The organism is Nocardia acidivorans NBRC 108247 (assembly GCF_001625085.1).
GTDB classification, from domain to species: domain Bacteria; phylum Actinomycetota; class Actinomycetes; order Mycobacteriales; family Mycobacteriaceae; genus Nocardia; species Nocardia acidivorans.
The window spans coordinates 168,416-280,951 of the sequence record NZ_BDAW01000009.1 but is presented as its reverse complement, the minus strand read 5'-3'; the positions used below and the strand labels follow the sequence as shown (position 1 = coordinate 280,951).

The 112,536-nt window shown below is 66.2% G+C and carries 119 protein-coding genes and 3 pseudogenes (1 of these 122 running past the window's edge); 51 read left to right on the top strand and 71 right to left on the bottom strand.

Features of this window, described 5'->3' with window-relative positions:
• From NA10_RS04810 to NA10_RS04800, 3 genes are all read right to left on the bottom strand, one after another.
• A protein-coding gene (locus tag NA10_RS04810; RefSeq protein ID WP_067563816.1) for a class I SAM-dependent methyltransferase crosses the window boundary here: on the bottom strand, positions 1-108 show its 5' end (the start). It extends 519 nt beyond the left edge of the window; only the first 108 of its 627 coding nucleotides appear in the window; the start codon lies at positions 106-108; the stop codon falls past the left edge of the window.
• A 31-nt stretch (positions 109-139) separates the two neighbouring features.
• Complete coding sequence (locus tag NA10_RS04805) at positions 140-574, bottom strand: hypothetical protein (RefSeq protein WP_067563814.1); 435 nt, start codon at positions 572-574, stop codon at positions 140-142.
• Positions 575-661: 87 nt separating this feature from the next.
• Positions 662-1,021 carry a hypothetical protein gene (locus NA10_RS04800; protein WP_157556050.1) on the bottom strand — a complete coding sequence of 120 codons (360 nt, stop codon included), beginning with the start codon at positions 1,019-1,021 and terminating at the stop codon, positions 662-664.
• Between the two features lie 183 nt (positions 1,022-1,204).
• Between NA10_RS04800 and NA10_RS04790 the strand changes: the two genes are divergently transcribed.
• From NA10_RS04790 to infA, 4 genes are all read left to right on the top strand, one after another.
• On the top strand, positions 1,205-1,426 hold the full coding sequence (locus NA10_RS04790) for a hypothetical protein (RefSeq protein WP_067563806.1): 222 nt from the start codon (positions 1,205-1,207) through the stop codon (positions 1,424-1,426).
• A 139-nt stretch (positions 1,427-1,565) separates the two neighbouring features.
• Positions 1,566-3,740 carry an RNA polymerase recycling motor ATPase HelR gene (gene helR / locus NA10_RS04785; protein WP_067563803.1) on the top strand — a complete coding sequence of 725 codons (2,175 nt, stop codon included), beginning with the start codon at positions 1,566-1,568 and terminating at the stop codon, positions 3,738-3,740.
• Between the two features lie 193 nt (positions 3,741-3,933).
• Complete coding sequence (locus tag NA10_RS04780; RefSeq protein ID WP_067563801.1) at positions 3,934-4,728, top strand: GNAT family N-acetyltransferase; 795 nt, start codon at positions 3,934-3,936, stop codon at positions 4,726-4,728.
• Entirely contained in the window at positions 4,725-4,949 is a 225-nt protein-coding gene (gene infA, locus NA10_RS04775; protein WP_067563798.1) for a translation initiation factor IF-1, read from the top strand. The genes NA10_RS04780 and infA overlap by 4 nt, the downstream gene beginning before the upstream one ends.
• A 171-nt stretch (positions 4,950-5,120) precedes the next feature.
• Here infA and NA10_RS04770 read toward each other — a convergent pair whose 3' ends face one another.
• From NA10_RS04770 to NA10_RS04765, 3 genes are all read right to left on the bottom strand, one after another.
• Complete coding sequence (locus NA10_RS04770; RefSeq protein ID WP_067563795.1) at positions 5,121-5,882, bottom strand: dienelactone hydrolase family protein; 762 nt, start codon at positions 5,880-5,882, stop codon at positions 5,121-5,123.
• A 262-nt stretch (positions 5,883-6,144) separates the two neighbouring features.
• Entirely contained in the window at positions 6,145-6,309 is a 165-nt protein-coding gene (locus NA10_RS36415; RefSeq protein ID WP_157556048.1) for a hypothetical protein, read from the bottom strand.
• Between the two features lie 50 nt (positions 6,310-6,359).
• The gene (locus tag NA10_RS04765) at positions 6,360-7,577 is read right to left on the bottom strand and encodes a site-specific integrase (RefSeq protein ID WP_067563792.1); all 1,218 of its coding nucleotides are present in this window, start codon (positions 7,575-7,577) and stop codon (positions 6,360-6,362) included.
• 93 nt (positions 7,578-7,670) lie between these two features.
• Between NA10_RS04765 and NA10_RS04760 the strand changes: the two genes are divergently transcribed.
• The gene (locus NA10_RS04760; RefSeq protein ID WP_067564000.1) at positions 7,671-8,906 is read left to right on the top strand and encodes an epoxide hydrolase family protein; all 1,236 of its coding nucleotides are present in this window, start codon (positions 7,671-7,673) and stop codon (positions 8,904-8,906) included.
• A 7-nt stretch (positions 8,907-8,913) separates the two neighbouring features.
• Here NA10_RS04760 and NA10_RS04755 read toward each other — a convergent pair whose 3' ends face one another.
• Positions 8,914-9,519 (bottom strand): TetR-like C-terminal domain-containing protein, encoded by a 606-nt coding sequence (locus NA10_RS04755; RefSeq protein ID WP_067563790.1) that lies wholly within the window; start codon positions 9,517-9,519, stop codon positions 8,914-8,916.
• A gap of 135 nt (positions 9,520-9,654) precedes the next feature.
• On the opposite strand from NA10_RS04755, the gene NA10_RS04750 reads away from it, so the two are divergent.
• Complete coding sequence (locus NA10_RS04750; protein ID WP_067563787.1) at positions 9,655-10,644, top strand: AurF N-oxygenase family protein; 990 nt, start codon at positions 9,655-9,657, stop codon at positions 10,642-10,644.
• A 39-nt stretch (positions 10,645-10,683) separates the two neighbouring features.
• Here NA10_RS04750 and NA10_RS04745 read toward each other — a convergent pair whose 3' ends face one another.
• Both NA10_RS04745 and NA10_RS04740 read right to left on the bottom strand, forming a co-directional pair.
• Positions 10,684-11,418, bottom strand: a complete 735-nt coding sequence (locus tag NA10_RS04745; RefSeq protein ID WP_067563785.1) for a TetR/AcrR family transcriptional regulator — start codon at positions 11,416-11,418, stop codon at positions 10,684-10,686.
• Positions 11,397-11,726, bottom strand: coding sequence for a MerR family DNA-binding protein (locus NA10_RS04740; RefSeq protein ID WP_067563782.1), 330 nt, complete (start codon positions 11,724-11,726; stop codon positions 11,397-11,399). Before NA10_RS04740 ends, NA10_RS04745 begins: the two co-directional genes overlap by 22 nt.
• Before the next feature lie 224 nt (positions 11,727-11,950).
• Between NA10_RS04740 and NA10_RS04735 the strand changes: the two genes are divergently transcribed.
• Both NA10_RS04735 and rox read left to right on the top strand, forming a co-directional pair.
• Positions 11,951-12,784, top strand: a complete 834-nt coding sequence (locus tag NA10_RS04735) for an alpha/beta fold hydrolase (RefSeq protein WP_067563779.1) — start codon at positions 11,951-11,953, stop codon at positions 12,782-12,784.
• Between the two features lie 148 nt (positions 12,785-12,932).
• The gene (gene rox, locus NA10_RS04730; protein ID WP_067563776.1) at positions 12,933-14,366 is read left to right on the top strand and encodes a rifampin monooxygenase; all 1,434 of its coding nucleotides are present in this window, start codon (positions 12,933-12,935) and stop codon (positions 14,364-14,366) included.
• Positions 14,367-14,385: 19 nt separating this feature from the next.
• On the opposite strand, the gene NA10_RS04725 is transcribed toward rox, so the two are convergent.
• A complete protein-coding gene (locus tag NA10_RS04725) occupies positions 14,386-14,841 on the bottom strand; it encodes a DUF4333 domain-containing protein (RefSeq protein WP_169812521.1) in 456 nt (151 codons plus the stop codon).
• Between the two features lie 142 nt (positions 14,842-14,983).
• Between NA10_RS04725 and NA10_RS04720 the strand changes: the two genes are divergently transcribed.
• The gene (locus NA10_RS04720; protein WP_157556044.1) at positions 14,984-15,529 is read left to right on the top strand and encodes a hypothetical protein; all 546 of its coding nucleotides are present in this window, start codon (positions 14,984-14,986) and stop codon (positions 15,527-15,529) included.
• Positions 15,530-15,545: 16 nt separating this feature from the next.
• On the opposite strand, the gene NA10_RS04715 is transcribed toward NA10_RS04720, so the two are convergent.
• From NA10_RS04715 to NA10_RS04700, 4 genes are all read right to left on the bottom strand, one after another.
• Positions 15,546-16,751, bottom strand: a complete 1,206-nt coding sequence (locus NA10_RS04715) for an ABC transporter permease (protein ID WP_067563769.1) — start codon at positions 16,749-16,751, stop codon at positions 15,546-15,548.
• Positions 16,748-17,626 carry an ABC transporter ATP-binding protein gene (locus tag NA10_RS04710; RefSeq protein ID WP_067563766.1) on the bottom strand — a complete coding sequence of 293 codons (879 nt, stop codon included), beginning with the start codon at positions 17,624-17,626 and terminating at the stop codon, positions 16,748-16,750. Before NA10_RS04710 ends, NA10_RS04715 begins: the two co-directional genes overlap by 4 nt.
• 61 nt (positions 17,627-17,687) lie before the next feature.
• Positions 17,688-19,091, bottom strand: a complete 1,404-nt coding sequence (dprE1, locus tag NA10_RS04705; RefSeq protein ID WP_174562473.1) for a decaprenylphosphoryl-beta-D-ribose oxidase — start codon at positions 19,089-19,091, stop codon at positions 17,688-17,690.
• An 85-nt stretch (positions 19,092-19,176) separates the two neighbouring features.
• Positions 19,177-19,491, bottom strand: coding sequence for a nitroreductase/quinone reductase family protein (locus NA10_RS04700; RefSeq protein ID WP_067563763.1), 315 nt, complete (start codon positions 19,489-19,491; stop codon positions 19,177-19,179).
• 151 nt (positions 19,492-19,642) lie between these two features.
• Between NA10_RS04700 and NA10_RS04695 the strand changes: the two genes are divergently transcribed.
• Positions 19,643-20,506, top strand: coding sequence for a class II glutamine amidotransferase (locus NA10_RS04695; RefSeq protein ID WP_067563994.1), 864 nt, complete (start codon positions 19,643-19,645; stop codon positions 20,504-20,506).
• Between the two features lie 128 nt (positions 20,507-20,634).
• A complete protein-coding gene (locus NA10_RS04690; protein WP_067563760.1) occupies positions 20,635-21,681 on the top strand; it encodes an FAD-dependent monooxygenase in 1,047 nt (348 codons plus the stop codon).
• 3 nt (positions 21,682-21,684) lie between these two features.
• On the opposite strand, the gene NA10_RS04685 is transcribed toward NA10_RS04690, so the two are convergent.
• On the bottom strand, positions 21,685-22,119 hold the full coding sequence (locus tag NA10_RS04685; RefSeq protein ID WP_067563757.1) for a mannosyltransferase YkcB-related protein: 435 nt from the start codon (positions 22,117-22,119) through the stop codon (positions 21,685-21,687).
• A 563-nt stretch (positions 22,120-22,682) separates the two neighbouring features.
• On the opposite strand from NA10_RS04685, the gene NA10_RS04680 reads away from it, so the two are divergent.
• A complete protein-coding gene (locus NA10_RS04680) occupies positions 22,683-23,930 on the top strand; it encodes a cytochrome P450 family protein (RefSeq protein ID WP_245677030.1) in 1,248 nt (415 codons plus the stop codon).
• 70 nt (positions 23,931-24,000) lie between these two features.
• Here the strand turns inward: NA10_RS04680 and NA10_RS04675 are convergent, their stop codons facing one another.
• Positions 24,001-25,833, bottom strand: coding sequence for an acyl-CoA dehydrogenase family protein (locus tag NA10_RS04675; RefSeq protein ID WP_067563756.1), 1,833 nt, complete (start codon positions 25,831-25,833; stop codon positions 24,001-24,003).
• 903 nt (positions 25,834-26,736) lie between these two features.
• On the opposite strand from NA10_RS04675, the gene NA10_RS04670 reads away from it, so the two are divergent.
• On the top strand, positions 26,737-27,246 hold the full coding sequence (locus NA10_RS04670) for a hypothetical protein (protein WP_067563753.1): 510 nt from the start codon (positions 26,737-26,739) through the stop codon (positions 27,244-27,246).
• Between the two features lie 366 nt (positions 27,247-27,612).
• Here NA10_RS04670 and NA10_RS04665 read toward each other — a convergent pair whose 3' ends face one another.
• The 5 genes from NA10_RS04665 to dinB form a co-directional block, all read right to left on the bottom strand.
• Positions 27,613-28,035, bottom strand: a complete 423-nt coding sequence (locus NA10_RS04665; RefSeq protein WP_245677028.1) for an SRPBCC family protein — start codon at positions 28,033-28,035, stop codon at positions 27,613-27,615.
• Positions 28,036-28,095: 60 nt separating this feature from the next.
• Positions 28,096-28,464, bottom strand: coding sequence for an ArsR/SmtB family transcription factor (locus NA10_RS04660; protein ID WP_067563747.1), 369 nt, complete (start codon positions 28,462-28,464; stop codon positions 28,096-28,098).
• Positions 28,461-28,922: an SRPBCC family protein gene (locus NA10_RS04655; protein ID WP_067563745.1), complete on the bottom strand. Its 462-nt coding sequence runs from the start codon at positions 28,920-28,922 to the stop codon at positions 28,461-28,463. The genes NA10_RS04660 and NA10_RS04655 overlap by 4 nt, the downstream gene beginning before the upstream one ends.
• Before the next feature lie 72 nt (positions 28,923-28,994).
• Positions 28,995-29,843, bottom strand: a complete 849-nt coding sequence (locus NA10_RS04650) for a class I SAM-dependent methyltransferase (RefSeq protein WP_067563742.1) — start codon at positions 29,841-29,843, stop codon at positions 28,995-28,997.
• A 51-nt stretch (positions 29,844-29,894) separates the two neighbouring features.
• Positions 29,895-31,109, bottom strand: coding sequence for a DNA polymerase IV (dinB, locus tag NA10_RS04645; protein ID WP_373862336.1), 1,215 nt, complete (start codon positions 31,107-31,109; stop codon positions 29,895-29,897).
• A gap of 69 nt (positions 31,110-31,178) precedes the next feature.
• Between dinB and NA10_RS04640 the strand changes: the two genes are divergently transcribed.
• Entirely contained in the window at positions 31,179-32,099 is a 921-nt protein-coding gene (locus tag NA10_RS04640) for a LysR family transcriptional regulator (RefSeq protein ID WP_084514298.1), read from the top strand.
• On the opposite strand, the gene NA10_RS38475 is transcribed toward NA10_RS04640, so the two are convergent.
• The 3 genes from NA10_RS38475 to NA10_RS04625 form a co-directional block, all read right to left on the bottom strand.
• Positions 32,082-32,273, bottom strand: coding sequence for an SDR family oxidoreductase (locus tag NA10_RS38475; protein WP_245677026.1), 192 nt, complete (start codon positions 32,271-32,273; stop codon positions 32,082-32,084). The genes NA10_RS04640 and NA10_RS38475 overlap by 18 nt on opposite strands.
• Positions 32,274-32,456: 183 nt before the next feature.
• Positions 32,457-32,696 carry a hypothetical protein gene (locus NA10_RS04630; RefSeq protein WP_067563734.1) on the bottom strand — a complete coding sequence of 80 codons (240 nt, stop codon included), beginning with the start codon at positions 32,694-32,696 and terminating at the stop codon, positions 32,457-32,459.
• A 9-nt stretch (positions 32,697-32,705) separates the two neighbouring features.
• Complete coding sequence (locus tag NA10_RS04625) at positions 32,706-34,031, bottom strand: S8 family serine peptidase (RefSeq protein WP_067563988.1); 1,326 nt, start codon at positions 34,029-34,031, stop codon at positions 32,706-32,708.
• 93 nt (positions 34,032-34,124) lie between these two features.
• Between NA10_RS04625 and NA10_RS04620 the strand changes: the two genes are divergently transcribed.
• Complete coding sequence (locus tag NA10_RS04620; RefSeq protein ID WP_067563731.1) at positions 34,125-35,354, top strand: serine hydrolase; 1,230 nt, start codon at positions 34,125-34,127, stop codon at positions 35,352-35,354.
• A 65-nt stretch (positions 35,355-35,419) separates the two neighbouring features.
• Here the strand turns inward: NA10_RS04620 and NA10_RS04615 are convergent, their stop codons facing one another.
• From NA10_RS04615 to NA10_RS04600, 4 genes are all read right to left on the bottom strand, one after another.
• Positions 35,420-35,776, bottom strand: a complete 357-nt coding sequence (locus NA10_RS04615; protein ID WP_067563729.1) for a VOC family protein — start codon at positions 35,774-35,776, stop codon at positions 35,420-35,422.
• A gap of 79 nt (positions 35,777-35,855) precedes the next feature.
• Positions 35,856-36,209, bottom strand: a complete 354-nt coding sequence (locus NA10_RS04610) for a hypothetical protein (protein ID WP_067563726.1) — start codon at positions 36,207-36,209, stop codon at positions 35,856-35,858.
• Positions 36,148-36,846: a TetR/AcrR family transcriptional regulator gene (locus NA10_RS04605; protein ID WP_067563724.1), complete on the bottom strand. Its 699-nt coding sequence runs from the start codon at positions 36,844-36,846 to the stop codon at positions 36,148-36,150. The genes NA10_RS04610 and NA10_RS04605 overlap by 62 nt, the downstream gene beginning before the upstream one ends.
• Entirely contained in the window at positions 36,843-38,585 is a 1,743-nt protein-coding gene (locus NA10_RS04600) for an N-acyl-D-amino-acid deacylase family protein (RefSeq protein ID WP_067563721.1), read from the bottom strand. Before NA10_RS04600 ends, NA10_RS04605 begins: the two co-directional genes overlap by 4 nt.
• A 146-nt stretch (positions 38,586-38,731) precedes the next feature.
• Here NA10_RS04600 and NA10_RS04595 point away from each other — a divergent pair, with 146 nt between their 5' ends.
• The 3 genes from NA10_RS04595 (at position 38,732) to NA10_RS04585 (ending at position 42,607) form a co-directional block, all read left to right on the top strand.
• Complete coding sequence (locus tag NA10_RS04595) at positions 38,732-39,724, top strand: DUF1353 domain-containing protein (RefSeq protein WP_067563719.1); 993 nt, start codon at positions 38,732-38,734, stop codon at positions 39,722-39,724.
• 945 nt (positions 39,725-40,669) lie between these two features.
• Positions 40,670-41,578, top strand: coding sequence for a coiled-coil domain-containing protein (locus NA10_RS04590; RefSeq protein WP_084514296.1), 909 nt, complete (start codon positions 40,670-40,672; stop codon positions 41,576-41,578).
• Between the two features lie 246 nt (positions 41,579-41,824).
• A complete protein-coding gene (locus NA10_RS04585) occupies positions 41,825-42,607 on the top strand; it encodes an SAM-dependent methyltransferase (protein ID WP_067563985.1) in 783 nt (260 codons plus the stop codon).
• 74 nt (positions 42,608-42,681) lie between these two features.
• Here the strand turns inward: NA10_RS04585 and NA10_RS36410 are convergent, their stop codons facing one another.
• The 3 genes from NA10_RS36410 to NA10_RS04575 all read right to left on the bottom strand — a co-directional run bounded on the left by NA10_RS36410 (position 42,682) and on the right by NA10_RS04575 (position 44,314).
• Positions 42,682-42,852: a hypothetical protein gene (locus NA10_RS36410; protein WP_157556042.1), complete on the bottom strand. Its 171-nt coding sequence runs from the start codon at positions 42,850-42,852 to the stop codon at positions 42,682-42,684.
• A gap of 483 nt (positions 42,853-43,335) precedes the next feature.
• Positions 43,336-43,614 (bottom strand): YggT family protein, encoded by a 279-nt coding sequence (locus tag NA10_RS04580; protein WP_067563713.1) that lies wholly within the window; start codon positions 43,612-43,614, stop codon positions 43,336-43,338.
• A 91-nt stretch (positions 43,615-43,705) separates the two neighbouring features.
• Positions 43,706-44,314: a GNAT family N-acetyltransferase gene (locus NA10_RS04575; RefSeq protein WP_067563710.1), complete on the bottom strand. Its 609-nt coding sequence runs from the start codon at positions 44,312-44,314 to the stop codon at positions 43,706-43,708.
• A gap of 102 nt (positions 44,315-44,416) precedes the next feature.
• Between NA10_RS04575 and NA10_RS04570 the strand changes: the two genes are divergently transcribed.
• Positions 44,417-45,055, top strand: a complete 639-nt coding sequence (locus tag NA10_RS04570; RefSeq protein ID WP_084514316.1) for a DUF4232 domain-containing protein — start codon at positions 44,417-44,419, stop codon at positions 45,053-45,055.
• Here NA10_RS04570 and NA10_RS04565 read toward each other — a convergent pair.
• Positions 45,039-45,980, bottom strand: coding sequence for an MBL fold metallo-hydrolase (locus tag NA10_RS04565; RefSeq protein ID WP_067563709.1), 942 nt, complete (start codon positions 45,978-45,980; stop codon positions 45,039-45,041). The genes NA10_RS04570 and NA10_RS04565 overlap by 17 nt on opposite strands.
• A 98-nt stretch (positions 45,981-46,078) precedes the next feature.
• Here NA10_RS04565 and NA10_RS04560 point away from each other — a divergent pair, with 98 nt between their 5' ends.
• Positions 46,079-46,504 (top strand): MerR family transcriptional regulator, encoded by a 426-nt coding sequence (locus NA10_RS04560; protein ID WP_169812520.1) that lies wholly within the window; start codon positions 46,079-46,081, stop codon positions 46,502-46,504.
• Positions 46,505-46,525: 21 nt separating this feature from the next.
• Here the strand turns inward: NA10_RS04560 and NA10_RS04555 are convergent, their stop codons facing one another.
• The 3 genes from NA10_RS04555 to NA10_RS04545 form a co-directional block, all read right to left on the bottom strand.
• Positions 46,526-47,839, bottom strand: a complete 1,314-nt coding sequence (locus NA10_RS04555) for a cytochrome P450 (protein ID WP_084514295.1) — start codon at positions 47,837-47,839, stop codon at positions 46,526-46,528.
• 175 nt (positions 47,840-48,014) lie between these two features.
• A complete protein-coding gene (locus NA10_RS04550) occupies positions 48,015-48,506 on the bottom strand; it encodes a MarR family transcriptional regulator (protein ID WP_245677025.1) in 492 nt (163 codons plus the stop codon).
• Between the two features lie 68 nt (positions 48,507-48,574).
• Complete coding sequence (locus tag NA10_RS04545; protein ID WP_218021446.1) at positions 48,575-49,018, bottom strand: nitroreductase family deazaflavin-dependent oxidoreductase; 444 nt, start codon at positions 49,016-49,018, stop codon at positions 48,575-48,577.
• Positions 49,019-49,121: 103 nt separating this feature from the next.
• Between NA10_RS04545 and NA10_RS04540 the strand changes: the two genes are divergently transcribed.
• Positions 49,122-49,832 carry a class I SAM-dependent methyltransferase gene (locus tag NA10_RS04540; RefSeq protein WP_067563698.1) on the top strand — a complete coding sequence of 237 codons (711 nt, stop codon included), beginning with the start codon at positions 49,122-49,124 and terminating at the stop codon, positions 49,830-49,832.
• 12 nt (positions 49,833-49,844) lie between these two features.
• Here the strand turns inward: NA10_RS04540 and NA10_RS35275 are convergent, their stop codons facing one another.
• Positions 49,845-50,171, bottom strand: a complete 327-nt coding sequence (locus NA10_RS35275) for a nuclear transport factor 2 family protein (protein WP_218021445.1) — start codon at positions 50,169-50,171, stop codon at positions 49,845-49,847.
• Between the two features lie 61 nt (positions 50,172-50,232).
• On the opposite strand from NA10_RS35275, the gene NA10_RS04530 reads away from it, so the two are divergent.
• From NA10_RS04530 to narJ, 3 genes are all read left to right on the top strand, one after another.
• Positions 50,233-51,369, top strand: a complete 1,137-nt coding sequence (locus NA10_RS04530; protein WP_067563696.1) for an epoxide hydrolase family protein — start codon at positions 50,233-50,235, stop codon at positions 51,367-51,369.
• 93 nt (positions 51,370-51,462) lie between these two features.
• On the top strand, positions 51,463-52,032 hold the full coding sequence (locus NA10_RS04525; RefSeq protein ID WP_067563693.1) for a DUF308 domain-containing protein: 570 nt from the start codon (positions 51,463-51,465) through the stop codon (positions 52,030-52,032).
• 126 nt (positions 52,033-52,158) lie between these two features.
• Positions 52,159-52,800 carry a nitrate reductase molybdenum cofactor assembly chaperone gene (narJ, locus tag NA10_RS04520; protein ID WP_218021444.1) on the top strand — a complete coding sequence of 214 codons (642 nt, stop codon included), beginning with the start codon at positions 52,159-52,161 and terminating at the stop codon, positions 52,798-52,800.
• Positions 52,801-52,825: 25 nt separating this feature from the next.
• On the opposite strand, the gene NA10_RS04515 is transcribed toward narJ, so the two are convergent.
• Positions 52,826-53,113: a hypothetical protein gene (locus tag NA10_RS04515; protein ID WP_067563691.1), complete on the bottom strand. Its 288-nt coding sequence runs from the start codon at positions 53,111-53,113 to the stop codon at positions 52,826-52,828.
• An 82-nt stretch (positions 53,114-53,195) separates the two neighbouring features.
• Positions 53,196-54,707 (bottom strand): amidase, encoded by a 1,512-nt coding sequence (locus NA10_RS04510; RefSeq protein WP_067563688.1) that lies wholly within the window; start codon positions 54,705-54,707, stop codon positions 53,196-53,198.
• 111 nt (positions 54,708-54,818) lie between these two features.
• On the opposite strand from NA10_RS04510, the gene NA10_RS04505 reads away from it, so the two are divergent.
• Both NA10_RS04505 and NA10_RS04500 read left to right on the top strand, forming a co-directional pair.
• Positions 54,819-55,430: a TetR/AcrR family transcriptional regulator gene (locus tag NA10_RS04505; protein WP_245677024.1), complete on the top strand. Its 612-nt coding sequence runs from the start codon at positions 54,819-54,821 to the stop codon at positions 55,428-55,430.
• 289 nt (positions 55,431-55,719) lie between these two features.
• The gene (locus NA10_RS04500; RefSeq protein WP_084514293.1) at positions 55,720-56,490 is read left to right on the top strand and encodes a DUF998 domain-containing protein; all 771 of its coding nucleotides are present in this window, start codon (positions 55,720-55,722) and stop codon (positions 56,488-56,490) included.
• Here the strand turns inward: NA10_RS04500 and NA10_RS04495 are convergent.
• Positions 56,479-56,679, bottom strand: a pseudogene (locus NA10_RS04495) (zinc-binding dehydrogenase); the annotation flags it as partial. The gene NA10_RS04500 and the pseudogene NA10_RS04495 sit on opposite strands and share 12 nt — an antisense overlap.
• Before the next feature lie 19 nt (positions 56,680-56,698).
• Between NA10_RS04495 and NA10_RS39080 the strand changes: the two are divergent.
• From NA10_RS39080 to NA10_RS04465, 8 genes are all read left to right on the top strand, one after another.
• Positions 56,699-56,821, top strand: coding sequence for a hypothetical protein (locus NA10_RS39080; RefSeq protein ID WP_281180145.1), 123 nt, complete (start codon positions 56,699-56,701; stop codon positions 56,819-56,821).
• A 123-nt stretch (positions 56,822-56,944) separates the two neighbouring features.
• Positions 56,945-57,451, top strand: a complete 507-nt coding sequence (locus tag NA10_RS04490; protein WP_067563682.1) for a VOC family protein — start codon at positions 56,945-56,947, stop codon at positions 57,449-57,451.
• Positions 57,441-58,241 (top strand): MerR family transcriptional regulator, encoded by an 801-nt coding sequence (locus tag NA10_RS04485; protein ID WP_067563679.1) that lies wholly within the window; start codon positions 57,441-57,443, stop codon positions 58,239-58,241. The genes NA10_RS04490 and NA10_RS04485 overlap by 11 nt, the downstream gene beginning before the upstream one ends.
• A 356-nt stretch (positions 58,242-58,597) precedes the next feature.
• A complete protein-coding gene (locus NA10_RS37915) occupies positions 58,598-58,753 on the top strand; it encodes a hypothetical protein (RefSeq protein WP_174562470.1) in 156 nt (51 codons plus the stop codon).
• Between the two features lie 10 nt (positions 58,754-58,763).
• Positions 58,764-59,636: an LLM class flavin-dependent oxidoreductase gene (locus tag NA10_RS04480; protein WP_067563676.1), complete on the top strand. Its 873-nt coding sequence runs from the start codon at positions 58,764-58,766 to the stop codon at positions 59,634-59,636.
• 88 nt (positions 59,637-59,724) lie between these two features.
• Entirely contained in the window at positions 59,725-60,240 is a 516-nt protein-coding gene (locus tag NA10_RS04475; RefSeq protein WP_067563673.1) for a hypothetical protein, read from the top strand.
• A gap of 121 nt (positions 60,241-60,361) precedes the next feature.
• The gene (locus NA10_RS04470) at positions 60,362-61,411 is read left to right on the top strand and encodes a ParB/Srx family N-terminal domain-containing protein (RefSeq protein ID WP_067563670.1); all 1,050 of its coding nucleotides are present in this window, start codon (positions 60,362-60,364) and stop codon (positions 61,409-61,411) included.
• 37 nt (positions 61,412-61,448) lie between these two features.
• The gene (locus NA10_RS04465) at positions 61,449-63,488 is read left to right on the top strand and encodes a M3 family metallopeptidase (RefSeq protein ID WP_245677022.1); all 2,040 of its coding nucleotides are present in this window, start codon (positions 61,449-61,451) and stop codon (positions 63,486-63,488) included.
• A gap of 22 nt (positions 63,489-63,510) precedes the next feature.
• Here the strand turns inward: NA10_RS04465 and NA10_RS04460 are convergent, their stop codons facing one another.
• The 3 genes from NA10_RS04460 to NA10_RS04450 form a co-directional block, all read right to left on the bottom strand.
• Positions 63,511-64,428, bottom strand: coding sequence for an NAD(P)H-binding protein (locus NA10_RS04460; RefSeq protein WP_218021443.1), 918 nt, complete (start codon positions 64,426-64,428; stop codon positions 63,511-63,513).
• A 39-nt stretch (positions 64,429-64,467) separates the two neighbouring features.
• Positions 64,468-64,827 (bottom strand): VOC family protein, encoded by a 360-nt coding sequence (locus tag NA10_RS04455; protein ID WP_067563664.1) that lies wholly within the window; start codon positions 64,825-64,827, stop codon positions 64,468-64,470.
• Between the two features lie 88 nt (positions 64,828-64,915).
• The gene (locus NA10_RS04450; protein ID WP_067563662.1) at positions 64,916-65,752 is read right to left on the bottom strand and encodes an alpha/beta fold hydrolase; all 837 of its coding nucleotides are present in this window, start codon (positions 65,750-65,752) and stop codon (positions 64,916-64,918) included.
• A gap of 192 nt (positions 65,753-65,944) precedes the next feature.
• Between NA10_RS04450 and NA10_RS04445 the strand changes: the two genes are divergently transcribed.
• Positions 65,945-66,772 (top strand): alpha/beta fold hydrolase, encoded by an 828-nt coding sequence (locus tag NA10_RS04445; protein ID WP_067563659.1) that lies wholly within the window; start codon positions 65,945-65,947, stop codon positions 66,770-66,772.
• Positions 66,773-66,824: 52 nt separating this feature from the next.
• Here NA10_RS04445 and NA10_RS04440 read toward each other — a convergent pair whose 3' ends face one another.
• The 3 genes from NA10_RS04440 to NA10_RS04430 all read right to left on the bottom strand — a co-directional run bounded on the left by NA10_RS04440 (position 66,825) and on the right by NA10_RS04430 (position 68,623).
• Positions 66,825-67,145: a hypothetical protein gene (locus NA10_RS04440; protein ID WP_067563656.1), complete on the bottom strand. Its 321-nt coding sequence runs from the start codon at positions 67,143-67,145 to the stop codon at positions 66,825-66,827.
• Positions 67,146-67,247: 102 nt separating this feature from the next.
• The gene (locus NA10_RS04435) at positions 67,248-68,099 is read right to left on the bottom strand and encodes an SMP-30/gluconolactonase/LRE family protein (protein WP_067563655.1); all 852 of its coding nucleotides are present in this window, start codon (positions 68,097-68,099) and stop codon (positions 67,248-67,250) included.
• 170 nt (positions 68,100-68,269) lie between these two features.
• Complete coding sequence (locus NA10_RS04430; protein WP_067563966.1) at positions 68,270-68,623, bottom strand: RidA family protein; 354 nt, start codon at positions 68,621-68,623, stop codon at positions 68,270-68,272.
• A 153-nt stretch (positions 68,624-68,776) separates the two neighbouring features.
• On the opposite strand from NA10_RS04430, the gene NA10_RS04425 reads away from it, so the two are divergent.
• Positions 68,777-69,775, top strand: coding sequence for a helix-turn-helix transcriptional regulator (locus tag NA10_RS04425; RefSeq protein WP_067563652.1), 999 nt, complete (start codon positions 68,777-68,779; stop codon positions 69,773-69,775).
• A 285-nt stretch (positions 69,776-70,060) separates the two neighbouring features.
• On the opposite strand, the pseudogene NA10_RS39425 reads toward NA10_RS04425, so the two are convergent.
• A pseudogene (locus tag NA10_RS39425) lies at positions 70,061-70,456 on the bottom strand (recombinase family protein); the annotation flags it as partial.
• A 266-nt stretch (positions 70,457-70,722) separates the two neighbouring features.
• Here NA10_RS39425 and murJ point away from each other — a divergent pair.
• The gene (gene murJ / locus NA10_RS04420) at positions 70,723-72,411 is read left to right on the top strand and encodes a murein biosynthesis integral membrane protein MurJ (protein ID WP_245677020.1); all 1,689 of its coding nucleotides are present in this window, start codon (positions 70,723-70,725) and stop codon (positions 72,409-72,411) included.
• Positions 72,412-72,590: 179 nt separating this feature from the next.
• On the opposite strand, the gene NA10_RS04415 is transcribed toward murJ, so the two are convergent.
• On the bottom strand, positions 72,591-74,183 hold the full coding sequence (locus NA10_RS04415) for a GMC family oxidoreductase (RefSeq protein WP_245677019.1): 1,593 nt from the start codon (positions 74,181-74,183) through the stop codon (positions 72,591-72,593).
• A gap of 202 nt (positions 74,184-74,385) precedes the next feature.
• Here NA10_RS04415 and NA10_RS04410 point away from each other — a divergent pair, with 202 nt between their 5' ends.
• A complete protein-coding gene (locus NA10_RS04410) occupies positions 74,386-75,015 on the top strand; it encodes a hypothetical protein (RefSeq protein ID WP_157556040.1) in 630 nt (209 codons plus the stop codon).
• 4 nt (positions 75,016-75,019) lie between these two features.
• Positions 75,020-75,586 carry a TetR/AcrR family transcriptional regulator gene (locus NA10_RS04405; protein WP_067563647.1) on the top strand — a complete coding sequence of 189 codons (567 nt, stop codon included), beginning with the start codon at positions 75,020-75,022 and terminating at the stop codon, positions 75,584-75,586.
• Between the two features lie 226 nt (positions 75,587-75,812).
• On the opposite strand, the gene nuoN is transcribed toward NA10_RS04405, so the two are convergent.
• The 15 genes and pseudogenes from nuoN to NA10_RS04335 all read right to left on the bottom strand — a co-directional run bounded on the left by nuoN (position 75,813) and on the right by NA10_RS04335 (position 92,263).
• A complete protein-coding gene (nuoN, locus tag NA10_RS04400) occupies positions 75,813-77,426 on the bottom strand; it encodes an NADH-quinone oxidoreductase subunit NuoN (RefSeq protein WP_067563644.1) in 1,614 nt (537 codons plus the stop codon).
• Positions 77,423-79,039, bottom strand: coding sequence for an NADH-quinone oxidoreductase subunit M (locus NA10_RS04395; RefSeq protein WP_067563642.1), 1,617 nt, complete (start codon positions 79,037-79,039; stop codon positions 77,423-77,425). The genes nuoN and NA10_RS04395 overlap by 4 nt, the downstream gene beginning before the upstream one ends.
• Positions 79,036-80,907, bottom strand: coding sequence for an NADH-quinone oxidoreductase subunit L (gene nuoL / locus NA10_RS04390; protein ID WP_067563958.1), 1,872 nt, complete (start codon positions 80,905-80,907; stop codon positions 79,036-79,038). The genes NA10_RS04395 and nuoL overlap by 4 nt, the downstream gene beginning before the upstream one ends.
• A gap of 19 nt (positions 80,908-80,926) precedes the next feature.
• Complete coding sequence (gene nuoK, locus NA10_RS04385; RefSeq protein ID WP_067563639.1) at positions 80,927-81,226, bottom strand: NADH-quinone oxidoreductase subunit NuoK; 300 nt, start codon at positions 81,224-81,226, stop codon at positions 80,927-80,929.
• Positions 81,223-82,125 (bottom strand): NADH-quinone oxidoreductase subunit J, encoded by a 903-nt coding sequence (locus tag NA10_RS04380; protein WP_084514289.1) that lies wholly within the window; start codon positions 82,123-82,125, stop codon positions 81,223-81,225. The genes nuoK and NA10_RS04380 overlap by 4 nt, the downstream gene beginning before the upstream one ends.
• Positions 82,122-82,685 carry an NADH-quinone oxidoreductase subunit NuoI gene (nuoI, locus tag NA10_RS38470; RefSeq protein ID WP_281180148.1) on the bottom strand — a complete coding sequence of 188 codons (564 nt, stop codon included), beginning with the start codon at positions 82,683-82,685 and terminating at the stop codon, positions 82,122-82,124. The genes NA10_RS04380 and nuoI overlap by 4 nt, the downstream gene beginning before the upstream one ends.
• 3 nt (positions 82,686-82,688) lie before the next feature.
• Positions 82,689-83,885, bottom strand: a pseudogene (gene nuoH, locus NA10_RS38465) (NADH-quinone oxidoreductase subunit NuoH); the annotation flags it as partial.
• A 7-nt stretch (positions 83,886-83,892) separates the two neighbouring features.
• Positions 83,893-86,358 (bottom strand): NADH-quinone oxidoreductase subunit G, encoded by a 2,466-nt coding sequence (locus tag NA10_RS04370; RefSeq protein WP_084514288.1) that lies wholly within the window; start codon positions 86,356-86,358, stop codon positions 83,893-83,895.
• Positions 86,355-87,692, bottom strand: a complete 1,338-nt coding sequence (nuoF, locus tag NA10_RS04365) for an NADH-quinone oxidoreductase subunit NuoF (protein ID WP_067563635.1) — start codon at positions 87,690-87,692, stop codon at positions 86,355-86,357. Before nuoF ends, NA10_RS04370 begins: the two co-directional genes overlap by 4 nt.
• Complete coding sequence (nuoE, locus tag NA10_RS04360) at positions 87,689-88,381, bottom strand: NADH-quinone oxidoreductase subunit NuoE (protein ID WP_067563632.1); 693 nt, start codon at positions 88,379-88,381, stop codon at positions 87,689-87,691. The genes nuoF and nuoE overlap by 4 nt, the downstream gene beginning before the upstream one ends.
• A complete protein-coding gene (gene nuoD, locus NA10_RS04355) occupies positions 88,378-89,709 on the bottom strand; it encodes an NADH dehydrogenase (quinone) subunit D (RefSeq protein ID WP_067563630.1) in 1,332 nt (443 codons plus the stop codon). The genes nuoE and nuoD overlap by 4 nt, the downstream gene beginning before the upstream one ends.
• Entirely contained in the window at positions 89,710-90,525 is an 816-nt protein-coding gene (locus tag NA10_RS04350; protein ID WP_084514287.1) for an NADH-quinone oxidoreductase subunit C, read from the bottom strand.
• Positions 90,522-91,076 carry a NuoB/complex I 20 kDa subunit family protein gene (locus tag NA10_RS04345; protein WP_067563628.1) on the bottom strand — a complete coding sequence of 185 codons (555 nt, stop codon included), beginning with the start codon at positions 91,074-91,076 and terminating at the stop codon, positions 90,522-90,524. Before NA10_RS04345 ends, NA10_RS04350 begins: the two co-directional genes overlap by 4 nt.
• Positions 91,077-91,150: 74 nt before the next feature.
• Positions 91,151-91,531: an NADH-quinone oxidoreductase subunit A gene (locus NA10_RS04340; protein WP_067563625.1), complete on the bottom strand. Its 381-nt coding sequence runs from the start codon at positions 91,529-91,531 to the stop codon at positions 91,151-91,153.
• Positions 91,532-91,852: 321 nt separating this feature from the next.
• Entirely contained in the window at positions 91,853-92,263 is a 411-nt protein-coding gene (locus tag NA10_RS04335; RefSeq protein ID WP_067563624.1) for an Rv3143 family two-component system response regulator, read from the bottom strand.
• 196 nt (positions 92,264-92,459) lie between these two features.
• Between NA10_RS04335 and NA10_RS04330 the strand changes: the two genes are divergently transcribed.
• Positions 92,460-93,830, top strand: coding sequence for a dihydrolipoyl dehydrogenase family protein (locus tag NA10_RS04330; RefSeq protein ID WP_067563621.1), 1,371 nt, complete (start codon positions 92,460-92,462; stop codon positions 93,828-93,830).
• Between the two features lie 89 nt (positions 93,831-93,919).
• Positions 93,920-94,348, top strand: a complete 429-nt coding sequence (locus tag NA10_RS04325; RefSeq protein WP_067563618.1) for a CBS domain-containing protein — start codon at positions 93,920-93,922, stop codon at positions 94,346-94,348.
• On the opposite strand, the gene NA10_RS04320 is transcribed toward NA10_RS04325, so the two are convergent.
• The gene (locus NA10_RS04320) at positions 94,337-94,915 is read right to left on the bottom strand and encodes a winged helix-turn-helix transcriptional regulator (protein WP_067563617.1); all 579 of its coding nucleotides are present in this window, start codon (positions 94,913-94,915) and stop codon (positions 94,337-94,339) included. The genes NA10_RS04325 and NA10_RS04320 overlap by 12 nt on opposite strands.
• A gap of 92 nt (positions 94,916-95,007) precedes the next feature.
• On the opposite strand from NA10_RS04320, the gene NA10_RS04315 reads away from it, so the two are divergent.
• Together NA10_RS04315 and NA10_RS04310 are read left to right on the top strand one after the other, a co-directional pair.
• Positions 95,008-96,219 (top strand): pyridoxal phosphate-dependent aminotransferase, encoded by a 1,212-nt coding sequence (locus NA10_RS04315; protein ID WP_067563614.1) that lies wholly within the window; start codon positions 95,008-95,010, stop codon positions 96,217-96,219.
• A 108-nt stretch (positions 96,220-96,327) separates the two neighbouring features.
• Entirely contained in the window at positions 96,328-96,780 is a 453-nt protein-coding gene (locus NA10_RS04310; protein WP_067563613.1) for a VOC family protein, read from the top strand.
• A gap of 478 nt (positions 96,781-97,258) precedes the next feature.
• On the opposite strand, the gene NA10_RS04305 is transcribed toward NA10_RS04310, so the two are convergent.
• The 4 genes from NA10_RS04305 to NA10_RS04290 form a co-directional block, all read right to left on the bottom strand.
• On the bottom strand, positions 97,259-97,738 hold the full coding sequence (locus tag NA10_RS04305; RefSeq protein ID WP_067563610.1) for a MarR family winged helix-turn-helix transcriptional regulator: 480 nt from the start codon (positions 97,736-97,738) through the stop codon (positions 97,259-97,261).
• Positions 97,739-97,742: 4 nt separating this feature from the next.
• On the bottom strand, positions 97,743-99,509 hold the full coding sequence (locus NA10_RS04300; protein ID WP_067563607.1) for an MFS transporter: 1,767 nt from the start codon (positions 99,507-99,509) through the stop codon (positions 97,743-97,745).
• Positions 99,510-99,932: 423 nt separating this feature from the next.
• A complete protein-coding gene (tsaA, locus tag NA10_RS04295; RefSeq protein WP_157556038.1) occupies positions 99,933-100,343 on the bottom strand; it encodes a tRNA (N6-threonylcarbamoyladenosine(37)-N6)-methyltransferase TrmO in 411 nt (136 codons plus the stop codon).
• A gap of 12 nt (positions 100,344-100,355) precedes the next feature.
• Positions 100,356-100,766, bottom strand: coding sequence for a DUF1707 SHOCT-like domain-containing protein (locus NA10_RS04290; RefSeq protein WP_067563604.1), 411 nt, complete (start codon positions 100,764-100,766; stop codon positions 100,356-100,358).
• Between the two features lie 158 nt (positions 100,767-100,924).
• Here NA10_RS04290 and NA10_RS04285 point away from each other — a divergent pair, with 158 nt between their 5' ends.
• Positions 100,925-101,734, top strand: a complete 810-nt coding sequence (locus tag NA10_RS04285) for an amidohydrolase family protein (RefSeq protein ID WP_067563947.1) — start codon at positions 100,925-100,927, stop codon at positions 101,732-101,734.
• Here NA10_RS04285 and NA10_RS04280 read toward each other — a convergent pair whose 3' ends face one another.
• Complete coding sequence (locus tag NA10_RS04280) at positions 101,735-102,610, bottom strand: LysR family transcriptional regulator (protein WP_245677017.1); 876 nt, start codon at positions 102,608-102,610, stop codon at positions 101,735-101,737. It lies immediately after the preceding gene.
• Positions 102,611-102,734: 124 nt separating this feature from the next.
• Here NA10_RS04280 and NA10_RS04275 point away from each other — a divergent pair, with 124 nt between their 5' ends.
• The 5 genes from NA10_RS04275 to NA10_RS04255 are packed head-to-tail and all read left to right on the top strand — an operon-like array spanning position 102,735 to position 107,715.
• Positions 102,735-104,189 carry a form I ribulose bisphosphate carboxylase large subunit gene (locus NA10_RS04275; RefSeq protein ID WP_084514309.1) on the top strand — a complete coding sequence of 485 codons (1,455 nt, stop codon included), beginning with the start codon at positions 102,735-102,737 and terminating at the stop codon, positions 104,187-104,189.
• A gap of 16 nt (positions 104,190-104,205) precedes the next feature.
• Positions 104,206-104,628 carry a ribulose bisphosphate carboxylase small subunit gene (locus NA10_RS04270; protein WP_067563597.1) on the top strand — a complete coding sequence of 141 codons (423 nt, stop codon included), beginning with the start codon at positions 104,206-104,208 and terminating at the stop codon, positions 104,626-104,628.
• Between the two features lie 27 nt (positions 104,629-104,655).
• Positions 104,656-105,708, top strand: a complete 1,053-nt coding sequence (locus NA10_RS04265; protein ID WP_245677016.1) for an AAA family ATPase — start codon at positions 104,656-104,658, stop codon at positions 105,706-105,708.
• A 15-nt stretch (positions 105,709-105,723) separates the two neighbouring features.
• Positions 105,724-106,800, top strand: a complete 1,077-nt coding sequence (locus tag NA10_RS04260) for a class 1 fructose-bisphosphatase (RefSeq protein ID WP_067563593.1) — start codon at positions 105,724-105,726, stop codon at positions 106,798-106,800.
• Positions 106,801-106,836: 36 nt separating this feature from the next.
• A complete protein-coding gene (locus tag NA10_RS04255; RefSeq protein WP_067563590.1) occupies positions 106,837-107,715 on the top strand; it encodes a phosphoribulokinase in 879 nt (292 codons plus the stop codon).
• Between the two features lie 67 nt (positions 107,716-107,782).
• Here the strand turns inward: NA10_RS04255 and NA10_RS04250 are convergent, their stop codons facing one another.
• Both NA10_RS04250 and NA10_RS04245 read right to left on the bottom strand, forming a co-directional pair.
• Positions 107,783-108,385 (bottom strand): HdeD family acid-resistance protein, encoded by a 603-nt coding sequence (locus tag NA10_RS04250; RefSeq protein ID WP_067563587.1) that lies wholly within the window; start codon positions 108,383-108,385, stop codon positions 107,783-107,785.
• A gap of 25 nt (positions 108,386-108,410) precedes the next feature.
• Complete coding sequence (locus NA10_RS04245; protein ID WP_067563584.1) at positions 108,411-109,178, bottom strand: YoaK family protein; 768 nt, start codon at positions 109,176-109,178, stop codon at positions 108,411-108,413.
• 136 nt (positions 109,179-109,314) lie between these two features.
• Here NA10_RS04245 and NA10_RS04240 point away from each other — a divergent pair, with 136 nt between their 5' ends.
• Positions 109,315-110,481: a thiolase family protein gene (locus NA10_RS04240; protein ID WP_067563582.1), complete on the top strand. Its 1,167-nt coding sequence runs from the start codon at positions 109,315-109,317 to the stop codon at positions 110,479-110,481.
• 69 nt (positions 110,482-110,550) lie between these two features.
• On the top strand, positions 110,551-111,660 hold the full coding sequence (locus NA10_RS04235; RefSeq protein ID WP_245677015.1) for a winged helix DNA-binding domain-containing protein: 1,110 nt from the start codon (positions 110,551-110,553) through the stop codon (positions 111,658-111,660).
• A 341-nt stretch (positions 111,661-112,001) separates the two neighbouring features.
• On the opposite strand, the gene NA10_RS04230 is transcribed toward NA10_RS04235, so the two are convergent.
• Positions 112,002-112,481: a winged helix-turn-helix transcriptional regulator gene (locus NA10_RS04230; RefSeq protein WP_067563580.1), complete on the bottom strand. Its 480-nt coding sequence runs from the start codon at positions 112,479-112,481 to the stop codon at positions 112,002-112,004.
• Positions 112,482-112,536 lie beyond the last annotated feature (55 nt).

The following is a 112,536-nucleotide window of genomic DNA, read 5'->3' as shown; positions in this document are numbered from 1 at the left end:
CAACTGGGAGATACCCCCGGTGATCGCCTCCGCGAGCCGGTCCTCGGCGTAGCGACAGCGCGCGGCGGACAGCAGTCGGCGCTGCCGGTCGGGCGGGAGCTGGGTCATCGTGGGCGGAACCCCCACGCGCGCAGCAGAATCAGGAGCCCGGATGCGGGGGCATGGGCGGGGTGGGCGGCCAGCCCGGAATATGCGGCATCGGCGGGGCCTTCGGCATTTCCGGCATGGGCGGCATATCCGGCATCTTGGGGAAGGTGGGTGCCGGCGGCATGGGCGGCAGCGGCATCCCCCCGGAGCCGAAGCGCTGGAACGCCGCCTGGCGTGAGGTGCCGAAGATCTCCCCGATCTCGGCCCAGGTGCGTCCCTCATCCCGTGCCTGCTGCACCAGCGAGCGCAGCACATCGTCGACGACACTGTCGAGGCTGCGCGCCGCGCGCAGTGCGGCCATGACCGAGGGGACGGGTGCGCCCTGCGCGGGACGAAGCACCTCGGCGAGGAATTCGGCATTGGTGGACAGGAGTTTCGCCAGGACCGCCCGCTCATCGGCGGGATCCCTGTGCTGAGCGTCGTTCATATGTAAATGCTGCCTTTACGCGAATTCTCTTGTCAAGGACAGCTTTACATTACGAATCCGCCGAAAGTTTGCTGCGCGCCAAGCTGGTTATTCGGCGTTCGCGCTCGTGGTGGTGCGGGGTTTGGTCGGGGTCACGGTGGTGGACTCGGTCGATTCGATGCCGCAGTCTTCGAGCGGATCGGTCGTATCCCGCCCGGTGCACGAGGTGAGCGGGGTGGCGGTGGTGGTCACCGAGGTGCGGGGAGTCGTGGTCACCGGGACGGTCGTGGTGACCACCGGGGGAGCGGGGACCGCCGGGGCGATGGTCGGCCGGGCGGTGGTCGTGGGCGTCACGGTGGTAGTGCCTGCGGGTTCGGGTGCATCGGTGTCCAGACCGCTGACACTGTCGCATCCGGCGACGGCCATGGTGGCGGCGAACAAGAAGCAAACCGCGGAGTTCCTACCCATGGCGGAGAGCATAGCGTTAGTCGGCGGTGACGATTTCCGCCAGAACCGTACGGGCCGATCGGGCGGGACGCCCCAGGATGGCGGCCAGATCGGCTGTGGTGGTGGCGAATTCACCGCGGCGCGGAAGATGCGGTCGAACTCATTCGAGCCGCCGGAACCGGTGCGATCCTGACCCCGCTGTCCATGCCCCCGCGCCAGCGCGACCCCGAACTCGCCGACGCCATGTACGACGCGGTCATGCGCGCGATCCTCACCGATATGCCCGCGCTCGCGTCCGACGACACCACGGCCGCGATCGTGGCCTTCCGAACCCTCGCGCCGAGGATCCCCGCGCTCACCGAGGCCGAACGCAACCTGCTCGCCGAATGGCTGGAGCGCGCAAGCGCATCCGAGGGCGTCCGGTAGGTCCCGGACATGGCGATGGGAAGGAGTAGAACTCCTTCCCACTCTCAACTTATATCGCACCCCGGGGCTTGCGGCAAGACCCGGGTGATGCCGCAGAATCGCTCATCGAAGCCAGAACCTGCGGAAATGAGGAGTTGCCTTGGGAGACGCGAGCCCTGTGACCATCGACGCGTTCAATCTGCCGGACCGCCTCGCCGCCAAAGCCGACCCGGCGCTGATCGGTGACGACCGCGTGCGCTTCGCGGCCATCGCCGAGAGCCTCGAACGATCCAAAGCGGAATTGACCGAACGCCTCGATGTCGTGCGCAAGGCGCCTGTCTCACTGGGACAGGAGGCGGTGGAGCGGGATCAGGAGGTCCGTCAGCTGACCGCGCGCCTGCGCGGTCTGGGTCGGTTCGGCCTGGATCTGTGCCTGGGACATTTCCTCGCCGAGGGCGCGGACGAGCCCGTGTACGTGGGACGGCTCGGGTTGACCGACAGCCTGGGGGATCGACTGCTGGTCGACTGGCGTTCCCCGGCGGCCGAACCGTTCTTCGCCGCGACGCACGGCAATCCGATGGGTTTGGTGCGCCGCCGCCGGTACCGCTGGACGCTCGGGCGGATCAGCGACTACTGGGATGAGGTGTTCACCGCCGACGGCTTCGAAAACGATGCCGCCCTCGACGATCAGTCGGCGTTCATCGCGAGCCTGGGTAGCAATCGATCCGCCCGTATGCGCGATGTATTGGGCACCATTCAGGCCGATCAGGATGCCGTCATCCGCGCGGGATCCAAGGGTGCGCTGGTGGTCGACGGCGGACCCGGTACCGGTAAAACCGTTGTGGCACTGCACCGTTCGGCCTATCTGCTGTACGCGGATCCGCGCCTGGGACATCGCAAGGGTGGGGTGTTGTTCGTCGGCCCGCATCGGCCGTACCTGTCCTACGTCGCGGATATCCTGCCGAACCTCGGTGAGGAGGGTGTGCGGTCGTGCACGTTGCGCGACCTGGTGGCCGAGGGCGCGCAGGCGATCGCCGAGACCGATCCCGAAGTCGCGCGGCTCAAGTCCTCCGCCGATCTGGTGCGGGCGATCGACAAGGCCGTCGAATTTTATGAGCAGCCGCCCAGGAAAGGAATGACGGTCTCGACCGATTGGGCCGATGTCTGGCTCAGCCCCGAGGACTGGGCCGAGGCGTTCCAAGCCCCCGAACCCGGCACCCCGCACAACGAAGCGCACGAACAGATCTGGGAGGTGCTGTTCGCGATCCTCGCCGAGAAACACGATGCGGACATCCCGCCCGGAGCGCTGCTGGAGTCGTTGCGGCAGAACCGGGAACTGCGCACCGCCCTCAACAACTCGTGGACGTCGATCGAGGCGGCGGACCTGGTCGGCGATCTGTGGTCGGTCCCGGCCTACCTGCGCATGTGTGCGCCGTGGCTGACTCCCGAGGAAGTACAAGCGTTGCAGCGCAAGGACTCCCAGCGTTGGACCACCTCGGACCTGCCGCTGCTGGACGCGGCGCGACGGCGGCTCGGCGACCCCGAGGCGGCCCGCACCAAACGCCGCAACGCGGCCATTGTCGCCGCCGAACGCGCCCGGATGGACGAGGTCATCGGCGACCTCATCGCCTCGGCCGTCCACGACGACGGCGAGGGTCTGATGACCATGCTGCGCCAGCAGGACCTCAAGGACCATCTGGTCGACGAGAGCGCGCTCACCATCGCAGACCCGGACGTCCTGGCCGGACCCTTCGCGCACGTCGTGGTCGACGAGGCGCAGGAGCTGACCGATGCGGAATGGCAGATGCTGTTGCAGCGCTGCCCTTCTCGCAGCTTCACCATTGTCGGCGACCGCGCCCAGGCCCGGCACGGCTTCACCGAAACCTGGCAGGAACGCCTCGAACGCGTCGGCCTGGACCGCATCACCATCGCGGGCCTGACCGTCAACTACCGCACCCCCGAGGAGGTCATGGCCGAGGCCGAACCCGTCATCCGGGCCGCGCTGCCCGACGCCAATGTCCCGACCTCGATTCGCCGCAGCGGAATCCCGGTCCTGCACGGCTCCACCGCGGACCTGCCAGCCATCCTCGACACCTGGCAGGCCGAACACGAGGAGGGCGAGGGCGTCGCCTGCGTCATCGGCGACCCGGCCTTCCGTCCCACCGCTCGAATCCGTTCGCTCACACCGGTGTTGGCGAAGGGCCTGGAATTCGATCTGGTGGTCGTGGTCGATCCGGAGAACTTCGGCGACGGCATCGAGGGAGCAGTGGACCGCTATGTCGCGATGACCAGGGCGACACAGCAACTCGTACTCCTCACCACTCCCGGCCGGTGAGGGGTCGCCGGAAAAGAATTCGCCGGTCGGCCGGTCGGGCTGATAGCTTGTCGGGACCGTGACATCGTGCGAGGAGGTGAGACCCATGAACGCTGCATCGAAATGGGTGCTCCCCCTCGCCGTCACGGTCGGGCGAACGTCGTAGTTGTCGCCGGGGAGCGCCTGCACAGGGCACTCCCGAAAGGCGACAACCATGTACTCACAACATTTCACGTTCGACACAGGCGCACCCGCCGCCGTCATCACGCGGGTATCCGATTCCGAATGGCAGGCCGAGGTGCACGGCCGGGTGGTCGGCACCTCCGATGTGACCGCGCGGCCCGATGGACGGCTCTTCGTCAGCGTCGACGCCTGGCATGCCACCGTATTCGACCAGCTCGCCACCGCGATGCGGGCCGACCTGTCGCGACCGCTGCACACCGTGGTGGACGAGGTCGAGACCGACCTGATCGCGGGGTGGGGGCGGGCGGGCTTCGTGCCGGGCCGGCGCGAGTGGGAGTATTCGGTGCCCACCGATCCGGCGGTCACCGGACTCGATTCGGTTCGGGCACCGGGGATCACGATCGTGGCCGCCGGTGCCGCGGCGGAAGATCCACTGCGCGAACTGGATCGGGCGATCCGCGCGGAGGTCGAGGCGAGCTTCGGCTGGTGCGATATGCCCGCCGAAGTGCTCTGCCGGGCGGACGGCGACACCATTGTCGATCCGTCCAAATACGCGGTCGCGGTGCGAATGGGCAGGTATGTCGGCCTCATTCGCGTCGTGCAGGCGGCTCGGCAACCGCGCATCGGATTGATCGCGGTCCTGGCCGGTGCACAGCGCACCGGTGTGGCGCGGGCGCTGCTGGCGCACGCGCTGGGCGCACTGCATCGGGACGAGATCGGCCCGGCCTACGCCGAGGTGAACGAATCCAACACCGCGGCAACGGCGTTGTTCGACGGGATCGGCGCGCGGCGCGTCGGCGGCAATCTGGAACTGGTGCTGCCATGACCAAGACGAGCAAGGGCATCGAGATCGAGGGCACCGTGACCGAATGTCTGCGCAACGCCACCTTCCGGGTGGAGTTGGCCAACGGGCACCTGGTGCTCGCGCATATCAGCGGGAAGATACGGAAGAACTACATCAAGATCATGCCCTTCGATCGGGTGCTGGTGGAGCTCAGTCCGTACGACCTGGCGCGGGGGCGAATCCTGTTCCGCTATCGGACATGAGCGGTCGGCGGCTGGAAGCCACCGATCCGCTCCTCGAGTAGTTCGGCCAGCCGCAGCGGGGTGCGGTCCTCGAACATCGGACCGATGAGTGCACCCCCACCGGCATACCCGCGGGCGATCGGGTATGCCGGTGGCGGCGCCGCCCCGCCGGATCTTGCTGGAGTTTCTCTGCTACTTCCCCAGATTGCGGTCGAACAGGGCTAGCAGTTCGCGGTAGTGCCGTTCGGCCGCTTCGGGGTCGTAGGCGGAAGTGTCGGCCTGGGTGAAGCCGTGCTGGGCTCCCTCGTAGACCTCGGTGTGGTGGCGGACGCCGGCGGCGGCGAGTGCCTTGTCGAACTGCGTGATGTGTTCCGAAGTCATGTGGTCGTCGTCGCCGGCGTGGGCGAAATACAGCTCCGCGCTGATGTTTCCCACGGCCAGGTGCGGACTGTCCGGGGTATCGGTGACAAGTGGCCCGCCATGGAAACCGGCCACCGCCGCGACCCGATCGGGGAACATAGCCGCGATCATTACCGCTAGCCGCGCACCCATGCAGTAGCCGGTGAGGCCAAGCTTTCCCTCGGCGACCTGCGGCGAGGCTGTCAGCCACGCGAGGTAAGCGCCAGCGTCCGAACGCAGGAGCTGCGGTGTCAGCTCGCGGATCATCGGGAAGACCTGCTGGAAGATCTCCGGCCGCTGCGGCGCGTCGATCAAGTCCGGCAGCTCGATTACCGGTGCCCGCCCATGCCGGTAGTAAGCGTTCGGAAGCAGGACCGTGTAGCCGTGGGCGGCAATACGATCGGCCAGCGATCGCAGGCTGGGCCGCAGTCCGAAGCCATCTTGAATCACCAGCACTCCCGGATGGGCGGCGCCATCGTCGGGGCAGGTGAGGTACGCGTCGGCGACACCATCGGGCGTCTGCACGCCAACCGACATACCGTGCGTTGTCGTCATCGTTGAATCCTTCTGTCGTAGTTGAAGTCCCGTGATCAACACGACGAAGGCGGAGCCCGCGCACTACCGCAAGATCCTCGATCGACAAGCGGGCCGACACCGGCCCGCACAGCGCTCAGAACAGCGCCGGGTAACCCATCCGTGTGTGGCGCAACGCCGTCCCGGTAGTCATCGCCTCACATCGTAGCCACCGGTCAGGACAGATGTCACTCGCTGAATCCCCCGGTAGTGCACGAACCCGGTGATGACTACTTGTCGAACGTCATTGGTTCGGCTGGGTGCGGTCGCGGTTGTTGAGTGCGGCGTGTTCTTCGTCGGTCAATGGGTTCTCGCGCCAGAACTCGGCCGGCATCGCACCGAGCTTGATGCGTCCGGCAGGTTGGACGGCTTCGGTGATGATGGCTGTGGCCTGCGGCGCAGCGTTCATAGCGACAATGTGCAGTGTTGCATTCAACGCAATTCATCCCAATTTCCGGGTCACAGGCCGAGTTTGGTTACCGCGTTGTCTTCCAAGGGGTTCGCGGTGCGGATGTAGCCGTGCACCGTGCGGGGATTGGACCAGCGGCCCTGCCGCATGATCTCGCGGTCGCTGGCGCCGCCCAGGGCGGCCTGGGTGGCGAAGCCCGCGCGCAGCGAGTGGCCGGAGAACAGGTCGGGATCCAGACCGGCGCGCGCGGCGTAGCGTTTCACCAATTCGGCTACCGCGCGGCCGGACATGGGGGCCTGCGCGATGCCGCCGTGCCGGGAGATCGATGGGAAGAGCGGGAGGTTCGGGTCGGTCAGGGTGGTGCCGGTGAAGCCGTGGCAGCGGTGGATTCGCGAGTCGGCGGGGTTCGCGGCCAGCCACGCCGGGAGGGTGGCCGGATCGGCGATATGGTGTTCGCGCAGGCGAATCCAATCCGCGAAGGCGCAGACCGGGCAGCTGTGCGGGCGCTGGCCCCGGGGCAGGGCCACGCGCTGGCCGGTGATGCCGGTCGGATCGGTCTTGGTGGTCGGCAGGTGGATGAGCAGCAGCGGTTCGCCGCTGGTGTGGTCGGTGTCGACGCGGACATCGGTGATGGCCAGGCTCGCGATCTCGCTGCGGCGCAAGGCTCCCGCGAAGCCGACGAGCAACAGCAGGGTGTCGCGGCGGCGGGCCGGTTCGGTGGGCCAGCCGGGTTCGGGAAGTTCGGCGAGCAGCTGATCCAGGGTGTGCAGCAGAACCGGGCGCTTGCGCTTGGGCCGGGTGCGGCGGGTGCGGCGGATACCGCGCAGGGTCAGGCGCACCACATCCGCGCGGGTGGGCGACGGCAGACCGTTGGCGGCGTGCACCGCGGCCAATGCCGCCGATTTGCGTTCCAAAGTGGCTGCGCTGAAAGCCCATTCACCATTCGGGCGGCGCGCGTCGGCGGCCGCGGCGAGATACACCGCCACATCCAGGGAATCCGCGGGCAGCGCCTGCCGGGATTCGGCCAGACACCAGGCCGCCCAGGCGATCCAATCGGTGCGATAGGCGCGCAGCGTATTCGCCGACTGCGATGCCTCGAGATAACGGCGCAGCGATCCGGCCTGCTCATCGTCGAAGCGTTCCCGAACCAGGTGCAGCGCAGCGGTATCCACCAGCACACTGCGCACTCCCCGGCGCAATTCGGTGCGCACCGCATCGGGCACCGCGATGACCGCGCCCCGCGCGTGCGATTCACTGTCGGCGGACATGGGCTCGACCCTACGGCACCGGTCGCCGCCCCCGCCGAAACGCGCGCCAGTATCGTCGGGTGGCGATATCCCGTGGCATCCCAGGAGGCGATCTTGACCATCGAGCCCGGCCGTTCACTTCCCTTGCGGCAGCCGCCGATTCACGTACCCGATGAGGTGCTGGACGATCTGCGCCGGCGCCTGGCGCTGACCCGGTGGTCGGAGGACGCGGGCAATAAGGACGGGTTCTACGGCGTACCGCGCGACTACCTCCGGGAGCTGGTCGAATACTGGCAGCGCGAGTTCGATTGGCGCGCCGCCGAAGCCGAGATCAATGCCTACGAGCACTATCGGGTCGAAATCGACGGCGTGCCGGTGCATTTCATGCGCAAACCCGGTGTCGGGCCCGACCCGAAGCCGCTGATTCTCACGCACGGCTGGCCCTGGACCTTCTGGCACTGGTCCAAAGTCATCGACCCGCTGGCCGATCCGGCCGCGCACGGTGGCGATCCGGCGGACGCGTTCGACGTGATCGTCCCATCCTTCCCCGGCTTCGGCTTCTCCACCCCCGTGCCCGATCGCCCCGACCTCAACTTCTGGAAGGTCGCCGATATCTGGCACACCCTCATGACCGAGGTGCTGGGGCATGAGAAGTACGCCGCCGCCGGATGCGATGTGGGCGCACTGGTCACCGGCCAGCTCGGCCATAAATACGCCGACGAGCTCTACGGGATCCACATCGGTTCGGGCCAGCGCCTGGACATGTTCAACGGCGACCGCGCCTGGGACATCACCGGCGGCCGGCCGCTGCCCGAGGGTCTCGCGCCCGAGGTCCACGCCCGAATCCTGGAGTTGGAGAAGCGTTTCGCCGTCCACCTCGCCGCGCAGATGCTCGCCCCCAGCACGCTCGCGCACGGACTGTCCGATTCACCGGCGGGCATGCTCTCCTGGATCCTCGAACGCTGGACCGCCTGGAGTGACAATCACGGCGATATCGAAACCGTCTTCACCAAGGACGAACTGCTCACCCACGCCACCATCTACTGGGTGACCAACTCGATCGGCACCTCGATTCGGGTGTACGCCAACCACAATCGTTACCCCTGGACACCCGAGCATGATCGGCACCCGGTGATCGAGGCCCCCACCGGCATCACCTTCGTCGCCCACGAGAACCCGCCCGGTGTCACCACCGAGGGCCGGGTCGAGCATTTCCTGCGCTCGGATCGCGCCCCCTGGTACAACCATGTCAACCTCACCGCGCACGACTACGGCGGGCACTTCATACCGTGGGAGATCCCCGATGAGTGGGTGGCCGACCTGCGCCGCACCTTCCGCGGCCGCCGCTGATCCGGAATCAGCGGTCGATCGCCCGGAACGCGCTCAGCAGCATCGCGGTGAGATCGTCCAGGTAACTGGACTCCAACGGGACGTTGACGACGGTGAGCCGCCAATAGAGCGGTCCCGCAAGGAAATCCAGGGCGAGGGGGATATCCAGATCGCCCGGTAGCTCGCCGCGGTCGATACCGCGGCGCAGGAGTGCGGCGGCGCGTTCCCGGCGCGCCCCGCCGACGCCGTCGGCGAGGGCGGTCGCCAGCGCGGGCTCCCGTCCCGCCTCCGCGAGCAGATCGGGAATGATCTTGGACGCGAGCGGATGTCGAAGCCCTTCGGCCGCCGCGGCCAGATACGCCCGCACATCTGCGCGCACCGATCCGGTATCGGGGACCTCGGCGGCCGCGACCGCGGCCTTGGTGATCAGGTCTACGGCCATGGCCTGTTTCGAGGACCAGCGCCGGTAGACCGCGGCCTTGCCCGCACCCGCCCGGCGGGCCACCGCCTCGATGGACAGTCGCCCGTAGCCGACCGCCGCGAGCTCCTGGAAGAACGCGTTCGCGAGCGCGTCGGTCAGGGCATCCTGGAGTACCGGACCGCCGGGGGAGCGGCGAGTGGAGGGTGTCGGCATGGCCCGAGATTACACGAGCCGGAACGGTTGCGTATCGACATGTTCAACGGGCCGGTATTGTGTGGGACTCGGAGTCCCATATATCCTCCAACTGTGGGGTGGCTCACGTGCCGCCGATCGCCTGAGGAGACATCGATGACGCTGTCAGATTCGGTTCGCACCGACTTCTTCGACGCCGAGTACCGTGCGGCCCTGGCGACCCTGTCCGAGGGGTCGGTACACCGCAAATTCGATCCGTATCTCGATATTGATTGGGACGCACCGGAATTCGAGTTGGATCCCAATGATCCGCGCTGGGTGCTGGCCCCGGAATACGATCCGCTGGGCGCGACCGACTGGTACCGCAACCTGCCCCTCGAGCGTCAGATCGAGATCGGGCGCTGGCGCATCGCGAATGTCATCAAGGTCGGCGCGGCGTTCGAGAGCGTGCTGATTCGCGGAATGATGCAGTACATCATGAAGCTCCCGAACGGTTCGCCGGAGTTCCGCTACTGCCTCCACGAAATGACCGAGGAGTGCAATCACATCCAGATGTTCCAGGAACTGGTGAACCGCATCGGCGTGGACGTCCCCGGTATGCGCCCGCTGTTCCGCATGCTGTCCCCCTTCATCGGGGTCGCGGGCGGATACGCGCACGTGATCCTCTTCATCGGCGTGCTCGGCGGTGAGGAGCCGATAGACCACTACCAGAAGGCCCTCATCCGCCAGGGCGGCAATGTCCCCCCGGCGGTATTGCGCACCATGGAGATTCACATTGCCGAGGAGGCCCGCCACATCTCCTTCGCCGGTGATTTCCTCACCGCCCACATCTCCCGCATGGGCACCGCGAGCCGTGCCGTGTGCTCGGTGGCCTTCCCCCTCGCCATGCGCTGGCTCGCCGGCGAGATCATGACCCCACCCAAATCCTTCGCCCGCCGCTTCGACATCCCCGAACACGTGATGCGCGAAGCCTTCTGGGACGCACCCAACTCCCGCCGCATCCTCTCCGGCTACTTCGGCGATATGCGCACCCTCGCCCGCGACCTGGGCCTCATGAACCCCATCGCCCGGCAACTCTGGACCCGCCTGCACATCGACGGCCCACCCTCGCGCTACCGCAGCGAACCCGACCGCCGCAGCGCCTGACCCGGCGGCCTCGGACGGACGTCGCTCGCGATGCCGGTGTCAGCTGTGCGCGGTGTCACCCGCCGCCAGTTCGCTCAGCACCGTGAGCAACGGCCGATCCGGGTCGAGGGTGAGTTGGTGTTCGCGGGCCACACCGTCCAGCACGCTCCAGGCGTATCCGGCTACGGCCGTGACCAATTGGGTGCGGGTGAGCGCCGGGGCGGGGTCGCGGGTCCAGCGGTTCACCGTCGATTCGGTCATGGTCACGATGGCGAAGGTCATGGTGTCGATGGCGGGTTCGTCCGCGACACCGACCACCCCGGCCAATCCGGAGACCAATTGCCTTGCCCGGCCCGCGATCTCGGCCTGCAACCCGACCATGGCGGAGAGATTGTCGGGATCGTCGACCCCGGGCCCGCGTCGCACGAATTCGTCGCGGCGCGGATGTTCGGCGATCCAGTCGACCACCGCGCCGACCGCGCGCACCAGAATCACCCGAATCGACCCCGCCCCGATATCGAGCGCGGCATCGACGGTGGCGGCGAATTCGGCGCAGATTGCCGAGCGCACCTGCCGATCCAGATCGTCACGCCCGGAGAACTGCCGGTACACCACGGATTTGGCGAGCCCGGCGCGTTCGGCGATCTGCTGCATCGGGGCCTCGACCCCGGGTGCGTTCTCATCGAGAAGTTCGATGGCTGCGGCGATTATGCGTTCGCGGCGCTCGTCATTGTGCGGAACCCAGCGTGCCCGCCGACCACCGAGAGCGGGCGCTACGGAGTCGGCACGGGACATCCGCCGAGTCTAAGGCACCGGATGGGTGGCCCCGATGCGGAACACCGGCCGCCCCACCTCGGCTCCGCCAGCGGCTGGTGTCGGAGCAGATTCCGCAGTGAGGTGACCGCCCGCTGGGTGCGCGTCAATTCGTCCTCGAGCCGGGCCAGATGCGCGGTGATGCGCTCATTGCGCGCGGTGAGATCGGGTGCGCTGAGCACCGCCTGAATCTCCTCCAGCGGCATATCCAGATCCCGGAACCGCCGAATGACCTGGGCGATCGGAATCTGTCCGGCGGTGTAGTGCCGATATCCGGTACCGGCGTCCACGCCCGCGGGCTCGAGAGGCCGATCTGGTAATAGTGCCGTAGCGACTTGACGGTCATATGGGTGGCGCGTGCGAAATCCCGATCGACAGCGTGCCCACCATTGTGCTGTCTCCTCCACGGGGAGAGTTCGTCCCGGCGCCGGCTGTTGACTCTCCCGTGGTGGGAGGGTCGAGTCTTATCGCAGCGGCCGAAACGGTCGCCCGATACGAAAAGGACTCACCCCCAATGCCTTTCCTCGAATCCCACGACGGCACCACGCTGTTCTACCGTGATCGCGGTACCGGCCGCCCGATCGTCCTGTGCTCCGCGTGGGGTCTGGACAGCAGCGAATTCCAGTACCAGACAGGGCAACTCGTCGAGAACGGCTATCGGGTCGTCTCCTATGACCGCCGCTCGCACGGCCGCTCCGACGATCCCGGACACGGTTACGACTACAACACCCTGGCCGATGATCTCGATGCCCTGCTCGCCCATCGGGACCTGCACGACGTCATCCTGGTCGGCCATTCCATGGGCACCGGTGAGATCACCCGCTATCTGACCCGCCACGGCAGCGCTCGCGTGCGCGGACAGGTCCTCATCGGCGCGGTCCTGCCCTTCATGCTCGGCACCCCGGACAATCCGGCCGGGTTGCCCGCCGCCGCGGTGGCCGAGATCCGCGACTCCTGGAACAACGATTTCGGGGCGTGGCTCGATGCGAACGGACCCGCCTACTTCGGCGTGGGTCTCCCCAATTGCGATGTCTCCCGGCGGGTTCAGGACTGGACCCTGGACACCATGATGCGCGTTCCGCTGCACGCGCTGCTGGCCTGCAATCGTTCGGTGATCGAAACCGATTTCCGCGCCGAACTTCCCGCCATCGTTGTGCCCACGCTCATCATCCACGGCGATACCGACGCCTCGGTCACGGCGGAGATGTCAGCGCACGTGCTGACGAGGTTGCTGCCCGACTGCACCCAGACGATCTATGAAAACGCTCCGCACGGGCTGTATTTGACCCATGGCGCGCGACTCACCGCGGATCTGCTGGATTTCGCCGCGAAGAATGCGGAAGGCTGAATGTTGAGGCCGAGGGCGAGTCGGGTAATTCTTCCCTTCCCCTTTCAACGTATATCGCACCCCGGGGCTTGCGGCAAGCCCCGGGGGACGGTGCAGAATCTCCAGCCGAAGTCGGTACCTGCGGATTTCTGAGTCGAATGGGGGTTTCATGATCGACGTGATCATTGCCGGTGGCGGTCCCACCGGATTGTGGCTGGCGAGCGAACTGCGATTGCAGGGTGTCGGTGTGCTCATCCTGGAGAAGGAGGCGGAGCCGACCGAGATCGTCCGGTCGCTGGGCATGCACGCGCGCACCATCGAGGTGATGGATCAGCGCGGATTACTGGACCGTTTCCTCGAGTTCGGGCAGAAGTTTCCGCTGCGCGGATTCTTCGCGGGCATCGCCAAACCGCAGCCGGAGCGATTGGACACCTCGCATCCGTACGTGCTGAGCATCCATCAGCCCGTCACCGAACGCCTGCTGACCGAACATGCCATCGAAGTCGGCGCCGAGATCCGGCGCGGCACCGAGGTGGTGGGAGTGCGCCAGGACGATCGGGGCGTGACCGTCGACCTGGCCGACGGCACCGAGCTGCGCTCGCGCTATCTGGTCGGCTGCGACGGCGGCCGCAGCACGGTGCGCGGACTGCTCGATATCGGGTTCCCCGGTGAGGCCAGCCGGTCCAATTACCTGCTCGCCGAGGCGGAGCTGACCGCGGATCCCGACACCATCACCGCGATCATGACCGAGATCCGCAAAACCCAATTGTTCTTCGGCGCGGGGCCCGTCGGCGACGGCCGCTATCGCATCGTGGTCCCCGCCGCCGAGGTGGCCGAGGACCGCACCACTCCGCCGACCCTCGACGAGCTGAAGCGACAGTTGATGGCGACCGCGGGCACCGACTTCGGGGTGCACTCACCGCGCTGGCTCTCGCGCTTCGGTGACGGCACCCGCCTGGCCGATCAATTCCGGGTCGGCCGGGTGCTGCTGGCGGGCGACGCCGCGCACGTACACCCGCCCATGGGCGGGCAGGGCCTGAATCTCGGTATCCAGGACGCGTTCAACCTGGGTTGGAAACTGGCCGCGCAGGTCAACGGCTGGGCCCCGGAGACGTTGCTGGACACCTATGAGCAGGAACGGCGACCCGTGGCCGCCGATGTCCTGGACAACACGCGGGCGCAGAAGGTGCTCATGTCCGCCGATCCGGACTCCCTGGCGGTACGCCGCCTGGTCTCGGAGCTGATGGATTTCGACGAGGTGACCCGGTTCCTGACCGAGAAGATCACCGCCCTGTCCATCCGCTACGACTTCGGCGAGGGCGACCCGCTGCTGGGAAAACGGTTGCGGGACATCGCCTTGAAGCACGGCCGCCTCTACGAGCTCATGCACTCCGGGCGCGGCCTGCTGCTCGATCAGACCGGCCGGCTCTCGGTCGCGGGCTGGGCCGATCGCGTCGATCATGTGGTCGACCTGAGTGAGGAATTGAACGCCCCCGCGGTCTTGCTGCGACCGGACGGTCATGTGGTCTGGGTCGGTGAGGATCAGCGGGATCTGCTCGATCACCTGCCGAGGTGGTTCGGCAACGCTGCCGAAAACAGTTGACCCGGTACGGCTTTCGGCGTCAGGACGGCCGACTGACCTCGTAGCTGCCCGTCCGGGTCGTCACCCGGACCGATACATCCTTGTTCTCGCCGCCGACGACCAGGGAACAGTCGTAGATCGCGCCCGCCCGCGCGGGCATCGACACCGGGCAGTGCACATTCTCGACATCGGTGATCCCGTAGCTGCTGCGCAGCATCGTCCCGATCGAGGCCTCCACGGCTGCGGAATCGAGCCGGGTTTCGTGTGGGGCCAGGCTCTGCGCCGCGGGCGGCTCCACCTGCGGCCGCGCCACCGGTTGGGGTTGCGCCTGCGGTTGAGGCTGGGCGGCAGCGGGTTTCGCCGGAGCGGTGCCGCCGTCGGTGGCGCGGACCAGGACCACGATCAACATGAGACCGGAGACGGCGATCGCGCACACGGAGGCGACGACCAGCAGCATGTTCGACGGATGGCGTGACGAGGGCAAGGAGTGACTCACGCCCATGATCCTTCCGGTGCGCGGGCGCCGGCGGGACATGGTCACGCAGATCAGTCCGATTCGCGTAGTTCGCTACTCGATACACGCGGGTGGGGTGGGACGACGCTGGAGGTCGGAGCACACCACAGGAGCAGTGATCGTCATGAGCTACAGCAAGTTACTCGCCATAGCCGCCAGACTGCATCCACAGATCTGGGAAGTCATCGCGCCGTGCGGCCCGGCGCGTCAGAAGCGGCTCACCGCCTCGGAACGGGTGAGCAGCGAGTCCCAGTCCATCCCGCCGGGCCTGGAGTTCCTGGCGGGAGTGGCCGAGCTCGCGCACGGCGATGTCCGCACCGCCCTCGCGCTGAACACCGCGGTCAACTCGGCCCCGGCCGATGCCGTGGACTACATCACCGGAATCACCCTCGATTGGCAGGAATGCGGCACCCGGTGGCCGTGCTGGCCGTGGCCGGGGCCCTTCCCCGGCGGGGGTTCCGAGGACGGGCCGTACCCGTTGCCGTGGGATGTGGCCCCGATCAAGGTGATCGTGGCCGTCGTATTCGCCTCGGCCGCGGCCCGGCTCGGCGCGTACGAGCAGTCCGCGGCGGGCACCGCGGAATATGTCGCACTCGGGCGCGCTTTCGCCGCCTCGGCCGACAAACTCGCCGGAACCGCGGTGACCGTCGAAACCAACCGGGCCGCCTAATCCTCCACGCGCCCGCCTAATCCTCCACGCGCAGGGCCTGGCGGATGGTGAGACGGCCCTGGGTCTGCATGAGCGAGCGGCGGTAGAGCTTCTCGGCGATCACCACGATGCCGTAGGTGGCGGCCGCGGTGATGGCCAGCGCGATGAAGGGTTCCCACCACCGCGCGGAGCCATCGGCGAGGCGGCCGGGCATGGCCACAATGCTGACTATCGGTACGTACGAGGCGATCACCCGGCCGGTGCCGGTGAGGAAGATGCCCGCGAACAGCACCAGCATGATGCACATCGACAGGGGAGTCGAGGTGGATTGCAGATCCTCATTGCGGGTCGCGAGCGCCCCCGCCACCGCCCACAGACTTGCCAGCGCCAGGAAGCTGATAACGAAGAAAACAATGAACCAGCCCGCGGCCCCGGCGATCTGGGTGACCTGATCCCCCTTGCCGATGACCGCCAGACCGATCAGGCCCGCTCCGCCGAACAGGATCAACTGTCCGAAGGCCATCACGGTATTGCCCACCACCTTGCCGATCAGCAACTGGCGCAATGGAATCGCGCTGGCCAGGATCTCGACAATGCGATTCTGTTTCTCCTCCACCACGCTCTGCGCGATGGCCATGCCGAACAGGATGGACGAGAGATAGAACAGGAAGGCGAAGACGATCGTCACCACCTTGGCCAGCGCCGGATCGACGGCCGCCTCGTCGATCAGGTCGTAGCCGACCGCACTGCCGCGCGAGAGCTGTTCGATGGAGGTTCCGGCCGCAACGGCATTGCGCTGCACCGTGATCTGCCGCACGGCCGCGGTCAGATAGGTCGAGGCGTCATCGTTCTTCGCGGACTTGCCGATCAATCGCCAGCCATTCGCGTCCGGCAGCAGCCCGACGGTGACGGTCTCGTCCTCGACCTGCTGTTCGAGCGTGCCCGCATCCGCGACCCGGCGGGCGGTGAAGGTGACATTCTTGTCCGCGCTGTCGGCCAGCGCGCTCGCCGCGGTGACGATCGGCGCGGCATCCTCGCCGACAATGCCCACATCGACGGTCGTCGCCCGACTGCCCATGAACGCGCTGATGGACAGCGAGGCGACGATCACCACCACCGTCAGAATCGTGGAAACCAGGAAATTGCGATCGCGCAGCTTCACCGCGATCTCCCGGGCGGCGACAATCCGCCATACCCCGGCGGGCGCGGAATCGACTGCGGCCGGCGGGGTTTCGCGGGTCATGCGGTCACCTCTCGATAGATCTCCGACACCGACGGCCGCACCTCGGCCAATTCCCGTACCGAACCGTGCGCCAGCGCCGCGGTGAGCAGCTCATCGGTGCTCGCGCCGGTCAATTCCAGGAGTACGCCGGAACCGTTGCGCTCCAGCACATTCACACCCGCGAAAGTGTCGAGCCAGCCCGTGTCACCGGTGACACCCAGCCGATAGCGCGCAGGCCCGGTGCTGCGCAGCTCGACGGCCGCCCCCTGCGCCACCACCCGGCCCTTGGCCAGGATCACCAGATGATCGCAGAGCCGCTCGACCAGATCGAGCTGATGGGAGGAGAACAGCACCGGAACACCCTGCGCCGCATACTCGCCCAGCAGCTCGGCCATGGACTCGATGGCCACCGGGTCCAAGCCGGAGAACGGCTCGTCCAGAATCAACGCGGTCGGATGGGTGATGACCGCCGCCGCGATCTGCACACGCTGCTGATTACCCAGCGACAACGACTCCAACTTGTCCCTACCGCGATCACCGAGCTGGAATCGCTCGAGCAGCGACTGCGCCTGCCGCTTGGCCTCCGCGGCAGCCAGTCCGCGCAGCCGTGCCAGATAGATCAACTGATCGAGCACCGGTTGCTTCGGATACAGCCCGCGCTCCTCGGGCATATACCCGAACGACCGCCGATCCGCCGCGGTCACCGCATGCCCCTGCCACCGAACCTCACCACCATGAGTGGCCAGCACCCCCATGATCATTCGCATGGTGGTGGTCTTCCCCGCGCCATTACCGCCGACGAACCCCGTCAGCGCACCCGGCCGAACACTGAACGACACATCATCAACGGCGACATTGTCCCCGAATCGGCGCACCAAATGCGCAACTTCCAGCATGAACTCTCCCCTGCACTCCTAGGCCGACCGATCAGTCTTCCCTGCGCTACCTGCGGCGAGATTAGCGCCGCACCCCCACCCCGACCGCCCCGACAAGCTGGACGCGCCGAGCCAGATCCGAGACGAACACCCCCTCGGGGTCCGCCGCATCGCGCACCCGCCGCCACTCCGCGAGGCGGGGATACATGGCGTGCACCATCTCCGGGGTGGTCCGGGAATCCTTCGCGAAATACAGTCGCCCGCCCGCCGCGAGCACCCGCTCATCCAATTCGGCGCAGAGTCGATCCAGGCCCGGCGCGATCGGAAAGTCGAGGCTGAGCATGAATCCCGGATGCGGCCAGGACAGCGGCGCGGGATTGCCGGGGCCCATTCGCTTGAACACATTGAGGAAGGACGGATGCCCCGAGTGCGCGATGGTACGCACCGCCTCGGCGAGCTGATCCTTGGCTCCGAACGGCATGGACAGCTGGTACTGCACGAATCCCCGCCGTCCGTAGGCGCGATTCCATTCCCCGAGCAGATCCAGCGGGTGATAGAACTGCGTCAGATTCTGGATCCGCCCGCGCGCCCGCCGCGGATACGCCCGATAGGCCACCTCGGCGAGGACTCGCGCCGTCACCTTGTTGACCATCCCGTTCGGGAAGATATCGGGCACGGTGAACAGCTGCGGCGCATCGAATTTGAGTGGATTGCCGCGCAGCTTCACCGGCAGCTGGTCGAGGGTGGCGAGGGAACCGCGACTGAAGGCCGCGCGCCCGAGTGTGGCTCCGGTGCTGATGGTGTCCGGCACCGACATCGAATAGTCGTAGCCGTCATCGGATCCGCCGGTCAGCAATTCCATGGTCTCGTCGAGCGAATCGGTGCGGTCGTTGTCGACGATGAAATACGCGGTCTCGGTGTGCTTCATACGAACTCGCACCCGCACCACGATGCCGGTCAAACCCATTCCGCCGACGGTGGCCCAGAACAGGTCCGCCGCCGCACCCTCCGGGGTGAGGGTGCGGATCGAGCCGTCCGCCATGAGCAGCTCCATCGACAGCACGTGATTGCCGAAGCTGCCGTGCGAATGATGGTTCTTGCCATGGATATCGGAGGCGATCGCCCCGCCGACCGTCACCTGTCGCGTCCCCGGCAGCACCGGCACCCACAGACCGTGCGGCAGCACCGCGCGCATGAGCGTGTCCAGGCTGACCCCTGCATCCACATCGACAATGCCGCTGTCCGGATCGACGGTGTGGATTCGATCGAACCCGGTCATATCGACCACCAGGCCGCCGCCGTTCTGCGCCGGATCGCCATAGCTGCGGCCGAGCCCGCGCGCGATCACCCCGCGCGGTCCCGCCTCCCGCACCGCCTTCGCCACCAGATCGATATCGCCCGTCGAAAGCACCTGCGCCACAGTCGAAGCCGTGCGGCTCCAACCACTCAACGACCGGCGATCGATGACAGAGTCCCCTGCAGTGATAGTCACACCGACACGGTAGCGGCGGATTCGAGCCTGCGCCGTGGTCCGCACGCGCCCGGGGATCGAGTGGCAGGTCGGGGCGGATTCAGTTCGTGGTGCGGGGCAGGGCGATTACCGGGATTTCCGAGGGGACCTTGGCTGGGAAGTCGGCGAGGAAGGGGAGGGGGTACTTCGGTCCAGAGGCGGTGTGCGCCGTGGGTGACGGTGGCGGGACGGGCCAGGTTTCGGTGCCGACCTCGATGACGGCGTCCGGGTGGGCGCGGAGGTTGTAGTACCAGCCGGGGCGGTTGCCGTTGGCGGCGAAGGCGGCGAGGGTGTCGCCGTCGCGGTGGAAGCCCAGGGGCCAGGCGCGTGGTTGGCCGGTGTGTGCGCCGGTGGTGGTGAGCAGCAGGATCTGCACGGGTTCGTCCCGTCTGTCGAGTCATAGAACAGTCGGTGCCCGCCGCTGAAATTGGCCGGCGGAGGCAGCGTGATGAGACGCGGTCTATGGTGCCGATAAGGCTTTGAGTGGGTACATCACCGTTTTCAGGACCGCGCTCCAGGAGGATGTCGTGTGCCGCTTATTCGGTTTATCGGCTGCGCCGCAGCGGGTCAAGGCGACGTTCTGGCTGTTGGACGCGCCGGACAGTCTGGTGCGTCAGAGTCATCGGGAGCCCGATGGGGTGGGACTCGGAACCTTCACGGCGGCTGGGAACCCGCTGGTGGAGAAGCAGCCGATCGCGGCGTATGCGGATGCCGATTTCGCGCGGGAGGCGCGGGCGCGGGAGTCGGCGACCTTCATCGCGCATGTGCGGTACGCGTCGACCGGTGGGTTGCTGCCGCGGAATACGCACCCCTTCGAGCAGCGTGATCGGCTCTTCGCGCACAACGGGGTCCTGCACGGGTTGGGGGAATTGGAGGCGGAGTTGGGGGCGTATCGCGATCTGGTGCGCGGCGATACCGATTCCGAGCGGTTCTTCGCGCTCATCACCCAGCGCACGGATCGGCACGGGGGAGATGTGGGCGCGGGTATCGCCGACGCCGTGCGGTGGATCGCGGACAAGCTGCCCGTCTATGCGCTGAATTTGATTCTGACCACCGCCACCGATCTGTGGGCGCTGCGATATCCGGACACCCACGAGCTGTTCGTGCTCGAACGCGCACCGGGTGGCGCGAACGGTGACCGCCTGGAACATCGCGGACGCGGTGGAATCCGCGCCGCCAGTGGACAACTCACCGACTATCCGGCCGTGGTCGTCGCCACCGAGCGGATGGACTCGGATCCGGATTGGCGGCTCCTGGCTTCGGGCGAACTCCTGCACATCGATGACCAACTCCGGGTGGAATCCGACATCATCGTGAAAGACCTGCCCCGCCAACTGCTTTCACTCGCCGATTTGGACCCGACGGCGGCCGCGTCGCAGACCGCGCGGTAACGATATCCGCCCGGAGTGTCGCCACGCGCGGCACTTCCCAACGGCGGCTCGGCTTCTCATGATGGATGAGGGCCGACAATTCCGGCGGATTCGCTCATCGCACGGCGTACTGCTCTAGGAGGTTGCAGATGGTGACGATCATCGGGGGCGGGATCGCCGGATCAGCGCTGGCAGGCGCACTGGCACGCGGCGGGCGGGAGGTGACGCTGTTCGAGGAGCGTGAGGCCGGGCCGGGCGGCGGCGCGTTCCTGTTCATCGATGACCGCGGACATCACGCGCTGGCGAGCCTGGGCGTGGATCAGGCGGCGGTGGAGGCCGGATCGTATGCGGTCACCGGGGGATTGGGATACGCGAACAACCTCGGGCGCAGCGGGCGGGTGAACGGTCGCGGACATCGATTCTGGATGCGGCGCAACCTGATGGGAATTCTGAACGATTTCGTCGCCGAATCGGGGGCCAAGACCAATTACGGTGAGGCCATTACCGAAATCTCCATCGATGACGGCGGCTGCACTGTGCACCGGGGTGATTCGACCACGCGGGTGGAGGAGCTGCTGGTGGGCGCGGATGGGATCGACTCGGTCGTGCGGGCGGCGCTGGAGCCCGAACGGCGGCCGGTGTACGCGGGTGATGTGGTGCTCTACGGGATGACAGGCGGGCCGGTCACGCTGCCGAGCGATCCGGCGACACTGCACTTCTTCGCCGAAATCGATTCCGAGGGAGGGTCGGTCAGCACACTCGGCCATATCTGGCGGCCCGGCGACGACGCCGCACTGTGGTTCGTGCGTATTCCGCGACCGCCCCTGGAGGCGGACACCGATGATCTCGGCATGCGGCCCATCGGTGAATGGGCCGAGACGATTCGCGCGGCCACGCCCTCGAATCGTCCGCTGGTCGATACCTTCCTCGAAATGACCGAGGCCGTGCATGTGAGCAACGCGCGCGATGTTCCCCTCGAAAACGCTGCGCAGCCCGGTGATTCGGTACTGCTGGTCGGGGATGCCGATCATGCCATCACCCCCGCCGCCGGAGTCGGCGCCCGGGATGCGCTCGAAGACGTGCACGCGGTCTGCGACGCGCTGATGGCGGGCGATTCCCCCGGCGACGCCATGGGGCAGCGCCGCCGGAAGATCAACGCGGACCGCGAACTCGTGCGCGGCCGCAACGCTCGCTGACCGTCAGTGCGCCGGTGCGGTCAGGTCGAAGACCACGAGATTACCGACGTGCTGTTCGGTGTAGTGCGCCATGACCCAGTCCAGGATCTCCTTGTTCCCGGCCGGACGCCACACCCCGGGCTCCGAATTCGGTTGCGGCGCGACGGCGTTCGCCTCGGCGGGCTTCCTGTCGGTCCGCCAGGAATCGGGCAGCTTCACCTCGGGAACGATGTAGTAGGTGATCTGGCGATCGCGCACATACTGCTGGAACCGTGGCAGGGTGGGCACCGGATCCTCCGCGGTGAAACCGCCGATGGCCATCACCGCGGTCCGACTGGCCAATTCGAGTCCGGCGGCCGGACCGGACCGGTCGATGGCGGCCGACCACGTGGTATCGGTGGCCTTCAGCATGGCGAGCAACTGCGGGTCGACGTCCCCGGTCCCCATCATCATGTTCATCTGGCCGCGAAATGCGCTCGGCGCACAGAGGTCGTTGGGGGGCCGGGGGACCGACGCTCGGGCCGCCACCGGTATGGGACTGCGGCAGCGTGGCCGCGGTGTGGAGTTCCGGTAGTAACGGCGCAGAAAACAACGACGTTCGCGTAGGTGCTGGTCAGCGTCGTCGATCGGTTCCAGTGCCGAGGAGACTGGTGAGGTCACGCTTAGGCTCTCCGCAATCCCTGCGCGGCCTGGGTGAGTATGATCGTGCGGCGTGGAGCATGCTGGGTGCGAACCCCTCGGTGTGAGTGCCGGTCGTTGTCAACGATCGCGCTACCCCTGTGATGGACCAACCCAGGAGCTCGACGCCCAGCTAGAGCCACACTGATCGCCCGCGTCTCACCCAATCCGAATCGCCGCCGAGACACCGGGCACTTGTTGTTCCTCGAAGGGTCGTGCAGGGGTGCGTATTTCCGATCACGCCCTGCGCCGGCACCCCAACTATTCCTTGAACTCAGGACCCAGCGCAGACGCATCCCGAGAACACTCAGCACTCGCTGCAACCCTGTCCGATATCTGGAGTCATGTCGTTGACAACACCCTATGAGCCCTCCTCATCCCTCGACCAGAGCCAGGCACCAGCACCGGCGGCCGCAGCCGCCGACCAGACCGCGGTTCCGCTGTACACACCCGAGTTCGCCGCCAACCCGCACTGGTTCTACGCCGAGATGCGCGCCAAGTTCGGATCGCTAGTTCCGGTGCAGTTATCACCCGGTATCGCGGCAACGTTGGTGATCGGCTATCGCGCCGCGGTGCAGATCAACAACGATTCGCAGCGCTTCCGGGCCGACCCACGGATCTGGGAGAAGAACATACCCGCCGATTGCCCGGTGCTGCCGATGCTGCAATACCGCCCGAACGCCCTGCGCAGTGCGGGCCTGGCGCATGAGCGCTACCGCAAAGCCAGCGTCGACAGCATCGGCGGGATCGACCTGTACGGCATCCACCTCGAGATCGAGCAGATGGCGATCCCGCAGATCAACACGTTCTGCATGGAAGGCAAGGCCGATCTACTCGCCCAATACGCTCTCCCGGTCACCTTCGCCTATCTCAACGCCATGGTCGGGTGCCCCGCCGATATCGGGCAGCAGGTCGCACAAGGCATGGCGATGATGTTCGAAGGCACCAATGCTGGAGAAGGCAGCGCATTGTTCGCCCATGCGCTGAGCGAGCTGGTAAACCTCAAACGATCCGAGCCCGACGACGATGTGACCACCCGGCTACTAGCCCATTCGGCGAACCTGACCGATGAGGAACTCGTGCAGCAATTGGTCACGATCTACGGCGCGGGGATCGAGCCGTTGACTAACCTGATCGCGAATACCGTGCTGCTAATACTCACCGACGAACGGTTCTCCGGACCGAACGCCTCGACCACCCGAGATGCGTTGAACGAGTTGCTGTTCAAGGATCCGCCGCTGGCGAACTTCGGAATCACCTACCCGGCACAGCCGAGCAAGGTCGAGGGTGTCTGGCTGGCACCGAATCAGCCGGTAGTCACCAGCATGGCCGCGTGCAACAACGACCCCGCGATCGCTGGGGCCTACAACGGCAATAATTCGCACCTGGCCTGGGGGACCGGGCCGCACGCCTGCCCCGCACAGGATGTGGCCTACTCGGTCGCCCACAACGCTATCGACCAGCTCTTCGACGCGGTGCCGGACATACAGCTCGCCTGTCCCTCCGACCAATTGACCTGGCGGCCAGGGCCTTTTCACCGATCCCTGGCGGCGTTGCCGGTCGTCTTCCCGCCCTCGCGGACGCTCTTCTGACCGGCGTGCCGGACCTGGTGACGCGGGATGCAGTATCACCAGGTCCTGCACGGCGAACGCCCAGGTGGAACTATCCGGCACCGTGCGCGAGGGCGTTCGCGCACTGGGTGATGTAGGTGTCGGAGTCGAACACCGTACGCAGGGATCCGCTCTCGAGCTCGAATGCCCCGACGAGCTCGCCCAGATGTGGGGCCAGCAACCCATACAGCCGATGGCGCATGTCCCGCAACGATTCTCGCGTCTTGGGGAAGGGGCCGTCGGGAAGCATATCGGCCCCATACGACTGACATTGGTGGATGGCGAACAGGGTCAGTAGATTCTGCGCCACCTGCCTCGGACCCGCCGGTAGTTCGCTGGCGCGCACGGCCATGCTCTGCGCGGCCTGATGCACCAGATGCGCATGGGCCGCGGCCAAGGCCAGGTCGTACACGCTGTTCCAGCGTGCTTGCCGGTCTCCAACGGTCTCGGCGTAGGCAGCCAGGGTCGTGTGCTGCAAATAGGCCGCCCGCGCGCCGAGCCACTCGAGCCACGTGTCCGGGGTGTCGATACCCAAGGGCTCGAGATTGTCCCAATACCCGGGCCGCCACTCATCCGGAAGCGACAACCGGCGGTAGGCCGCCAGTAGAGCGATGACGTAGCTGTCGCCCTCGGCGGTGGCTGCCGCATCACGCAGAGCGCGGTACTCCACGATCTTGTTGTGGGAGAACATGCCCTGCGCGCCGAGCCGGTCGCGCACCTCGCCGCATACCCGCAGTGCGGTGGAGGTGGCGAGGTACTTGGTCAATGCCACCAGATCGGTCAGGTGCGGTCCCTGCTCGTCGCTACCGTCGGCGATGGCCTCGGCAAACGCATCGACGGCTAGTTCCACTGCGGTGGTGGCGATATAGGTTTCGGATATCGCGTCCAGCAGGGGCGCGTGATGCGCGGGGACGTGCGCGAGCGGGACGCGACCGCCGGCCATGCTCGCGATGTCTCGCTGAGCACTGTGGCGTACCGCGGTGGTCACCGCGGCCCGCGAGACCGCCGCCGCCATCGCTGAAATGCATAGTCGCCCTACCCGAACCCGGCTGATGGCCCGCCACACCTGGTTGTCGGCGGGTATCGGCGAGATCAGCCTCCCGTCCTGGTCGATGCGAGTCCCGGTATGAGACAGCAGGCATTCGCGCGGTACACGCACACCATCGAACCGAGTCAGCGAGTTATCCATCCCCAGCCCGGGCTTGTCGGGCAGGCGGCGAATCGTGATGCCTGGTCGAACCTGCCCATCGGCGTCGCAGAGCCGTACCAGGAACGGATATACGCCATGTCCGGTGCCATCAATCACCAGCCGGGCGAACACGATGCCGAACCGCGCGATTCCATCGACCGGCGGTGCGGCGGTGGTCGGCATGAACTTGATCGCGGTATCGGTCGGCGTGCACAGGACGAACCCGCCGCCCTCGGCCGGGTCGTAGAACGCTGTGGTCTCCAGATTGTTCAGATCGCTACCGTGACCGACCTCGGTCAGCACGTAGGCACCCACGGCGCGCCCTTCCACGAGGTCCGCCAGCGCCGCGGCCACCTCGCCCGTGGGTGCGTGCTGTTCGAGCAGGGTCCCCAGAACAAGATTTACCTGCACGGTGAGCAATGACCCCAGATGTGGATCGACCACCGTGGCCTGCTCATGCAAGGTCACCAGCTCACGCAGATCAGCCACGGTGTTCGTGACCGACAGGCGTGGGAGCAGTCGCAGATACCGGTCGTAGGCGCGGGCGCCGGGGTCCTGGGTGGCGGTCCACCAATCTTGGTCGAATATTTCCTCGGCGAACAGCCCGTTGTATCGCTGAGCCGCAGCGCGTCGATCGCCGAACAGCATGTCCGCCAACGCATCCGCGAGATTGTCGGGGTTCTCGTGCGAGACCATGACAGCACCTCTACTTCCCACTCACTACCGACTCCAAGGGACAGGTCATGCGTCACTTGGGCATAATGCGGGGCTCTGGCCCCAAAAGATCAGTGGCGGTGGGCCGATGGGCTCCACCGTGCAGTCAGGGCGTGCGAGTGCTGCCGGTCAATCGAGAATGAAGGTACTCGAGAGTCGACCTGTCGAAAGTTCAACCTTGGCACCCGCTTTCTGCGGATCGAGCCGGTGGTGGCGCGATGCGACAGCCACGCTCAGCGATCATGACGAGCGATGTTGATGAGGCGTTTACCCCCGAGTGCACCGGTGAGAGGTATGGCGACGACGCAGTTACTCGCGCCGGATGCCTATGCAACGCAACACCATCGAGGACCAGGAGCAGCAGGACCTGGTTCCGCAGATTTACTCCTTGATGGCTACCGGCCACCACATCCGCATCGTCCATGCACACCCTGCCTGGCCAAGCGCTCAGCTCAGCCCGCGACCCGGCTGAAGCCAGTAGGTTGCGGTAAGCTGAAGGAGACACGAAAGACATTGTGACACACAGTCATTGCGCCTGCAGATGTGTACTGGGGCGTAGCTTTCAGCGAACATCCCGATCAGGTTGTATCGGTAGCGCAGAACTCTTACAGCGGTAGTGGCGGCATGTCGATGCACTCGTGCGCCGCAACCAAGCCGGCCAAAGACCCGCTACGCGCGGCAGGTAAGGCTTCCCGCCCGTGCATTCGGGTCATCACCCTCAGTAAGGGGCAGTTTCACCTGGGTGTCGCAATTCTGGATAGGCGTTGTCGCGTATCCGGTCGATCCGATTGGCGACGCGCACATAGCCTTTCATCAGAGCAGGCATACACCGACCCTGAGACTTGACCCGGTGAACGAAGTCCTGCAAGGGATGAAGGACTAGCAATGAACTCGCATCAGGAAGCGGTACGACTGCGCCAACAAATCATCGATCTGTATGCCATCGCCAACAATCCCCAGGCCGACCAGCACGATGACACACCCGTCCGCGCTGATCTCGACGCCGCGGAATCGGCGCTGGACGAGCACCTCGTAGCCTGCCGCGACGAGTTGGCGCATCTCCCCGAGTGGCGGCAGGACTACCAAATCCTCGACGAAGCCACTGAAAGAGACAACAACAAAGCGCAATTCGCGCTGGTCGATATCACCGAACATGCTCAGCTGCACCGTCTCGCCGTCGGAAAAGCCTGGATCGAGAACGCTATCCCCCGCGAGATGTACCCGACCGTTCTGACCGTCGCAGGCAACGCACTGGTACCGGTCGCGCTCCGCGAAATCCGCCGGGTCATTCTGCGAATCACGGCCCTTGTCAACGGCGTTCTGACCGCAGTGCATCTGTCGCTGGTTCTGCGGTGCGATGCCCACGGCGTGCTCACCGCGACCATCCTCGCCTGAAGAAGCAACCCGCCGGCGTCACCTCCCGCCGCAGTTGTTATTCCAACAGTGGGTGAAGGTTGGCGGCGTCGCCATATAGGGGTGTACCAGCCGCCACACGCGAGCCAGGTCGCGACCGGGAGACCGCACCCTGATGCGTCGGCGCTCGGAACGTCCAGCGACATGATAGCGACGTTGTTCGCCTGGACACGCAATTATGCGTTGATCCGGCATGAAATGACATACGGTGGCGCACCTAACGCAAAGCACCGGGCCTGATCTGCTGCGCCAGCGAAGAACTCGCGACCGGGCGCTGGGCTCCGAAGTGGTCGTAAACGCCCGCGGCGTAGCCGCAGGAGTGTGCGATATGGCCGACTTAGCCGCGGCTCAGTTCCAGTTGTCGATCTTCACATCGTGCGGATCCGGTGTGCCCGTGCCGGTCTCGACCAGCGACTTCAAGCTCATCAGGAAGATCGCCCACTTGGTGCTGCAGTGGTACATGAACTCCACCGGCTCCTTCCAGCCCAGATGCTTGAACAGAATGACCGTGTAGTCGTCGGCCTGCTGGAGCGACCACTCCACGTGCGTGCCGACCCACTCCTCGGGGCCTTCCACGACCTCCCATAGGACGCGGTTGCCGGGATCGAGTTCGAGCACCTTCATATCGAATCCGCCCGCGACGAAACGGAATGTGACGATTCCGCCGACATCATCGGCCTTGCCTGCGGTGTCGTTGGCCCACCAACCGGCGAGGCCCTCGATGCTGGTCAGCGCCGAATAGACCTCGGCCGTAGGTGCTTTGATCGCCACGCGGTGCAGGATGTCTACCATGTCGAATCTTCTTTCCGTGCGATTGCTGTTTCGATGAATTCACTGCCCGGTGTCGCGCTGTTCCGCGGCGCGCTGTTCCTTGGTGCGCTGGATTACCTCGGCCAGACGCTTGATACGGCGCAGCCTGGCATCCCATTCCGAGCCCACCGACGCCAATTGCGCGACAGCGCGGGCCAATTGGGCCTCGTCCACCCGATATCTGCGCTCACGCCCGGCGGGGGTGGCGTGCACCAGGCCGACGCGATCGAGTACGCCGAGATGTTTGGCAATGGCCTGCCGGGTGACGGGTAGTCGCTCGCTGAGGCTGGTGGCCGTACCATCGCCCTCGGCGAGCAGGAGGTCGAGCACGCGACGACGGGTCGGGTCGCCGATGGCGGACCACAGATCGTCGTCGACCACGGTGGTCATAGCGTGGACACCATCCTCGAGATGTAGTCGCCGAGGCGGGGAATGAAGGTGTTCCAGCCGGTGACATGCTCCTGGTACTGCTCCTCCAGCTTGGCCACCTCCCAGCCCATTTCGCGGAAACCGGTCTCCACCATGCGAATTCTGGTGCCGCCGCCCGCGGGCGTGAGTTCGAAGGTGACGAGCATGGAGTTGACCGAATCGTCGACCTTGCCGTCCGGATAGCACCAGCGGAACGAGAACAGCCGGGGCGGCTCGGCGGCCACCACCTGCATGGGCAGCACGTCCACGCGGTCGCCCCAGACGAATTCGCCCACCGCGCCGGGCCGCACCTCGAACGAGGCGTCGTCCGTCCACCACTCGGAGATGTGCTCGGGACTGCTGACCACCTCGAATACCACCTCGGGGGGAGCGTCCACGTGGATTTCCCGTTCGATACTGCCGAATTCGAGACTCGTCATAACCCCTCCATATGCAACGTTTGGTTGCGTATGACGTTAGTCCACGAATCCGAGACGCGCAACCATTGGTTGCTAAATGGTGGCGATGAGAATCTGCTCGGAGCTGGAGGGGCGCAGCCCGTCCGGTCGGCCGGAGAAATAGTGCTCGGCCAGCTCGTCGGCCGAGACATGCCAGGCCGCCGCGAACCCGGAATCCAGTGCGAGCGAGACGATCTCATCGGGGGAGTAGAAGCTGATGAAGGCATTCCCGGCGGCCCGGGCCATCCGCTCGGTATTGGCGCGCCCCGCCTGTTCCGCCGCCTCCACCAGCGGCAGCGGCAGGGTGAAGGTGGTCGCGAAGGTCGAGCCCGGCGCGAGCCCGGCCGCCTGGCGGAAGGTCTCGGCATTCGCCTCGGCGGTCAGATACATGGTCACCCCCAGCGATGCCGCTACCGCGGGCCGAGCCGGATCGAACCCGAACTCCACCAACCGATCCCACCAGGACTGCGCCTCGAAATCGACCGGAACCAGCGTGAGATGCTCGGGCACCCCGTAACCGAGCTCGACCAGTCGGCGACGCTTCCACTCCTGCGGCCCGGTCTGGTCGACCTCGAAGATCCGCAGCCGCGCGGCGATCTCCGGCCGCCGCTGGGCGAAGGTATCGAGCCCGGCGCCCAGCAGCACATACTGATCGACGCCCAGTTCGGCCTGCTCCCGCACCAGATCGTCGACCAGCCGCGCCCGCGCCACAATGGTGGCGCGAATACGGCCCATCACCTCCGGATTCATATCCGGCCGCTGCCGCCAGCCATCGGCGGGCGCGGCCAGTTCCAGTCCGATCACATCCTCGAGGACATGCGGCAGCGGATCCACCTCCACGTGCAGCGCGCGCCAGAGCGCGACTCGCAGTGCGGTGTCCTCGGGGGCGACGGTATTCAGCATTCCTCGATCCTGCCCGATCCTCGCCCCGAACGCGCACGGCGACAACCGAACTCAGTCCGGCAGGATCGGCACCGACAGCCCCTCGCCGCGCCCGAGCAGGGCCGCCCGGGTCACGGTGCCCGCACCGAACCGGTCCCGCAGCGCGTCCAGGGTCGAATCCAATGTCGACTCGGCGCGATGCTCCAGCGGCAGCGACAACTGCATGGTGTCGGCGTCATCGAGATTGGTCAGCGCCAACCCGACCAGCGTCAATCCGCGTTCGTGGATCAGCGGAAGTGCCGCCGCCAGCAGTGAGCGCGCGGCCCGCAGAATGGCCGCACCGCTGTCGGTGGCCTCGGGCAGGGTGTATGACCGGGTGGCGCGCCCGAAGTCGTCGAATCGCAAGCGCAGCAACACCGTTCGGCACACCCGTCGGGCCGCCCGCAATCGATGCCCCAGCCGATCCGCCAACCCCAGCAGGTAGGCCTCGATCTCCGCATCGGTGCGCGCCCGGCGTCCCAATGCCCGCTGCGCCCCGATCGATCGCCGCCGCTTTCCGGTCTCCACCCGCCGCGGATCTCGGGCCAGCGACAGCGCGTGCAAATGCCGCCCCGCGGCCGGTCCGAGCACCCCCTCACCCATCTCGGCCAACTGTCCCACCCGTGTGATTCCGCGTTCCCGCAGCTCCCGAGCCGTCACCTCACCCACGCCCCACAGCCGCTCCACCGGCAGCGGATGCAGAAACTCCAACTCCCCATCCGGCGGGACCTCCAGCAGCCCATCGGGTTTGGATACCGCGCTGGCCACCTTTGCCAAGAATTTGGTCCGCGCCACCCCCACCGAAATCGGCAACCCCGCCTCCCGCCGCACCCGCTCCCGCAGTCCCCGCGCGATATCCACCGGCGCTCCCGCGATCCGCCACAACCCACTCACATCCAGAAACGCCTCATCGATCGAGATCCCCTCCACCTCCGGCGTGGTGTCCCGAAAGATCTCGAAGACCGCCTTGCTCGCTGCCGCATAAGCTGACATTCGAGGCGGCACCACAATCGCCTCCGGGCAAAGCCGAAGCGCCTGCCGCGAATTCATCGGCGTCCGCACCCCGAACGCCTTCGCCTCATAACTGGCCGCCAACACCACCCCCGACCCCACCAACACCGGCCGCCCCCGCAACCGTGGGTCATCGCGCTGCTCCACCGAGGCATAGAAAGAGTCCAGGTCGGCATGCAGAATCGCCGCCCGCTCCGCCCGCGCTCCGCTTCCCATCTCACCACCGGACACGAACATATGTTCGCATAAGCGTTGGTCTGTTCGGTCGGAAGCCGAATGTCCGACCATCTGGTATGCGTTGACGTCATGGATTTCACGGACGTGTCGGTGACCGCGCTGCGCGTCTTCCGGGCCGTCGCCGAGCAGGGCACCTTCACCGCGGCGGCCGCCTCGCTGGGGTATACGCAGTCGGCGGTGTCACGGCAGATCGCCTCGATCGAGCAGGCGGCGGGGGTGCTGCTGTTGGAGCGGCATCGCAGCGGGGTGCGGCTCACCGCCGCGGGGCATCTGGTGTTGCGGCGTGCCACGGTGGTGCTCGAGGAACTGGCGGCCACCGCGCGGGAGCTGTCCGGGCTCCCGACGCAGGGCGGGGTGGTGCGGCTCGGGTGGTTTCCCAGTGCGGGGGCCTTGCTGGTGCCGAGAGCCATTGCGGCACTGCGTGATACACATCCCGCGATCACCGTCCACACCCGCGAGGGCGGCACCCCGGCGCTGGTGCGGGCGCTGCGCGCGGGCAGTCTCGATCTGGCATTGCTCGGCTCCGCCCCGCCTTTTCGCCCACCCGACACCGAATCACCGGCGCTGGAGCTGCGAACCCTGACCGAATCCAGTCTGCGCGTGGCGGTTCCGGCCGGGCATCCCCTCGCGCGCGGTGACTTCATCGATGTCGCGGAACTGGCTGGGCGGCAATGGATTGCCGGTCCCGCCGCGGCCGATCGGCCGATGGGTGTGTGGCCGGGGCTCGAGGAACGGCCCGAGATCGTGCACACCGCGCGCGACTGGCTGGCCAAACTGAATTTGGTGGCGGCCGGATGCGGATTCACCACCGTGCCGGGGCTGCTCGCCGCCGCCGCGCCACCGGGAGTGCGAATTCTGCCGGTGCACGGCGGCCCGCTCGAGCATCGCCGACTGGTGCTGGCCCGTCTGCCCGGACCGCTCACCGAGCCCGCCGCGCGCACCGCCGAAGCCCTGCTCGCCGCCGCCATGGCGTTATACACCGCCAATTAGTATGCGGCGCAGTCGATTCAGAAAATGCCGCCGCCAGGCATTGAGGGCCTGCCCGGTAATCCAGCGACCCGCATCCGACGCCAGGAAGGCGACCACATCGGCGATATCGGAAGGCTCGGCGAGCCTTCCGAGCGGAATGCCGGCGGCAATCGCGACGATCTGTTCGGGCGGCACCGTGGCCGCGACCTCCCGGTCCGCGTGGGCACGGGGCGCACGCTTTTCACGGTGATTCGCCGCTCCGCGAGTTCGGCCGCCGGCACCCGCACAAGCTGATCGCCCGCTCGTGCACGGAGATTGCCGGCTGCTCCGCGACCACGCCGACCGCCGAACCCGCATCGGAGGCCGTCGAACCGAGGGTCAGTTGTCGGCGTTGAGCGGACCGATCGGTGGATCCGAGTACACCTGGATCTCGCCGACACCGGCGGTGGTCAGGCGTGCGGCCACCGCATCGCTCACCCGGAGGGCGAACAGCCCGGCATCCGGGTCGACCGGGACGAGACCGAAATCCATATCGACCTCGTCCGCGGTGAGCCGCAGGGTTTTCAGCGCATCGGTCAGTGTCGCGGGTGCCGGTAGTCGGAGGGTGAGCAGCGGCATGACTCCACGCTACGCGCGCACGGCGACCTTCCGGAGTTCGGTGAGCGCGGCCGCGGTGTCGACGACGCCGAAACCGTAGTCGTAGTCGAAGGGAGTCGCTCCGCGCCGGATCGCGGTGCGGCGCAGGATATCCCGCAGCTGTGCCGGAGAGACCACGGTGGCGGGCCACTGCGTGCGGATTGCCGCGACCACACCGGCGGCGACCGGCGTCGCCGCCGAGGTTCCGGTATCCGGGGTACCCGCGCCGAAGGCGGTCGACCCGAGGAAATGGGTGTACGTGCAGACGTCGGGCTTCTGATCGGTGAGCCGGCCCGGACCCTGTGAGGAGTAGCCGACCCGCGTATTCGTGATGTCGACACCGCCGATGCTCAGCACACCGCCGAGCGAATTCGCGCCGCCGATCGGCCGCTCCGGGTAGGCGCACCGGCCGTCCGGGCAGTCCCGCCCGCAGTTGCCCGCCGCGAACAGAATGTCGGCCCCCGCGGCCTCCAGCGATCCGACAATGACATTGAACGGATGCGACGGATTGTCGGAGTAATTGCCCGGATTGCCGACCGGGAAGTCCCACTGCGGCGAGAACGAACCCCAACTGTTGCTGACCACCAGCGCACGCGAGGCCGCGGGCTGATCGGTGAGCACCGTGCGCAACCGCGCGTACCCCGCGAGCGCATCGGACAGCAACCCGTCCATGGTCGAGCCGCCGCGCCGAGTACTGCGCAGCACCGCGAAATCCAACAGTGTCGCCTGCGGTGCGGCGATCAGCGCGTCGAAGGCGCACATGCTGCCGTGATCGACCGGGAACTCTCCGGGCTTACCGGTGACGCCCGCCGGATTCCAACTGCGTTGCGCGTCAATGGTGATCGGGGCTCCGTGCACCGTCTCCACCAGCGCCGCATTGATCCCGGTATCCACAATGGCGAGCGCGACGGACTTGCCGGTGAGCCCGGCGGCGGTGAATTCGGTGGTGTGCAGCAGCTTTCCGACGTCCTGCGCGTTGCCGACCGCCGGGGTGTCGCCGCAGGTGAGCACGCCCTCGATAATCGGATCGGCGAAGATCCCGGTGATCGGCGCGGCCGCGGTCAGCCGGGGAACGGTGGCGGCCAGGTCCTCGTCGGCGATCTCCCCGCGCAGCAGCACCGTCGCGTGCTCGGGCGCCAGCGAGTACGGATCGGGGCTGCCCTGCCGATATCCTGGCACCGCGACCGGAGCATAGGCGTGGTCGATGACCACATCGGACTGTGCGCCGAGCACCTCGGCGGCGGTGATATGGACAGCGGGATCGGCCACCGCGGCAACCACATCGACTGTCGGACGAACCTGAATCAGCACGCGCATGATCACCATCGTGCCGGTAACGCGCGCAAACTTCTCACGGAACCCTCAGCACGCACCGCGAATCTACCGATTGGTCCTAACTATCCTGTTCGCATGAGCCCAGGTGCGATATCCATGGTGACGATCGACCCGAAGCTGGAGAGTGTGACCACCGCCGGGCCCGAAGACGACCCCGCCGCGGCCGGGGTGGACCGGCGCGCGGTCGAGGCGATCTGGGAATCCGTGCGCGACTGGTATCGCCTGGGCACCACCCCCGCGATCCAGATCTGTCTGCGCCGCGACGGCAAGATCCTGTTGAACCGGGCGATCGGCCACGGGTGGGGCAATGGCCCCGTCGACACACCCGATACGCCCAAACGCCTGATCACCCCGGATATGCCGTTCTGCGGATTCTCCACCGCCAAGGGCGTCGCGGCGGCGCTCATGGCGATGCTCATCGAACAGGGCCACTTCGCGCTGAATGATCCGGTGAGCCAGTACATTCCGGAGTTCGCCGCCAACGGCAAAGCGCGGATCACCATCGGCGATGTGCTCTCGCATTCGGCGGGTATTCCCTTCATCACCCCGCCCTACCGCGGCACCGATATGGTCCTGGACGAGGAGTTGGCCGTGCGCGGCCTGGCCGATCTGAAACCCAGTTGGCGGCCCGGCCGATTCCGCGTCTACCACGCCCTCACCGGCGGATTGATCCAGCGCCTACTGGTGCGACGCGCCACCGGCAAGCCCATGCGCGATCACCTGAGCGAGCAGGTCCTGAACCCGCTCGGCTTCCGCTGGAACAACTTCGGCGTCGCCCCCGAGGACGTCGATCGGGTCGTCCCGAGCGTGAAGGTCGGCCCCGGTCCGTCGCGCGTCTGGCGGCACCTGGCGGGCCGGGCACTCGGCGGCGGACTCTCCGGCCCCACCTCCGAGACCGACACCCGCGCCTTCCTCACCGCCGAACTCCCCTCCGGAAATCTCGTCACCACCGCGTACGAGCTATCCCGGTTCTATGAAATCCTCACGCGCGGAGGTGAACTGGACGGCGTCCGGATCATGCGCCCGGAAACCCTCCGCATGGCCACCAGCCCCGCGCCCCGCATCCCCGGCGCGGCCGGTCGGGTCTCGGTGGCGGGCTACGAACTCGGCGCGGCGCGCTCCAAATTCGGCCGCCATACCGAAACCCATTTCGGCCGAAGCGGTTTGACCACCCAGTACGGCTGGTCCGATCGCGCCCGCGGGCTCTCCGGGGCGATTCTCACCAGCGGTAAAGCGGTGGTCGACACCGCACGGCCCTGGAAACTCGTCGCCCAGATCTCCGCCGCGGTACCGCGGCACGACTGAACCGCACCGACACAAGCGAAGGCCGCCCGCCCGATCGCCTCGGCGGGCGGCTTCGATGCCGCACGTCAGCTGTCTTGCAGCACGCCCAGCACATTGCCATCCGGATCGGTCACGGTGGCCACGCGACGGCCGCCGCCGACCTCGCGCGCGGGCTCGTTCACGACCCCGCCGGCGGCGGTGACCTCGGCCAGTTTGGCCTCGATATTGGGGACCTCCCAGTACACCACCGGTGCGGTCATACTCGGTCCGGCACCGCCCGGGACCAGGCCGATGTGCTGGCCTCCCACCTCGTATCCGACGTAGTACGGCGAATCCGCGGAGGGCTCGACGCCCAGCAGTGCGGTATACACCGTCTTGGCCTTGTCCAGGTCGGTGACGGGGTGCAGTACGGTCTTGATGCCGTTGGTGGTCGAGGTGCTCATTGTCGCTCCTGAAGTCGAAGTTTTCGCCTATCAGATGAGGCTAGTTTCGCCCCGGCATCCCGAGCTTCTCGATTCCTGATCAGTCCGAGCGGGCAGCCAATTGCTTGCGCGCCTCGGCGAACCACGCCTGGGTCCCGACCAGACCGGCCTCGATATCCTTGCGCGCGCCAGTGAATCCGTAGAGGTTTCCGGCGAAGACCGTGAGCACCGAACCCTCCTGCTCACCGAGTTCGTCCAGCATGTCGGTGTCATCGAGCAGGTACGCGACCCCGGCGATATCCCCGCTCGACCACACCTCGCGGTACTCGTCCCAGCTCTCCTTCCGTACCGCGGCGGCGCGCTCGACCAACTCGTGCTGCAGCGCCTTGCGATCAGCCTCGCTGGGCTGACGGGATTTGAGGTGATCCCAGCTGACCGGTTCTGCGTCGGACACGTCCGGACTCCGTCCCTGTGGGTTGACTGTCATTGCCGAAAAACTCCTGCGCAATGTATCGCGCCGCGGAGATCCGGGCCTCTTCCAACTCGGGGCGCGGATAGGTGGATCGGAAGATCGCTTCCCCGTCGAACATGTGAATCAGCGAGGTGGCCAGCAGTTTGGCGGTTTCGGGGGTGACCGCCGGGCAGAGCGCCGCCACCGCCAGCTCCTCCACCTCGTCGAGCAGCCCGCGCGCCACCGGAGCCAGGCGGTCCCGCAACTCCGGTTCGGTGCGCGCGGCCACCAGCAATTCGAACCACACCGTATTGGTCTGATCGCGGATCTGGGTCCGCACCCGCAGCATGATGTCGGCCAAATCTATTGGCCGGTCACTGTTCTCGGGTCGGCGCAGCACCTGCACCGCGCGGATATGCCGATGCCGGACCTCATCGGCGGCGGCCACCACCAGATCGGTCCGGGAGTCGAAATGCCGGAAGATCGCACCCTTGGAGATGCCCGCGCGGCGACTGATCTCGCCGAGCGAGGCATTGTGATAGCCCACCTCGGCAATCGCCTCGATGGTGGCGTCCACGAGGGCGGATCGGGTGGCGGCGCTGCGCTCGGCCTGCGTGCGCCGCGGGGTGGCCGTGGTCATCGGCCCCCGGCCCGCAGGAAGCGTCCGATGCGCCGGTTGCCCAGAGCGGGCGCGGGCATACCGTCCCCGAAGACGAATTCCCCGCCGACGAAGACGGCCGAGACCGCGCCGTCATTGCGATTGACCATACGAGAGAGATTGTCATACTCGGGCACGACGGCTTCGGCGTAGGTGTCCAGGGAGTCGTCCAGGCGTTCGGGATCGATGATCACCAGATCGGCGCGATCACCTTCGCGCAGCCGCCCGGCATCGATGCCGTACCAGTCCGCGATCTCACCGGTCATCCGGTGCACGGCGTGATCGAGCGACAGGAACGGCCGCCCGGCCTGCTCCGCGCGATGCACCCGCCGCAGGAAGCGCAACCCGAAATTGTAGAAGGCCATATTGCGCAGATGTGCGCCCGCATCGGAGAAGCCCAGTTGCACACCGGGATCCGCGCTCAACCTGTCCAGGAATTCGGGTCGGTGATTGGAGATGGTGGTGCGCCACCGCAGTTTGGTGCCGTGCGCGACGACCAGATCCAGGAAGGCGTCGACCGGATGCACCCCGCCGCGTTCCTCACCCACCCGGCCGAAGGTCTTGCCGATGACGCTGTCGTCCGGACAGCCGACGATCTCGGCATCGAAGAAATCGCGATGCCACACCCGCATACCGAACTTCGTGTCGTATTCCTTCCGGAACCTGCGGCGATAGGACTCGTCCTGGAGCAGGGCATTGCGCTGCACCTGATCGGCCAGGTGCAGCGCGGCCGCACCGGAGCCGAACTCCTCGAAGATGACCAGGTCGATACCGTCGGCGTACACCTCGAACGGGACCGGCAGATGCTGCCAGCGGAAGTCGCCGCCGAGCGCGTTCACCACGCGGGCGAGCGGGCCCATGATGTAGACCAGGAACGGATTCGCCTTGAGGTCCGCGGCCGAGAGCAGGGTGGTCTTGAGGCGCCGCCGGAACAGTCCGACGCTGCTGAAGGTCATGGCGGCGATACTGCGTGGCGAGGTGACATCGGGTCCGGCCTGGAGCACGCGATCCCGTTGCCGCAGAATCGCATTGAGGCGGCGGCGTTCCCTGGCCCTGGCGTAGGTCGAGGGCAGGGTGCGCGATCGGCAGATCTCGCCGTCGAGCTTGTCGAACAGCAGCTGCTGTGCCGACATGCCGACGAAGCCCGCATCCAGGGCCTCGTGCAGCGCCTGCTCCATGGCGGATTGCTCGGCGGCGGTGGGGCGCACCTCCTTGCGGGTGGCGCGATCCAAACCCATCAGGGCGGTGCGCACATCCGAATGTCCCAGCATCGCGGCGATATTGGGGCCGAGCGGCAATTCCTCCAGCGCGGCGACGTACTCGCGCGCCGAACTCCACTGCCCGCCTTGCACGGCTTCGATCACGTGCCGGCGCGGAATCGCCTCGACGCGGCCGAACAGATCACCGGCATCGGTCGGCGTCACGTGCACGGTCGAGAGCGAGCAGGAACCCAGCAGCACCGTGGTGATGCCGTGCCGGACGGATTCGGTCAGCGCGGGCGCTTTGAGCACCTCGACGTCGTAGTGGGTGTGGATGTCGACCATGCCGGGCGTCACCCACTTGCCGGTGGCATCGATGACATTCGGGCAGTCGGCTTCGTCGAGGGGTTCGGCCGACACGCTCACGACGCGATCGCCGCGCAGACCCAGATGACGGATGGCGGAGGGCGCACCGGTGCCGTCGAACCAGCGGCCGCTTTTGATAATCGTGTCGTAGCTCACCTCAAGATTGCAACCGATCGGTCACTAAGAGTCAATGGGCAGTTGCACGAACGGTTTCGGCCGTTTTGGCAGGCGGACACCGGCGTGATCGCATCGTCACCGCACGGAACACCCGTTGTACTGCATGTTCCTGTCATCCTGAGGTGATGAAGCTCAGTGTTGAGCAGAATGGCGAATCCTTCTACGACGCGGGCCGCGCACCGGCCGAAGCGGCCGCCGACGCCATCTCGCCCGCGGCAGTGGTGGTCAATACCGAGCCGGCATCCCCGCCGCCGCCCGAGGCTCCCGCCCCCGCACCGCCGGTCCAGCCGCTGCCCGATCTCACCATTTCCCTGGAGCGCCTGTACGACACCGCCAGTGGCCGTGAGGAATTCCGCCTCCTCCATCGCATCGGCTATGTCGACGATGCACCGCGCATCGGCGTCGGCACCATCCAGGTTCCCGCCGATCTCGAGCACTGGACCACCGACCTCACCTCGGTCCCGCCCTTCCTCACCTGGCTGGTCCCCAAAACCGGTGCGCATCTTCCGGCGGCGATCCTGCACGACGGCCTGGTGCTGAACAGGGACGAACCCGCCAGCTATATCGCCGAACGCGTCATCCACCGCGATGAGGCCGACCGCATCTTCCGCGATGCCATGGCTAAAACCGGCACCGGCCTCATCCGCCGCTGGCTGGTCTGGTCCGCCGTCACGGTTGCCACCATGCATGCGGGCAGGCAGGTCGACTGGACACCAATTCAGAAGTGGCACTATCGAATCGCGCTCTGGGGCACGCTGGGGTTGATCGTCGTGCTCGGTGTGTGGGGCACCCTCGACCTGTTCAATATTCCCCTGCTGCCGGGCGTGCCCTGGATGGGGGAGCGCCCCGTGAGCGCCCTGGTCGGCGGCCTTTCCGGGACCGTCGTCATCCCCCTGCTACTGGGCCTCACCTGGGGCAAGTTCCGCGTCGCCGGCTGGATTATCGGCCCGCTGATCGCCGTGGTCATTCCGGCGGTGGTGCCCATCGTGCTCATCGGCTGGCTGTATGTCGCCGTCGAGAAACTGCATTCCTGGCACCCCTGGCTGGCCGGGGCGCTCGCCATCGTCTGTGTGGTCGCCGCGTTCGCCGTCTTCATCGCGTCCTGGTGGTTCGCCTGATTCGCGCGAAACGACGCTGAGCGAATGTGGTCTCCGGTCAGCCCGGAACGTCACTGTGACAACAGTTCCCGAACGAACGCGTGGTCGGTGCGGCTGTATCGACCGAACCGCCTGGTCAGCCGATCGGATTGTCGCAGAGGGTAGGTGAGCAGGTAGGTGTTCGCGGCGATCTCGCGCAGTTGGAAGTCACCGGCCTGACCCTCATCGCTTCCGGGTGTATCCGGTGTTGCGGCTCGTTGTCGCTGTTCGATTGTGGCCCAGACGAATTCGCGGCTGTAACGATGTCCCGACGCGCCGGTCTCCCAGAAATCCGGTGCGGTCGAGCGTTCGAAGTCCGCACGGGTCGTCCCCGTATCCCAGCGGTGGAATATCGGCTCTCGTAGTTCGAGTTCGGCGACGATATCGCGCAGGTGGGGTGCGGGGACGACGGTCGGGCTCCGACGCTCGAACTATGCGCTGTCCATCAAGTTCCACCGCGCCACGATAGCTTGATCGGTCATCGGGTGGCTGGGACAGTCAGCGGTGCACAGTTTTTGTCGAGTTCCGTAGCTGTTACGTTACGTTGGCTGCGACCAAACGAAACGTATTGAAAATCAAGGTTGGGCGGGGGAATCCTTGAGCCTGACCTCCGATAACGTTCACTTATCGGAGGTCAGGACGGCGGCGAATGATTTGCGGCGCAGAATGATTCGTTTCGTGTTGTTGCGTTGGAGTTGACGAAACCAACGCTACGATTTGGCAATGTCGAGTGTTTGCAACTACCCGGGATGCACCAAACCGATTACTCGCGGCGGGGGACCGGGCAGGCCGTCGGAATACTGCGGACACCCCGATCACACGCGCTGGCGGGCGTGGCGGGAGCGGCAGCGACGGCTACAGGAGGAGGCCGAGATACCGGTCACGAACGTCACTGTGACGCAACAGGGTCCGGTAACCGTGGCTCGAATGCGCGCCGATGAGTTGCTGATTCAGTTCCGAACGCTCGCTGATCAACTCGGAAACACCCTTGCGGGCGCGGTGGCCGAATTGTCCACGCTGACAGATCCTTCCGTCGCCGAGGCGCAGGTGCAGGCCGTCCAGGCCGATGCCGCACGGCGGATAGCCGAAGCCGAGATGGCGGCCGTGGCGGCGGAGCGAGCGCGCCGCGAGGCCGAAGAGTCCAGGGTGGCCGCCGAATCCGCGGCCGAGGATGCCGCGGCCGCCGCCGAAGCTGCGGAGGCGCGGATCGCCGAGGCGGCGAGCTCCCGCGATGACGCCCTGCGCGAGGTGGAGCGCATCACCAAGCAGGCCGCCGATGACGTCTTCGCCGCCCGCACCGAGGCCGAGGCGGAGATTCGCGCGGTGCGGCGCGAGGCGCAGGAGGATGTGGAGCGGGCCCGGCAGCAGGCCACCGAGGAGATCGAACTCGCGCGCTCCAAGACCGTCGCCGAAGTGGAGCAGGTGCGCCGCGACAGCGCCCAGCGCGTCACCGCCGCCGCGGCGGAGCGAGATCTGGCGGTGCAGCGGGCCGCCGATGCCGAACGCGCCATCGAACGCGCGGAACAGGCTGTCGCCGAACGCAATCAGGCGGTCGCAGATACGCGAGACGAACTGGGGCGGGTCCGGGCGGAGTTGGAGCGTGTGCGCACCGAGGCCGCGACCGCGCGGCAAACCGCCGCCGCGGATCTGACCGCCCTGCGCACGGAGGCCGCAGCCGCCCTGGACCACGCCCGTAAGGACGCGGCTGCCCGAATCGCCGCACTCGATGATGCCCGGCAGCAGATCCTCGCACGCGCCGAGCGTGCCGAGCAGCAACTGGACGCTTTGGTGGCAGAACGGCTTCCGATGGCCGGAAATCGCACAGTTGGCGAATGACCGTCCGGTTCGTCACGTTTCGATGGATGCGCGTGCGTCCTGCACATGTGAAATGACATCGGAACGTGCGGCAATGCCGGAGATTTACGAGGGCATCCGGCGGTATCGTCAGGGGGAAAAGAGAACTCCGTGCGGACCCGATCTGCAATGATCTTCAGTCAAAGGTTCTGGCCGACAGGACTACCCGTGCACCGGCACCCGCTGGGGACACGGAAGGTAAAGGGGTGTCAGTTGAATATCAACGCCATGCGAGCACGGCAATCCCGGCCGAGTGTGGCGCGCGTGTACAGCTACGTTCTCGGTGGACGAGACAACTACGGCGTCGACAAGAATGTCGGCGACTACTTCATGAGTGATCTGGCCGGTTCCGAGCAACTCGCGATCACGAACCGCGACGCTGTCCTCCGCGCTGTGCACGGCATGGCCACCGACGGCATCACCCAGTTCATCGATATGGGTTGCGGCTTGCCCGCCGCAGAGAATGTCCACGACGTAGCGCGCCGCGTGCATCCCGAAGCCAAGGTCGTCTACGTGGACAATGACCCGTTCGTGGTCGCGCACGGCCGAGCGCTGCTCGCCGTCGACGACGGTATCGACGCGATTGAGGGCGATGTCGGCAAGACGGCATGGATCCGCGAACATCCTGCGGTACAACGGATTATCGACTTCGAGCGGCCGGTGGGGCTGCTCTTCGCCGTCACCCTGAGCTTCCTCGAGGACGAGGAGGATCCCGCGGGTGTGGTGAAGTTCTGGGCCGATCAGGTCCCGTCCGGCAGCCGCGTCTACATCTCGCACTTCCGCACCGGCGGCACCCGTGAGGCCAAGGCCACCGAGCGCAAGATCCTGGAGGCGTTCGGCCGTGGTCGCTGGCGCACCGATGCCGAGATCCGGGACTTCTACGGTGATCTCGAAGTCCTGGAACCGGGCATCGTCCCCTGCGCGCAGTGGCGGCCGCAGCCCGGTGAGGGCGAGCATAAGCTCAGCGACTGGGAAGAGATGATCGTCTCCGGCATGGCGCGCAAGCCCTGAGGGGCTCTTGCCCACGGGCATAAGGCATTTCGCTGATCCGGTGCGTTGACCTCAACGCACCGGATCAGCTCTTTTCAGCGGCTCTTACTCACCTTCAGCGGGGCCTCGTTGAACGCGCGCACGCGAGCCGTCTCCCGCGCGACCCGCCAGGAGAAATCCCATTCGACCGGCGGCGCGTCCCGGATCGGCAGGTAGCGAATATCGGGCCGCTGACAGGGGTTTCGGTAGTAACCGCCGAAAACCAACGGATATGGCGTAACCGCTGCTGATCGGCAGTAAGTCCCGGTTCGGCCTGGTGATGGCCGGTTGCTGATTGGCTTGGCTCCCAACGCTATTGGTTGGGGTGGGAGGCCGGCGTCGTGGCGACACGGGTGTTCGTCGATGGCGGGAAGGTCTACGAGGCGACGGGACCGCGGCTGCTCACCTTCGCCGACGCGGTGGCCGAGATCGCCGTGGCCACCGGACGCGCCGTCGAATACCTGGAGGCCTCACCGCAGGACCTATGCCGCCGCCCTGCGGGCGGACGGTCTGCCCGACGAACTGGTCGACGTGCTGATCTACCTGTCCACCACGGTGCTCGACGGCGCAATGCCCACCTGGCCGATGGCGTGCAGCAGGCAACCGGTTCGGCCGCACGCGATTTCGGCGACTTCGCGCGCGCGGCGGCGGCTACCGATATCCGGCGACCCGAAGCGGTGTCGTGCGCCCGGGACGAGGGGTTCCGGGCGCTACTCCAGTCCGAATGCCACCGACCGCAGGACCAGCGCGAGAATGAAGACGATGGTGAACGCCAGATCGATGGCGAGGCCGCCCGCGCGCAGCGGCGGCAGCACCCGGCGCACGGGCGCGATCACCGGTTCGGTCCATTTGTGGGTGAAGCTGCGCGCCCTGAGACCCCAGTCGGGCAGATTGCCCGCTACCGCGACCCAGTCCAGCACCATGCGCGCGAGCATCAACAGGACGAATGCCGTCAGCAGCCAACCGAGTACCCCGGCGATCAGACCCATGACCAACTCCTCAGTAGTGGCCGGTACGGACGGCCGACGTGGCCGATCGTAACGCCCGATTCGAATACCGACCGGTTGAGCGGGCGGCGTGTCAGGAGCGGGGCTCGCGCCACATCTCCCACACCGGCGGGCCGCCCCCGGTGGCGTCGAGTTCGGCGGTCACCTCGAAGCCGAAGCGCTCGTAGTACGGGACATTCTCGGGCTTACTGGACTCCAGATAGGCGGGCAGGCCCTCGGCATCACAACGATCCAATCGCGCGGAGAGCAGCGCCTTGCCGTAGCCCTTGCCCCGCGTGGTGGGCAGGGTTCCGATGGATGCGAGATACCAGTGCGGTGGATCGTGCGGATGTTCGGCGGCCAGCGTATCGGCCATTCGCCCGGCGGCAATCAGACGCGATCGGAATGCCCGGATCAGTCCGGGCAGGGCGCGCAGGTTATTGCGGTCACTGGAGTAGCCCGGCGGCTCCCACATGGCCGCGCCGACGATTTCACCGGAGTCGTCGACCGCGATATCGATACCGCCGTGCTCGATGCGGTCGTGCCGGGCCAGCGTGGCGAACATGAGGGCGGCACGCCGAGCCCGCGATGCGTCATCGGGGAGCAGCCAGGAGATGATCGGATCATCGGCGAAGGCGAGGCCGAGCACCCGGCCCAGCGTTGGAATATCCGAACGTTGTGCCTGACGGACGGTGATCTCCATTTCTTCACCGTACTGGCGGTGTCCGATTCACGCCCGCAACACCGGGTGCGAATCGGACGACACTACGAGTAGCGCCGACGACACGGGAGGGGAGTGGTGGAAATGGGTTCCAGGGCAGCACGATACGCGGGGGTGGCGGCCTGTTGCGCACTGCTGGGGGTGACCGGCTGCGCGAGCGATTCGAATGACTCCGGTCGGTCCACCGCGTCCGGAAGCACTGTCGTTCCGACGCAGGCCGTGGTCCCCGCGACCACCGACGGCCCGACCACCGGGCGGACCGAATCGACGCCGCCGACCTCACCTCCGCCCACCTCGAGCGCACCCGCGCCGTGCGGTAATGGTCAGGTCGTGGTGGATGCGACCATCATGTCTCCGGGCATGGGCCATCGCGGTGTGCGCCTGAACTTTTCGGCCGCGCACGACAGCCGCTCCTGCACGCTGACCGGATACCCGGGCGTGGACACCGGAGCGGGCGGCCCACTGCTGCATGCCGAACGCACCCCGCGCGGATATATGGGCGGCCTGCCCGCGGGCGAGGACAACCCGCCGACCATCGTGCTCGACGGCACCCACGGTGCGCAGGCGGTTGTCGAGGGCGTGGCCTTCGACTCCGAGGGCAACCAATGCGCCACCTACACCGATCTGCGGGTCACCGCGCCGAATACCACGGACACGGTGACCGTGAGCGCTCGAATCGACTCCTGCCACCTACAGATTCACCCGGTCACCGCGCCGCGGTAGCGTGGCTCAGCCGCAGCGCCGCCTCGTGATCGTGGGTGGGGATGACGGCGGCGAAGTGGCGCGCCAGATGTAGTCGATGCAGGGTCTTGAACGTCTCGTCGTGGTTCTCGTCGACGAAATTGCCTGGGAATGACGACTTCTGGCGGATCTTCTCGACCTGGAGTTCATGCCAGGCGGCATCGCCCGCCAGCAGCACCCAGCCGCGCTCGGTATGCGCCAGGATGCCGATGCTGCCGGGTGTATGTCCGGCCAGATCCACCAGCACAATGCTGCCGTCCCCGAACAGGTCTCGGCTGCGGGTGAAGGTGAGCACCGGCGGACCGTCCAGATCGAATTCGACGATGGGGCGGTCGAGTAGCGCATCGCGCACCCCGCCGACCGGGGCGGTCGGACCCGCGCTGATCCACTCGTGTTCGGGCCGGTGCAGCTGGACGGGCAGACCGGGCAGGTCCAGGAGTCCGCAGACGTGATCCCAGTGCGCGTGCGTGGGCAGCGCGAAATCCGGGGCGGGCAGATTCGGTCGCAGGCTCAGCGCGGTGACGGTGGGGACGGTTTCGACCGGTGGGCGCACCACACCGCGCAGGGCGGTGGGCAATTGCGCGATGGCGCGGGCCTCGGCGTCGGTGCAATAGCTCGGGTCGACCAGGAAGGTCGCCTCCGGGTGCTCGATCACGAAGGTGGTCAGCGCATTGGTGATGCGACGCGGCTGGAAGGTACCCTCCACCACCATCGCTGTCGGCACCGAGCGCGGTGCCTGATCGAGTGCGGTCACCCGCACGGTGCGATTCGGATCGGGCAGGCCCGCATCGGTGATCGAGCGCAGGAAACGCTCGTCGACCGGGCGCGGGCGCACCATTCCGCGCACCAGACCGGTTGCCGCGGCGCAGCATTGGATCAGACCCGGGGAACGTACGGCGTTCGACATCGATTGCACTCTCCATTCACGGTGCCGGAAACCTGGACGGTCGCCGGGAGTGCTGGCAGGCTAAAACTTCACGTCGACATGAAGTAAAGAGGCGAATGGTGAGCACCGCGCAGGATATGCGGATCGGCGATGCCGCGGCCGCACTCGGCATCGAGGCCCATGTGCTGCGGCACTGGGAATCGGTGGGTCTGCTCAACCCATCCCGCAGCCCCTCCGGGCACCGCAGCTACGACCCCAATACCCTCGATGTGGCCCGTATCATCCGGCTCCTTCAGCGAACCGGCTTGTCACTGGATCAGATTCGCCAACTCGGCCTCAGCCCCTGCGATGAACGGCGCGAGCTGATCAATGACAAACGCGCCGATATTCGGCGACAGCTGGAACTACTGCGCACCACCGATCGCTTCCTCGCGCACCTCACCGAGTGCAGTCACCCCGTCATCGCCGACTGTCCCGAGTGCGCCGAATTCACCAGGGCCGGAAGGAAATTCCCCCGGAGCTCGGTGCCCGGGCGCATTCACTAGGGGAAGCGCCCGGCGGCCAGCTCAGAGCAGAGTGACCTGGACCGGTGCCCCGTGCGCGGGGACGTGGGTGATATTCCTGATCTTCGAGCTCTCGCCGGTGACGCCGGCGGGTAGGGAGAGCCGGTAGCGGGTGAGGATTTCGCGCAGGACGGCGGTGCCCTCCATGAGGGAGAAGCCCGCGCCGATGCACCGGCGTACGCCGCCGCCGAACGGTAGCCAGGTATTGGCGGCGACCGATCCGTCGAGGAAGCGTTCGGGGCGGAAGTCGGTACCGTCCGGGAAGTTGTCGGAGCGGCTGTGCGCCAGCAGGATCGAGGTGGACACGACCGTGCCGCGCGGGAGGGCGTACCCTCCGATGGTCATATCGCGGGTGAGTCTGCGGCCGGTGGCGGCGATGACGGTGCGGCGGCGCATGGATTCCTTGAGCACCGCCTCCAGGTATTTGTCATCGCCGTCGTGGGCGGCGCTGCGCGCGGACTCCTGCACCCGGGGATGCGCGGCCAGTTCATGACAGGCCCACGACAGCGCCGAGGCGGTGGTCTCGTGTCCGGCGAGCAGCAATGTGATGAGCTGATCGCGCAGTTCCGCATCGGACAGCGGTGCGTCCGAAGGGTTTTCGCCGGAGCCGACCGCCAGTAACCGGGACAGCACATCGGCTCGCTGATCGAGATCGGGGTGTGCGCGGCGCTGGCTGATCTCGCTGTACAGCAGCTCGTTCATGGCCTGCTGGTTCTCGCGGAAGCGCTTCCACGGCCCGTGCCGATCCAGCCACGGATACTTCCAGCCGAAGAAGATGAGCGGATTGATATTCACGATCCGGCGCAGCCGGGGCGCGAGCTCACCGCGCCGGTGTTCATCGGCCATACCGAAGACCACCTGCATGATGACATCGAGGGTGAGTTCATTCATCCGGTCCAGGGTGTGCACCGTGGACCCGCTGGCCCACCGATCCACATGGGTCTTGGCAATGGCCTCGACCAGTGTGCGATACCCGCGCAGGGACGACCCCGCAAAGGCGGGCATCAGCAATCGCCGCGCCCGCGCATGTTCGGCCTCATCGGTGAGCAGCAGCGAATGCTCACCCATAATGTGCACCAGCAGCCGATTCCCCTCGCCCGCGTGCAGATCGGCCGGATCCGCGGCGAAGATCTCCCGAATATGTTCGGGCCGCGAGAAGATGACCACTTTCTCCGAGTACGGCGGTACCAGTCGAAGCGTGAAAACATCCCCGTACCTGCGCGCCGCCCGCTCCAGTAGCGCCCCTCGCCACTGTGCGTACAGTGCGGTCTGAACAATGCTCGGCAGCCGGGGACCCGGTGGATACGAGGTGCTCACAATACTGATCCCTTCACCCGGGCCGCTGCGATGCGACCGCCGAAGACGCTCATTACAGCCTAGAGCGCCCCGCGACGACTTGGCAGCGCCGAGACAACTTCGCACCCCGACACGCCGACCAGCGCATCGTGAACGTCACTGTGACGCAATCGGGTTGGCGTGCCGGATCACCGAATCAGCCCTCGGAGAGCTCCTCCGCGGATTCCTGACCCGCCGTACCGGTGCGGCGCAGGAAGTCGGCGATCACCTCGAGTTCGGCATCGGAGTAGCGGGCGCATACCTCGTCCATGCGCGTATTCATTCCGGCGAGCACCGCGAACAGTTCGGAGTTGCGTTCGCGTACCGCGCGGACGGTGATCGCGCGACGGTCGGTCGACTCCGGATCGCGTTCGCGCACAATCCATCCGGCCTTCTGGAGGCGATCGAGGATGCCGGTGAGGGTGGCTGGGTGCAGTCCCGCCCGGCGGGCCAGGGCGGTGGGGGCCAGCGGGCCGTGTCGATTGATCAGGTCCAAACACGTCCAGTCGATATCGCGCAGTTCGACCCGGCCGCCGAACCTGCGATTGAGCAGTGCGAGCTGAATGTTCAAGTCGCGCACGGCTTCCTTGACGGCGGTCATCCGCTGTCGCCGCTGCCGCGTCGCACCCCGATCCGCTACTGGAGTCACCGCACCACTCTCGCCGGTTTGTATGGATTCCGTATCATATCGTGGTGCCATGCGGCCCTGCCCGCAGTTCAGGCCGGTTCGACGCGGAAGACCGCGATCCTGTCCGCCGCCGCGGCGATCCCCTCCGGGGTGGCGGTCTGGGCCAGCCCCGTGGTCACGAACCGTTCCCCGACGCTCTTGGGACTGCTCCGCACCAATTCGCGCAGCAGCGACCCGCGCTCCGCGACCGGCACCTCGACCAACCGGGCGCTCGCGGACGACCGCCCCCGGGTCAATGTGACGGTTTCGGCGTCACGAACATTGGCAACCCACGCCGCCTTCGGAAACGCCTGGAAGATATACCGACCGTCCCCGATCTCATTGACCGCGATCGGAAATGTCCGCGGCTGTCCGGTCTTACGTCCCTTGACGGTGAGCAACTGCATCGGCCCGAAAGCCACTCCGCGCCGCTGCAATCCGACGATCACCTTGTTGATCGTGTTCGTCACCCGGCGGTACCTGTCTGCGTTCATGAACCCGAACCCTTCCGGAAGCTATCCAGTACGTAATCTATGAATCACATATAGTATGAGTTACGTATTAGATGGTGGCAAGGCGCGAGGACTTGGAGCGGACATGAATTCGCCACGGATCGATCCCGCAGCGGTCGACTACGAGAAGCTGTACAGCGGTGCCGAAGTCTTTCCCGGTGTCGCGGTGCAGCGACCCCCCTGGGATATCGGCAGACCGCAATCGCTGTTGGTCGCCTTCGAACGCGCCGGTCGCATCACCGGCACCGTGCTCGATATCGGTTGCGGCCCAGGCGATACCGCGATCCACCTGGCACGGTGCGGTTACCGCGTGACCGGAGTCGATATCGCGCCCACCGCCATCGCGCATGCGCGTGAACGTGCGGACAAGTGCGGGGTGCGGGTGCGATTCGAGGTCGCCGATGCCGTCCATCTCGACGGATTCGACGGTGGTGTCGACACCGTGGTGAGCAGTGCCCTGCTGCACTGTCTCGATCCGGAGCAGCGCCGAGCCCATGTCGCCGCGCTGTCCCGGATCGTCGCACCCGAGGGCCGATTGATCCAATTCTGTTTCACCCCGGCCGACCACGCCGAACTGTACGCGCCGTCGCCGATCTCCGAGGCGGAGATACATCGCCTCTTCGACGGCCCGGATTGGACGATCACCACCTTGCGCACCGATCGGCTCGAGGTGGCGGCCCCGCCCGAGCAGATGTCGAAGCGATTCGCCGAGTACGGCTTTCACCCCGAACTCGATGAGCGGGGATCGATGCTGCTGCCGGTGCTGGTGCTCGAGGCGCACCGGCGTAAAGCCTAGCGGGGCTCGGAATCAGCCGCCGAAGATCGCGGTGGGATCGCCGTCGAACCGGGTGTTCTCGATGCGCGTGCGGTCGATAAGCCAGCGGTCGCCGTCGCGGCGCAGTTCGAGATGGTAGGGGTTCTCGAGCAGGGCTCGAGTGGACGGGTCGGCGATGAGCAGATGCTGGGCTTCCACGAGGGCGGTCGTGTGGGCGGTGTCGCCGTCGATGGTGATGCGCGGGTTCGTCACCTGATGGGTGGTGCTCACGGTGGACTCCTCGTTCATTCGGACGGTGTTCATGGCCTCTGCCCGCTCGATCACGTCGAAGGACCCGGCGGAGCGGTCTTTCGACGCCACGCCCGGGACGTTCGGCGCCGCTAGGACAGGCGGTGACCTAGTTCGTTCGTACCGTAGCGATATGACCACTTTCGAGCCTTTCCGCATCGATATTCCGGCCGCAGCGATCGACGATCTCAACTCCCGCCTGGCCGCCACCCGGTGGCCGGATGAGCTGCCCGGCGTGGGCTGGAGCTACGGCATTCCGACCGGCTATGTGCGGGAGATCGCGGAGTACTGGCGCACCGAATTCGATTGGCGCGCACGGGAAGCGGCATGGAATCGGTTCCCGCGGTTCGTGACCGAGATCGACGGGCAGCGCATGCACTTGCTGCACGTGCGCTCACCGGAGGCGAACGCCCTGCCGCTGGTGCTTGTGCACGGCTGGCCGTTCGAGGATTTCACCGAGGTGATCGGTCCGCTGACCGATCCCGTCGCGCACGGAGGCGTTGCCCAGGACGCCTTCCACCTGGTGATCCCGACGCTGCCCGGCTTCGGTTTCTCCGGCCCCACCCGCGAGCCGGGTGCGGCCGCCACCGAGCGCAGTGCCGAGCTGATCGCGAAACTCATGGCGGGACTGGGCTATTCGCGATACGGCGCACAGGGCGGTGACGCCGGTTCATTCATCGCGCCGCAGCTGGGCCGCATCGATGGCGATCATCTGGCGGGCATTCACCTGAACGACCCCATCACCATCCCCGCCCGGGGCGACGACGGGTCCGCGTACAGTGCGAGCGATCAGGCCAAGCTCGCCGAGATGCGAGATTGGAGCAGTAAGGAGACCTCCGGTTACGCGGGCATCCACTCCACCCGCCCGCAGACCCTCGCCCCCGCGATCTCGGATTCCCCCGCGGGCCTGCTCGCCTGGGTGCTCGATGTGGTGAACACCTTCAGCGATCCCGCCGCACCCACCCCGGACGCCGCCATCGACCGCGACATGCTGCTGACCAATATCGCCATGCTCTGGTTCACCAACACCGCCGGCTCCTCCCTGCGCCTGTACAAGGAGTCCGGCCTGTGGGGTGCGGAGGTCACCAACTCGGGTGTCCCCACCGGCGTGGCGGTCTTCCCCGGCAACAATACGATTCGCGGTATCGCCGAGCGGCAGCACACCCTCGTGCACTGGTCCGAATTCGATCGCGGTGGCCACTTCGCCGCCATGGAAGCCCCCGACCTGCTCACCACGGACCTGCGCGACTTCTTTCGCAAACTCCGCTGATTCGACCCCGTCGTCGGGCGCGGCACGCGGTGCCGACCTGCCGAATGTGCCGGTCCGCCGGTGAATTGGACTTAACGGTCATACAATTCGGCTATGCCCACCAAACGGATCGAGGGGCGTACCGCGGTGTTCGCCGACTGGGCTTGGCAGGCACTGCTGGTCACGGGTGTGTGCTCGGTGGGGGTCGGGATCACGCTGGCCGTGTGGCCGAACAAGTCCGTGACGGTCGAGGGCACGCTGTGCGGGCTGGTGCTGCTGGCCACCGCGGCTACGCAGTTGATCGCGGCATTCGGTGCGAATATCGCCACCGCGCTGAAGGTGCTCCAGTTCATCGGCGGGGTCACCGCGCTGTTGCTGGCGCTCTGGTGCATCAATAGCGGCCAATGGGTGTTGTTGCTGGCCTTGTGGATCGGCATGGGCTGGATGATTCGCGGGGTGGTGCTGGCGATCACCGCGGCCTGGTCGGACGAGTTCGTGGGATCCGGCTGGCAGGAGATCATCGGTCTGGTCACCGCCGGTGTCGGCATGGTGATCGCGGTGGGTCCGTTCGAAACGGTCACCTCGCTGTCCATCGCGGTCGGTTTGATCACCATCGCACTGGGCGCCACCGAGATCTGGACCGCGGCGCGGTTCGAGCGCAGCGGGATCGGCGTCACCGTCTGATATCGGACACTCGGGACATATTCGACAACTGCCAAATATTTGCCTATACGGTTCGGCTATTCGTGTGCTCGTGGATCCGACCGTGCGACGGAGCCCGCCGCCGGTCCCCGGTGAGAGGCGGAATAGATGGCACGCAAGACCGGCCCGGCCCTCGCCGGAGAGCTCACCGAAATGAAACTCACCGATTCCGTCCGATGCGGGGCGTGGCAACTGCAATCGGTGCTGCTCGCGTATCCCGATGACGCACTGCTGGATTCACTGTCGCTGCTGTGCCGGACCGCAGCCGCGCTGCCCGAGCCGATCGGCGCACCACTGCAACCGCTGCTGAATCATCTCGAGCGAGGTGCGCCCTTGGCGCTGGTGACCGAATTCGTCGAGACCTTCGATCACCGCAAACGATTCAGCCCCTATCTGACCTGGTTCCTGTACGGCGATACGCGTAAGCGCGATATGGCGCTGCTGCGCTTCAAACAGCTGTATCGGGCGTCGGGGCCGGTGCTGGACGACGGCGAGCTCTCGGATCACCTGGCGATGGTCCTCGAGTTCGCCGCAGCCTTCCCCCTGCAGGGCGAACAACTGCTGCTGAAGCATCGCACCCAAATCGAAGCGATGCGAATGACATTGCGCGAGAACGGCTCTCCGTGGACGGGCGTGCTCGAATCACTGTCGGCGACATTGCCACCGCTGCGCGGTGAGCAGAGCACCGCCATGGCCCAACTCATCGCGCAGGGTCCGCCGGGCTCGGCGCGACGCTGTACGGCACTCTGACCGGGCACCGCACAACTGCCGCCTCTCAGTCGAATACCACGCCCCGCAGCCGCCCGGTGTACCGCGCGGCTCGATCCATGGCGTCTCCGGCGGCATCCAGCTCGATCAACGCCTCCTCCAGCACTTCTCGCGCACCCGCCACGCAGTAGCCCGGGGTGGTCAAAGCCCCCACCCCGACCGTATCGATGATCAGGCCGGATTCGGGCAGCGCCGCATAGCTCGCCGCCAAGTCCGCGACCGCCTGTCGCAACTGATCCACCTGCGCCGACAGCTGCGCACGCCGACCTTCGAGCTCGACCGGATCCATCACCATGGGCTCCAGTCTGCACGAGGATGGGAGTGCGCGTCGGTGCGCGTGGGGTGGAGCCGGTGCGATCGATTGGGAAACTGTGTGCTCAGCGGGCCGGAATCGACTGTGGGACAGAGGTGTCCGCTGGACGGCGGGCAGCCCAGGGGCGTGCGGTCTCGATTTCGGCCGCCAGTTGCAGGAGCAGGTATTCGCTACCCGGGGCGCCTACGAACTGGGTGCCGAGTGGCAGGCCCGAGGCGGTCCAGTAGGTGGGCACGCTCATGGCGGGGCGGCCGGTGATATTCGCGAGTTGGGTGAAGGGCACGGCCGACAGGCTGGCGGTGACCAGATCGCGGTAGAAATCGGTGCGCGCCAGCACATGTCCGGCCCCGAAGCGCAATAGTGGCGGAAGCAGCGTCTCGGCGAGCGCGGGTGTGCGGTTCTGGCCGATACGCAGCGGCGGCTCCCCGAGGGTGGGGGTCAGCAGCAGGTCATAGCGGTCGTGGAACTCGGCCAGCACGCGGGTGTAGTCGTTCCAGCGCGCGTGCGCGCGAACCAGGTCCGGCGCTCCGACCGTGCGGCCGACCGCGGCAAGCACCTGGGTGTCGAGGTCGAAATCGCCCGGGGCCGAACGGGTTGCCGCGCAGGTTTGGTCGAGTTCGGTGGCGACGGAGGCGGTCCAGACGGTCATGAAATCCACGGCCAGTTGACGACCGTCGAATGCCGGAGTCGCGGGTTCGACGGTGTGGCCCAGCGTTTCGAGGAGTTCGGCCGCGTCCTCGACCGCTCGCACCGCTTCGGCGTCCACCGTTGTGCCCAAAGGGGATTCACTGGTGAAGCCGATGCGCAGTCGGCGCGGCGGCGCGGTCACCGCATCGCGGAAGGGCCGGTCCGGGCGTGGTACGTGGTAGGGCGCACCCGGGTCGGGCGGGCTCAGAATGTCGAGCATGACGGCCGTATCGCGCACACTGCGCGACAGCACGCCCTCGCTGACCGCGCCGAACAGCGGGTCACCGACCGCCGGTCCACTGGGCACCAGACCGCGGCCCGGCTTGAGGCCGAACAATCCGGTGCAGGCCGCGGGAATTCGAATCGAACCGCCACCGTCGCTGGCACCCGCGACCGGCACGATCCCGGCCGCCACCGCGGCCGCCGAACCACCCGAGGAGCCGCCGGGGGTGCGGCTCGGATCCCAGGGATTGCGTGTCGCACCGAAGGTTCGCGTCTCGGTAATGCCCTTGCTGCCGAATTCGGGCGTGGTCGTCTTGCCGAAGATCACCAGTCCGGCGGCCAGCCAGCGGTCCACCGTAACGCTGTTGCGTTCGGCCCGCACCGAACGCAGCGGGCCGGTGCCGCCCGAGGTCGGGTACCCGGCGAAGTCCTGGCCCAAGTCCTTGAGCAGAAAGGGGACTCCCGCGAGCGGACCGGTGTGCTCGGAGCGCTGGGCGAGTTCGGTGCCGACCTGTTCCATGAGCAGGCTCACCGCATTGATCGAGGGATCGATCCGGGCGCACCGCTCCAGCGCGAGCCGCAGCAACTCGGTCGGGTGAATCTCGCCCCGGCCGACCAGTTCGGCCAGTCCGACCGCGTCGTACTCGCGGTATTCCTCGTATCTCATGGTGTCTCCTCACTCGCGGATGCCGCGCCGCCACCCTCACGATAGCCGTACCATGTGGTTACGCAACCGGTTGGAACGGTAAAATTTCCCGCCATGGCCGAGAATCGGGATGTGAGCGAGAAGAAAATCGACGGGCGCACCCTGCGGTTTCAGCACCGCCGTCCCGAATTGCTCGCCGCGGCCACCGAATACGTGCTCGACCAGGGCGTGCAGCAACTGTCGCTGCGCCGGGCCGCCGAGGCGCTCGGGGTCAGCCACGCGACTCTGATCCGGCATTTCGACACCAAGGACGCCTTGATCGCCGAGGTGCTAGAGCACATTCGCGCCGACTTCGAACAGCGGCTGCTCACCGAGGAATTGCGCGCGGTCGACGATCCGGCGCAGCGACTCCGCGCGGCTTGGCGACACCTGTGCCGCCCCCGCGAACAGCGGCAATTCCTGGTGCTGTTCGAATTGGTCGCCGATTCCGCACGCACGCCCGAGCACCCCCGCGCCCGCCTCGTCACCGACTGGCTCACGGTGATCGAACGCGAACTCACCCGACACCACTGGCCCGCCGAAACCGCCTCCCGCACCGCGACTTTCATCCTGGCCCAGGTCCGCGGCCTACAACTCGACCTCCTCACGACCGGCGACCGCACCCGCGTCGACGCCGCATTCGAGATGACGGTGGACGCCCTGATGAACGACCTCACCGCCGCCCGCACGCGGGGTACCGCGTGATGAGACAGCAGAGGCGGGCACGCGGGCAGCGGAGAACGAATGGCTCGGCGTAACCTTCCGAACCTCGAGGACCGCCATCCACTTCCGCGACGGCCGCGCCAGCTTCCCGCAGGGCACGCACCTCACGCCGGCCGACGACGACCAGCGGCGCGAGTGCTACCGGCTGCGTCGCCGCGAGCACAACGAGGCCGAACTCATCTACCCCCCAATGGCATACACCGTCAGCGCGAGCGACCTGATGCCGCCCGTCTGACTTCGACCCACACGGGAACATTTCTCCAATCTTGGCGTGCTCGATCGGTCGATAGTGGTGCTCACCACCATCGACGACGAGAGGACACCCGTCGTGACCGACATCCTCGGCTCCGCGAAGACACCGAACGGCGAAACGTCAGAACCACGCTCCGGAGAGCGGTCAACGGCCGTGCGACCGCTGTTGGCCTGCGGCATCATTGCCCCGCTGCTCAATATTGTTGTGGTTCTTGTCCTCGGCGCCGTCCGACCCGGATACAACGCCTGGAAAGTCCCCGACAGCAATCTCGAACTGGGGGAGGGCGGATGGATTCAGATCACCAACTACCTCCTCACCGGCGCGCTCCTGCTCGCCTTCGCCGCGGGGATGCGGCTCCGACTGCCCACGGGCCGCGGATCCACCTGGGGCCCGATCCTGCTCGGCGTCTACGGCTTCACCTTCGTAGCCATCGGCCCCATCCTCCCCGACCCGTCCCTCGGCTACCCGGCGGGCGCGTCAACCGCATCAACCGTTCACGGGACCATCCACATCCTCTTGGGCCTACTCCAATTCACCTCCCTGATCGCGGCATGCTTCGTGCTGTCCCGGCGCGATGAAGAGCCCAAAACGATTGGTTGGCACCGGTATTCGGTAGCCACCGGCCTGCTCGTCGCCGCCTCTTACATCGCCTTCGTCCTCACCGCCAAATTGGTCGATGGCGGACCGGCCGGCCTCATCGAACGCATCGGAATCATCGCCGGTGGAATCTGGATCGCGCTGTTGGCAATTCGATTGATGAGCGGATCGCGGCCTGGCTCAGACGAGTAGGACTCGGCGGCCGCGGGTGTGGCCGGTTTGGCTGTCGGCGTGGGTGGAGGCGGCTTCGGTGAGGGGGTAGGAGTGGTTGATGGGGATGTGGATTTTGCCGCGGGTGATGAGGTCGGTGGCGGTGGCTAGGGCTTCGGGCATATCGCCGCCGGTCCCTGCGAAGCGGATGCCGAGCATGGGGGCTTCCCGTCGATCAGATTCCACAGCGGTGCGGCCGCTTTCGCCGGCACGCGAGGCGGCCGATCCGCAAACCGCTGTGGACGAGATCTTCCGGATGATCGAGGCGGCCTGGGCGGCCACCTCGATCGATCATGCGCGGATTCGGTCGTAGACGGCGGCCACCTCGCCCATTTCGCCGGTCTCCTGGAACGAGAGCATCCAGCGGGAGCCGGGCAGACCCTCTTCATGGAATAGCGCTTGACCCTGACGTAACGGGAGGGTTCATGATCTCTTCATGGCACAGACCTATCCCGCTTTCGATATCAGCCCCGTTCCCCTCCCGGCACTGGACGCCGAGGCGCCCGAACTCTTCCACGGCCTGTACGGCATGCCGATGTTCGTCACCGTTCCGACCGCCGATCTGGCTGCCTCCGTGGATTTCTGGACGCGCGGTCTCGGCTTCTTCGACCTGTTCACCGTCCCGAACCAGATCACTCACCTGCGGCGCTGGGCCTTCCAGGACGTCCTGCTCGTCCCGGGTGAGCAGCCCGCCGAGGCGCCGGCGCAGACGGTGAGCTTCTCCTGCGTCCTGAACCAGATCGATCAGATCGCCGCCGAGTGTGAGCGCCTGGTCCCGGGCTGCACGACGGGTCCGCGCCGAATGCCGTGGAATTCGATCGAATTGGAGGTGCGCACCCCCGAGCGCACGCGAGTCGTCATGACCGCCGCGCGCCCGTACGATTCGTCCGGCCCCGAAGCGGAATTCCTCCGGTCCATAGGAATCGCCGGCGATGGCCGGTGATACGGCCGAGGGGCGGACGGTCGGCGCGGTCGCCGCGCTGGTGGGCGTCACCATTCGCACCCTGCACCATTGGGATGAGATCGGCCTGGTGTGCCCGTCCGACCGCACGCCCGGCGGTTATCGGTTGTACACCCCGGAGGATGTGACGCGTATCCACCGCGTTCTGATCTACCGCGAATTGGATGTCCCGCTGACCGATATCGCCGCGCTGCTGGACGCGCCCGCCTCCGATGCCACCGCATCGCTGCGCCGTCAGCGTGAGCAATTGCGTGCGCGCATGGCACATTTGCAGAGCATGTCCGATGCGCTGGACAGATTGATCGAGGCCAGGCAATCGGGGCTGCTGCTCTCAGCCGAGGAACAGGTGGCGATCTTCGGCGCCGAATGGCAGCCCGGCTGGGTGAGCGATGCACATTCACGCTGGGCCGAGACGCCGCAGTGGGCGCAATACGCCGAACGATCCGCCGATCGCACGCCCGCCGAATGGCGGGAGATCACCGATGCGGTCAATGCGTTGAATGCCGAACTGGCCGAGGCATTTCGACGCGGCGTACCGCCGGGCACCGCCGAGGCCGACGCATTGGCCGAACGCCATCGCGCCTCGATCGGGCAGTATTTCGATTGCACGCATGCGATGCAAGTCTGCATAGCCCGCATGTATGTCGACGATTCCGGCTATGCGGATTTCTACAACGCGCTGGCTCCCGGCTTGAATATCTGGTTGCGGCGCATCATCGATGCGAATGCGCGCGCCCACGGCGTGGATCCCGATACCGCCGCCTCGTCGTGAGCCATCGCCCTGTTCCGGAGGTCGGATTCCGGGGGCTGAAAGATCGTTCCCTGGGCATGTTCCGCTCAAATTAGGGTGGTCAGGTGGTCGACGAGCGGGTGGTGTTCTGGTTGCGCCGGCGAACCGCGCTGGTCGATGCGACCAATATGGTCAAACACGCCGGATCCGGTGCGCGCCCGGGTTTCGATAGTCCCGCGAGACGGGTGGCTGCGCATCGACGTAGTGGACGATGGGCGCGGCGCACCCGGATCGGGCCGTGCGGGTTACGGGCTGCTGGGAATGCGCGAACGCGTCGCGGTATCGAGACCACACGGCAAATACTCCCGGCCGCGACGGCGACGACCCCGAAGGTGTTGGTGCTCACCACCTATGATCTCGATGATCACGCCGTCGCGGCGGTGCGGGCGAGCGCGGGCGGGTTTCTGCTGAACGACGTCCCATTTCGTCCCGCGGTCCTCACCCGAAAGGAATACCGGCGGCAATGCCCTGCGTCGTTCACACCGCTCTGGTAGCAATGAATTCATGACCAGCTTGGGAGCGGTGTTCCGTCCGCAGAATCCACCGGAGTCCCTGCGCGCCGCGGTGCGCGCCGCCGACGAGTCCGGGCTCGATGAGCTGTGGTTGTGGGAAGACTGTTTCCTGGAGGGCGGAATCTCCGCCGCCGCAACCGCGCTCGCCTGGAGTGAACGAGTCCGCATCGGCGTGGGCGTACTCCCGGTGCCACTGCGCAATGTCGCGGTGACCGCCATGGAGATCTCGACCCTGGAGCGCATGTTCCCCGGCCGCGGCATCTGGGGCGTCGGCCACGGCGTCCAGAACTGGATGGGCCAGGTCGGCGCGCGGGCGGCCTCACCGGTCACCCTGCTGCGCGAATACCTCGAAGCCCTGCGCGGATTGCTCGCGGGTCAGCGCCTCACAGTGAAGGGCCGCTACGTCCAACTCGACGATGTGGCCCTCGACTGGCCCCCGGCCGCCGCCCCGCCGATCCTCGCCGCCGCCAAGGGTCCGAAAACCCTTCAGCTGGTGGGCGAATCCGCCGACGGCGTGGTTCTGGACAACTCCAACTCCGCCGAGGGCATTCGCGCCGCCACCGAGATCATCCGGGCCGCCCGCCCCGAATCACTTGCCGCCCAGCCCTTCCCGATAGTGGTCTACCTGCTCGCGGCGACCGGTCCGGGTGCGGCCGAACGGGTAGCCGCCGAACTCGAGACCAAAGACCGCAACACCATCCCCGATGTGGGTATAGCCGGTGACGCCCGGGAGATAGCCGACACCGTGCTGCGCTGGGCCGAAGCGGGCGCGACCAGCGTCATTCTGCAACCCACCGCCGACGAACCCGATCCCAACGGCTTCATTCGCTTCGTCACCGACCAACTCCGCCCCCTCATTCCCTGATCCGGCGACGCCATCCGATTGCCGGAATTATTGCGAGCCAACGGCCGTCGGGGTTCAGCGGGACGATCCCGGACGCTACGGTGGGCCCGTGGCGGAGTGGATCAGCGTGTACTGCCGGGAGTCAGTGGAACTGGACGGCGCTGAAATGTGGGATTGGATATCCAGCGCGGATCTGTGGACGCTGGCCGAAGGATTCTTCGCGAGCGCCGACGAGGTGGAGGTGGCGCTCGAGGACGCACTGGTCAATCTGCAAATCACCGCCGAGCCGGATATCTGCGTGGAATGGAAAGGGCAGCGGGGGCGGGGGATTCGGATCTCCGATGTGACCGGCGCGGAGGTTGTCGCCCAGGTGGGCGAGGCATTGGGGGAGTCGCTGATCGGGGCGGTGGGACCGGGAGCGGACCGGATTCGAGCACACTTGGCCGCGACCACACAGGTGGTGAATATCGAGATGGCCGCGGATGATTCGCACGGTTTGGGCGCGGTGTTCGGATCGGTCATCGCCCTGCGCATCGCGGAGTACTCGCAGGGCCTGGTCTGGTACTTCGATACCGAATGGGTCGATCCGGACAAGCCCGCCGAAGCCCTCTGGACCGCGGCCTGACCGCCGAATTCACCAATTGTTGTCCGAGCGAACAACATTCGTCTGCCGGTAGATGGCCGTCCGGACATCCGGCGTCGCCACGGTGATGCGGCTTGGATGTCATGCGGATGTGAGGATTTCGATGAGCAGTACCACCGTCGCACGGGGCCGCTGGACCGCGGCCATCGCCGGAGCCCTGATGGCTTTGACCAGCGGCATCACCTGGGTCGCCCCGGGCAGCGCCGGCGCGGATCCGCTGTGCGCGCTGCGCAGCGGATCGGCGGGCAGTGCGTACTCCTGCGCGGCGGCGGGTGATCTCCTGGATGTGCGCATCGGCGATGTGCTGGCCACCCAGCCCGCACTGGGCTACGACGAGATCTATTACAAGCTCGGCCGCTACACGTTCGGCAAGGACCAGATCAACTCCAAGTTCAACGACTGGTGCGAGAGCAATGGTCAGCTCGCCGTCGTCTCGGCCACCCCGAATGCGCGCCTGAGCGATCCGTCCTCGTTCCAGTGCAAGCTGGCCGCGGGCCAGGAGACCGCCGAGAGCATCGCGGCCATGAAGACCGTGGTCATCGGCCCCGGTGGCAAGCCGTACCTCACCGACGGCCACCACACCCTCACCTCCTACCTGGAGACCCCGGACGGCGGCGCGGACATGCATGTGCGCCTGAAGGTGCTGGGCAATCTGAGCACGCTCTCGGATTCCGACTTCTGGGCGCAGATGAAGGCCAACGGCTGGGTGTGGCTCAAAGACGTGCAGGGCAATCCGGTAGCGGTGGATCAGCTGCCGAAGTCCCTGGGCCTGGCCAACTTCGCCGACGACAAGTACCGCAGCATGATGTACTTCGCCCGCGATATCGGCTACCACGTCGGCGATCTGCCGTTCGAGGAGTTCTTCTGGGGCGATTGGATGCGCAAGGGCGCTATCGGCGGCGACTGGAATCGCGATGACTTCACCGCCTACCTGGCAGCGCTGAAGACCGTCACCAAGGCGCAGACCGCGCTGTCCCCGGACACCATTGTCGCCGAGGGCAAGACGGCCAAGGAGCTCGATCAGCTGAGCGCCTGGAATGACGGCAAGGCCGAGGACAAGGGCGAATTCGGAAAGATCTCGCAGCCCTACTCGGCGGACAAGCCGGGCAAACTGGGCTATGCGGTGGAGTACCGGAACCGCAACGGGCGCTGACACCACCTCGTCAGGCGATACGGCATAGGGTTTGCTGGTGAGCAATCCGTTCTTCGAACCCAGCACCCTGCCGTATCAGCTGCCGCCGTTCGCGGATATCCGCGAGGAGCACTACCTGCCCGCGTTCGAGGCGGGCATGGCGGAGAAGCTCGCCGAGATCGACGCCATCGCCGGCAACACCGAGGGGCCGACCTTCGCGAATACGGTGGTGGCGCTGGAGCGTTCGGGGGCCGTGCTGACGCGCGTCGCGAATGTGTTCTTCAATATCTCCTCCTCGGACTCCACCCCGGGGGTCGATGCGATCGAGGGGGAGATGTCGCCGAAGCTGGCCGCGCTCAACGATGCCATGCTGTTGAATCAGCAGTTGTTCGCGCGCATCCGCGCGCTCTATGAGCAGCGGGAGAACCTGGAGCTGAGCGCGGAGCAGGCGCGCCTGCTGGAGCGGTATTACACGCGCTTCGTGCGCGCCGGGGCCGCCCTGAGCGAATCCGAACGGGATCAACTGCGCGCCTGGAATATGGAGATCGCCTCGGCGACAACCGAGTTCAAGCACAACATCATGGCCGCCACCAAGGCCGCGACGCTGGTGCTGGACACCGAGGCGGAACTCGCGGGGCTGACACCGGCCGCGGTGGCCGCGGCCGCCGAGAACGCCCGCGCGCTCGGCCAGGACGGTTGGGCGCTGAGTCTGCAGAATGTCTCCAATCAGCCGGTGCTCGCCGAACTCGCCGATCGTGAAGTGCGCCGCCGCATGATGATGGCCTCGCTCGGGCGCGGCTTCGGCGGCAGCCCGAATGCCGAACTGGCGGGCCGGATCGCGAGCCTGCGCGCCAAGCGCGCCGCCCTGCTGGGCTACACCGATCACGCCGCGTACACCGTCGCCGATCAGACCGCCAAGACCACCGATGCGGTGGAGGATATGCTGACCCAGCTCATCGCGCCCGCGGTCGCCAATGCCGAGCGCGAGGCCGCCGAACTGACGGCCGCCATGCGCGCGGGTGATCCGGCCGCCGATACCGAACTGCGGTCCTGGGATTGGCAGTACTGGTCTGAAAAGGTGCGCGCCGAACGCTTCGCACTCGATGCCGATGCGCTGCGCCCCTACCTCGAACTGGAGCGGGTGCTGCGCGACGGTGTCTTCCATGCCGCGGAACTGGTGTACGGCATCACCTTCCGGGAGCGTACGGATCTGGTCGGATATCACCCCGAGGTCCGGATCTTCGAGGTTTTCGATGCGGACGGCAGTGGCCTGGGCCTGTTCCTCGGCGACTTCTTCGCCCGGCCGTCCAAGCGCGGTGGCGCGTGGATGAATGAACTCGTCGGTCAGTCCGGTCTCGAGGGCACGCGCGCGGTGGTGGTCAACAACCTCAATATCGTGAAACCGCCTGCGGGCGAACCCGCCCTGCTCACCTGGGACAACGTCCGCACGCTGTTCCACGAGTTCGGGCACGCTCTGCACGGGTTGTTCTCCGATGTGGAGTATCCGTTCTTCTCCGGAACCTCTGTGCCGCGCGACTTCGTGGAGTTCCCGTCCCAGGTCAATGAGATGTGGGCCGATCGCCCCGAGATTCTGGAGAACTACGCCAAACACGTCGAGACCGGTGCGCCGATCCCGGCCGAACTCCTCGACAAGCGAGCCGCCGCAGCGCGATTCGGCGAGGGCTTCCGCACCGTGGAGTACCTGGGCGCGACCCTGCTGGATTGGGCGTGGCATCGCATCACCGCCGACCAATCCGCCGATATCGACGCCGAACTATTCGAGGAATCGGCGTTGCGCAAGGCCGGTCTGGCGCTGTCGGCCATTCCGCCGCGCTACCGCACCGGATACTTCGCGCATATCTTCGCGGGCGGTTACGGCGCGGGCTACTACTCCTACATCTGGAGTGAGGTGCTCGACGCAGACACCGTGGAGTGGTTCGAGGACGGCGCCGCCCCGATCCGCGAGAAAGGTGAACAGTTCCGTCGCGGACTGCTCGCCAAAGGCGGATCGGTCGACCCGCTCGTGGCGTACGAGTCGTTCCGCGGCCGGGCCCCGGAGATTCAACCGCTGCTGAACCGGCGGGGGCTGACCGGCTAGTCGAAACCCGTTCCGAGGCGGTCTATTCGGTCGCGCCGCCCCGGAAGGCACCGGCGTGCACCGTGGCCCACTGGGCGAAGGTGCGTGGTGCGCGGCCGGTGATCTCCTCCACGGTCGGCCGGACGATGGATTCATCGATGGCACCGTTGACGTAGAAGTCGAAGAAGGCGTCCACGTATTCGACGGGGGTGTCGCGCAACATATCCGCCCGCGCCTCCGCATCGCCGAGTCCGACACAGATCAGGTCGCGATCCAGAATCCGCGCCAGGATCGCGACCTGATCGGCCGGGCGCAGCGGTTCCGGGCCGGTGGGCCAGAGAATTTCGCCGCGATAGGCATCCTCGAGCAGGGCGTGCGAAGCCACCGCCGCCAGATCATAGGGGTCCAGCGAGGCCGTGCGGACCTCCGGGAAGGCTGCGCGCACCACATCACCCGCGGTGAGCTGGGGCAGCCAGCGCAGGGCATTCGAATCGAAGGCGCAGGGCCGCAGAATCGTCCATGCCGCACCGGATTCGGTGACCTCGCGTTCGGAGGCCATCATGTATCGGGTCACGGCGTTGCTCGCATCACCGGTGGCGGCCGAGACACCGGACAGCTGCACGATATGCTCCACGCCCGCCTTGACCGCCGCCTGCGCCACACCCGGATAGCCGGGCAGCAGAAATACCGCGCGGGCTCCGGCGAAGGCCGCCGAAAGCGTTTCCGGCGCAGTCAGATCCGCCGCGAAGCCCTCGACGCCCCGCGGTAGCGCCGCCCGCCTCGGATCGCGCACCAGGGCCCGCACCGGCTCGTCACCGCCCGCGAGGGCCTGCACCAGATCCGCGCCCACATTGCCGGTCGCACCCGTCACCACGAACATGCTCGAAACCCCTTCACCGGTGGCCCCCGAATGGTAGCCCGGATTCAGGAATACACGAGAAGTGAACGGATGGAACAGCATCGGCGAGGAATCCTTACGATTCTCCCGGGTCGTTCGACATCAGTCCAGGTCATAGGCGAGCGGGTGCAGCGGCTGATACAGCCCGACCTCACCCGCGCCCGGCACCAGGAAGCTGGTGATCCGGCCCCAGCGAGCCTCGCTGATCTCCGAATTGAATTCGACGCCCTTGGCGGCGAGTTCGGCCATGGTGGCCTCGAGGTCGTCGCACATGAAATAGAGCGCGTGCAGACCGCTCTCCGGCGAGGCCGCCGGATGGAAGGCGATCTCACCGGGCGGGGATTTGAAGATCAGCCAATCACCCCCGGCATCGACATTCGGCAGATTCAGCACATCGCGGAAGAAGGCCCGCGCGCGCTCGGCGTCGGAGGCGTAGATGATGGTGTGCGCACCATTGATCATGTGCCGACGCTAACAGTGCGGGAGTACTGAATCGGGAAGGCGGACCACATGATTTGTGGGTCCGGGCCACCGGCGCACCGGCATGGCGTCAGGTATGCGCCGCCGATGTCGACAGGGTCCGCATCAGGAGGTCGGCGAAGGCTTCCGGTTCGTCGGTGAAACCGCTGTGGCCGCCCGGGAATCGGGTGCCCTCGATACCGAGACGCGCGGCGAGGACGGCTGCCGGGCGGGCCGGGAGGTGGTCGCCGGTTTCGTGGCCGGAGGCCAGGACCAGACGATCGGTGACCTTCCTCAGAGCCTCGACATCGGGGATGTGCGAAGTGAACTGGCGCAGTTCGTGTTCCATCATGACGGGGGAGTTGGCTATCAGCCGCGCCATCATGGCCTGAGCGCGCGGGGACAGGCTCGCGGGGTCGGGCAGGGGCTTCATGGTGCCGCCGATGCCTTTCAGGAAACGCGCCCCCGCCGCCCCGAGGCCCTCGGTGCGGTAGAGGGTGTAGACCTCATCGACGAATGCCCGCTGCGCCTCCGCGTCGGGAAGGATTGCGAAGCACGGCGGTTCGTGTGCGACGAGCCGGTGCACACGGTCGGGATGCCGGGCCAGCAACTCCAGCCCGACGATCGCACCGCTGCTGCCGCCGAACACGTAGGCGGGCTCATCGGTGAGGTGGGTGATCAGCCGATAGACGTCGTCGGCCTGGACCTCGACGCGCTGATCCAGCGGTTCCCCGTCATCGATGGTGCTGTGCGAGTACCCGCGCGGGTCCAGACAGGCCACCGTGAACCGCTCCGCGAGCAGATCCGCGAGCGGATCCACGACGGCGGCATCCCCGCCCCCGCCCGGAATCACCAGCAGCAGTGGTCCATTGCCTCGCACCTCGTAGTAGACGATCGCGCCGGGCACGCGCAGGGTGCCGGATCTCATGAGAACCCCTCTTTCCTATGACTATTAGGTTTCGAACTAATATACATAGGTACTGATGCCTGGCAAGTTTCTTTACAGCGCGGCCACACGGCGCTCGAATCGGATCGATGAAATGTTCGAATGCACCGATGAGTTTCGCGGCGGCGCACCGTCCTCACCGGTGTCCACCCAGTCAGCTCGTTGGGAGCAACCATGACCTCTGCCACGCCCGTCACGACCCGATTCCTGACCGTTCCAGACGGCCGTCTCTACTACGAAACCCGCGGTAGCGGGCCGCTTCTCGCCCTCGTCGGCGCTCCGATGGATTCGGTCCCGTTCATTCCGGTGGCCGAACTGCTCGCCACCGATTACACGGTGCTGACCCCGGATCCGCGCGGGCACGGCCGCAGCGTGCTGGACGATCCGGAACAGGACTCGACACCCGAGTCGCGCGCCGACGATCTGGCCCGGCTGATCACGAATCTCGATGCGGGCCCGGCCATTGTGTTCGGCTCCAGCGGCGGCGCCATCACCGGTCTGGCGCTGGCGCTGGCGCATCCCGAATCGGTGTCGACCCTCATTGCCCACGAACCGCCGCTGCGGGAACTCCTCGACGACCGCGCCGAACAGCGGACCGAGGGCGAGGCCATCATCGCCGCGTACGCGTCCGGTGACATTCTCGGCGCGGTGCGCAGGTTCTTCGCCAGTACCGGCCTCGCCATGCCCGAGCCGGTGTTCCAGCAGGTCTTCGGCGGTGAGCGGAGCGCGGAAGACCTTGCCTCCGAACGCTTCTTCTATCTGCACGAGTTCGCGGGCACCGCGGGCTGGGAACCGGATCTGGACGGTCTGCGCGGCACGCCGACGAAAATCATCATCGGTATCGGCGACACCTCCACCGATCTGTTCTGCGATCGCACCTCGCGCGAGTTGGGCGCGGCCCTGGGGATCGAGCCGACGCTGTTCCCCGGTGGGCATGGCGGATTCATGGAGGATCCCGAGGCGTTCGCCAAGCGCGTTCGAGAAGTACTGCGGGACAACTAGAGTCGCGAGCGTGTACTCGCCGCGGTCCGGCGCGGTGAGTACACGCTCGCGATCAGGAAGGCCTGGTGCGCCAGCGTGCGTAGGTGTTCTCGGGGGTGACCGTGATGACATCGGCCACCTGGACCAGGGGGTCCGGAATCTCGCCGTCGAAATGCTCGAGACTGGGCGTTATGACCGCATCCGCCTCATTCTGGGATATCGCGTCGCGTACCTCCTCCAGGATTTCGCTCGTCTCCGGGCCGTAGACCAGGGTTCGGCACAGGTCGTATCCCAAACGCCTTGCGAGCTGCCGCATTTGGGCCTGATCCCAACGCTGGTGCGTTCCGGACACATCATGGCGCAGGAAACCGATCGCCGCCGGCTGGTGCTGCATCTGCCCGTCCTTCCATTCGTCCGGCTCGGGATGATCTCCACGGTATGGCACATTCGTGTGTCACACACCCGAAGTTGTTGAAGTGCTTGGCGATTGCCCAGGTCAGGGATGCCCTGCGCGCGGTGCCGGGGCTTGCACGGTGAGGACTCGGCCCGTGCGGTTCGCCGCCGTCATCCCCTCCGCGCCCTTCCATTCGGCCGCGACGATGTACAGCGTGTCACCGCCGAGCATGCAGGCGAACGGTGCGCGATCCAGTTCCACCCGCGCGAGCACCCGCCCGCCCTCCTCGATGCGCAGGCAACGCTCCATGGCCGCGGCCCAGACCGCGCCCTCGCTGTCGAGGCAGATCCCGTCCGGATAGCCGTCCACCTCGGCCCAGATCCGGCGATTGCCCAGGGTGGTGTCGGTGCCGATATCGAAGGCGGTCAACCGTTTCGCGTGCGATTCGGCGACAATCAGCGTGGAGCCGTCGGGGGTGATAACCATCCCGTTGGGAAAATGCAGGTCGTCCGCGACCTGGGTGACCTTGCCATCGGGTGTGACCACCGCCAGTACACCGGGTTTCGGATCCGCACCCGCCATCATGTCGAAGCCGATGGAATTGATGTACGCGTTGCCGTGCGCATCGACCACGATCTCATTCCACGGATGGCTCGAGATATCCGCGAGCTCGGCATGGGTGACCAGCTCCCCGCCCGGCTCCCGCCGTAACAGTCTGCGGCCGTCCGCATTCGACAGAATCAGCAGTCGCCCATCCGGCAACCAATCGAAGCAAAAGGGAATTCCGGACATTTCCAACTCGACGGTCTTCGCACCCCCGCTGTCGACCGACATCACCTCCCCGGCCAGCCAATCGGACAGCCACAGCCGATCCCCGTGCCACCGCGGCGATTCCCCCAGCGCCAGGCCCTCCAGCAGTACCGTGGGCGGCGATATCGCAGGACTTCCGGTCATCCTTCACCTCCGAATAGAGTGATCCACTACTGCTGACGGGGCGAGCCCACGAAACTCATCGCGGTGCCGGATCACAACTCGCCGTCCGCCCGGATCATCTCTTCCCAAACCTGCTGGTTTCCTCCGGCCACCCTGTCCGCCTCCCGGTGGCCGGAGGAAACCGGTGTTCGTCAGTCGACGGCGGTGGCCTCGAGCTCGACGAGTTGGCCCGGAATCGCCAGGCGGGTTACGCCGAGCATGGTGGTCGGCGGGGCCACGGCGGCGGTCGCGAGTCGTGCTGCCAGTCGGCCGTAATGCTGGAACAGCAGGTCTACGTCGGTGGTGTAGACGTTGAGACGGATGAGGTTCGCCAGGGTCATACCGGCGGATTCAAGGAGGGCCTCGAGATTGTCGAGGGCCAGGTCGAGTTGGGCGGCCATATCTCCGGGGTGCAGGGGCCGGCCGTCGGGGCTCATGGCGGTTTGGCCGGAGCAGTAGAGGGTTCGGGTGTGACCGGTGACTATTTCGGCTTGGTTGAAACCCATGTCCTCGGACCAGGTTACGGGGTTGACCGCGGTGCGCTCGGCTACCACATCGGCTCCATTCGACTCTCCGAGGCACAGCGGTTGTGCCCTCGTAGTGGTCAGCCTCGCAACAAAATACGACATCCTCTGTCGGGTATTGGTTAGAGTTTTTTCATGCGCGCCGACCGGTTGGTGTCGCTGGTGTTGCTCCTGCGCCAGCGCGGTCGACTGACCGCCACCGAACTCGCCGACGAACTGGAGGTCTCCACCCGGACCGTGCTGCGCGATATCGAGGCGCTGTCGTCGGCGGGTGTTCCGGTCTTCGCCGAACGCGGGCGGCACGGTGGCTTCGCATTGCTGCCGGGGTTCAGAACCGAACTCACCGGGCTCAATCACGATGAGGCGCTCGCCCTGTTGATCGCCGGATCACGCCGTGGCGCACAGGCATTCGGGCTCGGTTCGGCCCTCGCCTCGGCCATGCTCAAGGTCATCGACGCACTACCGGACGGCTACCGCGACACCGCGGCCGACGTCGCCGAGCGACTGCTCATCGATCCGGAGACCGACCTGCTGGCCCGGCGCTTGTCGGCGGACGAGGTGCCCGGTGCCATCCTGTCCGAGATCCGCAGCGCCGTCTTCGCCGGGCATAAGCTCCGCATCCATTACGCGGCCTTCGACCGAGCTCCCGAATGGCGCACGGTTGACCCGATCGGCCTGGTCATTGTGCGCGATCAGGGTTACCTGCTCGCCACGAAATCCGGGGCGGACCGCACCTACCGCCTCTCCCGAGTATCGGCGGCCGAGGAACTCTCCGAACCGGCGGAGCGCCCGGACCGAGTCGATCTGGACCGCGCCTGGCAGGACCGCAGTACTCGATTTCGTACCGGCGGCAATCAGATCACGGTGCTGGCGCGGGTGAACCCGGCCCGGCGAGACGACCTGGCGGCCACCGCCTTGGCCGTCCACGGCGAGGAACTCGACAAATCCGGTTGGCTGCGTATGGAAGTCACCTTCCAGGACGCACGCCACGCCGAATGGGCGCTCTGGGAATTGGCGACGGACGCGGAAGCCCTTGCCCCGCAATCCCTGCGCGCTGCGCTGCATCACCGCGCCACCGCCATCGCGATCCGCTACGGCGAATCCCCGCGAGCCGCCGTCGATCCCGCGCCATGACCGCCGCCAGTCGCGGTCCCGGTAGTAATTGCCGAAAATGCAACGATGTTCGGAATGTCGTCTGGTAGAAGGCGATTCGGTGGTTCCGATCGAACCGCCGCGCCGGGGTTGGTCCGCAGTGCCGGGGTCGAGGTGGTGGTAGATCGTCTTGCGGGAGACGCCGAAGCTCTCGCCGATCTGGGCGACGGTGTACTTGCGCTTGCCGCGTTCGTCGTACATTTCCCTCGCTTTGAGGACCTGTAGCTGTGTCAGGCTCGATGGCCGGCCACCGAGGCGGCCGCGTGCCCGCGCGGATTGCAAACCTTCGAAGGTGCCTTCGCTGATCAGGTCGGCGGTCATCTCCTCCATGGCGGCGATGACATGGAACAGGAATCGTCGGGCGGGGGTGGTGGTGTCGATGCCTTGTTTGAGCACGATTAGATCGATGCCGCATTCGTCGAGTGCGGCGGCGAGTTCGGTCATGTGCCGCACCGACCGGAACGGGCGAGACAGCCGAGTTATCACCAGTTCGTCATCGCGACGCAGATGCCCGAAGCACTGGTCCCATTCCGGGCGACGAGCGAGTTTGCCTGACGCCTTATCCACCCAGATTCGTTCGCACCCTGCGGCATTGAGTGCATCGATCTGAGAGTCGTCGTTCTGCCCACGCGTGGAGACCCGCGCATACCCGAACCGAGCCATGCAGAGAACCGTCCCATAAAGGGCCGACAAGTCCGGTTGCGTCCCATAGATTCCGCACACGAGTTGTGTCCCAAATCCGGCGTTGGCTGACCTTGGATTCCGGCGAGCGGTGGGAGCGACCTGTTGTCGGGCGGAAACGATCGTTCTCGCCCCGTCGCGAGGAACGACATGGGGCAGTTCACCGCGCACTGACGATTGCGGGGCCGAAGACGACGGATCTGTAACCTGGACGGGGTCGGAACCGGTATTTGCGATGAGGGGACGTATTGAACGACTACGGCAGCTTCGCGACAATGCCGTTGCCGATCCAGCGGTTACCGCGCCGCCCCGCCGAACCGGTCAAGTTGAAAGGGGTTGGCGGACAAGGGGGCGCGGACAGTGCGGGGCTGGCCCGCGCGGGCAGGCTCGTGGCTCTTGCCGGTGTCGTCAGTCGGGTCACGGGGTTCGCCCGAACGATCGTGGTGGCCGCTGTGCTCGGGACCGCGATGGTCGGCGATGCCTACAACGGTGCGAACAATCTGCCGAACATGCTGTACGAACTGCTACTCGGCAGCGTACTGGCCGCCGCTGTCGTCCCCGTGTTGACCAGGGCTCGCCGCCAGGGCCGCAAGCGTTCCCGCGAATTCACCCAGCGCGTCATGGTCGCGGCCGTGCTGGTATTGGCGGCGGTCACGGTGCTCACCGTGGCGTGCGCTCCCCTGATCGTGCGGGTATTCGTGACGGACTCCGAACAACGCCACCTCGCCACGTGGTTCGCCTACCTGCTGTTGCCGCAGATCTTCTTTTATGGGGTGACGGTCGTTGTGAGTGCGGTACTCAACGTCCGCGATAGCTTCGCCACGGCAGCATGGGCGCCTGTGGTCAACAACGTGATCATGTTGGCGACGTGCGGGGTGTTCGTTCTGGTTCCCGGCCCGGTCACCCTCACACCTACTTCCATGACCACAGCTCAGGTGTTGACTATCGGCGTGGGCACCACCGCGGGAATCGTGGGACAAGCTGCTTGGGTGGTCACGGCGTTGCGGCGCAATGGTTTCGCGTGGAGTTGGCGAGTGCGGCCACTTCCCTATACGTGGCGTCCGGTCCGATCCGGTTTGCCTATCTTGGGATGGCTGCTCGTCTACGCCGCGATCAGCCAGATCGGTGTCGCGATCACGATGCGTGTCGCCTTCGACCATGGCGGCGTGTCCATCTACTCCTATGCCGAACTGCTGTTCCAGGTTCCCTACGGCATTCTCGCGGCATCGGTGCTGACCGTACTGATGCCACGCATTTCCCGCGCCGCTGCCCTCGGCGATCATGCCGCGGTGATCGCCGATCTTTCCCGTGGTGCCCGGTATCTGTCCGTGGCCCTGATACCGGTGACGATGGCGATGAGTGTGCTGGGTCCAGAGTTCGCCGCGTTGGTATTCACCGGTCGTGTCGACGCCGATGCGGCCCGGTTGATCGGGACCGCGGTCGCTTGTTCGGCTTTCGGGCTCGCACCGTTCGCTCTGGTCATGCTGCAAATGCGAGTGTTCTACGCCTACAACGACACTCGCACCCCGACCGTGATCAATGTCGTCATGGTGGTAACGAAGGTGACGATCCTGACCTTGGCGGCGGCCGTTCTGACCAACCATGCCGTGATCGTGATGCTCAGCGTTGCAAGCTCGGTTGCCTACGTTGCCGGTGCGGTGACTGGGCATATTCTGCTCCGTCGGCGATACGGGCTGCTTGGCTTTTCCGCCGTCGCAACTACGGTCCACCGCGTTATGTGGGCAACCGCCTTCGCCGGAGCAGCTGGCCTGGCCGCTATTGCTCTCGCCCGGATGACGATCGGCACGCCCAGCATCGAACAACTTGCCGCCCTGGCCGCAGGAGCGACCGTCAGCACCGCGGTGTTCCTGCTCGCAGCGATAGTGATCGGTATCCCCGAAATCCGTGCGGCACGTACTCTGCTGATCCGTTCATGAGGCGGAGCCCTGTTTCCTGGATGCCTGGGCGCGCCACGTGCGCATAACGAAGTGTTTGGGGTTCCCCCGGCTGCCTCCGGAACCGGTTACGCCGCAATGGCTTTGTTGCCCCTCGCCGATTGGTCGGCGCTGCGCGCATCGCCCGCTGGTCGAGGCGCTCGCGAACCGAACGCACCGCATCAGGACAGGATGATCGAGGCCGCGTGTTCGCCGATCATCATGGTCGAGGCATTGGTGTTGCCGCCGACAATGCTCGGCATGATCGAGGCGTCGGCGACCCGCAGACCCTCCACCCCGCCCACCCGCAGGGTCGGGTCGACGACCGCGTGGTCGTCGACGCCCATGCGGCAGGTGCCGACGGGGTGGTAGACCGTGGTGGCCCGATTCGGGACTTGCGCGGCCAGGTCCGCACGGGTGGGGTAGCTCGGACCGGGGGAGATCTCGGCGTCCACCAGACCGCGGATCGACTGGGCGGACATGATTTCCCGGATCAGCTCCATACCGTGCACCAGAGTGTCCAGGTCGCGTTGTTCGGCCAGATAGTTCGGGTCGATGGCGGGTGCGGCGGTGGGGTCGGCCGAGGTCAGGCGCAGGGTGCCCCGGCTCTGCGGGTAGATCATGGTCGCCATGATGGTCAGCGACCGGCGAGGGTCGGGGGTGTGGCGGATCGGGGCGTCCTGATTGGGGCCGGGGTAGCCCCAGGGGAGAACGTGCAGCTGGAGGTCGGGCACATTGGTGGCCAGCGGGGTGCGCAGGAAGGCGACCACCTCGAAGACGCTGCGGGCCAGCCAGGTGCTGTTGTCGCGCAGTGACTCGCGTAGCAAGGATCGGGCGAAATAGCCTGGCGCGGAACGGTTCACGGCGGTCGGCATGGCGAAGGTCATCGGCACGAACAGGTGGTCGTGCAGGTTGTCGCCCACCGGCAGGTCGGCGACGACGTCGATGCCGAAGGCGCGCAGATGATCGGCCGGGCCGATGCCCGAGAGCATGAGCAGTTGCGGGGAGCCGAATGCGCCCGCACTGACGATCACTTCGCGATCAGCGCGCAGGACTTCGGTCCTGCGTTCGGTCCGATACTCGACGCCGGTGGCCCGTCCGTTCTCGACCAGGATTCTCACCACGTGCGTATTCGGCAGCACCGTAAGGTTTTTCGGGCGATCGTCGAGGTAGCCGACCGCGGTGCTGTAGCGCAGGCCATTGCTGTTGCTCTGCTGCAGGAGTGAGACGCCCTCCTGCTCGGCACCGTTGTAGTCGGGATTGCTTGCCACGCCGGTGGTTTCGGTGAAGGCCTGCATGAACGATTCACATGCGGGCCGGAGATCACGCGCGCGGATCACCTTAATAGGGCCCGAGCCGCCGCGGAAGTCGTTCGCGCCGTCCTCGAAGGATTCGAACTTCTTGAAGCTCGGCAGCACGTCCTGGTAGGACCAGCCGGTATTGCCCGCCGCCGCCCAATCGTCGAAGTTCTGCCGGTTGCCGCGCACGAACACCATGCCGTTGACCGAGCTGGAACCGCCGACGACCTTGCCGTGCGTCTGCGGAATGGTCCGGCCCAGCGCATGTTTCTGCTCGACGGTGTAATGCCCCCAGTCGATGATCTTCTTCAGCTGCGGCACGCTGTGCAGCGGTCCGATCATGCCGGGTTTGCGCACCAATCGGGTGTTGTCCCGCCGCCCCGCCTCGATCAACGTGACATCGGCGCCGCTGTCGGCCAGCCTGCGAGCGATGATGGCCCCGGCGCTCCCGGATCCGATGATGATGTAGTCCGCCACGACCAGCCCTTCTTGTCCATACCGTTTCGCCACGAGTCACCGCCGAGACTGGAACGTGTTGCGAAACTACTCGAAATCGGGCGCGCGGGAGTCCGATTCGATCATCCGCCGGCTCGGTTTCCGAGGCCGCAGACCCTTGCCAGCCAAAGTTAACTGCATTAACCTACAGCTAGTAATGCTAACTACACGGGAGTTGCCCACCATGTCCACCGCAGTCGCCGTTCCTCGTCCCCGCACCTCGTTGCCCGCCGTGCTCGGCATCGCCTACTCCGCCTCCTGGATCGCCGGTCTGTCCGTCGGCGCGCCCGCTCCGGTATTCGCCGATTCCGGCAGCGACATCATTCGCGAATTGTCCGGTCACACCGGCGCTTTCGCCGTGCAGTTCCTGCTGACCGAAGGGCTGCCCGCCATCGGTTTGGCGGTCGTCTCGCTGGCGCTGGCTCGTGCGACTCGCTCACCGCTCGCGGCCCGGATCGCCGCGGTGACAGGTGTTGCGGCAGCATTGATTTCATTCACCCAGTTCCTGCTCGGACTGACCTTGGCGCGCACCGGTTCCCCCGACTCCGCGCATCTGCTCTTCGAGCTGGTGAGCCGGTTCGACGGGGTGAAGATGTTCCTGCTGGCGGGACTCGCGGTCGCGGCGGTGCTGTCCGGGCTGCTGCCGCGCTGGTTGAACTTCACGGCGATCGCCCTGGCGGTGACGATCATCGCTTCCGGGGTCGGGTATCTGTTCCTGATCCAGGGCCTGGCTACGCTGGCCTACGTGTCCGGACCGCTGCTGCTCATAGTCATCACCGGGACCGGTGTCGTCCTGGGTCGAAAGGACCGGTAGCCGCGTGCCGCGTGCCGGTCTCACTCCCGAGCGAATCATCGCCGAAGCCGCGGTCGTCGCGGACGAGGTGGGTCTGGACCGACTCACCTTGGCCGCGGTGGCGCAGCGCTGCGGCGTCTCCCTCCCCGGGCTCTACAAGCACATCGACAACCTCGACGCCGTAAAGCGCGGTATCGCAGTACTTTCCGTCGGCGAACTGACCACCGTCCTGGCCGACGCCACCGCCGGACTCTCCGACCGCGACGCCCTGCGCGCCATCTGCACCGCCTACCGCGCCTACGCCCGCACCCACCCCGGCCGCTACACCGCCGGCATAGTCGCCCCCGCCGCCGACGACGCCACCTACATCCAGGTGGCAACTCGCGCCTACCAGGTCCTCACCGCCGCCCTCCGCGGCTACCACCTCTCCGACACCGACCTCGTCCACGCCGTCCGCATGGTCCGCACCATCTGCCACGGCATGGTCACCCTCGAATCCGCCGGCGGCTTCGGCCTCCCCGAATCCGTGGACGACACCTTCGAGCGGTTGCAGGACGCACTGGACACCGAACTCCGCGCCACGGCGCACTGATCAAGAAAGGAAATCGACCGGGAACGACCACACATGGCAGGTTCGGCAACGAAAACGCGGCACACCGGCGACCGTTTCCGGTCGCCGACTGGTGAAAGAGGTCAGACGGCAGCGACCGGCGATCGGGCCGTGGCGCTGGCGGTGGAGCGTGGTTGATCAGGCCGCGACAACTGCGAAAAGGTAAGGCCCGCAGCGGGAGTCGCTGCGGGCCTGGGATGGTCGGGGGTCAGTGCGCGAAGGTCGCGGCGTGTTCGGCCAGGTCCAGGAGTGGTTGGGGGAAGATGCCCAGGACGAGGGTGGCGGCCGCGGTCAGGGCGATGACGGTTGTTGTGAGGGTGGGGGATACGAGGGTTGGGGCGCTGGTCGGGGCATCGGTGAAGAACATGAGCACGATGACGCGGATGTAGAAGAAGGCGGCGATGGCGCTGCTCAGGACGCCGACGATCACCAGGGAGGACATGCCGCCGGAGGAGGCCGCCGCGAAGACGCTGAACTTGGCGATGAAGCCGCTGGTCAGCGGGATGCCCGCGAAGGAGAGCAGAAACAGGGAGAAGATGGTCGCCAGCCAGGGGGAGCGGCGGCCCATTCCGGCCCAGGCAGGGAGACCCGTTGCCTCGTCACCGTTTTCGTCGCGAACCAGCGTGACGACGGCGAAGGCCCCGAGGGTGCCGAGGCCGTAGACCGCCAGGTAGAACAGCACCGAAGAGACGCCGGAGTCGTTCGCCGCCACCAGCGCGGTGAGAATGAAACCGGCGTGCGCCACCGACGAATACGCGAGCATGCGCTTCATATCGGTCTGGGTGATGGCCAGCACGGCACCGACCACCATGGTGGCAATGGCGACGGCCGCCAAGATCGGTCGCCAGTCATTGCGCAACCCGGGTACGGCGACGTACAGCAGGCGCAGTAGCGCACCGACGGCGGCGATTTTGGTTGCGGCGGCCATGAATCCGGTGATCGGGGTCGGCGCACCCTGGTAGACGTCCGGCACCCAGGACTGGAACGGCACCGCACCGATCTTGAAGAGCAGACCCACCGCCAGCAGGGCCACACCGAGAATGGCCAGGGTGTGCGAATTGCTGGTATCCCGCGCCACCGCCTCGGTGATCCCGGACAGTCGCACCGTCCCGGCGTATCCGTACAGCAGCGCCATCCCGTAGAGGAAGAACGCCGACGAGAACGCGCCCAGCAGGAAGTACTTCAGCGCCGCCTCCTGCGAGAGCAGCCGGCGGCGGCGAGCCAGCCCGCACAGCAGGTACAGCGGCAGCGAAAGCACTTCCAGCGCAACGAACATGGTCAGCAGATCATTGGAGGCCGGGAAGAGCATGAGCCCGGCCACCGCCATCAAGGTGAGCGGGAAGACCTCGGTGGTCGCGACCCCGGCCTTGGTGGCGGCGAGCTCGTCGGAGCTGCCGGGCATGGCCGCGGCCTGCGGCGCGAACGCATCCACCCCGCGCGACGCGGCCAGACTCCAGGTGCCCGGCCCCTCCTTGTGCACCGGCAGCCGATCCGCCCGCCGCTCGGCGATGAGCAGCAGCCCGAGAATCGACACCACCAGAATGGTGCCCTGCAGGAACAGCGTCACACCGTCGATGGCGACCGCGCCCGACACAGCCGTCGAATTGGTCCCGCGCAGCCCGATCACCGCGCCGAGCGCGACGCCCATCCCGCCGAGTCCGAGGATCAAATGGATCCCGTACCGGGATTGCCTGGGCGCGAACGCCTCCACCAGCACCCCGGCCACGGCGAAACCGAAGACGATCAACATGGGGGAGAGATCGCGGTATTCGATACTCGGTGCGGGTACGGCCGCGGCGAGAATCAGGGGTGTAGCACTCACTTGTGAGCACCTCCGCTAGATGTCTGGGCGGCTTCGGGTTTCACGGCCGGAGCCGGATCATGCTGCCCGATGGTGGTGAGGGTCCGCGCCACCGCCGGATCGATCCGATCGAGGACGGGTTTGGGGTACGCGCCCAAGAACAGCAGCGCGGCGATCAGCGGCGCCACCACCAGCATTTCGCGCGGCAGCAGATCGTAGAGCCGCTCATTGCCCTTCTTCACCGGCCCGGTCATCATGCGCTGGTACATCCACAGGATGTAGAGCGCGGCGAGAACCAGTGCGGTGGAGGCGAATACGGCCGCGATCGGGTATCGGGTGAACGTCCCGATCAACACCATGAACTCACTGATGAACGGTGCGAGCCCGGGCAGCGAGAGCGTGGCCAGACCGGAGATGAAAAAGGTCCCGGCCAGGATCGGGGCGACCTTCTGCACCCCGCCGTATTCGGCGATGAGCCGGGTTCCCCTGCGCGAGACCAGGAATCCCGCGATCAGGAACAGCGCCGCGGTGGAGATCCCGTGGTTGACCATGTACAGCGTCGCCCCGGTCCCGCCCTGCGTGGTGAGCGCGAAGATGCCGAGAATGATGAAGCCGAAGTGCGAGATCGAGGTGTAGGCGATGAGCCGCATGACATCGGTCTGCCCGATGGCCAGCAGCGCACCGTAGATAATCCCGATCACCGCGAGCACGCAGATCACCGGCGCGTACGTCGAAGTGGCCGAGGGGAACAGCAGCAGGCAGTAGCGCAGCATGCCGAACGTTCCGACCTTGTCGACCACCGCCATCATGAGCACCGCACTGGCCGGAGTGGCCGAGACCGCCGCATCGGGCAGCCAGGTGTGCAGCGGCCACAGCGGAGCCTTCACCGCGAACGCGAACAGGAAGCCGAGGAACAACGCGTTCAACACCACCGGCCCGGCGCCGAGCTGCCCGGAGTTGGCGGCGTGCATGACGGTCCGGAAGTCGAAGGTGCCGCTTCCGTTGGCGCCCAACTTCTCCCGCGCGGTCAGCACATACAGTCCGATGACCGCCGCCAGCATGATCAATCCGCCGAACAGGTTGTACAGCAGGAATTTCACCGCCGCCCGGGACCGCTGCGCCCGCACCGCCGCATCACCGGTCCGCGGTCCGAAGCCGCCGATGAGGAAGTACATCGGAATGAGCATGACCTCGAAGAACACGTAGAACAGCAGGATGTCCAGGGAGGTGAAGGAGATCAGCACCATGGATTCCACTACCAGCATGAGCGCCACGTAGTAGTGCACCACCCGCGGCCCGTTGCCGACCTCGCGTTCGTCCTGCCAGCCCGCGAGCATGAGCAGCGGCATGAGCCCGGCGGTCAACAGCACCAGCACCAAGGCGATGCCGTCCATACCGAGCGTGTAGCCCGCCCCGAAGGCCGGAATCCACTCCCGCGATTCCACGAATTGGTATTGCGCGCCACCGCTTTCGAACTGGGTGGCCAGCCAGATCGCCACCCCGAGCGTGCCCAGCGATACCGCGAGCGCGAACGATCGCGCCCCGGTGCGCCAGGCGCCGGGGAAGAACAGCACCAGCGCGGCCCCGACCAGCGGAACCGCCCACAGCGTCGTCAGCCAGGGAAAGTCACTCAAAACAACCTCACCGCCAGCAGGGCGGCGGCCACCAGTGCCGCGCCGGTGAACATGGACAGGGCGTACGAGCGCACGAAACCGGTCTGTACCCGCCGGACCCGCGCGGACAGGCCGCCGATGACGGCGGCGGTGGTGTTGACCAACCCGTCGATTCCGCGATTGTCGACGAACACCAGCGAGCGGGTCACATGCTGGCCGGGCCGCATGAAGGCGGCCTCGTTGAACGCGTCGCCGTAGAGATCCTGGCGCGCCGCCTGGGTGAGAGGCGTTCCGGCAGGGGCGGTTTCGGGAATCGGATGCGTCGCGTACTGGTCGTAGGCCACCCACGCGCCCGCCGCGACGACCGCGAGGGCGAAGAAGGTGATGGCCCACACCGGGATGATCGGCTCACCGTGATGGGTTCCCACGACCGGAGCCAGCCAGTTCTGCAGCGACGAACCGTAGGCGAGCAGCGCACCCGAGGCGACCGAGCCGAAGGCGAGCAGAATCATCGGCCCGGTCATGGAGGCCGGGGCCTCGTGCGGGTGAGTGCCTTCCTTCCAGCGCTTTTCACCGAAGAACGTCAGCAGCATGACGCGGGTCATGTAGAACGCGGTGATCCCCGCGCCCGCCAGCGCCGCCAGTCCGGTGATGATGCCACCGAATCCGCCGTGCGCGAAGGCCGCCTCGATAATCCGATCCTTGGACCAGAATCCGGCGAACGGCGGAATGCCGAGAATCGCCAGGTATCCCAGTCCGAAGGTGACGTAGGTGATCGGCAGCAGCTTGCGCAATCCGCCGTACCGCCGCATATCGGTCTCGTCGTCCATGGCGTGCATGACCGAGCCCGCGCCGAGGAATAGTCCGGCCTTGAAGAATCCGTGCGTGAGCAGATGCATGATGGCCGCCGCGTATCCGACCGGGCCGAGACCCGCGGCGAGAATCATGTATCCGATCTGGCTCATGGTCGACGCGGCCAGGGCCTTCTTGATGTCGTCCTTGGCGCAACCGATGATCGCGCCGTAGAGCAGTGTGATCGCACCGACCGCCATGACCGCGGCCTGCGCGCCCGGAGCCAGATCGAAGATCGGATTGGACCGCGCGATCAGATACACACCGGCGGTGACCATGGTGGCCGCGTGGATGAGCGCCGACACCGGCGTCGGACCCTCCATCGCGTCCCCGAGCCAGGCTTGCAGCGGCACCTGAGCGGACTTACCGCACGCACCCAGCAGCAGCAGAAGCCCTATGGCGGTGACGGTTCCGGAGCTCGCCTGATGCGCCGCACCGAAGACGGTCCGGAAGTCGATGCTCCCGAACGTCGCGAACATGATCATCAGCGCGATGGCCAAACCCATATCGCCGACGCGGTTCACGATGAATGCCTTCTTAGCGGCCGTCGCGGCCGAAGCCTTGTGATACCAGAATCCGATGAGCAGATACGAGGCCAGACCCACGCCCTCCCACCCGAGATACAGCACCAGGTAGTTGTCCGCGAGCACCAGCACCAGCATGGCCGCCAGGAACAGATTCAGGTACGCGAAGAACCTGCGCCGCCCCGGATCATGCGACATGTAGCCGATCGAATAGATGTGGATCAGCGATCCGACACCGGTGATCAGCAGCGCGAAACACATCGACAGCTGATCCAATTGCAGTGCGGCGTCGACCTTGAGCCCCGTCACCGGCAACCAGCTGAACAGGCTGTAGTGCACGGCCCGGGTGGCATCGGAGCGACCCAGCATGTCGGAGAACGCCCACGCCGCGACGCCGAAGGAGCCCAGCGCCATGACGGTTCCGACGATATGCCCCCATGTATCGCTGACTCGACCCATCAGCAGGAGGAAGACGGCGCCGCCGAGCGGCAGCGCGGGCAGCAGCCACAGCATCATCTGTGCGGTATCCACCTCAGTACCTCAGCAGATTCGCATCGTCGACCGAGGTCGAGCGGCGGGCACGGAAGATGGTCATGATGATGGCCAGTCCGACAACGACTTCGGCGGCGGCGACCACCATGGTGAAGAAGGCGAACACCTGCCCGTCGAGATTGGCGTGCAGCCGGGCGAAGGTGACGAAGGCCAGATTCACCGCATTGAGCATGAGCTCGATGCACATGAAGACCACGATCGCATTGCGCCGCACCAGCACTCCGGCCGCGCCGATGGTGAAGAGCAGGGCGGAGAGGTACAGATAGTTGTCCGGGTTCACCGCAAGCCTTCCTCGGGAGAATCGTTGTCGCCGTTGCCGTTCCCGGCGGTGCGCATCACGTCGGCCGAGCCGGCGGTGCGCACCACGTCGGCCGAGCCGACAGTGCGCATCACGTCGGCCGAGCCGACAGTGCGCATCACCGCCTCTTCGTGCGCGCGGTTGCGGCGGTGTCGCAGAATGCTGCTGACCGACAGCTCCTCGAAGGAGCCGTCCGGCAGTCGAGCCGGTGCGTCGACGGCATTGTGGCGGGCGTACACACCGGGCGTCGGCAGCGGCGTGACCCGCTTACCGTCCCGGAACCGCTCCTTGGACAGCGTGCGCTGATCGGTGCGCGGGCCGAACTTCTCGCGATGCGCGAGCACCATGGCGCCGATGGTCGCGGTGATGAGCAGTGAACCGGTCAGCTCGAACGCCCACACGTAGCGCACGAAGATGAGTTCCGCGAGCGCGCCGATGGTGTCGTTGCCACCCAGGCCCGGACCGGTGGTCGCCACGCTGGTCTCGTTCATACCGCGTGCGACCGCGGCGATCACCAGCATGCCGAAGCCGATGCCGACGATCAGCACCGCGATCCGCTGCCCGCGCAAGGTCTCTCGCAGCGATTCCGAGGAGTCGACGCCGACCAACATGAGCACGAACAGGAACAGCATCATGACCGCGCCGGTGTAGACCACGATCTGCACGATGCCCAGGAACAGCGCGTTCTCGGCGATGTAGAACGCCGACAGCGTGATCATGGTGGCGGCCAGGCACAGCGCGGAGTGCACGGCCTTGCGCGCGCACACCATGCCGAGCGCGCCGACCACCGCGATCACCGCCAGAATCCAGAACTGCACGGCCTCACCGGTGGAGGTGTGCGTGACCAGCTGCTGAGCGGGCTGGGCCAGGAGCGAGGTCATTTCTTCGTCCCTCCTTCGACTCCGGCGAGTTCGCTCGGCGCACCGGGCACTTCGCCGCGGTAGTAGGACCCCTCGTCCGCGCCCGGGTACATGGCGTGCGGTGCGGGGGCCATACCCGGCTCCATCGGTGCGAGCAGATTCTGCTTCTCGTAGATCAGGTCCGCGCGATTGTCATCGGCCAGCTCGTACTCGTTGGTCATGGTCAACGCGCGAGTCGGGCAGGCTTCGATGCACAGGCCGCAGCCGATGCAGCGCAGATAGTTGATCTGGTACACGCGGCCGTAGCGCTCACCGGGGGAGTAGCGCTCCTCCTCGGTGTTGTCCGCGCCCTCGACGAAGATCGCGTCCGCCGGGCAGGCCCACGCGCACAGCTCGCAGCCGATGCACTTCTCCAGTCCGTCCGGATGCCGATTGAGTTGGTGCCGACCGTGATACCGCGGCTGGGTCGGTGTCTTGACCTCCGGGTACAGCTCGGTATTGGGCTTCTTGAACATGGTGGAGGCGGTGACATAGAACCCGCCGAGCGGCTCCAGCAGACCGGGCTTGGGCGTCGAGGCCATGGGTTCGGCGGGCATGGGCGGTACCGGGAAGTCCGAATACTTGCTGGTCGCTTCGGCGTCGGGTGCGGCCTTGCTGCGGTCGTCGCCCGCGTGCCCTGCCTTGAGCACCAATCCGATCAGCAACGCGGCGACCACGATTCCGCCGATGATCATGCCGGTGCGCTGGATGTGGATGCCCTCGTTCTCCAGCGCGCGCATGCTCGCCACGAACATGACCCAGGCCAGCGATACCGGAATCAGCAGCTTCCAGCCCAGATTCATGAACTGGTCGTAGCGCAGTCGGGGCAGCGTGCCGCGCAACCAGATGAAGACGAACAGGAACACCCACACCTTAGCGGTGAACCAGATCATCGGCCACCACCCGGAATTCGCGCCCGCCCACAGGCTGATCGGGAACGGCGCGTGCCAGCCGCCGAAGAAGAGCGTGGTGGCCAGCGCCGAGACCGTCCCCATATTGATGTACTCGGCCATCATGAACATGGCGAACTTCAGCGAGGAGTACTCGGTGTGGAAACCGCCGACCAGCTCGCCCTCGGCCTCGGGGAGGTCGAAGGGCGCGCGGTTGGTCTCACCGACCATGGACACCGCGTAGATCAGAAAGGACGGCAGCAGCAGGAACACATACCAGGTTCCGAACTGCGCCTTGACGATTGCCGAGGTGGCCATGGAACCCGAGAGCAGGAAGACCGCCGCGAAGCACAGCGCCATGGCGATCTCATAGGAGATCACCTGCGCGGTGGAGCGCAGCCCACCCAGCAGCGGATAGGTCGAACCGGAGGCCCAGCCCGCCAACACGATTCCGTACACGCCCACCGAGGCCATGGCCAGGATGTAGAGCACACCCACCGGCATATCGGTCAACTGCAACGGCGTGCGATGCCCGAACATGCTGACCTCGGGGCCGAACGGGATCACCGCGAACGCCATCACGGCCGGGATCAGCGAGATGATCGGCGCGAGAATGAAGATCGGCTTGTCGACGATGGCCGGGATGATGTCCTCTTTGAGGAGCATCTTCACGCCGTCGGCGATCGATTGCAGGGATCCGCGCGGTCCGACCCGGTTGGGCCCGACGCGCATCTGCATGAATGCCACGATCTTGCGTTCGGCGTACACCGCGATCATCGGGATCAGCAGCAGGAAGACGAAGATGCCGATGGATTTGATCAGCACCAGCCACCACGGATCGTGGCCGAACATACTCAAGTCACTCACGGTGGTCCTCCCGACGGATGCGCACGACGTGGCCGGGTGTGGTGCCGAGCTGCACCAGCACATCGGCCCCGGGGGAATTCATGGGCAGCCATACGACCCGGTCCGGCATCTCGGTGATGATGAGCGGGAGGGTGATATGGCCGTGGTCATTGCCGACCGTCACCGGATCGCCGGTGGTGGCGCCGATTTCGGCGGCGGTGTCGTGCGAGAGCCGCACCACCGGCGGGCGGGCGGTCCCGGCGAGATTGGGTTCGCCGTCCTGCAATTTGCCGCGATCGATGAGCATGCGCCAGGCGGACAGGATCGCCGTGCCCGAAGTGGGCTGCGGCAGGGGATGCGGCCGGTGCACCGGGGTCGCCGCGGCCGGTCCGTCCCAGGTACCGAGATCCGCCAATTCGGCTCGGGCACTGGAGACATCGGGCAGGCCGAGGCGAACGCCCATCTCGTGCGCGATGGCGTCCAGGACACGATGCTCGGGCATGGGCGCGGATTCGCGGCGCACGGTGGAGTCGCGCAGCGCGGCCTCGAACTGGCGATGGCGGCCCTCCCATGTGAGGAAGGTGCCCGCCTTCTCCATGGCCGAGGCCACCGGGAACACCACATCGGCGCGATCGCTGATATCGCTGGCCCGAAGCTCCAGGCTGACAACGAAACTCGCGGCGTCGATGGCGGTGAGCGCGGCATGCGGATCCGGCATATCGCCGACCTCGACACCGCCGATGAGCAGTGCGCCCAGGGTGGGCGCGGCGGCCAGGATGGCGCTGGTATCGCGGCCCGGTTTCATGGGCAGCTCATCCGAGCCCCAGGCTTCGCGAACCTGGTGGCGCGCAACCGGATCGGCGACCGGGCGACCACCCGGGAGCAGGACCGGCAGTGCGCCCGCCTCGAGAGCTCCGCGCTCGCCCGCGCGGCGCGGAATCCAGGCCAGCTTGGCTCCGGTGTCATCGGCCAGGCGGGCCGCGGCGGACAGGCCGCCCGGAATACCGCCGAGTCGTTCGCCCACCAGGATCAGCGCACCGGGTTCGCGCAGCAGGGTGGCGATGTGCTCCAGATGACCGGGAGCCACCGCGACGGAATCGGTTTCACCCGTCCGGATGGCCTCGAGCAGATGCGGTTCGGCGCCCGGAGCCGTCGGCAGCAGTGTCCCGTTCATGCGCTGGAGGCCGCGGGTGGTGTACGGCGCGAGCGAATAGATTTCGGTGCCGTGCTTGCGGGCGGCCTTGCGCAGGCGCAGGTAGACGATCGGCGATTCTTCCTCGGCCTCGAAGCCGGCGAACACCACGATCGGGGCGCGCTCCAAGGCTTCGTAGTCGACCGTAATGCCCTGCCCGGCGATCCGGGCGGCCAGAAAATCGGCCTCCTCCGCCGAATGCTCGCGAGCGCGGAAGTCGATGTCATTGGTGGCCAGGCCGATGCGCGCGAACTTGGCGTAGGCGTAGGCGTCCTCCATGGTCACGCGACCGCCGACCAGCACGCCCGCGTTCCCGCGCGCCGCGGCCAGCCCCCGTGCGGCATGCGCGATGGCCTCGGACCACGAAGCGGGTTGCAGGGTGCCGTCCCAGGTGCGCACAAGGGGAGTGGTGAGCCGATCCCGTTCGGTGGCGTACTGGAAGGCGAAGCGGCCCTTATCGCAGTTCCACTCCTCATTGACCTGCGGATCGTCACCGGCCAAGCGGCGCATGACCTTTCCGCGCCGATGATCGGTGCGCTGGGCACAGCCCGAGGCGCAGTGTTCGCACACCGCCGGGCTGGACACCAGGTCGAACGGCCGGGCGCGGAAGCGATAGGTGCTGCCGGTGAGCGCGCCCACCGGGCAGATCTGCACGGTATTGCCCGAGAAATAGGAGTCCATCGGCTCCCCGGCGGCAATGCCGACCTGTTGCAGCGCACCGCGATCCATCAACTCGATGAATGGATCGCCCGCCACCTGCTGCGAGAACCGGGTGCACCGCGCGCACAGCACGCAGCGCTCCCGATCGAGCAGAATCGCCGAGGACAGCGGAATCGGCTTGGGATAGGTCCGCTTCTCGCCGTCGAACCGCGATTCGGCCCGCCCGCTGGACATGGCCTGGTTCTGCAGCGGGCATTCGCCGCCCTTATCGCAGACCGGGCAATCCAGGGGATGATTGATGAGCAGCAGCTCCATCACCCCCTCCTGCGCCTTCTCCGCTGCGGGAGAGGACAACTGGGTGTGGATCACCATGCCTTCGCTGACCGTCTGGGTGCAGGAGGCAACCGGCTTGCGCTGCCCCTCCACCTCGACCAGACACTGACGGCACGCACCCACCGGATCGAGCAGCGGGTGATCACAGAACCGGGGGATCTGCACACCGATCAGCTCGGCGGCCCGGATGACCAATGTGCCCGCGGGCACGGAAACCGTTGTGCCATCGATGATTACGCTCACCATTTCGGTGGGGGTAACCCCGCTGGTATTGGAGTTCGCTATGGCTGTCATCGCGCTCCTTCAGCCCAGGCGGTGGACCGGGCCGGGTCGAACGGGCATGCGCCGAGGCGGATGTGCTCGACGTACTCGTCGCGGAAGTACTTCAGGGAGGAGAAGATCGGGCTCGCCGCACCGTCACCGAGGGCGCAGAAGGATTTGCCATTGATGTTGTCGGCGATATCCATCAGCTTGTCGAGATCGGTCTCGTCGCCGGTGCCCTTCTCCAGGCGCTCGAGCAGCTGGACCAGCCAGTAGGTGCCCTCGCGGCAGGGCGTGCACTTGCCACAGGATTCGTGGGCGTAGAACTCGGTCCAGCGCAGTACGGCGCGCACCACACAGGTGGTGTCGTCGAAGATCTGCAAGGCCTTGGTGCCCAACATGGATCCGGCGGCGGCGACACCCTCGTAGTCGAGGGGGACGTCCAGATGCTCATCGGTGAAGATCGGGGTGGAGGAGCCGCCCGGGGTCCAGAACTTGAGGGTGTGCCCCTCGCGGACGCCGCCCGCATGAGTCAGCAACTCGCGCAGGGTGATTCCCAGGGCCGCCTCATACTGCCCCGGTCGCGTCACGTGACCGGAGAGCGAGTAGAGGGTGAAGCCCGGGGACTTCTCACTGCCGAAGGACCGGAACCAATCCACGCCATTGGCGAGAATCGACGGGACCGAGGCGATGGACTCCACATTGTTGACCACGGTCGGGCAGGCGTACAGACCCGCCACGGCCGGGAATGGCGGGCGCAGCCGCGGCTGACCGCGACGACCCTCCAGCGAATCCAGGAGTGCGGTCTCCTCACCGCATATGTACGCGCCCGCACCGGCGTGCACGATAACCTCGAGGTTGTAGCCCGAGCCCTTGATATTGTCGCCGAGATACCCTGCGGCATAAGCCTGTTCGACCGCGGCCTGCAAACGCCGCAGCACCGGAACGACCTCGCCGCGCACGTAGATGAAGGCGTGCGAGGCGCGAATCGCGTACGAGGCGATGATCACGCCCTCGATGAGTGCGTGCGGACTCGCCAGCATGAGCGGAATGTCCTTGCACGTACCGGGTTCGGACTCATCGGCATTGACCACCAGGTAGTGCGGTTTGGTCACCCCGTCTGGGCCGGGCCCCTGCGGGATGAATCCCCACTTCAGTCCGGTCGGGAAGCCCGCGCCACCGCGTCCGCGCAGACCGGAGTCCTTGACGGTCGCGATCACCTCGTCGGGCTGCATGCGCAATGCCTTGGGCAGTCCGCGATACCCGCCCTGGCTGCGATACGCCGCCAGGGTCCAGGAATCGGGTTCGGCCCAGTATTTGGAGAGCACCGGGGTCAGTCCCCGCGGGGCGGCCTGGGTCTGGGTCACTTCCCGCCTCCGTTCGAATCCTGTTCGGCCACTCGCAGACCCGCGAGGGTCGCGGGGCCGGGTGCGCCATCGGTGGCGCCGGGGCGCGTGTCCGGATAGCCGGCGAGAATGCGCGCGGTATCGCGGAACTTGCACAGCGGAATACCGCTGCGCGTACCTGTCACCTCATCACCCTTGCGCAGCGAATCCACCATGGCCCGTGCCGATTCCGGGGTCTGGTTGTCGAAGAACTCCCAATTGACCATGACCACGGGCGCGTAATCGCAGGCGGCATTGCACTCGATGTGTTCGAGGGTGACCGCGCCGTCGGCTGTGGTCTCCCCGTGCTTGATTCCCAAATGCTGCTTCAGTTCCGCGTAGATCTCATCGCCGCCCATGACCGCGCACAGCGTGTTGGTGCACACCCCGACGTGATAGTCGCCGGTGCGCCCGCGCCGATACATGGAGTAGAAGGTGGCGACCGCGGTCACCTCGGCATCGGTCAATCCCAGCTGCTCGGCACAGAATTCGATACCGGTGCCCGAGACGTAGCTCTCCACCGATTGCACGAGGTGCAGAAGGGGCAGCAGTGCCGAACGCGGATGCGGATACCGCGCGATGATCTCCTTGGCCTCCACCTGGAGCCGGTCGTGCACCGGCTGCGGATACGGGATGGGGCGCACGCTCAGGTTGAGAAGAATCTCTGTCAACGGTCCACTCCGCCCATGACGGGATCGATACTGGCCACCGCGGCGATCACATCGGCGACCAGGCCGCCCTCGCACATTGCCGCCACCGCTTGCAGATTCGTGAACGAGGGGTCGCGGTAGTGCACCCGGTACGGCCGAGTGCCGCCGTCGCTCACCATGTGCACGCCGAGCTCACCGCGCGGGGACTCCACCGCCACGTACACCTGGCCGGGCGGAACCCGCAGGCCCTCGGTGACGAGTTTGAAGTGGTGGATGAGCGATTCCATCGACTTGCCCATGATATTGCCGATGTGCTCCGGCGAATTGCCCAGACCGTCCGGCCCCAGTTGCAGATCGGCCGGCCAGGCGATCTTCTTGTCCGCCACCATGACCGGGCCCGGTCGCAGCTTGTCCAGGCATTGCTCGATGATCTTGAGCGATTCCTTCATCTCGTTCACCCGAATGAGGTAGCGGCCGTAGCAGTCGCAGCCGGTATCGGTCATGACATCGAATTCGTAGGTCTCATAACCGCAATACGGCTGGGCCTTGCGCAGATCGTGCGGCAGACCGGTGGAGCGCAGCACCGGGCCGGTAACGCCCAGCGCCATACAGCCGGTCAGATCGAGCACACCGACATTGCGGGTGCGAGCCTTCCAAATGGGGTTCTCATTGAGCAGCAGTTCCATATCCCGCAGCCGCTTGGGCATGAGATCGAGTAGTTCGCGCACCTTGGCGACGCCATCGTCGGGCAGATCCTGCGACACACCACCGGGCCGGATATACGCGTGATTCATGCGCAATCCGGTGATGTTCTCGAAGACGTCGAGAATCAGTTCGCGCTCGCGGAATCCGAACAGCATGGGCGTCAGCGCGCCCAATTCCATACCGCCGGTGGCCAGCGCCACCAGATGCGAGGATATGCGATTGAGTTCCATGAGCATGACGCGAATGACATTGGCGCGCTCGGGAATATCGTCGGTGATGCCGAGCAGCTTCTCCACGCCCAGGCAGTACGCCGTCTCATTGAAGAACGGCGACAGGTAGTCCATGCGCGTGACGAACGTGACGCCCTGCACCCAGCTGCGGTATTCCAGATTCTTCTCGATCCCGGTGTGCAGGTAGCCGATACCGCACCTGGCCTCGGTGACCGTCTCGCCCTCGATCTCCAGAATCAGCCGTAGCACCCCGTGCGTACTGGGGTGCTGTGGGCCCATATTCACGACTATGCGTTCCTCGGCGGCCCCGTCCAGGGCAGCGGAGATTTCGTCCCAGTCATTGCCGCCGACCGTGATGACGCGTTCCGGTCGTTCCGCGGTTTCCGGACGGGACTGGATATCTGTGTCGTTCATTTAGCTGTACGCCCTCCGCTCGTCGGGCGGCGGGATACGCGCGCCCTTGTATTCGACCGGGATCCCGCCGAGCGGGTAATCCTTGCGCTGGGGGTGACCGCGCCAGTCATCGGGCATCGAAATCCTGGTCAGCGACGGGTGACCGTCGAACAGGATGCCGAAGAAGTCGTAGGTCTCGCGCTCGTGCCAATCCGTGGTCGGGTACACCGAATACAGCGAGGGCATGTGCGGATCCGCGTCCGGAATCGACACCTCCAGGCGCACCCGGCGATTGTGGGTGATGGAGTTCAGGTGGTAGACCGCGTGCAATTCGCGGCCGGAGTCCTCCGGGAAATGGGCGCCGTTCACGCCCAGGCAGAGTTCGAAACGCAGTTTCTCGTTGTCGCGCAATGTCTTCGCCACCACGGGCAGGTGTTCGCGCCGCACGTGCAGGGTCAGTTCGTCCCGGAAGACCACGATCTTCTCGATGGCATCCTCGAAGCGGACGCTCGACACCGCGAGCACATCGTGCAGGATCGCGACCAACTCGTCGAAGTAGCCGCCGTACGGGGGAGCGCTGCCGCCGGGCAGGCTGACCGTGCGTACCAGCCGACCGTAGCCGGAGGTGTCGCCGGTGCCGGTGACACCGAACATGCCCTTGCGCACGCCGATCACCTCATCGGCGGGTGCGGCGGATTCCGTTGCGCCAGGCTCGATCTCACCCGCCGCGAGCTGCTCCTCCACCGGCTCGGGTTCGGGCTTCTGATTGGATTCCCCATGCGATTTCACGGCGTCCTCCGGGGGGCTCTCCGTACCGATGGGTGCATCGAAGGTCATCGCAGCAGCCCCTTCATCTGAATGGTGGTGGGGCTGGCGAGGGCGGCGGCCTCGGCGGCGCGCACGGCCTCCTCGCGGTTCACGCCGAGCGGCATCTCCTGAATCTTCTCGTGCAGCTTCAGGATCGCGTTCAACAGCATCTCCGGGCGCGGCGGGCAGCCGGGCAGGTAGATGTCCACCGGCACAACGTGATCCACACCCTGTACGACGGCGTAATTGTTGAACATGCCGCCCGAGGATGCGCAGACCCCCATGGCCAGCACCCATTTCGGTTCCGTCATCTGGTCGTAGACCTGACGCAGGACGGGGGCCATCTTCTGGCTCACCCGTCCGGCGACGATCATCAGATCGGCCTGGCGCGGTGAGGCGCGGAACGCCTCCATACCGAAGCGGGCGATATCGAATCGCCCGCCGCCCGTGGCCATCATCTCGATCGCGCAGCAGGCCAGACCGAATGTGGCCGGCCACAGCGAACTCTTGCGCATATAGCCGGCGAAATCTTCCACCGTGCTCAGCAGGAAGCCGCTGGGCAGTTTCTCCTCGAGACCCATGTCGAACTACATCTCCCGGATCGGAGCGCCCCGCACCGGGCGGGGCGCTCTGGTTGGAATCCCCTGTGTGCGGCTCAGTCCCAGCTGAGCCCGCCCCGCCTCCACTCGTAGGCGTAAGCCACCGAGACGTTGAAGATGAACAGCGCCATCGCCGCCAGCCCGAACAGTCCGAGCGAATCGAAGTGCACGGCCCACGGGTAGAGGAAGACGATCTCGATGTCGAAGATGATGAACAACATGGCGGTGAGGTAGTACTTCACCGGGAAGCGTTGTCCCGCACCATTTCCCGGCCCGCCGCCGACGGCGTGCGGGGTCGGCTCGATACCGCACTCATACGCTTCGAGCTTGGCGCGGTTATAGCGGCTGGGCCCGACCAGGGCCGCAAGGAGAACGGAGAACACCCCGAACGCGGCGGCCACCGCGCCGAGGACAAGCGTCGGCACCTCGATATTCACAACAGCACTACCCCTCCTGCGAACTGGACGCACTTGCGGACGGCAGCTGCCGAGGCGGGCTGACATCGTCGTCTGCCGGGCCAGTCACACCCAGGGCACCACTCGTCGAGGGCGCGGAAAACGGGGGACTGACGCGGCGGCTTCATTGATACCGTTGCCCGCGCTCGTGTGAGCTACGGCACAGCCTACAACTCAGGCAAGAAGATACATGACGTTTCGCGACTCCGTTTGATCGAATTCGGAACGGTCTTTCATGACCGATTCGACGGAATCGCGAATGTCACGTGACAGAGGTTTCCCCTGGTCGTGGGGAGCGAGAAATCAGGCGGCGGAACGATTCCGGAGCACGCCCAGCACCGCATCGGTCAACCGGATCGGATCCAGCGGATGCGAGACCGCGGCCTCGGCGCGCGACCAGTTCGCCAACCAGGCGTCATCCGGGCGGCCGGTCAGGACCACGATCGGCGGGCAGTCCGCGATCTCGTCCTTGAGCTGTTTGGCCAGGCCCAGGCCCCCGGTCGGCGCGGATTCGCCATCGAGGATCAGTACATCGAGCTCATGGGCGTCCATATGCTCGAGCACAATCGGACCGGTGGCCACCTCGAGGTATTCGATGGGAGGCAATTCCGGGTGCGGGCGTCTACCCAGAGCCAGCATCACCTGCCTCCGAGTATCGGCGTCATTGCTGTAAACGAGAACCCGCAACGCGGCGGGACGCTTCGCTTCGGCCACGCACCGGATGGTACGTGTTCGATATGAGTGCTGGTGGCAGGATCGCCGGATTTCCGCGCGCGTCGTGGCGCGCGCACCGGCGTGGCGAGTATGACCGAACCGGGTCGGATCGGCGGGGCGGGTGTCGCGCCGCACGAACGGACATTAACGTCGAGCGAGATTGCCTCCGAACGCTGATTCGATCGAAAGAGGAGCTATGCCAGCCGAAGTCGTGGATGCCGTCGTCATCGGAATGGGTCCGGGTGGTGAGGACCTGGCGACCCGATTGCTGCGCGCCGGACTCTCCGTCGTCGGCGTGGACGGGCGGTTGGTCGGCGGTGAGTGCCCGTACTACGCGTGCGTGCCCACCAAGGCGATGGTGCGCGCGGCCGGGACGCTGGCCGAGGCGCGGCGGGTCGGCGATCTCGCGGGATCGGCTGCGGTGACACCGGATTGGAGCATTGTCGCCGCCCGCGTACGCGAGGAGATCACCGATAACTGGGACGATGCGGCAGCGGTGGAGAAGTTCGAGAAAGCCGGGGGACAGTTCGTCCGCGGCTGGGGCCGGATCACCGCGGCCGGTGAGGTGACCGTGGCGACCGCCGACGGCGAACGGGTATTCCACGCGAATCGGGCAATTGTGCTGAATCCCGGTACGGCACCGCAGGTTCCGGCGCTGCCCGGTCTGGCCGACACCCCGTACTGGACCAATCGTGAGGCCGTCGCCGTCACCGAGGTGCCCGAATCGCTCATCGTCATGGGCGGCGGACCGGTGGGCGTGGAGTTCGCGCAGGTCTTCGCGCGGTTCGGTGCGAAGGTCACCGTGATCGCCAGTCATCTGGTGCCGCAGAACGAACCCGAAGCGGGAGAGTTGCTGGCCGAGGTGTTCGAGGCCGAGGGTATCGCGGTTCGCGGCGGACACGGCACGGCCGTCGGTCACGACGGATCGGAGTTCACCGTCGAACTCGACAGCGGTGATCCGGTTCGCGCCCGGCATCTGCTCATCGCGACCGGCCGCCGGACCGACCTGACGGCATTGGGGATCGGTTCCCTCGGCCTGGACGAGAACGCTCACGGTATTCCCGTCGACGACCGCCTGCGCGCGGCCGACAAGGTCTGGGCCATCGGCGATGTCGTGGGCCACGGCGCATTCACGCACATGTCCATGTATCACTCGCGCATCGCCGCCGCCGACATTCTCGGCACCTCCTCGGAGACCGCCCAGTATCACGCCGTCCCGCACGTCACCTTCACCGATCCCGAGATCGGGGGCGTCGGGCTGACCGAAGCCCAGGCCCGGGCCCAGGGCTTGAATGTCCGCACCGGATTCACCAAGTTGCAGGACTCCACCCGCGGCTGGCTCCATAAGGCGGGCAATGCCGGTTTCATCAAACTCGTGGAGGATGCCGACCGCGGCGTCCTGGTCGGTGCGACGTCAGTCGGCCCTGACGGCGGCGAAGTTCTCGCCGCCCTGACTCTGGCAGTCCATGCCGAGATCCCGACCGCGACCCTGCGCCGAATGATCTACGCCTACCCCACCTTTCACCGTGCCATCGAGGCCGCCCTCGATGCACTGCCTGCAAGTTAGGCATCGGCGCGCAAATCGTTGCTGTTCACCGCCTTGTCAACGGTCCATCCTGAAAGACATCGACGGTTCGATCCAATGGCGGTGGACATATGCGAATCTCGGAACTATTGCGCCGGAAAGGGCCTGGCGTGGTCACTATCGCACCCGATGCGAGCGTGCGTGAACTATTGAAAGTGCTCGCCGAACACAATGTCGGCGCGGTGGTGGTGTCGCCGGACGGCGTGCTGATCTCCGGTATCGCCTCCGAGCGCGACATTGTGCGGCGGCTGCACGGCATCGGAGCCGATCTGCTCGACGCGCCGGTCGCGGAGATCATGACGGCGGCGGTGCACACCTGCTCACCCGATGACCGGGTGGAGACGTTGAACGAGACCATGACCCAGCATCGAATCAGGCATCTGCCGGTACTCGAGGACGGGCGCATGGTCGGAATCGTGAGCATCGGGGATGTGGTGAAGAGCCAGATCGCCGAACTCGAGGATGAGCGCGAGCATCTGGTGCGGTATCTACAGAGCTGACGGCGAGTGGTCCGGGAGCGGGCGCGCTCCCGTGGCCACCTCGGCGGCGGTCGCCAGATCCAGGTGGAACTCCAGGTCCGAGGCGGGGGCCGGGCCGTCGTGGTGGGTGATGCCCGCGGCGGTGATGTTGTAGTGCAGGACCGTGTCACCGATATGCACCGTGGCGGTGCCGATCGGAAGGACCTCGGCGACAGCGCGTCCCAGCGGGAGGGCGAACCAGTGCGCGCGTACGGCGTCGGTGGGGCGGCGTTCGCCGAGGTGTTCGGTGCCCCAGGCGGAGAGGGCCTCGAGTGCCGGGCGCAGGGCCATACCGGTGGGGGTCAATTCGTAGACGGCGGTCGCGGTGCGCGGGCCGACCTTGCGGCGGGTGAGAATGTCGTCGCGTTCCAACTCCTTGAGTCGAGCGGCGAGGACGTCGGTGCTGATGCCGGGCAGGTCGGCGAACAGATCGCTGTAGCGGCGAGGGCCGGAACACAGTTCGCGGACGACCAGCAGATTCCAGCGGTCGCCGACGATATCGAGGGCGCGGCTGACGGCACAGTAGTGGTCGTAGCTTCGGCGGGGCACTCATCTACTGTAGCGTGCAACTTGGAAAAACAAAGTGCGAACTTGGAATTTCCAAGTAGAGTGTGCCGCAACCGCATTCAGAAGGGACTTCCATGCAGGTCAAGCAGTCGAGCAAGCTGTCCGGTGTGTCGTATGAGATCCGCGGACCGGTGGCCGAGCACGCGGCACGGCTGGAGGCCGAGGGACACCACGTGGTGAAGCTCAATACAGGTAACCCGCTGCCGTTCGGCTTCGAGGCGCCGCCGGAACTGCTGCAGGACATGGTCCGGAATCTGCCGGTCTCCAGCGGCTACTCCTCCTCGAAGGGGCTGCTCTCGGCGCGGCGCGCGGTGGTGCAGTACTACCAGACGCTCGGTGTGGACGGGATCGATGTCGAAGAGGTGTTTCTCGGCAACGGCGTCTCCGAATTGATCATGATGGCCATGACGGCGCTGCTGGAGAACGGGGACGAGGTACTCGTTCCCGCACCGGATTTCCCGCTCTGGACCGCGGCCACCGCGCTCAATGGCGGTAAGCCCGTGCACTACATCTGCGATGAGGGCGCGGACTGGTTCCCGGATGTGGCCGATATCGAAGCCAAGGTCACCGATCGCACGCGGGCGATCGTGCTGATCAATCCGAACAATCCGACCGGTGCGGTGTACTCGCCGGAGGTGGTGCGCCAGGTTCTCGAGGTCGCGCGGCGGCACAACCTGGTGGTGTTCTCCGACGAGATCTACGACAAGATCCTCTACGACGATCTCGCGCACACCGCCACCGCCTCGCTCGCCCCGGATCTGCTGGTGCTGACCTTCTCCGGGCTGTCGAAGTCGTATCGGGCGGCCGGATTCCGCTCCGGATGGCTGGTGGTGTCCGGGCCGATCGAGCACGCGCAGAACTACCTCGAGGGCCTGACCATGCTCGCGGGTCTGCGGCTCTGCGCGAATGTGCCCGCGCAGCAGGCGATTCAGGCCGCGCTGGGCGGGCATCAGAGCATCTATGATCTGACGCTGCCCGGCGGCCGACTGCGCGAACAGCGCGATCGCGCCTGGGAGGCGCTCAACACCATTCCGGGTGTGTCGTGTGTGAAGGCCAAAGGCGCGCTCTACGCCTTCCCGCGGATCGACCTGGACATGTACCCGATCCACAATGACGAGCAGTTCGTGCTGGATCTGCTGCTCCAGGAGAAGATTCACATCGTGCAGGGCACCGGCTTCAATTGGCCGCGCCCCGATCACTTCCGAATCGTCACCCTCCCGTACGCCGATGATCTGGAGGCGATCATCGAGCGGATCGGCCGTTTCCTGGCCACCTACCGGCAGTGATCGGGGGCGAAAGAAGATTCTCGAGAAATCTCCCGGGATACGTCGAAGGAACGTGATTGGCTCCGACCTGTAGGTGAAAGCAGCTCACCAACACCCCAGGAGCCCATCATGAGCACCACCGTCACCACCTTCCTCTGGTTCGAGAACCAGGCCGAAGAGGCCGCCACCTTCTACACTTCGCTGATCGCGGATTCGAAGGTCACCGATATCAACCGCGGCCCCGACGGCACCGCCTTCGTTATCTCCCTCGAACTGGCCGGCCACGCCCTGACCCTGCTCAACGGCGGCCCCGGCCACCCCTTCACCGACGCGGCCTCGATCCAGGTCGTGGTGGATGGCCAGGACGAGGTCGATCGCCTGTGGGCGGCCTTCACCGCCGAGGGCGAGCCCGGCCCTTGCGGCTGGCTGACCGATAAGTACGGCCTGTCCTGGCAGATCGTCCCCGCCGGAATGTCCGCCCTCATGAACGATCCGGGCCGCGTCCCCGCCGTCACCGCTTCCCTGCGGACCATGACCAAGATCGACCTGCAGACCCTGCGGAACGCGTTCGACAACGCCTGAGCCACGGTCTCCGTCAGTCGGCCGTCCGCGAGCGTTCTCGTGGGCGGCCGAAACACGTTGCCACGACCAGCAATGCGGCGATGCCGCCGTAGACCAGCACGGTCGAGCGCGAGCTGCGGTCCACGACCACACCGCCCGCCAGCGCGCCCAGGCAGAAGGTCGCCTGGAATGAGGCGGTGAACAGAATCGATAGGTGTAGGTGCCGAACTGGGCTAGGACGATGAGAAACGTTGCGAGCAAGGCGAATCGAACGCCGGAGCCGTTCGTTGCGGAGCGCAGTGTCGACCACCCGAGTTCTTGATGCGCGGGCAATGCGGGCAGGGATACGGCGAGCAGCGCCAGTACCGCCGCGGACAGCACGCCCGGCACGATGAACGCCGCGCGCCGGCCCGCGAGGGTTCCCGCGGGCACGCCCAGCACCGAACTCAGGGGGACCGCCGCGAAGATCACCGTGGTCGCCCGGGCAACGGTACTTCGATCAGGCCGGAGTGGACTCCTGGCCGAGGGCCTCGATCAGGGTGCCCAGCGATGCCATGAGGGCCTCGCGCTGCGCGGCGTCGAGTTTGCTCATGGCGGCGGCGAAGCGCTGGATGCGGGCGGAGGTGAGGCCGGTGACCAGATCGTGGGCGCGGGCGGTGGCGCTCAGGAGCTGGGCGCGACCGTCTTCCGGATCGGCTTCACGGACGATATAGCCACCCTTTTCCAGGCCCGTCACCATGCGGGACATGGTTGGGGCGCTGACCCTTTCGGTATTGGCCAGATCGCTCAGGCGCATGGGACCGCCGCGCGCGACGGTCGCCAGCGCCGACGCCGCGCCCGGGCTGAGCTGCCCCAGATCACCCGAATGGCGCAGCAGCCGGAGCAGGCGTCCGATGCTGTGGTAGAGCTCGGCCGCCTCCGTCAGCTGATCGGGATCGGCGACACTCGTGGGCTGATGCAGTGTGGCCTCCTCGATCATGGGGTCAGATTCCCGCGCGATCGGCTTCGCGGAGCTCGGTCACCTCATCGGGAACCTTCCCGCTGCCCGCGAACCAGGAAGCAATCGCACCGATCAGCATCATAAGTGCGGCCGCGAGGAATACGACCACCAGACCCGAGTGGAACGGGTCGGAGATCAGGTGTGGGAAGAACTCCTGACCGGTGAGCACCTCACTGTTGACGCCGGGCTTGTCCAGGGTGCCGCTCGGGCCGAGCAGCTCCTTGAACGGGTTGTAGCCCAGGAAGGTCGCGAACAGGCTGCCGACCGGCGGCATATCCGCGATCTGACCCGCCACCGCGGGCGAGACGCCCTGGGCGCGCAGCCCGGAATCCATTGCGCCGGGCAGGGTTCCGGACAGCCCTACGATCATGAGCGAGAAGAACACGCCGATCGAGAGGGCCATACCGCCGTTCATCAGCGTGGCTCGCATACCCGAGGCCACGCCGCGCTGCGCCGCGGGCACCGCCGACATGATCTCCGCGGTATTCGGCGAGGTGAAAATGCCGGTGCCCAAACCATTGAGCAGGATGATGAGCGCGAACAGCCAGTAGTTGAAGTCCACCGGGATGATCACCAGCAGCACGAAGGTGACCGCCGCCAGCAGCAGACCGCCGGTCGCGAACAGTCGCGCACCGTACTTATCGCTCAACCAGCCCGAGATCGGCCCGGCCACCAGGAACCCGACGGTCAACGGCAGCATGTAGATACCGGCCCACAGCGGAGTGGACTCGAAGTCGTAGCCGTGCAGCGGCAACCAGATGCCCTGCAACCAGATGATCAGCATGAACTGCATTCCGCCGCGCCCGACCGAGGCCATCAGGCTGGCCAGATTGCCGAGTCCGAACGCGCGATTCTTGAACAGCCCCAGCTTGAACATGGGCTGGGCGACCTTGGATTCGATGTAGCAGAACAACGCCAGCAGTGCGAGACCACCGAAGACCGCGCCCAGCACCCACGGATTGTCCCAACCGGTCTTCGAATCACCGTGCGGCTGAATGCCATAGGTGATTCCGGTGAGCAGCGCGGTCAAACCCAGCGCGAAGGTGATGGTGCCCGGCAGATCCAGCGAGCCCGGGGTGCGCATGCCGTTGTCGTGCAGCGACCGGTACGACCACACCGTGCCGAGAATGCCGAACGGCACGCTCACCCAGAAGATCGCCTTCCAATCCCACTCCGACAGCACGCCGCCGATGAGCAGGCCCAGGAATGAACCGGCAACGGCCGCAACCTGATTGATGCCCAGCGCCACACCGCGTCGATTCGCGGGGAAGGCATCGGTCAGGATCGCCGCGGAATTGGCCATCAGCATGGCGCCGCCGATGCCCTGGATCACGCGCCAGCCGATCAACCAGACAGCCCCGGCCCCGTGGGTGAAGGGATCGAAGGAGAGCGCCAGCGCGCAGACGGTGAAGACCACGAATCCGAGGTTGTAGATCTTGACGCGTCCGAACATGTCCCCGAGGCGTCCGAACAGCACGACCAGTACCGCGGAGCTGAGCAGGAAGCCCATGAGCATCCACAGCAGATAGCTGACATTGGCGGGTTCGAGGGGATTCAGGTCGATGCCGCGGAAGATCGCGGGCAGCGAGATGATCACGATCGAGGAGTTGATGGTCACCATCAACATGCCCAGGGTGGTGTTCGACAGGGCGATCCACTTGTAATGCGGGTGATCCCGATCCACCCGGAGTCTTCTCCGAATGGTCTGGACGTCACCGGTGTCGAGCTCGGTGGTTGGGGCCGCAGCCATCAGGAGCCTCCAGAACTGTATTGAACGAACTCCGCCAATATAGTTGCATTAGGCTAACTAATGAAATGGTGATGTGTCCCACCCCGCTGACCGGGCGTGATCGACCACCTACCGGACGGTCTCGATCCCGGCGCGGAATTGCTCGCGGTCGTCGTGGTCGCGCAGCTGCGCAACTGATTCATGAAGGGGAACCGCGCGCTGTCGAGCGCTTCCCAGCGGTCGGCGACCGAGGCCAGAAAGGCCGAGCGGTCCGTGACCGCGACCGAGAGGCGAGCACCCGCGGCGTACTGCCCCGCGGTGCCGAGGAAGAAATTCACCAGGGCGGACGCGCGGCGGCGTATGCCGATGCCCGGGAGATCCCGGACCTGCGCCTGGGCGACAGCGCGCCCTACGGCTTCCTCGACTTCTTCACCGGCACCGGGGTCAGCGCTGATCGACCGAGCCCAGCACAGGTTTGATATCCAGGACGGGCGTACCGTTCAATGCCTCGAGATCACGCACCCGCAGCCGGGTGCCCTCGATCGAGAGCAGCGTAACCACGTGCAGCCCAATCGGATTGGGTCGATGTGGTGAGCGGGTGGCGAACACACCCGTCGCGGGCCGGGTGACATCACCGCGCGGATGCACCGCCAGGACATCCCTGGCGGCCCGATCCAGCCAGGTGAGCACAATGACCTGCGCGCCCGCCGTCAGCCCGTCGACCGCCGCCGCGTAGGCGGGATCGAGTACCAGATCGCAGTCGGGGGCGCCCTCATCGCCCTGCCGGGGCGCTTCGCCGGGGTCGTTCAGTGTCGATTCCACGTATCCCACGGGATGCAGCACCGCATCGGCCATTGTCGCGCGCGCCTATCGGTAGTGCCGGTGGCCGTAGGACGGGCCGAAGCCACGACGCGAACGCAGGAAGAGGAAGAAGAACAGCGGGACGATGAAGAAGGGGAAGATGTGCGTGGTCGCGGCCAGTCCCACGGCCACGATGAGCACCCCGATAATCGCCGCCGGGACGAAGGCGCGCGGAGACCGCCGCGGTGCTGCGGGAACCGCGCGCAAGGGCGCGGACCGGGGGAGATCGGTGAACAGGACCGACAGGTCCTCGGTCGTTTTCGCCGCATAGGCGCGGGCCACCCGCTCGTCGTACTCGTCCACATCGAGGCGACCGGCCGCGAAATGCTTGCCGAGCGCCTCCGCGGCCTGCTCACGCTCCGCCGTACCGACGCGCAGGGCTGGAGGCCCGAAAACCGCGGGGCTGAAATCGGACATAACCAACCACCTCACCGGGGGAACCAAATACGCTGTCCCCCACAGTAGGCCCGAATTCGTCCGCGGGCTTGCGACCGCGGGCGTATTTCGGCGTACGGCTGCGGGCGTATACCCGGATTCGGGTTTCCGCCGACGGCGCGCGGGTGGACACTGCAACGGTGACGATTGATGTCTGGGCCCAGCATCCGACTCTGCGATTCCTCGAACACGATATGTTCGCCTCCCTCCGGCGATGGACCGGCGGAACCATTCCCACGGAGGCGATTCCACTGTCGGTGACCCTGGGGGTGATGGATGCGGCAGGGATAGAGCGGGCGCTGATCTCGGCGTGGCACGGGCCCGAGGGTGTGCTGATCTCCAATGACGAGGTGGCCGAATGGGTGGGGGAGGCCCCAGATCGGCTCAATGGTGTTGCGGCCGTGGGCCTTCGGCGACCGATGGAGGCGGTGCGGGAGGTGCGCCGATGTGCCGCGATGGGGTTCAAAGGGGTGCGGGTGCTGCCCTGGTTGTGGGAGACGCCGCCGACCGATCGACGGTTCTATCCGGTGTACACCGCGTGTGTGGAGGCCGGGTTGCCGTTCTGCACGCAGGTGGGGCACACCGGGCCGTTGCGGCCCTCGGAACCGGGTCGGCCGATCCCGTATATCGATCAGGTGGCACTGGATTTTCCCGAACTGACCATCGTGTGCGGTCATATCGGCTATCCGTGGACCGAGGAGATGATCGCGGTGGCCCGCAAGCATGAGAACGTCTATATCGACACCTCCGCGTACACGACGAAACGTCTTCCGGCGGAACTGGTTTCGTATATGAAGACGCGAAGTGGCCGCCGCAGGGTGTTGTTCGGGACCAACTATCCGATGATCCTGCCCGGGCAAGCGCTCGCGGGACTGGACGAATTGGAGCTCGAGGTCCAGGTGCAGGAGCTGTACCTCGCCGGGAATGCCCGGCGCGTCTTCGACCTCTGATCACGCCGCGCGAAAGGCCTTCTCGCCCACGCATTCCGGGTCGGTGATATGTGAGAGGAACAGCCGCGCCGCCGGTGTCGGCGTGCGGGTGGTGACCGCATGCCAGGGCCGGTTCAATGGTGTGCCCTCGATCGGCAGCACCTCGAGATGCCGATCCGCGAGATCGCCCTCGATGGCATCGGAGTGGATCAGCGTGATTCCCAGCCCTTCCCGGGCCGCCGCCAGTGCCGCGCCGTGTGTGCCGAGAGTTAGTGTGGGAGGGCGTATTTGGAGCCGGTCGAAGAGCGCCAGGGTGGTGTCGCGGGTCCCCGAACCCGCGCCGCGCAGCAGCCAGGTCGCTTCGGCCGCGTCCGGCCAGCGCCCGGGCGCGCCCACCACCACCAGCTGGCACGGCCGCCGCGCCCGCGTCACCAGCCCGGCCTCCCGGGGTGGCCGTCCCGCGACCACGAGATCGGTTTCGTGGTGGGTCAATTCGATGTACAGCACGTCGCGGGGCGCGATGGAGAGCCCGAGTTCGATATCGGGGTACCGGTTGCGGAACGAGGCCAGCAGCCGCAGCAGCACGTATTCCCCGGCGGTCGCCACCACCCCGATGCGCAGCCGTCCCGTCTCGGCCTCGCGCACCGCCGCGTGCGCCTCCTTCATCAGGCCCAGGATGCTGCGGCAGTAGTCGGCGTATACCCGCCCGGCCTCGGTGAGCGCGATACCGCGACCGGATTTCGCGATCAGTTTGGCGCCCAACTGTTTCTCGATGTGTGCGACGGCGGCGGAGGCCGCCGCCTCGGTGATGTGCAACTGCGCGGCCGCACGCCGGATACTGCTGTGCCGGGCCACCGCGAGAAACGTTTCCATGCGGACCGCACTCACCGTACCCATCGTCAAACGGTAGCAAACACGACGAAATGGTTGAGGGAGACGAGAAACAATCGAATTGTTTGTCGATAACAGTGCCGTCATCCTGGGAATCGCAAGTCGCCCAACCCGGTTCGCAGGAGGAATGATGGCCGTATCCGATGATCAGGATGGCACCCGCGGCCGGTGGGATCCGGGCGTGCAGTCGTATGCGTCGATGGGATACTACAACCCCGATTATGAGCCCAAGGACACCGATGTCCTGGCGGTCTTCCGGGTGACCCCGCAGCAGGGCGTCGATCCGATCGAGGCGTCGGCCGCCGTCGCGGGCGAATCCTCCACCGCCACCTGGACTGTCGTGTGGACCGACCGGCTCACCGCGCACAGCCGCTACCAGGCCAAGTGCTACCGCGTCGATGAGGTGCCGGGCCGCCCGGGCGAGTACTTCGCCTATGTGGCATACGATCTCGACCTCTTCGAAGAGGGTTCGATCACCAATCTGACCTCCTCGGTAATCGGCAATGTATTCGGATTCAAACCCCTGGCGGCATTACGCCTGGAGGACATGCGAATTCCCGTTGCATACGTGAAGACCTTTCAGGGTCCGCCGCACGGAATCGTTATGGAACGGGAATATCTCAATAAATACGGCCGCCCGCTGCTGGGCGCGACGGTGAAACCGAAACTCGGTCTCTCGGCCCGCAACTACGGCCGCGTGGTCTACGAAGCCTGCCGGGGCGGACTCGATTTCACCAAGGATGACGAGAACATCAACTCGCAGCCGTTCATGCGCTGGCGTGATCGCTACCTGTACGCCATGGAGGGCGTCAACCGCGCGATCGCCGACACCGGTGAGCTCAAAGGGCATTACCTCAATGTCACCGCCGCCGATATGGAAGATATGTACGAGCGCGCGGAGTTCGCCAAATCGCTCGGCAGCGTCATCATCATGATGGATCTGACGGTCGGCTACACCGCCATGCAGTCGATGTCCAAGTGGGCCAGGCGCAATGGCATGCTGCTGCACCTGCACCGGGCCGGGCACTCCACCTACACCAGGCAGAAGACGCACGGCGTGAGCTTCCGGGTACTGGCCAAGTGGTGCCGGTTGATCGGCGTCGATCACCTGCACGCGGGCACGGTCGTCGGCAAGCTGGAGGGCGACCCGCATACGGTCAAGGGTTTCTATGACACGTTGCGGGACAACCACGTTCCCGCGAATCCCGCCAATGGCATCTTCTTCGATCAGGACTGGGCGAGCCTGCCCGGCGTCATGCCGGTGGCCTCCGGCGGTATTCACGCCGGGCAGATGCATCAACTGCTCGATCTGTTCGGCGATGACGTCTGCCTGCAATTCGGCGGCGGCACCATCGGCCATCCCATGGGCATCGCCGCGGGCGCGGAAGCCAATCGCGTCGCTCTCGAGGTAATCGTCAAGGCGCGCAACGAAGGTCGCGATCTGCTCAAGGAGGGGCCGGATATTCTGCGCCGCGCCGCCGAGACCAATCATCCCCTCGAGGTCGCGCTGAAGACCTGGGGTGATGTCACCTTCGACTACACCTCCACCGACGCACCCGACGCCATTCCAACCGCGACACGCTGAAAGACGGTGAGCCACAATGCAACTGCGACACGGCACCTTCGCACACCTGCCGGATTTCAGCGATGAGGAGATCGCGGCCCAGGTCCGCTACGCCCTGCTCAACAATTGGCCGGTATCCATCGAATACACCGATGATCCGCACCCGCGCAATGTCTACTGGGAGATGTGGGGCCTGCCCCTGTTCGATCTCGACGAGCCCGACGGCGTGCTCGCCGAGATCAATGCCTGCCGGGCGACCTTCCCGCGCCATTACGTCCGGGTCAACGCCTACGACGCCACCTACGGGCGGCAGAGCACCGCGCTGAGCTTCCTGGTGCAGCGTCCGGCCGAGGAACCGGGCTTCCGATTGGAACGCACCGATGCGGCCGATCGCAGTCAGCGCTACGGCTACCACCCGTACGCCCTGGATGACCGTCCCGGCCAACGTTACGGCGGCTGAACGTAATTCGGATAGGGAGGACCACTCGTGACTACAGCGCATCCCACGATTCCGGGCGATCGGGCGCCCGCGGTCAACCGCTCGGGCAACGGGTTTCAGATGCATCGGCCCGGGGCCGCGAACCCCGCGCCGCCGCGTGGATCGGCCGCCGACCCCTCGGCATCGCGGGATGCGGCGGCCGATCGGCTGGCCGATGACGCGCTGCTGGACCTCTCCACCGATATCGCGGGCAAGGATGTCGAGGACACCCTGGCCCGCCTGGACGCCGAACTCATCGGCCTGGCCAATGTGAAGCGCCGGGTGCGGGAGATCGCGGCACTGCTGCTCATCGACCGCGCCCGCCAGCGCTTCGGCCTGCAGGCCACCCGGCCCACCATGCATATGAGCTTCACCGGTGGGCCGGGCACCGGTAAGACCACCGTCGCCCTGCGCATGGCCGAGATGCTGCATTCACTCGGCTATATCCGTAAACCCAAGGTGCACACCGTGACCCGCGATGATCTGGTCGGCCAGTTCATCGGACACACCGCGCCCAAGACCAAAGAGGCCCTCGCCAAAGCCGCCGGGGGCGTGCTGTTCATCGATGAGGCGTACTACCTGTTCCGTCCCGAGAACGAGCGCGACTACGGGCAGGAGGTCATCGAGATCCTGCTGCAGGAGATGGAGAACGAACGCACCTCTCTCGTAGTCATTTTCGCGGGTTATCCCGACCGCATGGACACCTTCTTCTCCGCCAATCCGGGCCTGTCCTCACGCGTGGCGCATCACATCGAATTCCCGGACTACACCCATGACGAACTCCTGGCCATCGCCGAACTCATGGTGGCGCAGGAGAACTTCCATTTCGACGACGCCGCCACCCGCGCGTTCTCGGAATACCTGGAACTGCGGATGACCCGTCCCCGCTTCGCCAATGCCCGCAGCGTGCGCAACGCGCTCGACCGCTGCCGCCTGCGTCAGGCCAAACGCCTGGTCGAACTACACCGGCCGTTGAGCCGCACCGATCTGATCACGTTGACCGACAACGACGTCTACGGCAGCAGCGTGTTCGCCTCCCCAGTGGAGGTGCCGGCCACGTGAGGAATTGAGCAGGGTATGCCCGAAGGTCTGAAAACACTGACCCGCTACACCATCGAGCAGGAGCATCGGCATCCCGGATCGTCCGGGGAGTTCTCGGCGCTGCTGAATGTGCTCGCCACCGCCACCAAGATCATTGCGAATCAGGTGACCAGGGGAGCCATCGTGGGGTCGCTCGGCGCGTATGAGGCGGACAATCTGCCGATTACGGTGCATCGCAAGATGGATGCCATCGCGCACGACATCATGGTCGCCGAAAGTCAGTGGAGTGGACCGCTTTCGGCGCTGGTGTCCGAGCAGATGAGCGGCTTCCACGCGGTGCCGACCGAGGTCAGGCGCGGGAAGTATCTGCTCGCCTTCGATCCGCTGGACGGGTCGTCGAATATCGATGTGAACCTGCCCGTCGGAACGATATTCAGCGTGCTGCGCGCACCCGAGGATGGGCGGGCCGCGGTATCGGAGGACTTCCTGCAACCCGGCGTACAGCAGGTGTGCGCCGGGTTCACCCTGTATGGACCGGCCACCATGCTCGTCCTGACCACCGGCAGCGGCGTGGACGGTTTCACCCTCGACCGGGAGGTGGGCGCCTTCGTACTCACCCATCCGCGCATGCGAATCCCGGACGACACTTCGGGTTTCGCCATCAATGCCGCCAATGAACGCTTCTGGGAGCGGCCGGTGCGCCGCTACGTCCACGAATGCCTGCAGGGCGTCGAAGGCCCGCGCGGGCGGGATTTCAATATGCGCTGGGTCGCCTCACTGGTCGCCGACACCTTCCACATCCTGACCCGCGGCGGGCTCTACATGTATCCCCGGGACACCCGGAATCCGAATCGCCCCGGCCGGGTGTCACTGCTCTACGGCGCCAACCCCATCGCCTTCATCGTCGAACAGGCGGGCGGCGCCGCCACCACCGGACACGAGCGAGTGCTCCAGGTGCGGCCGGATGAGCTGCATCAGACGGTTCCGTTCATCTTCGGCTCGCGCAACGAGGTCGAGCGCATCGAGCGCTATCACTCCGAACCGGATGAGGGGCCCAGTTTCGACGCCTCGCTGTTCGGATCGCGTTCGCTGTTCCGCTCGGCCGGGCGCTGAGCCCGAAAATCGCTGTCCGGCAATCGAGGAGGTGCCATGTCGGTCAAACATCCGGTGGTCGCGATCACCGGCTCGTCCGGCGCGGGGACGACCAGCGTCACGCGAACCTTTCAGGAGATATTTCGCCGCGAGGGAATCAACGCGGTGATCGTGGAAGGGGATTCGTTCCATCGGTTCGACCGCAATGAGATGCAGTTGGCCCTGGCCGAAGCCGAACAGAATCGCAATCTGCAATTCTCGCACTTCGGGCCGGAAGCGAATCTGCTCGGCGAACTCGAGACGCTGTTCCGCGATTACGGTGAAACCGGGGTCGGGGCGGTCCGCCACTATCTGCACGACGAGGGCGAGGCCAAACCCTATGGGCAGCCGCCCGGTACGTTCACACCCTGGGAGGAACTGCCGCCGGGCAGCGATCTGCTGTTCTACGAGGGTCTGCACGGCGCTGCCACCACCGAGGGCATAGATGTCGCCCAATACGCCGATCTGCTGGTCGGGGTGGTGCCGATCATCAATCTGGAATGGATTCAGAAGGTGCACCGGGACAAGACCGAACGCGGATACTCCAGCGAGGCGATCATCGACACCATCCTGCGGCGCATGCCGGATTACGTGAAGCACATCTGCCCGCAGTTCTCCCGCACCTACGTGAACTTCCAGCGGGTGCCGACCGTGGACACCTCGAATCCGTTCACCGCCAGGACGATTCCCACCGCGGATGAGAGTTTCGTGGTGATCCGCTTCGCCGATCCGAAGGTGATCGACTTCCCGTATCTGCTGTCGATGCTGCACGACTCGTTCATGTCGCGGCCCAACAGCATTGTGGTGCCGGGCGGGAAGATGGACCTGGCCATGCAGCTCATCTTCACGCCGCTGATTCTGCGGCTGATGGATAAACGGCCCAAACGCCCGCGCTGAGAAGTGCTCCCGGACACAAGAATCCGGCGGTCGCCCCGCAGGGCGACCGCCGGATATCGGGTTGTCGCTACAGGCCCGCGGGCACGCCCTTGGCACCGCTCTTGACCTGGAACGCGCTGATGATCTCCATAATGCCGATGAAGATCAACCACCAGCCCACCACCAGGGTCAGCGTCAGCAGTGAGGCGAATGGCGCGGCGATCAGCCAGCCACCACCGATCACCAGCATGATGCCGAAGAAGATCGCCCAGCCGCGCCCCGGCATACCGTCGCCGGAGATGCCGACGATCAGCGAGGAGACGCCGCGGAAGATCCAGCTGATACCGATCCAGATGGCCAGCAGCAGCACCGCGGTGGCCTCACCGCGCTCGGTCCAGTCGTGGAAGCAGAGGAAACCCAGAATCAGCGACAGAATCGCGCTGATGAACGACAGAATTCGCATTCCGGCGCTCAAATGCGTGCCGAAGGCCGCGATGAGTTGGAAGAGACCGGAAACAATCAGATAGACGCCGAAGAGGACGCCCGCGACGAGCAGCGTTTTCCCCGGCCAGGCCAGGATCAGGATACCCAGCACCACCGAGAGGATGCCGGTGACCAGGATCGACTGCCAGGCGCTCCGGGCCAGTGCGTGTACCGGCCCTTCGATAACTTCCTCTTTGCTGGTTGTCATATTTCGGAGAATAGGCCCAGCTAAGTCACTTTGCGGTTAAGTTGCCCGGTGTGGTGTCGGGTTGTGATGCTGTGCACGCGACGTCGGTTCGGCGATTCTTCTCGTGCCGGCAGTACCGCACATCGGCCCGCCAGGTGTAGATCGCGACCAATGCGGAGCCGACAACCGCAGCGTCCAGCATGTATGCGCCGGAGACCGGAATACTGACCAGTCCGCCGATCAGGGCGCCGAGCGCGAAAGACCCGTATTGCACGGCATATCCGGCCCAGTCACGCACCGTGCCGCCACCCGCGAGATGCCGCTCCACACCCTGGGCGAGTTTCACCAGCGTGCCGGTGACATAACTGACCGGAATGGAGACCTCGCCGTTCTTCACGAAAGAGGTGTTCAGCGCGCCCATTCCGAATGCCACCGCCAGAATCGGAGTCAGGCCGATTCCGCGTTCGCCCAGGAAATGATCGCCGACCGCGGCCACCAGCAACGCGCCGGTGGTCAACATGGTCGCGCCGTGCGGATGATTGGTCCACCAGTAGCGGCGGCACATCGAGGCCACGAAGACGCCCAGCACGAAACAGGCGATGAGCAGGGCCGCACCCGCCGCCAAAGTGTGGTCGCCGACGAAGTTTCCGATAATCGCGCGCTCGGTATTGCCGGTCATGAAGGTGACGAAATAGCCCGCGGAGTGTGCGTACGCGGCCGCGCCGATGTATCCGGCAAGCATCGACAGGACCGAGGACAGGCGGGTCTCCAGATCCCAGAAAGGACCCGGTGCGTCGTCCTGGCTGGCAGTCATGGCAACAGGCTAGCAACCAAAACTGAGCGTTTCGGGACGTCGGAATCTGGCCGAACGCGTCACCCAAACGGTGCGGTACAGTACTGATGTTAACAGGAATTCACATCCGGTAGACAGGTACGAACAAGGAGAAACCATGACCTCCGCCGTCATTGTCGACGTCGTCCGCACGCCCTCCGGCAAAGGGAAATCCGGTGGTGGACTGTCGGAAGTGCATCCCGCGACACTGCTGTCCGGCGTCCTCGAAGCACTCATCAACCGCACCGGAATCGACCCGGCGCTGGTCGATGATGTGATCGGCGGTTGCGTAACCCAGAGCGGTGAGCAGGCCTTCAATATCGCCCGCACCGCGGTGCTGGCGGCCGGATTCCCCGAAGCGGTCCCGGCCACAACCGTCGACCGGCAGTGCGGATCTTCACAGCAGGCCGCGCACTTCGCCGCCCAGGGCGTGATCGCGGGAGCCTACGACGTGGCCATCGCCTGCGGTGTGGAGTCCATGTCGCGAGTGCCCATGTTCTCCAATGCCCAGGGTAAGGACGCCAATCGGGGGCCGATCGCGCACCGGTACCCGGACGGGCTTGTGCAGCAGGGCATTTCGGCCGAGATCATCGCAGCGCGCTGGAAGTTCGACCGGCCCGCGCTCGACGAGTTCGCGGCGCGGTCGCACCAATTGGCCGCTGCCACAGCGGCTTCGGGTGGATTCGACAAAGAGCTCGTCGCGGCGGGGACGCTGACCGCCGACGAGACCATTCGCCCGACCACCACGGTCGACGGGCTGGCCGGGCTGAAGCCCGCCTTCGTCGACGCCGAGTTCAAGGCGCGCTTCCCCGAGATCGAATGGTCGATCACGCCGGGCAACTCGTCCCCACTGACCGACGGGGCGTCGGCCGCACTGATCATGAGCGAGGAGAAGGCGGCGCAACTCGGGCTGAAGCCGCGAGCGCGCTTCCACTCCTTCGCGGTGACCGGAGACGATCCGCTGCTTATGCTGACCGCGGTCATTCCGGCCACCCGCAAGGTGCTCGATCGCGCGGGATTGCGCATCGACGATATCGACGCCTACGAGGTGAACGAGGCGTTCGCACCGGTGCCGCTGGTGTGGGCGCACGAACTGGGTGCGGACCTCGCCAAGTTGAACCCACGCGGCGGGGCCATCGCGCTCGGTCATCCGCTGGGGGCCTCCGGGGTCCGGATTCTGGCGACCATGGTCAATCACCTGGAGCAGACCGGCGGGCGCTACGGCCTGATGACCATGTGTGAGGCGGGCGGGCTGGCGAACGCCACTATCATCGAACGTCTCTGAGCCGGTAGCGAATCTGTCGGTGCGGGGTCGTACCGTGGTGCCGTTGATTTCGAGTGGGAGGCGGGTGCGGTGCGGGTTTCCTGGGATCAGGTGTTCGCGTGGCGTATGGGGCGTCAGTTCATCGAGTCGCGAGGTGGAGCGGACGCGGTCGCAGTGGTCGAGCGGCTGGCGGGTGTGCAGACGCAGGTCACCTCGGCGGCGGAGACCGCGGTGGCCCTGCGATCCGCGAAGGGGAAGCCCGGTGCGGTGGTCGAGGCGCTGGGGGAGAGGAAGTTGCTGAAGACCTGGGCCATGCGCGGGACCCTGCACGCACTCACGCCCGATATCGCGGCCGGAGTCCTATCGCTGATGGGATCGGCCCGCACCTGGGAAAAGCCCTCCTGGACAAAGACTTTCGGTGCGACGCCGCAGGATGTCGAGGCGCTGGTCGAGGCCGTGGGGGAGATCCTCGACGGTGCGGTGCTCACCCGCGACCAGCTCGTATCGGCGATTGTCGCCGAACCGCGCTTCCATCCCCTCGAAGAGCAATTGCGCTCCGGATGGGGCGCGGTGCTCAAACCCCTGGCCTGGCAGGGCGCGCTCTGCCACGGCCCCGCCGACGGGACCTCGGTGACCTTCGCCAGCCCGGCACATCTGATTCCGGGCTGGCGGGGGCTTCCCGAACCTGAAGCGGCCGCACCCCAGGTCATCTCGGCCTACCTCGGCGCGTACGGCCCCGCCACTCCGGAGACCTTCGACGCCTGGCTCTCCCGCGGCAGCATCCGCAAACCCACACTGCGGCAATGGTTCTCCGATCTGGGCGATCGTCTCACCGAAGTCGAGGTGGAAGGCCGAAAGGGCTTCATCCTCACCAAACACGCCGATGAGCTCGCCGCGACCGAACCCGCCCACTCGGTGCGCCTCCTGGGTGCCTTCGACCAGTACGTCCTCGGCCCCGGAACCGGCGATACCGCACTGCTTTCCGCCGAACACCGCGCCAAGGTCAGCCGCACCGCGGGCTGGATCTCCCCGCTCGTCCTTCTCGACGGCCGCATCGTCGGAACCTGGGAGGTCGTCGACACCGACCTCATCGTCACCATGTTCGACAACGCCCCCGCACCCCTACCCGAGCTACAGGCCGAAGCCGCACACGTGGCAAGGGCCATGAACACAGCGCCCCTCACCGTCACCGCCAAGTAACCGACCGCACATCCGCGCACCTGCGGCTCCCGCCAGCCTGTAGCCCGGTGAACGTCCCCAACCCCGGCGTCGCAGCGCGAGCCCGATCGACGGCGTCCCCAACCCCGGGAGGTCCTAGCGCGCACGGACGGCAGCGCCCCGACCTTGGGGTCGTAGCGCGAGCCCAGACGCCGGGGGCCGACCGGCGGCAAGGAAGGTGCCTCGACCGGCCGAGTGGTGGTCGTGCGGTGGGTATCCCAACTCCTCGCACCACTGCGTGCCTGCGGCAGGACACCCACCCCGTCGTCCGGCCATGACGCCTCCCCGTCCTCCCGGCATGCTTTCGGCCGGGATCCACACCCTCAGTGGGTCCGGCTCGGTAGCAGGTCCGGCGAGTGCGCACCCGGCCCGAGTCGCGGGCGCAGGTCTCGTCCCTGCACGTGCTCACCGCACTCCGAGCACACCGGCTGCACCGTCATGACGTGCCCGCATGCCTTGTGCACGGATTCGATCGGCGGGCCGTCCGGCGCGGCCCAGGTATCGCCCCACTGCCGCATGGCCGCGAGCACGGTCCATAGTGAGCGTCCCTTGTCGGTGAGCCGGTAGTCATACCGCACCGGGTTCTCCTGATACGGCTCGCGCGTCATAATCCCTTGTTCCACAAGGTATTCCAGTCGCTGGGTGAGTACGTTGCGCGCGATGCCGAGCCGGGTCCGGAAGTCGTCGAAGCGGGTGATGCCGAATATGGCGTCGCGAACGATCAGCAGCGTCCACCATTCGCCCACGGCTTCCAGGCATTGGGCGATGGAGCAGTTCATGTCCTCGAAGCTGGTTCGGCGCATATCCCGAGCATAGTCGGTTGCTTCACAGAACTCACCCGGCTATGGTGCGTTTCAT

Coding starts and splice junctions, on each gene's coding strand:
- NA10_RS04275 (WP_084514309.1), top strand. CDS start 102,735: ATGGCCGTATCCGATGATCAGGATGGCACCCGCGGCCGGTGGGATCCG.
- NA10_RS04260 (WP_067563593.1), top strand. CDS start 105,724: ATGCCCGAAGGTCTGAAAACACTGACCCGCTACACCATCGAGCAGGAG.
- NA10_RS04655 (WP_067563745.1), bottom strand. CDS start 28,922: ATGACGAGTCTCGAATTCGGCAGTATCGAACGGGAAATCCACGTGGAC.
- NA10_RS04715 (WP_067563769.1), bottom strand. CDS start 16,751: ATGACCCGCGAAACCCCGCCGGCCGCAGTCGATTCCGCGCCCGCCGGG.
- NA10_RS04595 (WP_067563719.1), top strand. CDS start 38,732: ATGAAGCTCAGTGTTGAGCAGAATGGCGAATCCTTCTACGACGCGGGC.
- NA10_RS04480 (WP_067563676.1), top strand. CDS start 58,764: ATGACCAGCTTGGGAGCGGTGTTCCGTCCGCAGAATCCACCGGAGTCC.
- NA10_RS04350 (WP_084514287.1), bottom strand. CDS start 90,525: ATGACCTTCGATGCACCCATCGGTACGGAGAGCCCCCCGGAGGACGCC.
- NA10_RS04380 (WP_084514289.1), bottom strand. CDS start 82,125: ATGACCTCGCTCCTGGCCCAGCCCGCTCAGCAGCTGGTCACGCACACC.
- NA10_RS04750 (WP_067563787.1), top strand. CDS start 9,655: ATGACGCTGTCAGATTCGGTTCGCACCGACTTCTTCGACGCCGAGTAC.
- NA10_RS04460 (WP_218021443.1), bottom strand. CDS start 64,428: ATGCTGTTCCATCCGTTCACTTCTCGTGTATTCCTGAATCCGGGCTAC.
- NA10_RS04515 (WP_067563691.1), bottom strand. CDS start 53,113: ATGGTGATGGATCCGGTCGAGCTCGAAGGTCGGCGTGCGCAGCTGTCG.
- NA10_RS04330 (WP_067563621.1), top strand. CDS start 92,460: ATGCCAGCCGAAGTCGTGGATGCCGTCGTCATCGGAATGGGTCCGGGT.
- NA10_RS04780 (WP_067563801.1), top strand. CDS start 3,934: ATGTACTCACAACATTTCACGTTCGACACAGGCGCACCCGCCGCCGTC.
- NA10_RS04680 (WP_245677030.1), top strand. CDS start 22,683: ATGTCGTTGACAACACCCTATGAGCCCTCCTCATCCCTCGACCAGAGC.
- NA10_RS04805 (WP_067563814.1), bottom strand. CDS start 574: ATGAACGACGCTCAGCACAGGGATCCCGCCGATGAGCGGGCGGTCCTG.
- NA10_RS04765 (WP_067563792.1), bottom strand. CDS start 7,577: ATGTCCGCCGACAGTGAATCGCACGCGCGGGGCGCGGTCATCGCGGTG.
- NA10_RS04755 (WP_067563790.1), bottom strand. CDS start 9,519: ATGCCGACACCCTCCACTCGCCGCTCCCCCGGCGGTCCGGTACTCCAG.
- NA10_RS04800 (WP_157556050.1), bottom strand. CDS start 1,021: ATGGGTAGGAACTCCGCGGTTTGCTTCTTGTTCGCCGCCACCATGGCC.
- NA10_RS04470 (WP_067563670.1), top strand. CDS start 60,362: ATGAGCAGTACCACCGTCGCACGGGGCCGCTGGACCGCGGCCATCGCC.
- dinB (WP_373862336.1), bottom strand. CDS start 31,109: ATGTTCGTGTCCGGTGGTGAGATGGGAAGCGGAGCGCGGGCGGAGCGG.
- NA10_RS04660 (WP_067563747.1), bottom strand. CDS start 28,464: ATGACCACCGTGGTCGACGACGATCTGTGGTCCGCCATCGGCGACCCG.
- NA10_RS04590 (WP_084514296.1), top strand. CDS start 40,670: ATGCGCGCCGATGAGTTGCTGATTCAGTTCCGAACGCTCGCTGATCAA.
- NA10_RS04630 (WP_067563734.1), bottom strand. CDS start 32,696: ATGCCGCTGCTCACCCTCCGACTACCGGCACCCGCGACACTGACCGAT.
- NA10_RS04490 (WP_067563682.1), top strand. CDS start 56,945: ATGGCACAGACCTATCCCGCTTTCGATATCAGCCCCGTTCCCCTCCCG.
- NA10_RS04745 (WP_067563785.1), bottom strand. CDS start 11,418: ATGTCCCGTGCCGACTCCGTAGCGCCCGCTCTCGGTGGTCGGCGGGCA.
- NA10_RS04345 (WP_067563628.1), bottom strand. CDS start 91,076: ATGGGTCTCGAGGAGAAACTGCCCAGCGGCTTCCTGCTGAGCACGGTG.
- NA10_RS04540 (WP_067563698.1), top strand. CDS start 49,122: ATGAATTCGCCACGGATCGATCCCGCAGCGGTCGACTACGAGAAGCTG.
- NA10_RS04425 (WP_067563652.1), top strand. CDS start 68,777: ATGCGCGCCGACCGGTTGGTGTCGCTGGTGTTGCTCCTGCGCCAGCGC.
- narJ (WP_218021444.1), top strand. CDS start 52,159: ATGGCACGCAAGACCGGCCCGGCCCTCGCCGGAGAGCTCACCGAAATG.
- NA10_RS04435 (WP_067563655.1), bottom strand. CDS start 68,099: ATGACCGGAAGTCCTGCGATATCGCCGCCCACGGTACTGCTGGAGGGC.
- NA10_RS04575 (WP_067563710.1), bottom strand. CDS start 44,314: ATGGAGATCACCGTCCGTCAGGCACAACGTTCGGATATTCCAACGCTG.
- NA10_RS04255 (WP_067563590.1), top strand. CDS start 106,837: ATGTCGGTCAAACATCCGGTGGTCGCGATCACCGGCTCGTCCGGCGCG.
- NA10_RS04670 (WP_067563753.1), top strand. CDS start 26,737: ATGAACTCGCATCAGGAAGCGGTACGACTGCGCCAACAAATCATCGAT.
- NA10_RS04305 (WP_067563610.1), bottom strand. CDS start 97,738: ATGATCGAGGAGGCCACACTGCATCAGCCCACGAGTGTCGCCGATCCC.
- NA10_RS04300 (WP_067563607.1), bottom strand. CDS start 99,509: ATGGCTGCGGCCCCAACCACCGAGCTCGACACCGGTGACGTCCAGACC.
- NA10_RS04565 (WP_067563709.1), bottom strand. CDS start 45,980: ATGTCGAACGCCGTACGTTCCCCGGGTCTGATCCAATGCTGCGCCGCG.
- NA10_RS04710 (WP_067563766.1), bottom strand. CDS start 17,626: ATGCTGGAAGTTGCGCATTTGGTGCGCCGATTCGGGGACAATGTCGCC.
- NA10_RS04290 (WP_067563604.1), bottom strand. CDS start 100,766: ATGTCCGATTTCAGCCCCGCGGTTTTCGGGCCTCCAGCCCTGCGCGTC.
- NA10_RS04440 (WP_067563656.1), bottom strand. CDS start 67,145: ATGCAGCACCAGCCGGCGGCGATCGGTTTCCTGCGCCATGATGTGTCC.
- NA10_RS04525 (WP_067563693.1), top strand. CDS start 51,463: ATGCCCACCAAACGGATCGAGGGGCGTACCGCGGTGTTCGCCGACTGG.
- nuoL (WP_067563958.1), bottom strand. CDS start 80,907: ATGCTGTGGCTGCTGCCCGCGCTGCCGCTCGGCGGCGCCGTCTTCCTC.
- NA10_RS04625 (WP_067563988.1), bottom strand. CDS start 34,031: ATGCGCGTGCTGATTCAGGTTCGTCCGACAGTCGATGTGGTTGCCGCG.
- NA10_RS04370 (WP_084514288.1), bottom strand. CDS start 86,358: ATGACAGCCATAGCGAACTCCAATACCAGCGGGGTTACCCCCACCGAA.
- NA10_RS04570 (WP_084514316.1), top strand. CDS start 44,417: ATGGGTTCCAGGGCAGCACGATACGCGGGGGTGGCGGCCTGTTGCGCA.
- NA10_RS04770 (WP_067563795.1), bottom strand. CDS start 5,882: ATGACGACAACGCACGGTATGTCGGTTGGCGTGCAGACGCCCGATGGT.
- NA10_RS04410 (WP_157556040.1), top strand. CDS start 74,386: ATGTCCACCGCAGTCGCCGTTCCTCGTCCCCGCACCTCGTTGCCCGCC.
- NA10_RS04650 (WP_067563742.1), bottom strand. CDS start 29,843: ATGCTGAATACCGTCGCCCCCGAGGACACCGCACTGCGAGTCGCGCTC.
- NA10_RS04580 (WP_067563713.1), bottom strand. CDS start 43,614: ATGGGTCTGATCGCCGGGGTACTCGGTTGGCTGCTGACGGCATTCGTC.
- NA10_RS04450 (WP_067563662.1), bottom strand. CDS start 65,752: ATGAGATCCGGCACCCTGCGCGTGCCCGGCGCGATCGTCTACTACGAG.
- NA10_RS04675 (WP_067563756.1), bottom strand. CDS start 25,833: ATGGTCTCGCACGAGAACCCCGACAATCTCGCGGATGCGTTGGCGGAC.
- NA10_RS04640 (WP_084514298.1), top strand. CDS start 31,179: ATGGATTTCACGGACGTGTCGGTGACCGCGCTGCGCGTCTTCCGGGCC.
- tsaA (WP_157556038.1), bottom strand. CDS start 100,343: ATGGCCGATGCGGTGCTGCATCCCGTGGGATACGTGGAATCGACACTG.
- infA (WP_067563798.1), top strand. CDS start 4,725: ATGACCAAGACGAGCAAGGGCATCGAGATCGAGGGCACCGTGACCGAA.
- NA10_RS04585 (WP_067563985.1), top strand. CDS start 41,825: ATGCGAGCACGGCAATCCCGGCCGAGTGTGGCGCGCGTGTACAGCTAC.
- nuoD (WP_067563630.1), bottom strand. CDS start 89,709: ATGAACGACACAGATATCCAGTCCCGTCCGGAAACCGCGGAACGACCG.
- rox (WP_067563776.1), top strand. CDS start 12,933: ATGATCGACGTGATCATTGCCGGTGGCGGTCCCACCGGATTGTGGCTG.
- NA10_RS04325 (WP_067563618.1), top strand. CDS start 93,920: ATGCGAATCTCGGAACTATTGCGCCGGAAAGGGCCTGGCGTGGTCACT.
- NA10_RS04445 (WP_067563659.1), top strand. CDS start 65,945: ATGACCTCTGCCACGCCCGTCACGACCCGATTCCTGACCGTTCCAGAC.
- NA10_RS04315 (WP_067563614.1), top strand. CDS start 95,008: ATGCAGGTCAAGCAGTCGAGCAAGCTGTCCGGTGTGTCGTATGAGATC.
- NA10_RS04685 (WP_067563757.1), bottom strand. CDS start 22,119: ATGAACATGATGATGGGGACCGGGGACGTCGACCCGCAGTTGCTCGCC.
- NA10_RS04735 (WP_067563779.1), top strand. CDS start 11,951: ATGCCTTTCCTCGAATCCCACGACGGCACCACGCTGTTCTACCGTGAT.
- NA10_RS04545 (WP_218021446.1), bottom strand. CDS start 49,018: ATGAACGCAGACAGGTACCGCCGGGTGACGAACACGATCAACAAGGTG.
- NA10_RS04620 (WP_067563731.1), top strand. CDS start 34,125: ATGAGCCCAGGTGCGATATCCATGGTGACGATCGACCCGAAGCTGGAG.
- NA10_RS04485 (WP_067563679.1), top strand. CDS start 57,441: ATGGCCGGTGATACGGCCGAGGGGCGGACGGTCGGCGCGGTCGCCGCG.
- NA10_RS04530 (WP_067563696.1), top strand. CDS start 50,233: ATGACCACTTTCGAGCCTTTCCGCATCGATATTCCGGCCGCAGCGATC.
- NA10_RS04605 (WP_067563724.1), bottom strand. CDS start 36,846: ATGACCACGGCCACCCCGCGGCGCACGCAGGCCGAGCGCAGCGCCGCC.
- NA10_RS04790 (WP_067563806.1), top strand. CDS start 1,205: ATGCCCCCGCGCCAGCGCGACCCCGAACTCGCCGACGCCATGTACGAC.
- NA10_RS04510 (WP_067563688.1), bottom strand. CDS start 54,707: ATGAGATACGAGGAATACCGCGAGTACGACGCGGTCGGACTGGCCGAA.
- NA10_RS04690 (WP_067563760.1), top strand. CDS start 20,635: ATGGTGACGATCATCGGGGGCGGGATCGCCGGATCAGCGCTGGCAGGC.
- NA10_RS04270 (WP_067563597.1), top strand. CDS start 104,206: ATGCAACTGCGACACGGCACCTTCGCACACCTGCCGGATTTCAGCGAT.
- NA10_RS04310 (WP_067563613.1), top strand. CDS start 96,328: ATGAGCACCACCGTCACCACCTTCCTCTGGTTCGAGAACCAGGCCGAA.
- nuoI (WP_281180148.1), bottom strand. CDS start 82,685: ATGGCCTCGACGCCCAAGCCCGGTCTGCTGGAGCCGCTCGGCGGGTTC.
- NA10_RS36415 (WP_157556048.1), bottom strand. CDS start 6,309: ATGAACGCTGCGCCGCAGGCCACAGCCATCATCACCGAAGCCGTCCAA.
- NA10_RS04615 (WP_067563729.1), bottom strand. CDS start 35,776: ATGAGCACCTCGACCACCAACGGCATCAAGACCGTACTGCACCCCGTC.
- NA10_RS04720 (WP_157556044.1), top strand. CDS start 14,984: ATGAGCTACAGCAAGTTACTCGCCATAGCCGCCAGACTGCATCCACAG.
- NA10_RS04240 (WP_067563582.1), top strand. CDS start 109,315: ATGACCTCCGCCGTCATTGTCGACGTCGTCCGCACGCCCTCCGGCAAA.
- NA10_RS04455 (WP_067563664.1), bottom strand. CDS start 64,827: ATGATCAATGGTGCGCACACCATCATCTACGCCTCCGACGCCGAGCGC.
- NA10_RS04245 (WP_067563584.1), bottom strand. CDS start 109,178: ATGACTGCCAGCCAGGACGACGCACCGGGTCCTTTCTGGGATCTGGAG.
- NA10_RS04280 (WP_245677017.1), bottom strand. CDS start 102,610: ATGGGTACGGTGAGTGCGGTCCGCATGGAAACGTTTCTCGCGGTGGCC.
- NA10_RS04230 (WP_067563580.1), bottom strand. CDS start 112,481: ATGCGCCGAACCAGCTTCGAGGACATGAACTGCTCCATCGCCCAATGC.
- NA10_RS04250 (WP_067563587.1), bottom strand. CDS start 108,385: ATGACAACCAGCAAAGAGGAAGTTATCGAAGGGCCGGTACACGCACTG.
- NA10_RS04430 (WP_067563966.1), bottom strand. CDS start 68,623: ATGGGTTTCAACCAAGCCGAAATAGTCACCGGTCACACCCGAACCCTC.